The sequence below is a fragment of the Pseudomonas sp. CP-1 genome, from assembly GCF_021213715.1.
GTDB lineage: Bacteria > Pseudomonadota > Gammaproteobacteria > Pseudomonadales > Pseudomonadaceae > Pseudomonas > Pseudomonas aeruginosa.
On the sequence record NZ_JAJQKY010000020.1, the window covers coordinates 1 to 112,737 of the forward strand.

Annotated in this window: 105 protein-coding genes, 1 pseudogene and 1 riboswitch (1 of these 107 only partly in view); of the genes and pseudogenes, 42 read left to right on the forward strand and 64 right to left on the reverse strand. The window is 67.6% G+C overall.

The features are described 5' to 3' along the window. From LT948_RS27070 to ccoG, 3 genes are all read right to left on the reverse strand, one after another. Positions 1–793: cbb3-type cytochrome c oxidase subunit I (locus LT948_RS27070; RefSeq protein ID WP_049303129.1), on the reverse strand; the 793-nt coding region annotated here is incomplete at its 3' end. A 263-nt stretch (positions 794–1,056) separates the two neighbouring features. Further along, positions 1,057–2,472 carry a GntR family transcriptional regulator MpaR gene (gene mapR, locus LT948_RS27075; RefSeq protein WP_003101248.1) on the reverse strand — a complete coding sequence of 472 codons (1,416 nt, stop codon included), beginning with the start codon at positions 2,470–2,472 and terminating at the stop codon, positions 1,057–1,059. Positions 2,473–2,569: 97 nt separating this feature from the next. Further along, on the reverse strand, positions 2,570–4,291 hold the full coding sequence (gene ccoG, locus LT948_RS27080; protein WP_003132287.1) for a cytochrome c oxidase accessory protein CcoG: 1,722 nt from the start codon (positions 4,289–4,291) through the stop codon (positions 2,570–2,572). Between the two features lie 105 nt (positions 4,292–4,396). Here ccoG and LT948_RS27085 point away from each other — a divergent pair. Beyond that, positions 4,397–6,152, forward strand: a pseudogene (locus tag LT948_RS27085) (nitrite/sulfite reductase). Beyond that, a complete protein-coding gene (locus tag LT948_RS27090) occupies positions 6,149–6,637 on the forward strand; it encodes a DUF934 domain-containing protein (RefSeq protein ID WP_003093457.1) in 489 nt (162 codons plus the stop codon). Before LT948_RS27085 ends, LT948_RS27090 begins: the two are co-directional and overlap by 4 nt. 81 nt (positions 6,638–6,718) lie before the next feature. On the opposite strand, the gene hpaI is transcribed toward LT948_RS27090, so the two are convergent. From hpaI to LT948_RS27130, 8 genes are all read right to left on the reverse strand, one after another. After that, entirely contained in the window at positions 6,719–7,525 is an 807-nt protein-coding gene (hpaI, locus tag LT948_RS27095) for a 4-hydroxy-2-oxoheptanedioate aldolase (RefSeq protein WP_033995422.1), read from the reverse strand. A 12-nt stretch (positions 7,526–7,537) separates the two neighbouring features. Then, positions 7,538–8,341 carry a 2-oxo-hept-4-ene-1,7-dioate hydratase gene (gene hpaH, locus LT948_RS27100; protein ID WP_009313325.1) on the reverse strand — a complete coding sequence of 268 codons (804 nt, stop codon included), beginning with the start codon at positions 8,339–8,341 and terminating at the stop codon, positions 7,538–7,540. A 17-nt stretch (positions 8,342–8,358) separates the two neighbouring features. Further along, positions 8,359–9,663: an MFS transporter gene (locus LT948_RS27105; RefSeq protein ID WP_003132293.1), complete on the reverse strand. Its 1,305-nt coding sequence runs from the start codon at positions 9,661–9,663 to the stop codon at positions 8,359–8,361. Positions 9,664–9,755: 92 nt separating this feature from the next. Then, entirely contained in the window at positions 9,756–10,148 is a 393-nt protein-coding gene (locus tag LT948_RS27110) for a 5-carboxymethyl-2-hydroxymuconate Delta-isomerase (protein ID WP_003093450.1), read from the reverse strand. Between the two features lie 10 nt (positions 10,149–10,158). After that, positions 10,159–11,082, reverse strand: coding sequence for a 3,4-dihydroxyphenylacetate 2,3-dioxygenase (gene hpaD, locus LT948_RS27115; protein ID WP_003093449.1), 924 nt, complete (start codon positions 11,080–11,082; stop codon positions 10,159–10,161). A gap of 131 nt (positions 11,083–11,213) precedes the next feature. Then, positions 11,214–12,674 (reverse strand): 5-carboxymethyl-2-hydroxymuconate semialdehyde dehydrogenase, encoded by a 1,461-nt coding sequence (gene hpaE, locus LT948_RS27120; RefSeq protein ID WP_003110130.1) that lies wholly within the window; start codon positions 12,672–12,674, stop codon positions 11,214–11,216. Continuing rightward, positions 12,671–13,450, reverse strand: coding sequence for a fumarylacetoacetate hydrolase family protein (locus LT948_RS27125; RefSeq protein ID WP_003110132.1), 780 nt, complete (start codon positions 13,448–13,450; stop codon positions 12,671–12,673). The genes hpaE and LT948_RS27125 overlap by 4 nt, the downstream gene beginning before the upstream one ends. A gap of 10 nt (positions 13,451–13,460) precedes the next feature. Then, on the reverse strand, positions 13,461–14,120 hold the full coding sequence (locus LT948_RS27130) for a fumarylacetoacetate hydrolase family protein (RefSeq protein ID WP_015502340.1): 660 nt from the start codon (positions 14,118–14,120) through the stop codon (positions 13,461–13,463). 219 nt (positions 14,121–14,339) lie between these two features. Here LT948_RS27130 and hpaA point away from each other — a divergent pair, with 219 nt between their 5' ends. Together hpaA and LT948_RS27140 are read left to right on the forward strand one after the other, a co-directional pair. Continuing rightward, complete coding sequence (gene hpaA / locus LT948_RS27135) at positions 14,340–15,251, forward strand: 4-hydroxyphenylacetate catabolism regulatory protein HpaA (protein WP_003093443.1); 912 nt, start codon at positions 14,340–14,342, stop codon at positions 15,249–15,251. A 51-nt stretch (positions 15,252–15,302) separates the two neighbouring features. Continuing rightward, positions 15,303–16,109, forward strand: a complete 807-nt coding sequence (locus LT948_RS27140; RefSeq protein WP_010793441.1) for an APH(3')-II family aminoglycoside O-phosphotransferase — start codon at positions 15,303–15,305, stop codon at positions 16,107–16,109. 123 nt (positions 16,110–16,232) lie between these two features. Here the strand turns inward: LT948_RS27140 and LT948_RS27145 are convergent, their stop codons facing one another. The 4 genes from LT948_RS27145 to ppnN form a co-directional block, all read right to left on the reverse strand. Continuing rightward, on the reverse strand, positions 16,233–16,802 hold the full coding sequence (locus LT948_RS27145) for a hypothetical protein (protein ID WP_003093439.1): 570 nt from the start codon (positions 16,800–16,802) through the stop codon (positions 16,233–16,235). Positions 16,803–16,879: 77 nt separating this feature from the next. After that, positions 16,880–19,066: a bacteriophytochrome BphP gene (gene bphP, locus LT948_RS27150; protein WP_003093437.1), complete on the reverse strand. Its 2,187-nt coding sequence runs from the start codon at positions 19,064–19,066 to the stop codon at positions 16,880–16,882. 27 nt (positions 19,067–19,093) lie between these two features. Beyond that, positions 19,094–19,681, reverse strand: coding sequence for a biliverdin-producing heme oxygenase (locus tag LT948_RS27155; protein WP_003132314.1), 588 nt, complete (start codon positions 19,679–19,681; stop codon positions 19,094–19,096). A gap of 117 nt (positions 19,682–19,798) precedes the next feature. Beyond that, complete coding sequence (gene ppnN / locus LT948_RS27160; protein WP_003093432.1) at positions 19,799–21,184, reverse strand: nucleotide 5'-monophosphate nucleosidase PpnN; 1,386 nt, start codon at positions 21,182–21,184, stop codon at positions 19,799–19,801. Between the two features lie 419 nt (positions 21,185–21,603). Between ppnN and LT948_RS27165 the strand changes: the two genes are divergently transcribed. The 3 genes from LT948_RS27165 to LT948_RS27175 all read left to right on the forward strand — a co-directional run bounded on the left by LT948_RS27165 (position 21,604) and on the right by LT948_RS27175 (position 27,838). Beyond that, complete coding sequence (locus LT948_RS27165) at positions 21,604–22,113, forward strand: GNAT family N-acetyltransferase (protein WP_003118200.1); 510 nt, start codon at positions 21,604–21,606, stop codon at positions 22,111–22,113. A 153-nt stretch (positions 22,114–22,266) separates the two neighbouring features. Beyond that, positions 22,267–23,457: a sugar transporter gene (locus LT948_RS27170; protein WP_003101284.1), complete on the forward strand. Its 1,191-nt coding sequence runs from the start codon at positions 22,267–22,269 to the stop codon at positions 23,455–23,457. A gap of 127 nt (positions 23,458–23,584) precedes the next feature. Beyond that, positions 23,585–27,838 (forward strand): PAS domain-containing hybrid sensor histidine kinase/response regulator, encoded by a 4,254-nt coding sequence (locus LT948_RS27175; RefSeq protein WP_073657240.1) that lies wholly within the window; start codon positions 23,585–23,587, stop codon positions 27,836–27,838. 163 nt (positions 27,839–28,001) lie between these two features. Here LT948_RS27175 and LT948_RS27180 read toward each other — a convergent pair whose 3' ends face one another. Together LT948_RS27180 and LT948_RS27185 are read right to left on the reverse strand one after the other, a co-directional pair. Beyond that, the gene (locus tag LT948_RS27180; protein WP_003093424.1) at positions 28,002–28,400 is read right to left on the reverse strand and encodes a hypothetical protein; all 399 of its coding nucleotides are present in this window, start codon (positions 28,398–28,400) and stop codon (positions 28,002–28,004) included. A 64-nt stretch (positions 28,401–28,464) separates the two neighbouring features. Further along, positions 28,465–29,658, reverse strand: coding sequence for a cephalosporin-hydrolyzing class C beta-lactamase PDC-30 (locus tag LT948_RS27185; RefSeq protein ID WP_003110141.1), 1,194 nt, complete (start codon positions 29,656–29,658; stop codon positions 28,465–28,467). A 148-nt stretch (positions 29,659–29,806) separates the two neighbouring features. Here LT948_RS27185 and ampR point away from each other — a divergent pair, with 148 nt between their 5' ends. Next, on the forward strand, positions 29,807–30,697 hold the full coding sequence (gene ampR / locus LT948_RS27190; RefSeq protein ID WP_003110142.1) for a LysR family transcriptional regulator AmpR: 891 nt from the start codon (positions 29,807–29,809) through the stop codon (positions 30,695–30,697). Between the two features lie 16 nt (positions 30,698–30,713). Here ampR and LT948_RS27195 read toward each other — a convergent pair whose 3' ends face one another. The 3 genes from LT948_RS27195 to LT948_RS27205 all read right to left on the reverse strand — a co-directional run bounded on the left by LT948_RS27195 (position 30,714) and on the right by LT948_RS27205 (position 33,656). Next, positions 30,714–30,935 (reverse strand): hypothetical protein, encoded by a 222-nt coding sequence (locus LT948_RS27195; protein WP_003093418.1) that lies wholly within the window; start codon positions 30,933–30,935, stop codon positions 30,714–30,716. A gap of 318 nt (positions 30,936–31,253) precedes the next feature. After that, positions 31,254–32,498 carry a cyclic di-GMP phosphodiesterase gene (locus tag LT948_RS27200; RefSeq protein ID WP_023092414.1) on the reverse strand — a complete coding sequence of 415 codons (1,245 nt, stop codon included), beginning with the start codon at positions 32,496–32,498 and terminating at the stop codon, positions 31,254–31,256. Between the two features lie 282 nt (positions 32,499–32,780). After that, entirely contained in the window at positions 32,781–33,656 is an 876-nt protein-coding gene (locus LT948_RS27205; protein ID WP_003093413.1) for a LysR family transcriptional regulator, read from the reverse strand. A 158-nt stretch (positions 33,657–33,814) separates the two neighbouring features. Between LT948_RS27205 and LT948_RS27210 the strand changes: the two genes are divergently transcribed. Beyond that, positions 33,815–34,567, forward strand: coding sequence for an SDR family NAD(P)-dependent oxidoreductase (locus LT948_RS27210; protein WP_003093411.1), 753 nt, complete (start codon positions 33,815–33,817; stop codon positions 34,565–34,567). 16 nt (positions 34,568–34,583) lie between these two features. On the opposite strand, the gene LT948_RS27215 is transcribed toward LT948_RS27210, so the two are convergent. The 6 genes from LT948_RS27215 to LT948_RS27240 all read right to left on the reverse strand — a co-directional run bounded on the left by LT948_RS27215 (position 34,584) and on the right by LT948_RS27240 (position 41,465). Then, positions 34,584–36,263, reverse strand: coding sequence for a GMC family oxidoreductase (locus LT948_RS27215; protein ID WP_073657239.1), 1,680 nt, complete (start codon positions 36,261–36,263; stop codon positions 34,584–34,586). A 154-nt stretch (positions 36,264–36,417) separates the two neighbouring features. Continuing rightward, on the reverse strand, positions 36,418–37,722 hold the full coding sequence (locus LT948_RS27220; RefSeq protein WP_073657238.1) for a carbohydrate porin: 1,305 nt from the start codon (positions 37,720–37,722) through the stop codon (positions 36,418–36,420). An 84-nt stretch (positions 37,723–37,806) separates the two neighbouring features. Continuing rightward, positions 37,807–38,532: an SDR family NAD(P)-dependent oxidoreductase gene (locus LT948_RS27225; RefSeq protein WP_003093405.1), complete on the reverse strand. Its 726-nt coding sequence runs from the start codon at positions 38,530–38,532 to the stop codon at positions 37,807–37,809. Between the two features lie 14 nt (positions 38,533–38,546). After that, positions 38,547–39,605 carry a 2,3-butanediol dehydrogenase gene (locus LT948_RS27230; protein WP_003137583.1) on the reverse strand — a complete coding sequence of 353 codons (1,059 nt, stop codon included), beginning with the start codon at positions 39,603–39,605 and terminating at the stop codon, positions 38,547–38,549. Further along, positions 39,602–40,861, reverse strand: coding sequence for an MFS transporter (locus tag LT948_RS27235; RefSeq protein ID WP_069376535.1), 1,260 nt, complete (start codon positions 40,859–40,861; stop codon positions 39,602–39,604). The genes LT948_RS27230 and LT948_RS27235 overlap by 4 nt, the downstream gene beginning before the upstream one ends. Positions 40,862–40,931: 70 nt before the next feature. After that, positions 40,932–41,465: a 2,4'-dihydroxyacetophenone dioxygenase family protein gene (locus LT948_RS27240; RefSeq protein ID WP_003093399.1), complete on the reverse strand. Its 534-nt coding sequence runs from the start codon at positions 41,463–41,465 to the stop codon at positions 40,932–40,934. 318 nt (positions 41,466–41,783) lie between these two features. On the opposite strand from LT948_RS27240, the gene LT948_RS27245 reads away from it, so the two are divergent. Both LT948_RS27245 and LT948_RS27250 read left to right on the forward strand, forming a co-directional pair. Continuing rightward, entirely contained in the window at positions 41,784–42,743 is a 960-nt protein-coding gene (locus LT948_RS27245; RefSeq protein WP_073657237.1) for a helix-turn-helix domain-containing protein, read from the forward strand. A gap of 47 nt (positions 42,744–42,790) precedes the next feature. Continuing rightward, positions 42,791–43,207: a PaaI family thioesterase gene (locus LT948_RS27250; protein ID WP_003104529.1), complete on the forward strand. Its 417-nt coding sequence runs from the start codon at positions 42,791–42,793 to the stop codon at positions 43,205–43,207. Positions 43,208–43,270: 63 nt separating this feature from the next. Here LT948_RS27250 and hpaC read toward each other — a convergent pair whose 3' ends face one another. From hpaC to LT948_RS27280, 6 genes are all read right to left on the reverse strand, one after another. Next, positions 43,271–43,783 (reverse strand): 4-hydroxyphenylacetate 3-monooxygenase, reductase component, encoded by a 513-nt coding sequence (gene hpaC / locus LT948_RS27255; protein WP_003104531.1) that lies wholly within the window; start codon positions 43,781–43,783, stop codon positions 43,271–43,273. Between the two features lie 29 nt (positions 43,784–43,812). Beyond that, positions 43,813–45,375, reverse strand: coding sequence for a 4-hydroxyphenylacetate 3-monooxygenase, oxygenase component (gene hpaB / locus LT948_RS27260; RefSeq protein ID WP_003111030.1), 1,563 nt, complete (start codon positions 45,373–45,375; stop codon positions 43,813–43,815). Between the two features lie 165 nt (positions 45,376–45,540). Beyond that, positions 45,541–45,831 carry a DUF2218 domain-containing protein gene (locus tag LT948_RS27265; protein WP_003093387.1) on the reverse strand — a complete coding sequence of 97 codons (291 nt, stop codon included), beginning with the start codon at positions 45,829–45,831 and terminating at the stop codon, positions 45,541–45,543. Positions 45,832–46,043: 212 nt separating this feature from the next. Continuing rightward, on the reverse strand, positions 46,044–46,805 hold the full coding sequence (locus tag LT948_RS27270) for an SDR family oxidoreductase (RefSeq protein ID WP_003104535.1): 762 nt from the start codon (positions 46,803–46,805) through the stop codon (positions 46,044–46,046). Continuing rightward, positions 46,802–48,187 (reverse strand): aspartate aminotransferase family protein, encoded by a 1,386-nt coding sequence (locus tag LT948_RS27275; protein ID WP_003093384.1) that lies wholly within the window; start codon positions 48,185–48,187, stop codon positions 46,802–46,804. The genes LT948_RS27270 and LT948_RS27275 overlap by 4 nt, the downstream gene beginning before the upstream one ends. Before the next feature lie 8 nt (positions 48,188–48,195). After that, positions 48,196–49,020 carry a molybdenum cofactor biosynthesis F family protein gene (locus LT948_RS27280; RefSeq protein WP_073657236.1) on the reverse strand — a complete coding sequence of 275 codons (825 nt, stop codon included), beginning with the start codon at positions 49,018–49,020 and terminating at the stop codon, positions 48,196–48,198. A gap of 470 nt (positions 49,021–49,490) precedes the next feature. Here LT948_RS27280 and LT948_RS27285 point away from each other — a divergent pair, with 470 nt between their 5' ends. From LT948_RS27285 to LT948_RS27315, 7 genes are all read left to right on the forward strand, one after another. Next, on the forward strand, positions 49,491–50,060 hold the full coding sequence (locus LT948_RS27285; protein ID WP_003111034.1) for a fimbrial protein: 570 nt from the start codon (positions 49,491–49,493) through the stop codon (positions 50,058–50,060). Between the two features lie 30 nt (positions 50,061–50,090). Beyond that, positions 50,091–50,837, forward strand: a complete 747-nt coding sequence (cupB2, locus tag LT948_RS27290; protein ID WP_023092418.1) for a molecular chaperone CupB2 — start codon at positions 50,091–50,093, stop codon at positions 50,835–50,837. Positions 50,838–51,224: 387 nt separating this feature from the next. Continuing rightward, a complete protein-coding gene (cupB3, locus tag LT948_RS27295) occupies positions 51,225–53,693 on the forward strand; it encodes a fimbrial biogenesis outer membrane usher protein CupB3 (protein ID WP_033995443.1) in 2,469 nt (822 codons plus the stop codon). Then, a complete protein-coding gene (locus LT948_RS27300) occupies positions 53,690–54,430 on the forward strand; it encodes a fimbrial biogenesis chaperone (protein ID WP_003093371.1) in 741 nt (246 codons plus the stop codon). Before cupB3 ends, LT948_RS27300 begins: the two co-directional genes overlap by 4 nt. 87 nt (positions 54,431–54,517) lie before the next feature. Next, a complete protein-coding gene (locus tag LT948_RS27305; RefSeq protein WP_023092420.1) occupies positions 54,518–57,574 on the forward strand; it encodes a two-partner secretion domain-containing protein in 3,057 nt (1,018 codons plus the stop codon). 99 nt (positions 57,575–57,673) lie between these two features. Next, entirely contained in the window at positions 57,674–58,819 is a 1,146-nt protein-coding gene (locus LT948_RS27310; RefSeq protein ID WP_019682617.1) for a fimbrial protein, read from the forward strand. A gap of 644 nt (positions 58,820–59,463) precedes the next feature. Continuing rightward, the gene (locus LT948_RS27315; RefSeq protein ID WP_003093364.1) at positions 59,464–60,108 is read left to right on the forward strand and encodes a response regulator transcription factor; all 645 of its coding nucleotides are present in this window, start codon (positions 59,464–59,466) and stop codon (positions 60,106–60,108) included. A 14-nt stretch (positions 60,109–60,122) separates the two neighbouring features. Here LT948_RS27315 and LT948_RS27320 read toward each other — a convergent pair whose 3' ends face one another. From LT948_RS27320 to LT948_RS27335, 4 genes are all read right to left on the reverse strand, one after another. Then, entirely contained in the window at positions 60,123–60,812 is a 690-nt protein-coding gene (locus tag LT948_RS27320) for an SDR family oxidoreductase (protein WP_003093362.1), read from the reverse strand. 89 nt (positions 60,813–60,901) lie between these two features. Further along, positions 60,902–63,877, reverse strand: a complete 2,976-nt coding sequence (locus tag LT948_RS27325; RefSeq protein WP_073657235.1) for a non-ribosomal peptide synthetase — start codon at positions 63,875–63,877, stop codon at positions 60,902–60,904. A 210-nt stretch (positions 63,878–64,087) separates the two neighbouring features. Then, a complete protein-coding gene (locus LT948_RS27330; protein WP_023092423.1) occupies positions 64,088–64,294 on the reverse strand; it encodes a helix-turn-helix transcriptional regulator in 207 nt (68 codons plus the stop codon). After that, positions 64,291–64,665, reverse strand: a complete 375-nt coding sequence (locus tag LT948_RS27335) for a hypothetical protein (protein ID WP_003093356.1) — start codon at positions 64,663–64,665, stop codon at positions 64,291–64,293. The genes LT948_RS27330 and LT948_RS27335 overlap by 4 nt, the downstream gene beginning before the upstream one ends. Positions 64,666–64,771: 106 nt before the next feature. Between LT948_RS27335 and LT948_RS27340 the strand changes: the two genes are divergently transcribed. Continuing rightward, positions 64,772–65,608 (forward strand): class I SAM-dependent methyltransferase, encoded by an 837-nt coding sequence (locus LT948_RS27340; protein WP_023874933.1) that lies wholly within the window; start codon positions 64,772–64,774, stop codon positions 65,606–65,608. Here the strand turns inward: LT948_RS27340 and LT948_RS27345 are convergent. Continuing rightward, positions 65,605–66,273, reverse strand: coding sequence for a helix-turn-helix transcriptional regulator (locus tag LT948_RS27345; protein ID WP_003454197.1), 669 nt, complete (start codon positions 66,271–66,273; stop codon positions 65,605–65,607). The two genes, LT948_RS27340 and LT948_RS27345, sit on opposite strands and share 4 nt — an antisense overlap. Positions 66,274–66,501: 228 nt before the next feature. Between LT948_RS27345 and LT948_RS27350 the strand changes: the two genes are divergently transcribed. The 6 genes from LT948_RS27350 to LT948_RS27375 all read left to right on the forward strand — a co-directional run bounded on the left by LT948_RS27350 (position 66,502) and on the right by LT948_RS27375 (position 73,406). Beyond that, entirely contained in the window at positions 66,502–67,989 is a 1,488-nt protein-coding gene (locus tag LT948_RS27350; RefSeq protein ID WP_003113043.1) for an aldehyde dehydrogenase family protein, read from the forward strand. A 190-nt stretch (positions 67,990–68,179) separates the two neighbouring features. Then, complete coding sequence (locus LT948_RS27355) at positions 68,180–69,667, forward strand: APC family permease (RefSeq protein WP_023092427.1); 1,488 nt, start codon at positions 68,180–68,182, stop codon at positions 69,665–69,667. Beyond that, on the forward strand, positions 69,642–70,220 hold the full coding sequence (locus tag LT948_RS27360) for a DUF3156 family protein (protein ID WP_023092428.1): 579 nt from the start codon (positions 69,642–69,644) through the stop codon (positions 70,218–70,220). The genes LT948_RS27355 and LT948_RS27360 overlap by 26 nt, the downstream gene beginning before the upstream one ends. A 160-nt stretch (positions 70,221–70,380) precedes the next feature. Further along, positions 70,381–71,331, forward strand: a complete 951-nt coding sequence (feaR, locus tag LT948_RS27365) for a transcriptional regulator FeaR (RefSeq protein ID WP_023092429.1) — start codon at positions 70,381–70,383, stop codon at positions 71,329–71,331. A gap of 268 nt (positions 71,332–71,599) precedes the next feature. Further along, the gene (locus LT948_RS27370; protein ID WP_003113045.1) at positions 71,600–72,484 is read left to right on the forward strand and encodes a dTDP-4-dehydrorhamnose reductase; all 885 of its coding nucleotides are present in this window, start codon (positions 71,600–71,602) and stop codon (positions 72,482–72,484) included. After that, positions 72,477–73,406: an NAD-dependent epimerase/dehydratase family protein gene (locus LT948_RS27375; protein WP_003093339.1), complete on the forward strand. Its 930-nt coding sequence runs from the start codon at positions 72,477–72,479 to the stop codon at positions 73,404–73,406. Before LT948_RS27370 ends, LT948_RS27375 begins: the two co-directional genes overlap by 8 nt. Here LT948_RS27375 and LT948_RS27380 read toward each other — a convergent pair whose 3' ends face one another. The 6 genes from LT948_RS27380 to LT948_RS27405 all read right to left on the reverse strand — a co-directional run bounded on the left by LT948_RS27380 (position 73,407) and on the right by LT948_RS27405 (position 77,873). After that, positions 73,407–73,763 (reverse strand): SirB2 family protein, encoded by a 357-nt coding sequence (locus LT948_RS27380; protein ID WP_023092430.1) that lies wholly within the window; start codon positions 73,761–73,763, stop codon positions 73,407–73,409. 82 nt (positions 73,764–73,845) lie between these two features. Beyond that, positions 73,846–74,544 carry an outer membrane protein OprG gene (gene oprG, locus LT948_RS27385; protein WP_003093337.1) on the reverse strand — a complete coding sequence of 233 codons (699 nt, stop codon included), beginning with the start codon at positions 74,542–74,544 and terminating at the stop codon, positions 73,846–73,848. Positions 74,545–74,691: 147 nt separating this feature from the next. After that, a complete protein-coding gene (locus LT948_RS27390; RefSeq protein ID WP_003137628.1) occupies positions 74,692–75,210 on the reverse strand; it encodes a DUF3299 domain-containing protein in 519 nt (172 codons plus the stop codon). A gap of 17 nt (positions 75,211–75,227) precedes the next feature. Further along, the gene (locus tag LT948_RS27395) at positions 75,228–76,493 is read right to left on the reverse strand and encodes an ABC transporter permease (protein WP_023092431.1); all 1,266 of its coding nucleotides are present in this window, start codon (positions 76,491–76,493) and stop codon (positions 75,228–75,230) included. 2 nt (positions 76,494–76,495) lie between these two features. Beyond that, on the reverse strand, positions 76,496–77,200 hold the full coding sequence (locus LT948_RS27400) for an ABC transporter ATP-binding protein (RefSeq protein WP_023092432.1): 705 nt from the start codon (positions 77,198–77,200) through the stop codon (positions 76,496–76,498). Positions 77,201–77,288: 88 nt separating this feature from the next. After that, entirely contained in the window at positions 77,289–77,873 is a 585-nt protein-coding gene (locus LT948_RS27405) for a DUF2796 domain-containing protein (protein WP_031638623.1), read from the reverse strand. A gap of 131 nt (positions 77,874–78,004) precedes the next feature. Between LT948_RS27405 and LT948_RS27410 the strand changes: the two genes are divergently transcribed. Further along, entirely contained in the window at positions 78,005–78,355 is a 351-nt protein-coding gene (locus LT948_RS27410) for a hypothetical protein (RefSeq protein WP_023092434.1), read from the forward strand. A gap of 24 nt (positions 78,356–78,379) precedes the next feature. Here LT948_RS27410 and trxA read toward each other — a convergent pair whose 3' ends face one another. The 3 genes from trxA to LT948_RS27425 form a co-directional block, all read right to left on the reverse strand. Beyond that, positions 78,380–79,249 carry a thioredoxin gene (gene trxA, locus LT948_RS27415; RefSeq protein WP_023092435.1) on the reverse strand — a complete coding sequence of 290 codons (870 nt, stop codon included), beginning with the start codon at positions 79,247–79,249 and terminating at the stop codon, positions 78,380–78,382. 71 nt (positions 79,250–79,320) lie between these two features. Further along, complete coding sequence (locus LT948_RS27420) at positions 79,321–79,983, reverse strand: class I SAM-dependent methyltransferase (protein ID WP_023092436.1); 663 nt, start codon at positions 79,981–79,983, stop codon at positions 79,321–79,323. After that, complete coding sequence (locus tag LT948_RS27425) at positions 79,980–80,450, reverse strand: YbaY family lipoprotein (protein WP_003132387.1); 471 nt, start codon at positions 80,448–80,450, stop codon at positions 79,980–79,982. The genes LT948_RS27420 and LT948_RS27425 overlap by 4 nt, the downstream gene beginning before the upstream one ends. Positions 80,451–80,635: 185 nt before the next feature. On the opposite strand from LT948_RS27425, the gene nrdR reads away from it, so the two are divergent. The 13 genes from nrdR to LT948_RS27490 all read left to right on the forward strand — a co-directional run bounded on the left by nrdR (position 80,636) and on the right by LT948_RS27490 (position 90,357). Beyond that, positions 80,636–81,100 carry a transcriptional regulator NrdR gene (nrdR, locus tag LT948_RS27430; protein ID WP_003107181.1) on the forward strand — a complete coding sequence of 155 codons (465 nt, stop codon included), beginning with the start codon at positions 80,636–80,638 and terminating at the stop codon, positions 81,098–81,100. After that, positions 81,097–82,218, forward strand: a complete 1,122-nt coding sequence (gene ribD, locus LT948_RS27435; protein ID WP_009877465.1) for a bifunctional diaminohydroxyphosphoribosylaminopyrimidine deaminase/5-amino-6-(5-phosphoribosylamino)uracil reductase RibD — start codon at positions 81,097–81,099, stop codon at positions 82,216–82,218. Before nrdR ends, ribD begins: the two co-directional genes overlap by 4 nt. Positions 82,219–82,299: 81 nt before the next feature. Then, positions 82,300–82,462: riboswitch (FMN riboswitch) on the forward strand. 183 nt (positions 82,463–82,645) lie between these two features. Then, entirely contained in the window at positions 82,646–83,305 is a 660-nt protein-coding gene (locus LT948_RS27440; RefSeq protein WP_003093316.1) for a riboflavin synthase, read from the forward strand. Between the two features lie 26 nt (positions 83,306–83,331). After that, positions 83,332–84,429: a bifunctional 3,4-dihydroxy-2-butanone-4-phosphate synthase/GTP cyclohydrolase II gene (ribBA, locus tag LT948_RS27445; protein WP_003093313.1), complete on the forward strand. Its 1,098-nt coding sequence runs from the start codon at positions 83,332–83,334 to the stop codon at positions 84,427–84,429. Between the two features lie 117 nt (positions 84,430–84,546). Continuing rightward, positions 84,547–85,023, forward strand: a complete 477-nt coding sequence (gene ribH / locus LT948_RS27450) for a 6,7-dimethyl-8-ribityllumazine synthase (protein ID WP_003093311.1) — start codon at positions 84,547–84,549, stop codon at positions 85,021–85,023. Continuing rightward, a complete protein-coding gene (gene nusB, locus LT948_RS27455; protein ID WP_003093308.1) occupies positions 85,020–85,499 on the forward strand; it encodes a transcription antitermination factor NusB in 480 nt (159 codons plus the stop codon). Before ribH ends, nusB begins: the two co-directional genes overlap by 4 nt. A gap of 18 nt (positions 85,500–85,517) precedes the next feature. Then, positions 85,518–86,486 carry a thiamine-phosphate kinase gene (gene thiL, locus LT948_RS27460; RefSeq protein WP_023092438.1) on the forward strand — a complete coding sequence of 323 codons (969 nt, stop codon included), beginning with the start codon at positions 85,518–85,520 and terminating at the stop codon, positions 86,484–86,486. Continuing rightward, complete coding sequence (locus LT948_RS27465; protein WP_003093304.1) at positions 86,479–86,994, forward strand: phosphatidylglycerophosphatase A family protein; 516 nt, start codon at positions 86,479–86,481, stop codon at positions 86,992–86,994. Before thiL ends, LT948_RS27465 begins: the two co-directional genes overlap by 8 nt. A gap of 8 nt (positions 86,995–87,002) precedes the next feature. Further along, positions 87,003–87,749: a substrate-binding periplasmic protein gene (locus LT948_RS27470; RefSeq protein WP_033995436.1), complete on the forward strand. Its 747-nt coding sequence runs from the start codon at positions 87,003–87,005 to the stop codon at positions 87,747–87,749. Positions 87,750–87,751: 2 nt separating this feature from the next. Next, positions 87,752–88,396: a TIGR02281 family clan AA aspartic protease gene (locus LT948_RS27475; RefSeq protein WP_023092439.1), complete on the forward strand. Its 645-nt coding sequence runs from the start codon at positions 87,752–87,754 to the stop codon at positions 88,394–88,396. A 130-nt stretch (positions 88,397–88,526) separates the two neighbouring features. After that, positions 88,527–89,144: a GTP cyclohydrolase II gene (gene ribA / locus LT948_RS27480; RefSeq protein WP_009313349.1), complete on the forward strand. Its 618-nt coding sequence runs from the start codon at positions 88,527–88,529 to the stop codon at positions 89,142–89,144. Further along, a complete protein-coding gene (locus tag LT948_RS27485; RefSeq protein ID WP_003093296.1) occupies positions 89,141–89,560 on the forward strand; it encodes a hypothetical protein in 420 nt (139 codons plus the stop codon). The genes ribA and LT948_RS27485 overlap by 4 nt, the downstream gene beginning before the upstream one ends. Beyond that, entirely contained in the window at positions 89,560–90,357 is a 798-nt protein-coding gene (locus LT948_RS27490; protein WP_003132405.1) for a cobalamin-binding protein, read from the forward strand. The genes LT948_RS27485 and LT948_RS27490 overlap by 1 nt, the downstream gene beginning before the upstream one ends. A gap of 123 nt (positions 90,358–90,480) precedes the next feature. On the opposite strand, the gene dxs is transcribed toward LT948_RS27490, so the two are convergent. The 3 genes from dxs to LT948_RS27505 form a co-directional block, all read right to left on the reverse strand. Beyond that, the gene (gene dxs / locus LT948_RS27495; protein WP_023092440.1) at positions 90,481–92,367 is read right to left on the reverse strand and encodes a 1-deoxy-D-xylulose-5-phosphate synthase; all 1,887 of its coding nucleotides are present in this window, start codon (positions 92,365–92,367) and stop codon (positions 90,481–90,483) included. A gap of 108 nt (positions 92,368–92,475) precedes the next feature. Beyond that, positions 92,476–93,363: a polyprenyl synthetase family protein gene (locus tag LT948_RS27500; RefSeq protein ID WP_003093289.1), complete on the reverse strand. Its 888-nt coding sequence runs from the start codon at positions 93,361–93,363 to the stop codon at positions 92,476–92,478. Next, positions 93,360–93,602 (reverse strand): exodeoxyribonuclease VII small subunit, encoded by a 243-nt coding sequence (locus tag LT948_RS27505; protein WP_003093283.1) that lies wholly within the window; start codon positions 93,600–93,602, stop codon positions 93,360–93,362. Before LT948_RS27505 ends, LT948_RS27500 begins: the two co-directional genes overlap by 4 nt. A 157-nt stretch (positions 93,603–93,759) precedes the next feature. Here LT948_RS27505 and LT948_RS27510 point away from each other — a divergent pair, with 157 nt between their 5' ends. Further along, complete coding sequence (locus LT948_RS27510; RefSeq protein WP_023092441.1) at positions 93,760–94,929, forward strand: mandelate racemase/muconate lactonizing enzyme family protein; 1,170 nt, start codon at positions 93,760–93,762, stop codon at positions 94,927–94,929. Positions 94,930–95,160: 231 nt separating this feature from the next. On the opposite strand, the gene LT948_RS27515 is transcribed toward LT948_RS27510, so the two are convergent. The 8 genes from LT948_RS27515 to mucE all read right to left on the reverse strand — a co-directional run bounded on the left by LT948_RS27515 (position 95,161) and on the right by mucE (position 104,822). Beyond that, positions 95,161–96,168: a DUF4340 domain-containing protein gene (locus tag LT948_RS27515; RefSeq protein WP_023092442.1), complete on the reverse strand. Its 1,008-nt coding sequence runs from the start codon at positions 96,166–96,168 to the stop codon at positions 95,161–95,163. Position 96,169: 1 nt separating this feature from the next. Beyond that, on the reverse strand, positions 96,170–97,972 hold the full coding sequence (locus LT948_RS27520; protein ID WP_019485999.1) for a GldG family protein: 1,803 nt from the start codon (positions 97,970–97,972) through the stop codon (positions 96,170–96,172). Between the two features lie 9 nt (positions 97,973–97,981). Then, positions 97,982–98,716, reverse strand: coding sequence for an ABC transporter permease (locus LT948_RS27525; RefSeq protein ID WP_003110515.1), 735 nt, complete (start codon positions 98,714–98,716; stop codon positions 97,982–97,984). Beyond that, positions 98,713–99,639 carry an ABC transporter ATP-binding protein gene (locus LT948_RS27530; RefSeq protein ID WP_021265270.1) on the reverse strand — a complete coding sequence of 309 codons (927 nt, stop codon included), beginning with the start codon at positions 99,637–99,639 and terminating at the stop codon, positions 98,713–98,715. The genes LT948_RS27525 and LT948_RS27530 overlap by 4 nt, the downstream gene beginning before the upstream one ends. Positions 99,640–100,030: 391 nt before the next feature. Then, positions 100,031–102,331: a CHASE2 domain-containing protein gene (locus LT948_RS27535; RefSeq protein ID WP_023092444.1), complete on the reverse strand. Its 2,301-nt coding sequence runs from the start codon at positions 102,329–102,331 to the stop codon at positions 100,031–100,033. 18 nt (positions 102,332–102,349) lie between these two features. Further along, the gene (locus LT948_RS27540; RefSeq protein WP_003110517.1) at positions 102,350–103,351 is read right to left on the reverse strand and encodes a FecR family protein; all 1,002 of its coding nucleotides are present in this window, start codon (positions 103,349–103,351) and stop codon (positions 102,350–102,352) included. Between the two features lie 165 nt (positions 103,352–103,516). Beyond that, entirely contained in the window at positions 103,517–104,206 is a 690-nt protein-coding gene (gene aqpZ / locus LT948_RS27545; protein WP_003102790.1) for an aquaporin Z, read from the reverse strand. A 346-nt stretch (positions 104,207–104,552) separates the two neighbouring features. Further along, positions 104,553–104,822, reverse strand: a complete 270-nt coding sequence (mucE, locus tag LT948_RS27550) for a mucoid induction factor MucE (protein WP_003093256.1) — start codon at positions 104,820–104,822, stop codon at positions 104,553–104,555. Between the two features lie 194 nt (positions 104,823–105,016). Between mucE and LT948_RS27555 the strand changes: the two genes are divergently transcribed. After that, positions 105,017–105,733, forward strand: coding sequence for a response regulator transcription factor (locus tag LT948_RS27555; protein ID WP_003093250.1), 717 nt, complete (start codon positions 105,017–105,019; stop codon positions 105,731–105,733). Between the two features lie 91 nt (positions 105,734–105,824). On the opposite strand, the gene ppa is transcribed toward LT948_RS27555, so the two are convergent. The 3 genes from ppa to LT948_RS27570 form a co-directional block, all read right to left on the reverse strand. After that, positions 105,825–106,352: an inorganic diphosphatase gene (gene ppa, locus LT948_RS27560; protein WP_003093248.1), complete on the reverse strand. Its 528-nt coding sequence runs from the start codon at positions 106,350–106,352 to the stop codon at positions 105,825–105,827. A 79-nt stretch (positions 106,353–106,431) separates the two neighbouring features. Then, positions 106,432–107,262, reverse strand: a complete 831-nt coding sequence (locus tag LT948_RS27565) for a zinc-dependent peptidase (RefSeq protein WP_003093244.1) — start codon at positions 107,260–107,262, stop codon at positions 106,432–106,434. A 2-nt stretch (positions 107,263–107,264) separates the two neighbouring features. Then, complete coding sequence (locus LT948_RS27570) at positions 107,265–107,930, reverse strand: DedA family protein (protein ID WP_003093241.1); 666 nt, start codon at positions 107,928–107,930, stop codon at positions 107,265–107,267. Positions 107,931–108,123: 193 nt separating this feature from the next. On the opposite strand from LT948_RS27570, the gene LT948_RS27575 reads away from it, so the two are divergent. Further along, positions 108,124–109,707 carry a protein kinase gene (locus LT948_RS27575; RefSeq protein WP_003093239.1) on the forward strand — a complete coding sequence of 528 codons (1,584 nt, stop codon included), beginning with the start codon at positions 108,124–108,126 and terminating at the stop codon, positions 109,705–109,707. Here LT948_RS27575 and LT948_RS27580 read toward each other — a convergent pair. From LT948_RS27580 to LT948_RS27595, 4 genes are all read right to left on the reverse strand, one after another. Beyond that, positions 109,600–110,493: a substrate-binding periplasmic protein gene (locus LT948_RS27580; RefSeq protein WP_003093237.1), complete on the reverse strand. Its 894-nt coding sequence runs from the start codon at positions 110,491–110,493 to the stop codon at positions 109,600–109,602. The two genes, LT948_RS27575 and LT948_RS27580, sit on opposite strands and share 108 nt — an antisense overlap. A gap of 49 nt (positions 110,494–110,542) precedes the next feature. Continuing rightward, complete coding sequence (locus LT948_RS27585) at positions 110,543–111,004, reverse strand: GNAT family N-acetyltransferase (RefSeq protein WP_003093235.1); 462 nt, start codon at positions 111,002–111,004, stop codon at positions 110,543–110,545. A gap of 162 nt (positions 111,005–111,166) precedes the next feature. Continuing rightward, positions 111,167–111,988 carry an ethanolamine ammonia-lyase subunit EutC gene (eutC, locus tag LT948_RS27590; protein WP_003110520.1) on the reverse strand — a complete coding sequence of 274 codons (822 nt, stop codon included), beginning with the start codon at positions 111,986–111,988 and terminating at the stop codon, positions 111,167–111,169. Between the two features lie 10 nt (positions 111,989–111,998). Continuing rightward, positions 111,999–112,737, reverse strand: the 3' portion of a protein-coding gene (locus LT948_RS27595; RefSeq protein WP_009313358.1) for an ethanolamine ammonia-lyase subunit EutB. It continues 656 nt past the right edge of the window; only the last 739 of its 1,395 coding nucleotides appear in the window; its start codon lies beyond the right edge, outside the window; the stop codon is at positions 111,999–112,001.

The window sequence follows — 112,737 nt, forward strand, 5'->3', positions numbered from 1 at the left end:
GCGCGGTGTAGTGCAGGTGGTGCGGGCCGGCCCAGATGTACAGGGTGATCAGCGCCCAGAAGTGGACGATGGACAGCCGGTAGGAGTAGACCGGGCGCCCGGCCTGCTTGGGCACGAAGTAGTACATCATGCCGAGGAAGCCGGTGGTCAGGAAGAAGCCTACGGCGTTGTGCCCGTACCACCACTGGACCATGGCATCGGTGGCGCCGGAGTACATCGAGTAGGACTTGAACCAGCTCACCGGCAGCGACATGTGGTTGACGATGTGCAGCATCGCGGTGGTCAGGATGAACGAGCCGAAGAACCAGTTGCCGACATAGATGTGCTTGACCTTGCGCTTGATCAGGGTGCCGAAGAACACCACCGCGTAGGCGACCCAGACGATCGCCAGCCAGATCGCGCCGGTGAACTCGATCTCGGCGTATTCCTTGGTGGTGGTGTTGCCCAGCGGCAGGCTGACCAGCAGGATCACCGCCACCGCCTGCCAGCCCCAGAAGGTGAAGGCGGCCAGGGTGTCGGAGAACAGGCGTACCTGGCAGGTGCGCTGCACCGTGTAGTAGCTGGTGGCGAACAGCGCGCAGCCGCCGAAGGCGAAGATCACCAGGTTGGTATGCAGCGGCCGCAGGCGGCCGAAGCTGGTCCAGGGCAGGTCGAAGTTCATCTGGGGCCAGACCAGTTGCGAGGCGATCAGTACGCCCAACCCCATGCCGATCACGCCCCATACCACGGTCATGATGGCGAACTGGCGAACCACCTTGTAGTTGTAGGCAGGTTCCGTCGTTGCTTTGTTCATCTGTACAGTCCCGAAAGAAATGAACAGCCGGCGACCGCCGTCGAGGGGGGTGACGGGGCGCCAGCCGGAGCCTGCAATCTAAGGGCTGAGGCGGGGGTAAAACAGCTTCAGGTCGATATGGAATTTGGGTATCAGATGGGGCAGGGGAAGGCGTTCGCGCAGGGCAGCGGCGCATACCGGGATGGGGGACGCGAGCCGATCATGGCGGATGACCGCGCGCGGTTATCCGCCTTACTCCGGAGTGGCTTTCCGTCTGCGGGGCGTCATCCCGCCAGCGACTGGGCGATCCGCCCGAGGGTCTCCATCGCCTTCTCCTGCCGCGCGCTCCACGGGTGCCCGTAGTTGAGCCGGGCGCAATGGGCGAAGCGGCGGGTGGCGGAGAAGATCGGCCCCGGGGCGAGGCTGATGCCCTGGGCCAGGGCCAGTTGGAACAGGCGCAGCGAGTCGACCGCCTCGGGCAACTCCAGCCAGAGGAAGTAGCCGCCGCTGGGACGGCTGACCCGGGTCTGCTCGGGGAAGTAACGCGCCACCGCCGCGAGCATGGCGTTCTGCTGGGTCTCCAGGGCGTAGCGCAGCTTGCGCAGGTGGCGGTCGTAGCCGCCGTGCTGGAGATAGTCGGCGATGGCCGCCTGGGCCGGGATCGACGCCGACAGGCTGGTCATCAGCTTCAGTCGCTCGATCTGCTCGGCGTAGCGTCCGCCGGCCACCCAGCCGACCCGGTAGCCCGGCGCCAGGCTCTTGGAGAAGGAACTGCAGTGCATCACCAGGCCTTCCTGGTCGTAGGCCTTGACCGGTTTCGGCGCCTGCTGGCCGAAGTACAGTTCGGCGTACACGTCGTCCTCGATCATCGGCACCTGGTGGCGCGCCAGCAGCTCGGCGAGGGCGCGTTTCTTCTCGTCGTCCATGCTCGCGCCCATCGGGTTCTGGAAGTTGCTCATGAACCAGCAGGCCTTGATCGGCAGGCGCTCCAGGCTGTCGGCGAGCACTTCCAGGTCGATGCCTTCGCGCGGATGCACGGGGATTTCCACCGCCTTCAGCTTCAACCGTTCCAGCACCTGCAGGGTGGCGTAGAACGCCGGCGCCTCGATGGCCACCAGGTCGCCGGGACGGGTGACCACCTGCAGGCAGAGGTTGAGTGCCTCCAGCGCGCCGTTGCTGATGACCAGTTCTTCCACCGGCAGCAGCAGGCCGCCGACCATGTAGCGCAGGGCGATCTGCCGGCGCAGGCCATGGTTGCCCGGCGTCATGTCGGCGACCACCGACTGCGGGTCCATGTCGCGCACCGCGTGGGCCATCGAGCGCGCCAGGCGCGGCAGGGGAAACAGTTGCGGACTGGGGAACGCCGAGCCGAAGGGCACGGTGTCCGGGTCCTTGATCGAACTGAGTACGGAGAACACCAGCTCGCTGACGTCGACCTCGGTGGCGTCGGCCTGGCGCGGGCTGATCTCCGGTTCCGGCAGCGGCCGCTGCACGTGCTGGCAGACGAAGTAGCCGGAGCGTGCGCGGGCCATGATCAGCCCACGGCTTTCCAGCAGGTAGTAGGCCTGGAACACGGTGGAAGCGCTGACCCCGTAGGTACGGCTGGCGTGCCGTACCGAGGGCACCTTCTGCCCGGGGGCGAGGACGCCGGTGCGGATCAGCTCGGCAATCTCGTCGGCGAATTTCTCGTAGCGCTTCATCTTGTCCTGGCCGCTGTCCTGGCTGGCCGTGGGCACGGCCGCTGGCGCCCACTCTATGCGCGCCGGGACCGTGTTGTCATGCCTCATCGCGGCCTCCTCAGCGCGCCGGCGAAACGAAGGTGCTGGTGCTGCCGACCGCCAGGCTCGGGTCGTCGATGCCGCGCAGGCTGAACGCCAGCGGTTGCGAGCCGGCCCTGGCGCGTTCGGCGGTAGAGGCCACCGACACCGGGAAGTCGAGGATCTCGCCGGGCTTCAGGCTCAGGGTGTGCTCGCCCTGCAGGCGGAACTCCGGTGCGTCGTCGAGTTGCAGGCGATAGCGCTGCGGCTGCTGGGTCTTGTTGATGACCTTGAGGGTGTAGATGTTCTCGATCTGCCCGGCGGCGTTCTCGCGGAACAGCCCACGGTCGCGGGTCACGTCCAGCGAGGCCAGCGGGCGGGCATCCAGGGCGACGACGAAGGCGCCGATCATCGCCAGCATCACCGCCGCGTAGCCGACCAGGCGTGGACGCAGGAAACGGGTCTGGCCACCTTCCAGGGCGCGTTCCGAGGTGTAGCGCACCAGGCCGCGTTCATAGCCCATCTTGTCCATGATCGAGTCGCAGGCGTCGACGCAGGCGGCGCAGCCGATGCAGGCGATCTGCAGGCCGTCGCGGATGTCGATGCCGGTGGGGCAGACCTGCACGCACTGCTGGCAATCGATGCAGTCGCCAAGCCCCTGGGCGCGCGGATCGCTGCCTTTCTTGCGGGCGCCGCGGGACTCGCCGCGGGCGGCGTCGTAGGACACGATCAGGGTGTCCTTGTCGAACATCACGCTCTGGAAGCGCGAGTAGGGACACATGTGGATGCACACCTGCTCGCGCAGCCAGCCGGCGTTGACATAGGTGGCGGCGGTGAAGAACAGCACCCAGAACAGGCTTTCCAGGTCCAGCTGGAAGCTGAACAGGTCGGCCACCAGCGGTCGCACCGGAGTGAAGTAGCCGATGAAGGTGACCGCCGTGACCAGGCTCACACCCAGCCATAGCGCGTGCTTGGCCGTCTTGCGCAAGAGCTTGGCGGCGCTCGCCGGACCCTGGTCGAGCTTGATCCGCGCGTTGCGGTCGCCCTCGGTGACCTTCTCGCACCACATGAACACCCAGGTCCATACGCTCTGCGGGCAGGTATAGCCGCACCAGACGCGGCCGGCGAACACGGTGATGAAGAACAGGCCGAAGGCGGCGATGATCAGCAGCGCCGAGAGCAGGATGAAGTCCTGCGGCCAGAAGGTCGCGCCGAAAATGTAGAACTTGCGCTCGGGCAGGTCCCAGAGCACCGCCTGGCGGCCGTTCCAGTTCAGCCACAGGGTGCCGAAGAACAGCAGGAACAGCAGGCCGCCGCCGAGGCGGCGGAAGTTGCGGAACAGACCGGTGAAGCTGCGGGTGTAGATCGGGCCGTTCACCGCCGACGGCAGCTTGCCGGGCGCGGGCGGCTGTTTCGACGGAGCGGCCGGTACGGCGGGCTCGACCTGGATAGCGGGAATTCTTTCGCTCATTTTTCGTAGGCCCATCAGGCTGGAGAGGCGGTTGCGACTATAGGAACCGGCTGATGGGCGAAACAGCGGCAGATCGAGCGGGAAAAACCATATCAGATGCCTCCGGAAAGCAGCGGCCCAGCATTGCCGCGGGTTACCGGGCGTCCTCCGGCAGTACAGATATGCACCCCGTGGCAACCGGTCGCAGGCGGCGCGAATTCGCCGTCGTCGGCCATCTGATGTGTTTTTTTCGGCGGAATCTGCCGCTGTTTCGCTGTCTGTACGCGGGCGATAGTGGGTGCCAGTGAACACCGGCCCATCCTGTCGCCAGAAACAGGGGCGCAGCCGGTCCCCGGTTTCTTCGCCACCCACCCTGCCCGTCATCGGTGGAGAAACCCTGTCGATGAGGGCTTTGCGATGTACCAGTACGACGAATACGACCAGGCGCTGGTGAGCGAGCGGGTGGCGCAGTTCCGCGACCAGATCGCCCGCCGCCTCGACGGCGAACTGAGCGAGGAGGAGTTCCTCCCGCTGCGCCTGCAGAACGGCCTGTACCTGCAGAAGCACGCCTACATGCTGCGCGTGGCGATTCCCTACGGCACCCTCTCGTCGCCGCAACTGCGCGCGCTGGCGCATGTCGCCCGGCACTACGACCGCGGCTACGGGCACTTCACCACGCGGCAGAACATCCAGTTCAACTGGATCGAACTGGAGCAGGTCGGCGATATCCTCGAACACCTCGCCGGCGCGCAGATGCATGCGATCCAGACCTCCGGCAACTGCGTGCGCAACATCACCACCGAAGCCTTCGCCGGGGTCGCCGCGGACGAATGGACCGACCCCCGGCCGCTGGCCGAGATCCTGCGCCAGTGGTCGACGGTGAACCCGGAGTTCCTGTTCCTCCCGCGCAAGTTCAAGATCGCCCTCAGTTCGGCGGTGGAAGACCGCGCCGCGGTGCAGATGCACGACATCGGCCTGTACCTTTACCGCCACCCCGACGCCGGCGAGTTGCGCCTGCGGGTCCTGGTCGGCGGCGGCCTGGGACGCACGCCGATGCTCGGCCAGGTGATCCGCGACGACCTGCCCTGGCAGCACCTGTTGTCCTACGTCGAGGCGATCCTGCGGGTCTACAACCGCTACGGCCGGCGCGACAACAAGTACAAGGCGCGGATCAAGATCCTGGTCAAGGCGCTGGGCATCGAGGCTTTCGCCCGCGAGGTGGAGGAAGAGTGGCAGCACCTGCGCGACGGCCCGGCACAACTGACTGCCGAGGAGNGGCATCGAGGCTTTCGCCCGCGAGGTGGAGGAAGAGTGGCAGCACCTGCGCGACGGCCCGGCACAACTGACTGCCGAGGAGTGCCAGCGGGTCGCCGAGCGCTTCGTATTGCCGCGCTACCTGCCGCCGGCCGGCGGCGAGCTGGCCTACGGCAGCGCCCGTGCGGTCGATCCGGCCTTCGCCCGCTGGGCCTCGCGCAACGTCCAGGCGCACAAGGTGCCGGGTTACGCCTCGGTGGTGCTGTCGACCAAGCCCGGCGCCAGCGCGCCGCCGGGCGACGTCACCGCGGAGCAGATGGAACGCGTCGCCGACTGGGCCGAGCGCTACGGTTTCGGCGAGATCCGCGTGGCCCACGAACAGAACCTGGTGCTCCCCGACGTGCGCCTGGAGAACCTCCACGCGCTGTGGCGCGAGGCCTGCGCAGCCGGCCTCGGCACGCCTAACCAGGGCCTGCTCAGCGACATCATCGCTTGTCCCGGCGGCGACTACTGCGCGCTGGCCAACGCCAAGTCGATCCCCATCGCCCAGGGCATCCAGCAGCGCTTCGAGGACCTCGACCACCTGCACGACATCGGCGAGCTGAGCCTGAACATCTCCGGCTGCATGAACGCCTGCGGCCACCACCACATCGGCAACATCGGCATCCTCGGCGTCGACAAGAACGGCAGCGAGTGGTACCAGGTCACCCTCGGCGGCGCCCAGGGCAAGGACAGCGCGCTGGGCAAGGTGATCGGGCCATCGTTCAGCGCTGCCGAGGTGCCGGCGGTGATCGAGCGGATCGTCGAAACCTTCACCGACCTGCGGGTCGGCCCGGAACGTTTCATTGACACCTTCAACCGGGTCGGCCTGGAGCCGTTCAAGGCCCGGGTCTACGCCAGGATGGAGGAACCGGCATGAACAACCTGATCCGTTTGCGCGATGGCGTCGCCGAGGTCTGCCGCGACGATCCCTGGCAACTCCTGCGCGAGTTGCCCGACGCGCTGCCGCCGGGGCCGTTGCTGCTGCCTCTGGCGGCCTGGCTGGAGCGCCGCGGCGAGGCCGGAGCCGCCGCGCCCTGGCTGGCGCCGGACGATGAGGTGGAAGCCTTGCTGCCGCACTTCGCCGAGCTGCCGCTGATTGCCGTCGACTTCCCCAGCTTCCGCGACGGTCGTGGCTACAGCCTGGCCTACCTGCTGCGCGTGCGCCTGGGCTGGAGCGGCGAGTTGCGCGCAGTGGGCGACGTGTTGCGCGACCAGCTCAGCCATATGCGCCAGTGCGGCTTCGATGCCTTCGCGGTGCGCGAGGACAAGAACGTCGAGGACGCGCTCAAGGGGCTGGCGGGTTTGAGCGTGCTCTACGGACGCTCGGCGATCGAGCCGCGACCGTTGTTCCGCCGACGCTAGGCATACGCCCCCGGACCGACGCCGATACCTGCCGCAACGCCGACCTGGCCCCTCTCCCGCAGCGGGAGCGAGGCGCGCCCCTCAGCCGTAGATCGAGGAACTGGCGGACGGCGCCGGCGCGCCGCCCTTGAAGCGCCCCGCCAGCTCGCGCAGCGAACGCATCAGCAGGCTGGTGTCCACGCCCACCGCGATGAACGCGCAGCCCAGCTCCAGGTAGCGCCGCGCCAGCGCCTCGTCGGCGGAGAGGATGCCGGCGGCCTTGCCGGCCGCGCGGATGCGGCGGATGGCGTCCTCGATGGCCGCCTGCACCTCGGGATGGCCGGGATTGCCGCGATGGCCCATGGCTGCGCTGAGATCGGCCGGACCGATGAACACGCCGTCGACACCCTCGACAGCGGCGATCGCGTCGAGGTTGGCCAGGCCCTCCAGGTTTTCCACCTGGACCAGCAGGCACATCTGCTCGTCGGCGTGGTTCAGGTACTCCGCCACGCTGTTCCAGCGCGAGGCCCGGGCCAGCGCACTGCCGACCCCGCGTACGCCCGCCGGCGGATAGCGCACGGCGCGCACCAGCCCTTCGGCCTGGGCGGCGCTGTCGACCATCGGTACCAGCAGGGTCTGCGCGCCGATGTCGAGCAATTGCTTGATCAGCGCAGTGTCGCCCTGCACCGGGCGGATCACCGGCTGGCCGGGGTAGGGCGCCAGCGCCTGCAACTGGCCGAGCAGGCTGCGCAGGTCGTTGGGCGCGTGCTCGCCGTCCAGCAGCAGCCAGTCGAAGCCGGCGTTGGCGGCCAGCTCCGCGCAGTAGGGATCGGCCAGGCCGAGCCACAGGCCGATCTGCGCCTCGCCGCTGCGCAGGCGTTGCTTGAAGCGATTGACGGGCAGGTCCATGGAAATGCCTCCTCAGACGAAACGGCAGGAGATGCTGCCGAGCAGGTCGTAGTCGACGTGGAAGGTGTCCCCCGGCGCGGCCGCCACCGGGCGGGTGAAGGAGCCGCCGAGGATCACCTGGCCGGCCTCCAGGCAGACGCCGTAGGGCGCCAGCTTGTTGGCCAGCCAGGCGACGCCCTTGGCCGGGTGGTTGAGCACCGCGGCGGAGACGCCAGACTCCTCGATCACGCCATTGCGGTAGAGGATCGCCGGTACCCGCCGCAGGTCGATATCGCCTGGCCGCACGGCCCGGCCGCCCATCACCACGCCGGCGTTGGCGGCGTTGTCGGAGATGGTGTCGAAGACCTTGCGCGTGACTTTCGTTTGCGGGTCGACCTGCTGGATGCGCGCATCGATGATCTCCAGTGCCGGGATCACCCACTCGGTGGCCTCGAGCACGTCGAACAGGGTGCAGCCCGGTCCCTTCAGCGGCTTGCCGAGGATGAACGCCAGCTCCACCTCGACCCGCGGCACGATGAAGCGCTGGAAGGGGATGTCGCTGCCCTCCTCGAAGAACATGTCGTCGAGCAGCGAGCCGTAGTCCGGTTCGCTGATGTTCGACGAGACCTGCATGGCGCGCGAGGTCAGGCCGATCTTGTGGCCCTTGAGCACGCGCCCGTCGGCGATCTTGCGCTCGACCCAGGCGCGCTGGATGGCGTAGGCGTCCTCGATGGCGATGTCCGGGTAGTCGAGGGAGAACTGCCTTACCTGCTGGCGCGAGCGTTCGGCGGCGTCGAGGCGGTTGGCGGCTTCCTGGATCAGACGGGGATCGAGCATGGTCGGGGTCTCTCGGTTCAGCGTGGGTTGACCACGGCGGCGGGGGTCCGCAGGACCAGGCCGGCGCCGAGGGCGATGAGGATGGCCAGCAGGTACAGGGCCAGGCTGGCGCTCTGGGTGGTGTCGCGCATCCAGCCGATCAGGTAGGGCGCGAGGAAGGCGGCGATGCTGCCGAAGGAACTGATCAGGGCGATTCCGGCGGCCAGGGTGGTGCTGGAAAGGAAGGCCGGCGGCAGTTGCCAGAACATCGGCAGGGCGGCGCTGGCGCCCATCCCGGCGATCACCAGGCCGCCCATCACCAGCCAGGCGCTGGTCGGCGCCAGGGCCGCCAGGCTGAGCCCGGCGGCGGCCATCAGCAACGGAATGCCGAGGTGCCAGCGGCGCTCGCGCAGGCGGTCGGAGGAACGGCCGATGAAGATCATGAAGGCGCAGCCGGCGAGATAGGGCACCGCGCTGAGCATGCCGATGCGGCTGTCCTGGGCGATGCCGGCGCCGTGGATCAGGCTCGGCATCCAGAACGCGATGGTGTTCACCGCCAGCATCACCGCGAAATAGATCGCCACCAGCAGCCACACCTGCGGATTGCTGAAGATGCCGGAGAAGGAGGTGATGGTCTTGCGCTGCTCCTCGCCGGCCAGTTCCTCGCGCAGCAGGTGCTTCTGTTCGTCGCTGAGCCACGTCACCCGTTCGAAGCTTTCCGGCAGCGAGCACCAGACCACCACGCCGAGCAACACAACCGGCAGGCCTTCGATCAGGAACATCCACTGCCAGCCGCGCAGTCCGAGGGCGTCATGGAAGCCTTCTAGGATCCAGCCCGAAAGCGGTCCGCCGATCACCCCGGCCATGGGCACGGCGATGGCGAACAGGGCGGTGATCTGCCCGCGTCGGCGCGCCGGGAACCAACGGTTCAGGTAGACCAGGATACCGGGGAAGAAGCCGGCCTCGGCGACCCCCAGGAGAAAGCGCAGCAGGTAGAAGCCGCGCGCGGTCTCCACCAGCAGCATGGCGGTGGAGAGACAGCCCCAGACCAGCATCAGGCAGGCGATCCAGCGGCGCGGGCCGATCCGTTCCAGCATCAGGTTGCTGGGCAGGCCGAACAGCGCATAGGCGATGAAGAATAGCCCGGCGCCGAGACCGTAGACGGTGTCGCTGAAGTGCAGGTCGGCGCTCATCTGCAATTTGGCGAAACCGATGTTGATGCGGTCCAGATGGGCGAAGACGTAGCACACCAGCAGCAGCGGCATCAGCCGCCAGGTGACGCGGTCGTGGGTGCTGTCGCTGAGAGGCAGGGTGGTGCTGTTCAGGGTGCTGGCTGTGCTCATGATCTTGTACTTTTTGTGAGCGCCCGGACGTCCCGGCGACCTGTCGGTGGCCGGGAGGCGAGCTGGGTGAGTGCAGCGTTATGGCGGGCCGGTCAGTCCGCCGGGTTGTTCAGGAATTCATGCACGTTGTTGCGCTTGTAGTTCAGCTCCGCGTCCAGTTCGGTGAGTTCGAAGGACAGCGCCAGCAGGCGTCGCGCCTGGAGCTCGGCGAAGTGCGCGGTGATCACCTCGAAAAGTGCCTCGGCGACTTGCCGGCGAGTCTCCAGGTCGCGACCGGCGCCGACTTTCAGGGTCATGTGGACGAAGGCGTAGTCGTGCTTGCCGTCGGCCATGCGCCAGGTGTCCAGGCGCACGCCGCGGCTGCGGATGCCGCCGAGCGGGAAAACGCCGCTGGCGCCAAGGCAGGCGTGGACCTTCTCGAACAGGCCGGGCAGGTCGGCTTCGGCTTCGATGTTGTCGGTGTATTCGGCGATGAAGTGCGGCATGGTGGCGTCCTCAGAGGCGGCTGGCGCAACTGGCGCCGGCCGGGTTGCCGGCTTGGGCGGCGGGGATCGCCGAGCCGTCCTGGGCGGTGACCGGGAATACCGCGTTGATCTGCCCGGTGCCGGAAGAGCCGAAGTAGGGCGTCACCACCTCCGCCTTGCCGTCGTAGGCCGACCAGCCGAGGGCGCCGAGGAGCATCGCGGTGTCGTGCATGAAGCCTTCGCCATGGCCCTTGGAGGCGTACTCCGGGAGCATCCCGCAGAATTCCGCCCAGCGGCCTTCCTGCCACATCTGCACGACTTCATGGTCGAGGACCTCGAGGAACGGGCTCCAGATGCGGTCGGAGAAGTCCGGCGCCTGGCCGTTCTGGGCGAAGCGGTGGGACAGCGAGCCGCTGGCGAGGAACGCCACCGTGCCGTCGTAGTGCTCTTCCACCGCCTTGCGCATGGCCCAGCCCAGGCGCGCGCTGTCGTTCAGGTAATGCACGGTGCACAGGGCGGAGACCGAGACCACCTTGAAGTGGCGGTCCTGGTTCATGTAGCGCATCGGTACCAGGGTGCCGTACTCCGGGCCGAGGGTAGTGGCGTCGTGGGCCAGGGTCTCCACGCCGAGCGCGTTGCAGCCTTCGGCGAGGATGCGGCCCAGCTCCGGGTTGCCGGGGAAGCCGTACTCCATGTTGGCGATGAAGTGCGGCAGCTCGTTGCTGGTGTAGAGCCCCTCGAAGTGCGGCGCGCAGTTGATGTGGTAGCCGGCGTTGACCAGCCAGTGGGTGTCGAACACCACGATGGTGTCGACCCCCAGTTCGCGGCAGCGCCGGCCGATCTCGCGGTGCCCGTCGATCGCCGGCTGGCGGCAGCCGTGGCGCGGGCCGGGCAGCTCGGACAGGTACAGCGAGGGTACGTGGGTGATCTTGGCAGCCAGAGCGACTTTGCCCATGACGATTCTCCTGGTGGCCCGTTGGGCCTGGCAGCGGGCGCGGCCGCTGGCGGCTCGCCCGGATTCTTCTGATTGTGTCTGCACGCCGGCGCTGCTGGCGGCCTCGGGCGGCCGCTCTGCACGAGCGCGCCCTACACGCCCCAGCGGGGGATGTGATGGCTGCCCATGGATATACACACGTTCTTGATCTCGGCGAATACCTCGAAGCTGTATTCCCCGCCTTCGCGTCCGGTGCCCGAGGCCTTCACCCCGCCGAACGGCTGGCGCAGGTCGCGCACGTTCTGGCTGTTGATGAAGACCATCCCGGCCTCGATGCCGCGTGCCAGGCGATGGGCCTTGCCGATGTCCTGGGTCCAGATGTAGGAGGCCAGGCCGTATTCCACGTCGTTGGCCAGGCGCAGCGCCTCGGCTTCGTCCTTGAACGGGATCAGGCAGACCACCGGGCCGAAGATCTCCTCCTGGGCGATGCGCATGCGGTTGTCCACGTCGGCGAACACCGTGGGCTGGATGAACTGCCCCTTGCTCAGGTGCGCCGGCAGGCCGGCCGGACGCTCCAGGCCGCCGGCCACCAGGGTGGCGCCTTCCTCGAGGCCGATGCGGATGTAGCCGGTGACCTTGTCGTAGTGGGCCTGGGTGATCATCGAGCCGACCTGGGTCTTCGGGTCCTGCGGATCGCCGACGATCAGGCGCCTGGCGCGCGCGGCGAACTCGGCGACGAACTGCGGGTAGACGCTTTCCTGGACGAAGATGCGACTGCCGGCGGTGCAGCGCTCGCCGTTCAGCGAGAAGATGGTGAACAGCGCGGCGTCCAGCGCCCGCTCGAGGTCGGCGTCTTCGAAGACCAGCACCGGCGACTTGCCGCCCAGTTCCATCGAGTACTTCTTGATCCCGGCCGCCTCCATGATTCGTCGCCCCGTGGCGGTGCCGCCGGTGAAGGACACCGCGCGCACGTCGCGGTGGCGGACCAGCGCGTCACCGGCGCTGGCGCCGTAGCCCTGGACCACGTTGAACACCCCCGGCGGAATGCCCGCCTCGTGCACCAGGCGGCCCAGCTCGTTGGCGGTCAGCGGCGACAGCTCGGACATCTTCAGCACCGCCGTGTTGCCCAGCGCCAGGCACGGCGCGGTCTTCCAGGTGGCGGTCATGAACGGTACGTTCCACGGCGAGACCAGGCCACAGACGCCCACCGGCTGGTACAGGGTGTAGTTGAGCATCTGGTCGTCGACCGGATAGCTGTGCCCGTTCATCCGCGTGCAGACTTCGGCGAAGAACTCGAAGTTGTGCGAGGCGCGCGGGATCAGCACGTTCTTCGTCTGGTGGATCGGCAGGCCGGTGTCGAGGGTCTCAAGTTCCGCCAGGTGCGGCACGTTCCGGTCGATCAGCTCGCCGAGCCGGCGCATCAGGCGCGCGCGCTCCTTGGCCGGGGTATTGGCCCATTTCGGGAAGGCTTCCCGGGCCGCCGCCACCGCCGCGTCGATTTCCGCCGCGCCGCCGCTGGCGACCTCGCCGATCAGCTCGCCGGTGGCCGGGTTGTAGTTCTCGAAGACGTCCTTGCTTTCGACCTCGCGGCCATTGATCCAGTGTTTGATCATTCTGCGTGCTCCTGTGCGCGGGCGCGGAAGAATTCGGCCTCGCTGACGATTCGGTTGACCAGGCGACCGACGCCTTCCACCTCCACCACCACTTCGTCGCCGGGGACCACGTCGGACAGGCCTTCCGGGGTGCCGGTGGCGATCATGTCGCCCGGCTGCAGGGTCATGAAGCTGGAGAAGTATTCGATCAGGTAGGGGATGTCGAAGATCATGTCCGCGGTGCTGCCTTCCTGGCGCAGCTCGCCGTTGACCCAGGTGCGCAGGGTCAGCCGGTTCGGCTCGGGAACCTCGGCCGCGTCGACGATCCACGGCCCCACCGGGGTGGTGGCGTCGCGGTTCTTCACCCGCAGGTTGGGCCGGTAGTAGTTCTCCAGGTAGTCGCGGATCGCGTAGTCGTTGCACACCGTGTAGCCGGCCAGGTAGCCGAGGGCGTCCTCGCGGCGGACGTTGCGCGCCGGCTTGCCGATCACCGCTACCAGTTCGCACTCGTAGTGCATGTAGTCGACGTTGTCCGGACGCCAACTGACCTGGCGGTGGCCGGTGTAGGTGCCCGGCGACTTGATGAACGCTAGCGGTTCGCTGGGCGCCTTGAACGACAGTTCGGCGGCATGGTCGGCGTAGTTCAGGCCGAGGGCGAACATGCTCCCGGTGGCCGGCGGCAGCCACTCCACCCGGTCCTCGGCGAGCAGGGTGCCGTCGGCCAGGCGGACGGCGTTGGCGTCTTCCACGGTGACCTGGTGAACCCGGCCCTGGTAGCGGATGCGTGCGTGTTTCATGGTCGGTTCCTCATTCCGCGACGATGCTGTTGGCGAGGCGGCCGAGGCCGTCGATCTCGACCTCGACGCGGTCGCCGGGATGCACGTCGACGCGCCCTTCCGGGGTGCCGGTGATCAGCACGTCGCCGGCGTGCAGGGTCATGAACTCGCTGATCTCGGCGATCAGCCGCGGGATGTCGCGCACCAGGTTGGCGGTGTCGTTGCGTTGGCGCAGTTCGCCGTTGATGTACAGCTTCAGCTCCAGCGCATGGGGATCGGCGATCTCTTGCGCCGGCACCAGTTGCGGACCGAACGGGCAGAAGCCGTCGCGGCACTTGGCTTTCACCGCCGGACGGTAGTAGCTGTCTTCCGGCAGGCTGAACTCGTTGACGATCACGTAGCCGGCGACATGCGCCATGGCCTCTTCCTCCTTCACCCGGCTGGCGTCGCGAGCGATCACCACGCCCAGCGCCGGGCCCGGTTGCAGGCGCTCGACGCCGCGCGGGAAGAGCACCGGGGCGTCGTGCTCGTTGCGGGTATTCGGTGTCTTGATGAACAACACCGGCTTCACCGGCGGCTTCTGGTAGGGCGGCTGCTGGAACTCCGGCAGGCGGCTGTCGAGCAGGCCCTTGTAGTTCAGCGCGACGCCGAACAGGGTGCCGGCGGCGACGTCATTCAGTGCGCGGCTCATTGTGGTGGTGTCTCCTGGCGCGATAAGCGAACGGCGAGGGGGCCGTCCTGGCGAAAACTCGTTAATGTGTTAACGTTATATTTAACATGTTAATGATCGTCAACCCCGGCTGCTGCGCCATTCGTCCCGGGGAGGTGGCAAGAGGCGCCGTCTGCGGTATACGGATGCCCGCGACGGCTTGCGTGCGCAGCCGGGAAGAACAACAAAGAGAAGATCGCCATGCCAGAGCGCCAGCCGATCCCCAACATCAACATTGGGCAGGTCTACGACCAGCGCTATGCCGACGCCGAGGTGCACTACGATGCGCTGGGCAACCTGGCCGGATTCTTCGGCCGTAACATGCCGGCGCACCGGCACGACCGTTTCTTCCAGGTGCACTACGTGAAGAACGGCGCGGTGCGGGTCTATCTCGACGAGCGCCAGTACCTGGAGTCGGGGCCGATGTTCTTCCTCACCCCGCCGACCGTGCCGCACGCCTTCGTCACCGAGGCGGACGCCGATGGCCATGTGCTGACCGTGCGCCAGCAACTGGTGTGGAGCCTCACCGAGGCCGAGCCGGGCCTGGCGCCCGGCCCGCAGGTGGCGCCGGCCTGTGTGGCGCTGGGCAACCTGGAGGGCGGCGCGGCCGAGGAGGCGGCGCGCCTGGCGCTGCTCTTCGAGCAGTTGCGCAGCGAGTCGATGGCCAGCCGTCCCGGCCGCCAGCAGACGCTGCTGGCGCTGACCCGGCTGGTCATGATCAGCCTGCTGCGTCTCTCGGCCAATTCGGTGGCTGCGCGGCCGATGCGCCACGAAGACCTGCAGATCTTCCAGCGCTTCAACGCGCTGATCGAGGAGCGCTATGCCGAGCACTGGCCGCTGTCGCTCTACGCCAGCCGGATCGGCGTCACCGAGGCGCGCCTCAACGACGTCTGCCGGCGCATCGCCGACCTGCCGTCGAAGCGCCTGGTGTACGAACGGCTTATGCAGGAGTCCAAGCGCCTGCTGCTGTTCACCGGCGGCTCGGTGAACGAGATCTGCTACCAGCTCGGCTTCAAGGACCCGGCCTACTTCAGTCGTTTCTTCGTGCGTTACGCGGGGCTTACCCCCAGCGCTTACCGCCAGCGACAGGCCGACGGGGAGTCCCGTCGCTGAGCGGGTGGGCGGGTATACTCGCGCTCCCACTCGAACAGGAAGCGTTTCTCCATGCATGATGCAGCCACCTCCATGCCGCCGCAGGCTCCCTCAACCTGGGCCGACTACCTTGCCGGCTACCGCTGGCGAGGGCAGGGCGAAGGATGTTCCGCGGCCACGGTCCACCGCCTGGAGGCTGCGCGGCGGCCGACCCTGTTCGTCAAGCAGGAAGTGCTGTCCGTACATGCCGAGCTGCCCGCCGAAATCGCCCGCCTGCGCTGGCTGCACGGTGCCGGCATCGACTGCCCGCAGGTGCTGAACGAAACCCAGAGCGACGGCCGGCAATGGCTGCTGATGAGCGCCGTGCCGGGGGACACGCTGTCCGCGCTGGCGCAGCGCGGCGAGCTGGAGCCCGAGCGCTTGGTGCGCCTGGTGGCCGCCGCCCTGCGCCGGCTGCACGATCTCGATCCGGCCGCCTGTCCCTTCGACCATCGCCTGGAACGGCGCCTGGACACCGTGCGCCAGCGGGTCGAGGCCGGGCTGGTGGACGAGGCGGACTTCGATGACGACCATCGCGGTCGCAGCGCCACGGAGCTGTACCGCCTGCTCCTCGACCGGCGTCCGGCGGTCGAAGACCTGGTGGTCGCCCATGGCGACGCCTGCCTGCCAAATCTGCTGGCGGAGGGGCGGCGCTTCAGCGGCTTCATCGATTGCGGGCGGCTCGGCGTCGCCGACCGGCACCAGGACCTGGCCCTGGCCGCGCGGGACATCGAGGCCGAACTCGGCGCGGCCTGGGCCGAGGCCTTCCTCGTCGAATACGGCGGCGATATCGACGGCGAACGGCTGGCGTACTTCAGGCTATTGGACGAGTTCTTCTAGAGTAGGGCCGGTTCGGGTCCGGACTGAATTCGGCCTGCCGTTGCACGAAAACGAGGTACAACGGCATCGGCCACTATCGCCAACGCCACCGCGCGCCCTCGCTCGTTCCGCGGAGTCGCCGGTTCAGTTCAGCCGGTACTGCGCCAGTTCCTTCGCCGAAAGCACGCGCATCCGTTTGGGATCGGTGCTTTGCATGGCCTGTACCAAGGTGCTGGGGATATCCATTTCGCGGAAGTAGGCGGCGGAGTCGTAGCGCATGCCGTTGGCCGAGCGCGAGTGCAGCGAGTCGCCGTGGGCGTAGTAGGGACGGTGCAGGCCGACGTAGCCGCGTACGGTCTTGCGCTTGCCGGCCGCCAGCAGGTAGACGCAGGTGCCCTGGCAGACGCTGCTCGACGGCACCAGCGCGTCGAAGCCGGATTCGCGCAGCAGGCGGCCCATGCGGATCGCCTCCGGCACGCTGCCGCCGATGCTGTTCAGCAGGAGCAGCTTGCGCGAGTAGGTTCCCGGATTGTTGCGCAAACCCTTGAGCAGCGTTTCGTAGTCGCCCGGCGCGATCTCCTCCGAGACGCGGACCGTCAGCACCCGCCCCATGCTCTTGTGTTGCAGCGAATGCACTTCGACCCTGGCCAGTGCGGGAGTCGCGCAGAACACGGCGAGGCAGGCGAGGACGGTCCGGAGGCGGAGGCGGGGCATGGAACGGGGCGATCCTGTCAGACGGCGATGGCTGCCGAAGATACCTGCAAGCGTTGCATTGTGCACGGTCCTCGTCGTCAGGACGAGGAGCCGGTCTCCGCCTGGCGCACCGGCAGGCGCAGGCAGAAGGTGATGACGTCGTCGCGGCAGTCCACGTCGATACGTCCCTGGTGGGCCTGGGCGATGGCCTGGGAGATGTACAGGCCGATACCGAGGCCGTTGCGGTTGCGCTGGTTGTCCGCCGACTCGCGCTTGAACGGTTCGAACAGGTTGGCCAGCTGCGCTTCGGAGAGGCCGCTGGTTTCGTTGAGCACGCTCAGGCACACCTCGTCGCCCTGGCGGGTCAGGGTGACCAGCACCGGCCGGCCGGGCAGGCCGTGATGACGGGCGTTGCTCAGCAGGTTGGCGGCGACCTGGGCGTAGCGGTCCGGGTCGACCACGGCACGAACCTGCGGGTCGATGGCGATCTCGATCACCAGGCCGGGATAGGCGACGTCGGTTTCGCAGACGATCTGCTGCACCAGTTGCGAGACGTCGGTGTCGACCGGGTTCACGGTGAGGCCGATGCCCGATTGCAGGCGGCTCATATCGAGGATCTGGCTGACCAGCCGTTCCATGCGGCTGCTGGACGCGGAAATGTGTTGGCGCAGTTCGGTGGTGCGGGTGTCGCTGGAGGACAGCAGGGCCGCCGCCATGGAGATCGACTGCAACGGGTTGCGCAGGTCGTGGCCGAGCACCGCGATCAGGCGCTGGCGCATGCGGTCGACCTCGGCCGCATGGTTGAGGCACAGTTCCATCAGGTCCAGGCGCAGCTTTTCGGCGATCGCCAGGTCGGTTTCGCTCCAGGGCGTGGAGTGGCCGCGGACCACTTCCTCCCAGGCCTCGAACGAGCCGCGCGGGGTCAGCCGCGGGCCGGAGGGGCCGATGGTCAACAGCTTTTCCGGCTTGCCGCCCCAGCGGATGCGGTGCACTTCCTCGTGGCGGAACCAGAAGATCCAGCCCGATTCCTGGCGGTGGAAACGGATCGCCAGCACACCGCAGCAGTCGCCGCCGTCCGGAGAGTCCTCGCTGGGCTGCGGCCAGTTGTCGGTGTGGTAGATGTCCCGTTCCGGGTCGCGCTGCAGGCGTTGCAGGACATTCCCGGCCTGGCGCTCGAAGTCGCCGCGGATGCTCAGGGTGCGGCCGCCGAGCATGACCAGGGCGCCGTCGCAGGGAATCAGTGCGGCGATGCCATCGTCCGGGTGGGCCAGTGCGCCGAACAGGTCGTCGGCGTCCCGCGCGCGGCGAGCCAGGGCCAGCCTGCGCTCGGTGGACACGCGCAGCAGTTCGGCGATACGCCCCTGCTCCAGGCGCTCGACGATGGCGCTGCAGACCTGGGAGAAGATCTGGAACGACATGCGCACCGGGTAGGGAATCAGTTTGGGCGACATGTGATGGCAGGAGAACAGTCCCCAGAGCTTGCCGCCGACCACGATGGATATGCTCATCGAGGCGCGCACGCCCATGTTGGTCAGGTATTCGCAGTGGATCGGCGAAACGCTGCGCAGCACGCTGTAGCTGAGATCGAACGATTCGTTGGTCTCCGGGTTCAGCGCGGGAAACACGCGCATCGGCGTATAGGCCACGTCGGCGATCAGCCTGATCGGGTTCTGGATGTACAGGCGACGCGCCTGGGCCGGGATGTCCGAGGCCGGGTAGCGTTGCCCCAGGTAGCTTTCGAGGTCTTCGCGACGGCTCTCGGCGACCACCTCGCCGGAGTCGTCATGACGGAAACGGTAGGCCATCACCCGGTCGTAGCCGGTCATCCGGCGCAGTTCGTCGGTGACGTTGCTGAGCAGGCTGGCGGTGTCGTTGTGCAACTGGACCTGGGCGATGATGCGCTGGGCGTTGAGGGTGAAGGAGGTGATCGACAGCGTGTCCGCGGTGCGGATCTCGAACTCCAGGTAGAACACTTCCTTGTAGCTGTGGCCGATCACGTCGAACAGGTGTTCGCCGATCCGCGTCTCGACGCTGTTCGACCATGGGCCGTTGCCGGTCAGTCCCTCTTCGAGCATGCGCAGGACCTCCGGCCCCACCTGCTCCTGCGTCAGGTAGGAACCCGGCGAGGCGACGAAACCCAGTAGCGCCTGGATGTTCTCGCTTGCCGCGAGGACCATGCCGTCCGCGCGCAGGGCGATCAGCGCCCCGTGCGGCTGGATCGCGCCAGGCACGTGGATGGGTTCGTCCTCGCAGTTCGCCAGGGTAACCGGGGTGATGCTCGTCATCTATCGTCCAGCCTGGTCTCCAGGCAGTCAGGCTTCGTCGAGAACCCATCGACGAAACGAAAGGAATGTAGCCTGTGCCGCATCCTGCGCAAGGCCGATGGCTTCGGGGCTGTCGATCTGCCGGGCGAGCTGTTCGAGAAACTCCTGCCAGCGCACCCCGGTTGCCTGGCCGTAGCCCCGCAACCACTGTAGCGGCAGACCGGGCAGGCGTGGAGCTAGTCGTTTGTAGAGATACGCGCCGCCCAGCGTCGCGCCTTCCATCACGTAGGCCACCCCGAAGACCTCCGCGGCCCGTGTCGCATTCGGCAGGTCGGCGCAGCGCGGTAGCGCCTCCACCTGCGCGCGGCTCATGCCGCCGGCCAGCAGGTCGCTTTCCAGCCAGGCGCTCTTGACCAGCCGCGCGTCGGCCCGCAGCGCCGCCGGCCAGCCGCTGCGGTTGTCGCGCAGCGCGCGCTCCAGAGGCTCCAGCCAGCCAAGGATGCGTCCGGCATGGTCGAGGTAGGCGCGGTCGTCGAGATCGTCGTCGCCCAACGGCGAACGGCGGTCCAGTTCTGCGTGCAGGTCACGGGTGGCGTCGCGGAGTGCGGCGAGGGCTGGCGATGGAGATGGGGACATGAGGTCAGGGCCAGCGATTCGAGGCATGAACGGAAAAGAGTAGCAGGAAGCCGTACGCCCGGCTCGGAATAAATGGGCATCCCCGCGCGTGGCGCAGGGATGCCGGAGCGGGCGCGCTCAGGCCGCCTCGGTCTGCACCACCCGGTAGCAGGGGACGTAGGCCGCGCCGCCGGGCAGCTTCATCCGGTGCTGCTTGACGAAGGCCTGCAGCAGGCGGTCCAGCGGCAGCATCACCGCCGGGTCGCCGTGGATCTCGTAGGGCCCGTATTGCTCGATCATGCGGATGCCGTTGTCCTTGACGTTGCCGGCGACGATCCCGGAAAACGCGCGGCGCAGGTTGGCCGCCAGTTCGTGGGGCGGCAGGCTGCGGCTGAGCTGGAGGCTGGCCATGTTCTCGTGGGTCGGCTCGAACGGGCGCTGGAAGCTTTCATCGATCTTCAGCATCCAGTTGAAGTGGAAGGCGTCGTTGCGCTCGCGGCGGAACTGCTTCACTTCCTTCAGGCCCTGGGCCATCTGCTTGGCCACCTCGGCCGGGTCGTCGATGACGATCCGGTAGTGGCGCTGCGCCGCATGGCCGAGGGTCGCCCCGACGAATTCATGGAGCTGCTGCAGGTAGGCTTCGGCGCTGCGGGGACCGGTGAGGATGACCGGGAAGGGCAGGTCCTGGTTGTCCGGGTGCATGAGGATGCCCAGCAGGTAGAGGAACTCCTCCGCGGTCCCGGCGCCGCCGGGGAAGATGATGACCCCGTGGCCGACGCGGACGAAGGCTTCCAGGCGCTTCTCGATGTCCGGCAGGATCACCAGTTCGTTGACGATCGGGTTCGGCGCCTCGGCGGCGATGATCCCCGGCTCGGTCAGGCCCAGGTAGCGGCCGCCGACGATGCGCTGCTTGGCGTGGCTGATGGTGGCGCCCTTCATCGGCCCCTTCATCACCCCCGGTCCGCAGCCGGTGCAGACATCCAGGCTGCGCAGGCCGAGTTCGTGGCCGACCCTCTTGGTGTACTTGTATTCCTCGCTGCTGATCGAGTGGCCGCCCCAGCACACGACGATCTTCGGCTCGACGCCGGGGCGCAGCGTACGGGCGTTGCGCAGCAGCTGGAAGACGTAGTCGGTGAGGCCCTGGGAGCTGTCCAGGTCGACGTGCTGGCTGTCCAGCCCGCTCTGGGTGTAGACGATGTCGCGCAGGGCGCTGAACAGCATCTCGCGGGTGCTGGCGATCATCTCGCCATCGACGAAGGCGTCGGCCGGCGCGTTGATCAGCTCCAGGCGCACGCCTCGGTCCTGCTGGTGGATACGCACCTCGAAGTCCTTGTAGGCGTCGAGGATGGTCTTGGCGTTGTCGCTGTGGGCGCCGGTATTGAGGATCGCCAGGGCGCACTGGCGGAACAGTTGGTAGGTCTTGCCGTTGGCGGTTTCGCTCAGTTGTTGCACTTCGCGTTGGGAGAGGGTTTCCAGCGTGCCTTTCGGACTGACCGAGGCGTTGATCACAGGGCGATGAGACATGTGCGATTCCATGCAGGGGACGCGGCGGCGTAGAAGAACCGCCGCATCCGGATAAGGGAGAGCCGGGCAGGTTGCGTGCCGGGGGAGAGGGCGATCAGCCGTCGGAGTGGGGCGACGAGGCAACCGTGCGCTGGGGCTTGGCTCCAGGGTCTTGGTTAAATGTAATAGCGAGAACCTGACTGATCTGACAAGGAAAATCTCGAATTTATCTGTCGCCGGCCTGGCACCAGGGAAATCCTGCCACTAGCCATGGGCGAAAAAATCCGGCATCGGCTGGGATAATCGACTCTTCTCCTGATATCGTTGCGTTTCCGCCGGATGCTCGGCCAGTCGAAGGGAGGAACGAAGCATGTCGTATGAACAGTCCAGCAGCGTACCTAGCGACTTTCTTTCCTCCTTTTTCCAAGAGCCTGTCATCCATGATCGAACTCAGAACCATCACCCGCGACGACTGGGAAACCTGCATTGACCTGAAGGTCGCCCGCCACCAGGCGCACTTCGTCGCTTCCAACCTCTATTCGCTGGCCCAGAGCCGCTTCCTGCCGGGGTTCCGCGCGGTCGGCATCCACCACGGCGGGCGCATGGTCGGCTTCGCCCTCTACGGCCCCGACGCCGACGACGGCCACTACTGGCTCTACCGCCTGATGATCGACCGCCGCTACCAGGGCAAGGGGCATGGCCGCGCCGCCCTGCAACGGATCATCGCCAGCGTGCGCCGGACGAGGCGGCGCAGCGATCGCCTGATGGTCGCCTACGCCGTTGACAACGACGTGGCCCGCCAGCTTTATCGGGACGCCGGCTTCGTCGAACAGGGCCTCGCGCCCTGGGGCGAGACGATGGCCTGCCTGATGCTGCCGGAGCCGTCCCATCGCTCCGGGACGGTCGCCGGAGCGCCGGGCGGGCGTGCAGCGCACGGCGTCCCGGCGTAGAATCGCGGGATTCGGCAGTTCCCTCCAATACCTATAACGACCATCCAACGCACATCGCCGCCCCGGACCCTTGCGTCCGGGGCGTTTTCCGTCGTGCGTGGCGAGGGTCGCGGGACCTGCCCGTCCGCCCCCTGCTCCGGAACCGAACGCCCCATGGACAGCACCTCCGAAACCCGCAGCGGCAGCTGGCTGAGCGTGATCGCCCTGGCCCTGGCCGCCTTCATCTTCAACACCACGGAGTTCGTCCCGGTCGGCCTGCTCAGCGACATCGGCCACAGCTTCGAGATGCCCACCTCGCAGGTCGGCCTGATGTTGACCATCTATGCCTGGGTGGTGTCGCTGGCCTCGTTGCCGATGATGCTGCTGACCCGCAATATCGAGCGGCGCAAGCTGCTGGTCGGGGTATTCCTGCTGTTCATCGCCAGCCACGTGCTGTCCGGGCTGGCCTGGAGCTTCCAGGTGCTGATGCTCAGCCGGATCGGCATTGCCTTCGCCCACGCGGTGTTCTGGGCCATCACCGCTTCGCTGGCGGTGCGCGTGGCGCCGCCGGGACAGCAGGCCAAGGCGCTAGGGCTGCTGGCCACCGGCACCACCCTGGCGATGGTCCTGGGCATCCCGCTGGGGCGGGTGGTCGGCGAGGCCCTGGGCTGGCGTACCACCTTCATGGCCATCGCCGGACTCTCGGTGCTGACCTTGCTCTACCTGGCGCGCTCCCTGCCGCTGCTGCCAAGCCAGAACTCCGGTTCCCTGCGCAGCCTGCCGATGCTGTTCCGACGCCCGGCGCTGGTTTGCCTGTACGTGCTGACCGTGGTGGTGATCAGCGCCCAGTTCACCGCCTACAGCTACATCGAGCCCTTCGCCAAGCAGGTGGCGCAGATGAGCGGCGAGGCGACCACCCTGCTGTTGCTGTTGTTCGGCGGCGCCGGGATCTTCGGTTCGATCCTCTTCAGCCGCTACAGCGAGGCTTTCCCGCGAGGCTTCCTGCTGGCCGCGATCCTCGCCTTGGGCAGCAGCCTGGCGCTGCTGTTGCCGCTGTCCGCGCAGCCGACCTGGCTGATGGCGCTCAGCCTGCTCTGGGGCATGTCGATCATGTGCTTCGGCCTGGCCCAGCAGTCCCGCGTCCTGCGCCTCGCCTCGGACGCCACCGACGTGGCCATGGCGCTGTTCTCCGGCCTGTACAACGTCGGCATCGGCGCCGGCGCGCTGCTCGGCAGCGTGGTCAGCGAACGCATGGGCCTGGCCTCGATCGGCAACGTCGGCGCCGCGCTGGCGCTGGCCGGCCTGCTGCTCGCCCTGTTCGCCGCACTGCGCTACGCGGAGGCGCTGAAAACCACGTCGTTGTGAGTGCTCATTCACTGGCCCGGATGATTCGGCGGAGGAATCCGCCCGCTTGATCTAGTCTTCTGTGACGAAAAGGCGCAGGGAGTGCGGGATTGCCCCGCGCCGGGCCGGCGCAGGGACGGAATATCGGGTGAACGTACAACAGAGCAAGTTCAGGCTGAGCCGCTGGGCGGGCGCGACACTGGCGCTCGGACTGCTGCTGTCCGGGCTGGGCGCCTGGGGGCTGGCGCTGGTCAACGAGCAACAGGCGCGGATGGCGCTGGAACGCGAGGCGGAACTGCTGGCCGAGGCGGTGACCCGCCGCGTGGAACTCTACCAGTATGGCTTGCGTGGGGTGCGCGGTGCCTTGCTGACGGCGGGCGAGGCGCACATCGACCGCGAACTGTTCCGCCGCTACAGCCTGACCCGCGACATCGACCGCGAGTTTCCCGGCGCCCGCGGCTTCGGCTTCATCCGCCGGGTGGCGGCCGCCGACGAGGCCGGGTTCCTGCGCCAGGCGCGGGCCGACGGCCAGCCGGAGTTCCGCATCCAGCAACTGACTCCGCACGATGGCGAGCGCTACGTCATCCAGTACATCGAGCCGGTGGCGCGCAACGGCCAGGCGCTGGGCCTGGACATCGCCTCGGAAGCCAATCGCCGGGAGGCCGCCCGCGCCGCCCTGGAGACCGGGCAGGTGCGCCTGACGGGGCCGATCACCCTGGTCCAGGCCAGCGGCTTGCGCCAGCAATCGTTCCTCATCCTGATGCCGATCTACCGCAGCGGCATCACTCCACCGCCGGGGCCCCAGCGCGAACTCGAAGGCTTCGGCTGGAGCTATGCGCCGCTGCTGACCGGCGAGGTGCTGGCCGGGTTGCCCATCGACAACGCGGCGATCCACCTCGAACTCAGCGACGTCACCGGCGACGGCGCTGCCGTGCCCTTCTTCGTCAACGGCGCCGCGGCGCCGGCTCAACGCCTGTTCGGCCACATGCTGCGGCGGGAGATCTACGGTCGGCACTGGCAGATGGCGTTCAGCGCACTGCCGCTGTTCGTCCAGCGCCTGCACCAGCCTTCGCCGCGCATCCTGTTCCTGGCCGGCAGCCTGGTCAGCCTGTTGCTGGCGGCGCTGGTCAACGCCAGCGCCCTCGGCCGCCAGCGCCGGCATCGGGAGGCGGCGACCCAGGCGCGGCTGGCGGCGATCGTCGGCAATTCGGCGGACGGCATCATCGGCGTCGGCCTCGACGGCGTCATCAGCGACTGGAATCGCGGGGCCGAGGCGTTGTTCGGCTACCGCGAGGAGCAGGCGGTCGGGCGGCGGGTGGTGGACCTGCTGGTGCCGCCATCCAAGGAGAACGAGGAACTCGACATCCTCGCCCGCATCGCCCGTAAAGAACAGGTGGTCAGCTTCGATACCGTGCGCCGGCACCAGGATGGCCACCTGCTCGATGTGGCGGTGACCGTCTCGCCGATCCTCGGTCCGGACGGCGGCGTGGTCGGCGCCTCGAAGACCGTACGCGACATCTCCGCGAAGAAGGCCGCCGAGGCCCGCATCCGCGAGCTCAATACCGGCCTGGAGCACCAGATCGCCGAGCGTACCGCCGAACTGCGTCGGTTGAACGTACTGCTCGGCAGCGTGCTGCAGGCGGCGTCCGAGGTGTCGATCATCACCCTCGACCGCGACGGCATCATCAGCGGCTTCAATCTCGGTGCCGAGCGGATGCTCGGCTACCGCGCCGACGAGGTGGTCGGCAAGGCCTCGCCGACCCTGCTGCACAGCGAGCGGGAGTTGCTCGCCCGCGGCCAGGAGCTGGGCGAGGAGGGTTTCCGCGTGCTGGTGGCGCGGGCCGAACAGGAGGGCGCCGAGACCCGCGAATGGACCTATCTGCGCAAGGACGGCTCGCCGCTCAGCGTGACGCTTTCGGTTACCGTCCTGCGCGACGAGGCTGGGGCGATCAACGGCTACCTGGGCATCGCCGTCGATGTCACCGAATGGCGCAACGCCGAGCGCGAGATGGCCGCGGCGCGCGACCAGTTGCAAATGGCCGCCGACGTGGCGCGCCTGGGCATCTGGCGCTGGAACCTGGCCGACGACAGCCTGCAGTGGAACGAGCGCATGTACGAGCTGTACGGCCAGCCGCTGGCGCTGCGTGACGGCGGCCTGGTCTACGAGCATTGGCGCAGCCGCCTGCATCCGGAAGACCTCGAACGTACCGAGGCCAGCCTGCGCGCGGCGGTGGAGGGGCGCGGCAACTACGACGTGATCTTCCGCGTGGTGCTGCCCGACGGCGGCATCCGCTTCATCCAGGCCGGCGCGCAGGTCGAGCGCGACGCCGATGGCAACCCGCTGCAGGTCACCGGGATCAATATCGATATCACCAGCGACCAGCAACTGCAGGCGCGCCTGCGCGAGGCCAAGGAGCAGGCGGACGCCGCCAGCGCGGCGAAGTCGTCGTTCCTGGCGAACATGAGCCACGAGATCCGCACGCCGATGAATGCCGTGCTGGGCATGCTGCAACTGGCCCGGCAGACCGATCTCAACGAACGCCAGCGCGACTACCTGGACAAGGCCAGCTCGGCGGCCACCTCGTTGCTCGGCCTGCTCAACGACATCCTCGACTACTCGAAGATCGAGGCCGGCAAGCTGGTCCTGGAAATGCTCCCCTTCGAGCTGGAGCCGCTGATGCAGGACCTGGCCGTGGTGCTCTCCGGCAACCAGGGCGACAAGGACGTCGAGGTGATCTTCGACATCGATCCCGAGCTGCCCAGCGCGGTGGTCGGCGACCGCCTGCGCCTGCAGCAGATCCTCATCAACCTGGCCGGCAACGCACTGAAGTTCACCGCCCGCGGGCACGTCCTGGTGAGCTTGCGGCGTCTGGCGCACGACGCCCACCTGGTGCGCCTGCGGGTGCTGGTGGCGGACACCGGCATCGGCATCAGCGCGGAACAGCAGCAGCGCATCTTCGAAGGTTTCACCCAGGCCGAGGCGTCCACCTCGCGACGCTTCGGCGGCACCGGCCTCGGCCTGTTCATCTGCAAACGCCTGGTCGACCTGATGGGCGGCGAGTTGCGGGTCGAGAGCGCGCCGGGCAGCGGTAGTCGGTTCTGGTTCGACCTGGACCTCGACGTCGCCCACGACCAACCGCTGCGCGCGGCCTGCCCCGGGGCCGGCGAACCGCTGCGGCTGCTGGTGGCGGACGACAACCTGGTGGCCGGCGAGCTGCTCGAACGCACGGTCGGCGCCCTCGGCTGGCGCGCCGACTGCGTCGGCAGCGGCAGCGAGGCGGTGGCACGGGTCCAGGCGGCGATGGCCGAAGGCCGTCGCTACGACGTGGTGCTGATGGATTGGCGCATGCCCGATCTCGACGGCCTCAGCGCGGCGCAACTGATCCGCCAGTTGCAGGGCGACCTGCCGCCGCCCATGGTGATCATGATCACCGCCTACGGCCGCGAGGTGCTGGCCGATGCGCGCGACCACAGCGCGCCGCCCTTCGTCGATTTTCTCACCAAGCCGGTCACGCCCAAGCAACTGGCCGACTCGGTGCTGCATGCCCTGCACGGTGAACAGGGCGCCCCGGCCAACCCGCCGCCGCGCCCGGTGGAGCGCACCCAGCGCTTGCGGGGCGTGCGTCTGCTGGTGGTGGAGGACAACGCGCTGAACCGCCAGGTCGCCGCCGAGCTGTTGAGCAGCGAGGGCGCTCGGGTGGCCCTCGCCGACGGTGGGCTGGCGGGCGTTCAGCAGGTGCTGGAGGCGAGCGTGCCGTTCGACGCGGTGCTGATGGACATGCAGATGCCGGATATCGATGGTCTCGAGGCGACCCGGCGAATCCGCGCCGACGGGCGCTTCGCCGGGCTGCCGATCCTGGCCATGACCGCCAACGCCTCGCTGGCCGACCGCGAAGCCTGCCTGGCGGCGGGCATGAACGACCATGTGGCGAAGCCGATCGACAAGGAGCGCCTGGTGCTTTGTCTGCTCGGTCATCTCGGCAGGAGCGGCGACAGGGGCGCGCCGGCAACGACAGCGGACGCGGGCGAACTGGTCGAGGCGCGGGGCGATATCGTCGGGCGTTTCGGCGGCAGCCTGGAGCTGATCGTCCAGGTGTTGCGGCGCTTCGTTCCGGATATGCAGGACCTCTTCGCCCAGCTCGAACGCCAGCTCGGCGAGGGCGATGTCCAGGGCAGCGCCGCGACCCTGCATACCATCAAGGGCAGCGCGTCCACCGTTGGCGCCAGCGCCCTGGCCGGCCGTGCCAGCGAGCTGGAGCAGGCCCTGCGCCGCGCCGATCCGCGGCGCGGCATGGAAATCCTCGCCGGCATCCGCCTCGACGAACTGCGCACCCTGTGCGATGCCTGCCTGCTCCGCCTGCAGGCGATGTTCGGCGACGTGCAGGCGGAGTCGGCGAGCTGAACCCCGGCGCGGTGGCCTGTCCCGCCAAGAATTCAGGCGGACCCGGGGCTCGCCTGCATCCGCTGCGGCCTGTAGGGCGAATAACGCCATGGGCGTTATCCGCCGATACTCCTGAAGCCCGCCCAGGTCTTGAGCGACATCCTCTTCCTGTCGTTCAGTGCCTTCAGGCGTCGCGCAGCAGGTCGTGGGCGTTGAGCAGGGCGTAGGCGACTTCCGGGCGCTTCTCCAGGCCGCGGCGGATGGCGGCAGGAATCGCCTGGCGGGTCTTGCGGCAGAGCCCCGGCTGCTCCTCGAAGCGCATGCGGATGCCGCGCATGCTGCGCACCTCGCCGAAGGCCGGGGCGATCCGCAGGCGGATGCCCAGTTGTTCCTCCATGCGCCGCAGCAGGTGTTCCAGGTCTTCCAGGCTGCGCAGGGCTTCCAGGCGAGCGGCCAGGCGCTGCTCTTCCTGGCGGGTCAGGAGGAGGATGCGACGGTCCGCGCCGGGCGCCTCCAGGCGCTCGCGTTCGCAGACGCAGGCGCCGGGCGGGCAGGGCTGGCGGAGGGGCGGGGAAGCGCTCATGGCACCATCATAGCCAGGACCGGCGTCCCGCGCCGCTACGCTCCGTCGCCCTCGCGAGCGCGCCTCAGCGCTTCAGCGGCACCTTGGGCTGCTGCTCCAGGCCGCTGAGGATGGCGTAGGCGATCTTCACCCGCTCGGCATTGGGATAGTTGCGGTTGGCCAGGATCACCAGGCCCAGGTCGCGGCCCGGGACGAACGCCACGTAGGCGCCGAAGCCGTTGGTGGAGCCGGTCTTGTTCAGCAGGCGCTGGCCCTCCAGCGCCTGTGGCGCGGGCAGCCTGGCGATCCTGTGTGGTTGCAGCGCCATCGGCGTCGAGTTGCCGGCCTGCAGGCGCTTCAGGGAGATCGGCCAGTCGTAGGCTTCCCAGCCCAGGCCCTGGGTCATGTCGCCGACCTTGTAGTAACCGCGATGGGTGGCATCGAGCGCCTGCGCCCAGGGCCTGTCCAGGCGCTCCGGATGCAGGTTGGCATCGACGAAGCGCAGCAGGTCGGCCGCGCTGGTCTTCACCCCGTAGCCTTCGGCATCCAGCGGGCCGGGACCGACCCGTAGCGGGCGGTCGTCCTTGCCGTAGCCCTGGGCGTACTGCGCCAGCGCCGCCTCGGGCACGTCGAGGTGGGTCTGTTCGAGGCCCAGTGCCGGGAACAATTGCTGCTCCATGAGCCGTTCGAACGGCTGGCCCAGGCTGCGCGCGGCGAGATAGCCGAACAGGCCGATGCTCGGGTTGGAATAGAGGCGCTGACTGCCCGGCGCGTAGGTCGGCTGCCACTGGCGGTAGTAGTCGCGGATCTGTGCCTGGTCCTTCTGCACCGAGTCGGGGAACTGCAGCGGCAAGCCGCCGGCGGTATAGGTCGCGAGGTCGAGCAGGCTGATGCCGTCGAAGCGGCTGCCCTGCAGCGCCGGCCAGTGCTGGCTGGCGCGGTCGTCGAGGCGCATCTTGTCCTGGGCCAGGGCATAGCCGGCGAGGGTGGCGGTGAAGGTCTTGCTCACCGAGCCGATCTCGAACAGGGTCTCCGGCGTCACCCGGCGGCCGTCCTCTTTCGAGGCCAGCCCATAGCTGAAGTAATGCGGTTCTCCTTTCAGGCTGATGGCTACGGCCAGGCCCGGAATGTCATTGGCCTTCATCACCGGTTGTACGGCGGCGTCGACCAGTGCCTTCAGGCGATCCGCCGGGGCCTCGCCGGCAATGGCCGGGGTGGCGGCGAACAGCAGTGTGGAAGCGGCGATGCCGCACAGGCAGGGGAATCTGGTATCGCGCATGAGGATTGGCGTCCTTTGTCGTTGGCTGCATGAGAAACCGCCCCGGGAGCGCTCCTTGATCGGCGGGCGGGGAAAATCTAGGCTTGTGCAGGATTTGCGGCAAACGACGAATACTCGCGGCAGCCATTAGAAAAATTTGGAGCAGAGATTGGTTCGACCCCATTTGCCGCTGAACGCCCTGCGCGCCTTCGAAGCATCGGCCCGGCACCTGAGCTTCACCCGCGCGGCCATCGAGCTGTGCGTGACCCAGGCGGCGGTCAGCCACCAGGTGAAGAGCCTCGAGGAGCGTCTCGGCGTGGCCCTGTTCAAGCGTCTGCCGCGCGGCCTGATGCTGACCCACGAGGGCGAGAGCCTGCTGCCGGTGCTGTGTGACTCCTTCGACCGCATCGCCGGCCTGCTGGAACGTTTCGAGGGCGGCCACTACCGGGACGTGCTCACCGTCGGCGCGGTCGGAACCTTCACGGTCGGCTGGCTGCTGCCACGGCTGGCGGACTTCCAGGCGCGCCATCCCTTCATCGACCTGCGCCTGTCCACCCACAACAACCGCGTCGACATCGCCGCCGAGGGGCTCGACTACGCGATCCGCTTCGGCGGCGGCGCCTGGCACGGCACCGAGGCGCTGGCGTTGTTCGAGGCGCCGCTGACGGTGCTCTGCTGCCCGGAGGTCGCCGCCCAGTTGCACAGTCCCGCCGACCTGCTGCAGCACACCCTGCTGCGCTCCTACCGCGCCGACGAGTGGCCGCTGTGGTTCCAGGCGGCCGGACTGCCGGCGCACGCGCCACTGACCCGGAGCATCGTCTTCGACACCTCGCTGGCCATGCTCGAGGCGGCCCGCCAGGGTGTCGGCGTGGCCCTGGCGCCGGCGGCGATGTTTGCCCGGCAACTGGCCAGCGAGAGCGTCCGGCGTCCGTTCGCCACCGAAGTGAGTACCGGCAGCTACTGGCTGACGCGCTTGCAGTCGCGGGGGGAGACCAGCGCGATGCTGGCGTTCAGGGAGTGGTTGCTGGAGAGGGCTGCCGTTGAGGCGCGGGGGAGATAACGGTTATGCAGGCGATTCAAGTGTCGATGAAGAAGTAATCACCTTCCTCGCGCCTTTCTTTATACGCTCGGGCTCTCCCAAGGTTGATACGGTTTGAGGCGTTGGGGTTGTGATTGGAATTGCTGACGGCGTGGTGGATATGGACCGGCTCGTCGGCGTTGCTGATCGCTCCGCTAAGCGTCACTCCCAGGCTGGCGGCATAGGCCCGGCGTGCCGCAACGATCTCGCTCTCGAGCATGCCTGCTTTCCCTGCTGCGGCAACGACGGCAAGTTCGCATAGGCGGCCAGCCTTCCTCGGGGAAACCCTCAGGTCGGCGCCTGCGGACCACAGGGCAAGCAGCGCTTTGGATGGAGCACAGCCATTTCTGCTGCGCTCTTCGATTGTCTCCAGGAGCGGACTCATATGGCCTCTTGAAAACTGTCGGTGGATTGCCAGCAGAATCGACGATGGTGCGCTTAAAGCAATGCGGAGCAGGCGGAGATGGTGGCGAAACGGCGGATAACGCTTCGCGTTATGCGCCCTACGGGAGCGGTGCCCGGCGTTGCCGGCGGAAGGCTACGGCTTTTCGGTTCCCGCGTCGAAATACGATCCGCCGTTGCTCGGCAGTCCCGTCCACATCTCGTCGAGATTGCGGAAGTTCCAGGCCTCCGCCGGCTCGAAGCCGACGATTCGGTCGGTCTGTCCGGCCCTACCCAGGTCTATCACCTGCTGCGGGATCGGCACCTTCGAGCGGGCCGAGAAGAATACCTTGACCCGTGGCGTCAGCAGCGAGCGGCCGTGTTGCTCGAGGACCACGCCGAGGCGCCCGCTTTCCAGCCTGACCAGCGCGCCGACCGGGTAGATGCCCACCGCCTTGACGAAGGCGCGGAACACCTGCGGGTCGAAGTGCCCGTTCCATTCGGCCATGCGCCGGATCGCCTCGGCGGCGTTCCAGCCCTTCTTGTAGGGACGGTCGGAGGTGATCGCGTCGTAGACGTCGCACACCGTGCCCATCCGCGCCAGCAGGCTGATCTGCTCCTGCGCCAGGCCGAAGGGGTAGCCGGTGCCGTCGATGCGCTCGTGGTGGTGCAGACAGACATCCACCACCAGGGCGCTGACCTGGCGGCAATCGAGCAGCATCCGCGCACCGTTCTGCGGATGCCGGCGGACCAGGCCGAATTCCTGCTCGGTGAGTTTGCCGGGCTTGTTCAGGATCGGATCGGGTACCGCCATCTTGCCGATGTCGTGCAGCAGCCCGGCCAGCCCCGCCTCGTGTACCAGCGGGTCGGACAGTTCGAGCTGGCGGGCGAGGGCGATCATCAGCGCGCAGACCGCCACCGAATGCATGTAGGTGTATTCATCCGAGGTCTTCAGCCGTACCAGGCTGACCAGCGCGTTGGGATGGCGCAGCACCGAGGCGGAGATTTCGTCCACCAGGTCCGATGCATGCGCGGTGTCGATGGCCTGGCCCATGCGCGCGTCGTGGAACATGCTGACCACGGCGGCCTTGGCGCGGCCGCAGAGCAGGGCGGCGTGGCGGATTTCCTCCTCCAGGGCGACCCGCGCCGGCGAAGGGTCGGCCGGCATGGTGACCGGCAGGACCGCAGCGGCCGAGACCGCCGCTTCCTCCGGGAGGTCGAGGCCCTTGCCGGCGTCGATCCAGACCTCCTTCACGGCGCTTTCGCGCAGGCGCTGCAGGTCGGACTGGTTGTCGAGCAGGAAGCCGCCTCTTTTCCAGAACGGGTGGTCCAGCCACGAGCCGCAAAGGCTCTGGACGAACATACCGAGGCGAAGCTGGGTTACCGGAATGCGTTTCAGCACGATGGGCTCGACCTCGAGACTGGGCCAGGTGGCTGTCTCCTAACGGTAGCCGAGATGGGCCGGCGGGAGTGAGAGATGCCCGTCAGTTCGTCGGCGTGACCTTCGCTTGGCTGCGTATCGTTCTGTATCCGCGTACTCCCGGCATACAAATCCCTCCGCCGACGGTACAGCCCCGATACATCGCCCTGGCGAAGTGGCCCTATCCAAACCGGCGCCAGCCAGGTCCTCGCGCTGGCGGAGACGGCGGTGGAAACCTACGGCGGCGATAGCACGGGCCAAATCTCAGTCGCGGCGCTCGACGAGCGCGTCCTGGTGTACAGCCATCAAGCGTTGCGCGTTGGGCGTGAGATGGCCGCTGTGCCAGATGAAATGGATCTCGGTGGTGCCATAGTCGCGCAACGGATGCGCGCGGACCTGGTGGTTGCCAGGTAGCGTCGCAAGCACGGAGCGCAGCACCCAGGCGGCACCCATGCCTGCGCTGACGCAGGCGAGCATGGTGTGGTAGGACTCGATTTCCAGCACTGGCAGTTGTTGCAGGCAGTCGGCTTCCTCCAGCCAGCGATCCATGCGGAAGCGGAACGAGCAGTCGTGACGGAACCCATACAGTTCGGCGCAACGCAGGTCGCGCGGACTGGTGATCGGTGGATGATCCAGCTCGGTAACCAGCACCATTTCGTCGACGAAGGCCAGGCTACTTTCCAGGGTCTGAGAGCGCACGGGACCATCGCTCAGGGCCAGGTCTAGCACTCCATCCGAGACCTGCTGCACCAAGGCTTCCGAGGCTTCGCTGCGGATGTCCAGTTCGATCGCGCGGTGGCGTTGGCGGAACCGCCCGATCAGGCATGGCATGAAGGCGACCAGAACCACGTCGAGGGCACCTACCACCAGGCGGCCGCCGCTCTCTTCGTTGCGCATCATGGCCCGGGTACTGTCGCTGAGATCGAGGATTCGCCGGGCATGCTCCAGCAGACGCCGACCGTCCGGCGACAGGCGCAGACGCTGGTGCTCGCGCAGGAACAGCTGGCAGCCGAGGTCTTCCTCAAGCTGGCGGATGCGTACGGAGAGACTCGACGGGACACGGTTCAGCGCCTTCGCCGCGGCGTTGATCGAGCCGGTGTGGGCCACGGCGCAGAAGGCGCGGAGCTGAGACAATTGCACCTGGGTATTCTCGCTTTGCGAATCGTTGGCTGAATATTTTTCGATTTCCAGAATACCTTGTCGTTCGCTACCGTTCGCCCGTCCTTACGTCCGGTGATCGGATCCCGGCGTTCCTTCCCGGCTTGCGGGCCCATCGCGTCCGCTCATGGAGAGATTACATGGATCTGCAACTCGCACAGCGCAGGGTGCTGGTTAGTGGCGGTTCGCGCGGTATCGGCCGCGCCATCGTCGAACATTTTCTCGCCGAAGGGGCCGAGGTGGCCTTCTGCGCCCGTGGTGAGGCGGGCGTGGCCGAAGCAGCGGATTGCTTCGGCGAGCGTGCCTTTGGCATGTCTGTGGACATCACCGACCCGCAGCAGGTGCGCGGTTGGGTAACGCGCTCGGCGCTGCACTTGGGCGGCATTGACATCGTTGTGCCCAACGTCAGCGCGCTGGCCGGTGGCGGAGACCTGGACACCTGGCGGCGCGCTTTCGAGACCGACCTGCTGGGCAGCGTGGGCATGGTCGCTGCCGCCCTGCCGTGGTTGAAACGCTCCGAGGCTGCCTCGGTGGTGCTGATCTCCAGTGTTTCCGGCCGCGAGGTGGACATGTTCGCTGAGCCCTATGGCGTGCTCAAGGCGGCCCTGGTCCACTACGGGAAGACGCTTGCCAGCCGCCATGCGGAGGACGGCATTCGGGTCAATACGGTGTCGCCGGGCAACGTCTATTTCGAAGATGGCGTATGGGGCGCGATCGAACGGGATAGCCCGGAAACCTTCGCCCGTTGTCTCGCCGCCAATCCCATGGGGCGCATGGCGCGACCCGACGAGGTGGCGCGGGCGGTGCTGTTCCTGGCCAGCCCGGCGGCCAGCTTCACCACCGGAACCAACCTGCTGGTGGACGGCGGGTTGACCCGGGGCGTGCAGTTCTGAGCAGAGTGCCGGAGGCTCAGGCCTCTACCAGCTCCGGCGCATCCCGCCGCTGTTCCGTCGGCGCATGGGGCGCCGGCTTGCCGAGGATCAGGTCGGCGGCCTTCTCGCCGATCATGATCGCCGGGGCGTTGGTATTGCCGGTGATCAGCGTCGGCATGATCGACGCATCGGCCACCCGCAGGCCTTGCAGGCCGTGCACGCGCAACTGGTCGTCGACCACCGCGAGCTGGTCGTGGCCCATCTTGCAGGTGCCCACCGGATGGAACACGGTGCCCAGGTTGGCGCGGATCCAGGCCTCGATCTGGCCGCGGCTGGAAACCTGCGGGCCCGGTACCAGCTCGCCCTTGAGGTGACGGGCGAAGCTGCGGCTGGCGGCCAGTTTGCGGACCAGTTGGAAACCCTGGACCAGGGTATCGAGGTCGGCAGGGTGGCTGAGGAAGTTGGCTTCGATCAGCGGCCGGTCGTGCGGGGCCGGCGAGTTCAGGCGGACCCGCCCGCGGCTCTGCGGGTGCATCACCGCGACGTGCAGGCTGACCCCGTGGCCGAAGGGGACCAGGCGCTGCGGCTGGTTCTTCAGCGCGGGGGCGACGATCAGACCCAGCTCCGGGGTCTCTGCCTGCGGGTCGAGGCGGAGGAAGCCACCGGACTCGACGGTGTTCGAGGTCAGCGCCCCGCGCCGGCCGAACAGGTACTGCCAGGGCGAGCGCAGCAGCGGCAGCCAGCCCTTCGGCGAGAAGCCCAGGCCGTAGCCGAGCTTGGCCTCGGTGCGGTACATCAGCACGATGTCCTGGTGGTCCTGCAGGTTCTCGCCGACCCCAGGCAACTCATGGCGCTGGACGATGCCGTGGCGCACCAGTTCCGCCGCCGGGCCGATGCCGGAGAGCAACAGGAGCTGCGGCGAGTTGATCGAGCCGGCGCTGAGGATCACTTCGCGGCGTGCCTGCAATTGCACGACCTCGCCAGCCTGGCTGATCTCCACGCCGGTGGCGCGGGTACCTTCCAGCAGCACGCGTAGGGTCAGCGCCGAGCTGAGGACGGTGAGGTTGGGCCGCGCCAGGGCCGGGTGCAGGAAGGCGCGCGCCGCGCTACAGCGTTCGCCGTTGACCTGGGTGACGTGGAACGGGCCGATGCCTTCCTGGCGCTCGCCGTTGAAGTCGGCGTTGTACGGCCAGCCCATTTCCTCGGCGGCCTGGAAGAACACCTGGTTGATCGGGCCCGGGCTGCGCTGCGCGGCGACGTTCAATTCGCCGCCGCGCCCGTGCCAGGGCGATTCGCCCGGCTCGAAATGTTCCGAGCGGCGAAAGTAGGGCAGCAGCTCGTCGTAGCTCCAGCCGCGATTGCCGAGGGATGCCCAGCGGTCGTAGTCGTGGCGGTCGCCGCGGATGTAGATCATCCCGTTGATCGCGCTGGAGCCGCCCCAGACCTTGCCGCGCGGGCAGGCGATCGGCTGGTTGGCGGTGCCGGGCTGGGCGGCGAAGCGATGCATCCAGTTCCACTTCGGGTTGGCGATCAGGCGGATGATCCCGGCCGGTGTGCGGATGTAGGCGGCGGGGAGCGGCGTGCGGTCGCTGGGGCCGGCCTCGACCAGGCAGACCGAGACGGCGGGATCGGCGGAAAGACGGTTGGCCAGGACGCAACCGGCGGAGCCGGCGCCGACCACGATGTAGTCGAACGAGCGGCGGGCAGTGGAAGTCATGTCGGCACCTTTCTGGGTGTGCTGCCGGGCCTCGCCCGGCGTTCTTTTTCGCCCCGCGCCCATGGGCGCGACGCTACTCCATTGGACGGGGAAGCGCGCCCGGCCGCTTGTCCCAGCCTGCCGGCGGGGTTGACCGAGGCTGCCAGGCGGCGCGCTACAGCCCCAGCAGCGAGCCCATGTCGACCATCAGTTGCAGGCCGACGACGAAACCGTCTCCGCTCAGTTCGCGAGCGCCGGGGTTGTAGTAGTTGTCCGGGTTGAAGATGTACTGCACCGACGGCTCCAGCGCGATGTGCGGGGTCAGTGCGATGTGCGCATTGGTTTCCAGGGCGTACACGTCGCGCTGGCCGAGTTTCGCGTCGCCGCCAACGGCGATCCGCGCCTGGCGCTGGAACTCCAACTGGTGATCGTTCAGGCGCAGGTAGCTGGCCTTGAGGTTGAGCTTGTCCCGCGTGCGGTCGAAGGGCGCATGGTAGGTCAGGCCCAGCTCGGCGAAATGACGGAACGGCTGCTTGTCGTCGGCCGAGACCGACAGCGAGCCGAACAGCCCCAGCGCCCTCGGCGAATCGAGGCGGCCGCCGTCGGCGCGCCAGAACAGCTGCTGGAACTTGAAGAAGCCGCCGGCGCTGCCGTGGTCGCTGGCGCCGGTGAGCGGGTCGACCTGGTTGGCGGTGTTCAGGTAGGCGTTGAGTTCATAGTGCGAGCGGTAGGGATCGAGGCTTTCCTCGCGCTTGTCGCCGATCCCCAGCAGCAGGCTGGTGCCGCTGGCGTCGTCGGTGCCGAAATCGAGGCCATGGCGCTTCTTCAGGTAATCCACCGGGTTGGACTCGAAGGCCCCGGCGTGCAGGTACAGGGTCGGGGTCGCCCGGTACTTCAGGTAGCCGCCCCAGGCGCCGTAGGGCGGCGGCAGGATGCCGGTGGAGGCGTCGATGATCGGGTCGTTGCAGGTGACCACGGTCTCGCAGTTGTAGATCAGGAAATAGCGCCGCGCATTGGTCCGTCCGAGATGGCTGTCGAGGCGTCCGCCCAGCCACTGCTGCTGCCAGGTGAGCAGGCTCAGCTGGTTGGCGCCGATGTCGTTGTGCAGCGGCGCGCCGCCGAAGTAGCTGCCCACCGCGCCCTGCCAGCTCGGCCCGGTGGGCTGACCGGTGCCGCGGTCGAGGATGAACAGGGTTTCCTCGATGTGCAGCGAGGCGCCGTCCAGGCCGGCGAGGGTGGCGAGGTCGAGGTCGGCGCCGAGGAACAGGTCGCCGCTGTTGCCGAAGCTGTGCTGGCGCGGGCCGGTGTCGAGGTTCTTCAGCGACAGGCTCCAGAACTGCGCGTGGGTCTTCACGCCGTGGCGCTGGAGTCGTTCGCCGAACCCGGCCAGCGGGCCGCTGCGGCTGTCTTCGGCGGCCTGCGCGGAGAGACCGAGGAAACCGGCGCAGAGCAGCGCCGGCAAGGTGCGGAGGGTTTTCATGGCAAGGCACTCGTCTTGTTGTTGTTCTGTCGTGCGAATCGCTGTCCGCCCCAAGCGGACAGGTGCATCCGGAGCGAAGGCGGCTCAGGCGCAGAGATAGCCGCCGTCCACCGCCAGCACGGCGCCGGTGACGAAGCTGGCGCCGGGACCGCAGAGGAAGGCCGCGGCGCTGGCCACCTCGGGCGCCTCGCCCCAGCGCGCCAGCGGCGTGCGCTGCATGATCCGGCGGGTGGCCTCGACGTCGGCCTTGAGCCCGGCGCCCAGCGGCGTGTCGATCCAGCCGGGGGCGATGGCGTTGACCCGGATGCGCTCGGCGGCGTACTCGCAGGCCAGGGAACGGGTGAGCTGGACGATGGCGCCCTTGCTGGCGCTGTAGGCCGGGCGGTCGGCGGAACCGAAGGTGCTGTACATCGAGGCGATGTTGAGGATGCTGCCGCCGCGCTGTGCCAGCAGCGGACGGGCCAGTTGGCTGGCGAGCATGGCGGCGCTCAGGTTGAGGCGCAGCACCCGTTCGAAGGTCGCCAGGTCGTATTCCTCGCGGTCGCGGCTGATGCCGGCGTTGTTCACCAGCACATCCAGGCGCGGCAGCGCTTCGAACAGCCGTTGCAGGCGCTGGCTGTCGGTGATGTCCAGTTCTTCCCGGCGAATCCGCGGATGACGCGGTGCGTGCACGCCGTCGGCGTCCAGGCCGAGGGCGACGACTTCGGCGCCGAGTTCGGCGAACTGCATGGCGATGGCCGCGCCGATGCCGGAGCTGCCGCCAGTGACCAGCACCTGCTGGCCGGCGTAGATATCGTGTTGGAAAACCATCGGTGATCGTTCCTTCAGGCGTCGGCCAGGGCCGGGTTGGGATTGACCAGCACCTTGACCTGCGACTTGTCGCGCAGCAGGGCCTCGAAACCGTGCTCGACGGCCTGCTCCAGGGGCACGCTGCGGGTCACTGCGCGGGCCAGGTCGAGGCGGCCATCGGCGAGCAGGGCGATCAGCTCCGGGTAGGCGTCGCGGTAGCCGACGCTGCCGAGCAGGCGCAGTTCGCGGTTGACCAGGTCGAAGGCGTCCAGCCTGACCTCGCCCATCAGGCTCACCAGCACCAGCTCGCCACCCTTGCGCAGGCTGGCCAGGGCGGCGTCGAGGCTGGCCTGGCTGCCGGCGGCCTCGAAGGCGCAATCGAGCGCGCCGCCTTCGCGCAGGCGCGCCGCCGTGTCGCCGTCACGGGCGTCGAGCGCCCGGCTGGCGCCGAATTCGCCGGCCAGGGCGAGGCGCTCGGGACTGACGTCGACCGCGGCGATGTCCTCGATTCCGCGCAGGCGGGCGAGCATCACCAGCAGCAGACCGATCGGGCCAAGCCCGAACACCGCGCAGCGCTGGCCCGGCGCCAGGCTGCTGCGGCGCAGCGCGTGCAGGGCCACGGCGGCCGGTTCGAGCACGGCGGCCTGGCGGAAGCCCACCGCGTCCGGCAGGCGGTGCAGCATGTAGGCCGGCACCCGCGCGCGCTCGGCGAAGCCGCCGTCGCCCATCAGGCCGATGAAGCCCATCGACTCGCAGAGGTTGTAGCGGCCTTCCCGGCAGTAGCGGCATTCGCCGCAGCGGTATTCCGGCTCCACCGCGACGCGGTCGCCGATGCGCAGTCCCTCCACGCCAGGGCCGAGCGCGGCGACCACGCCGCAGAACTCATGGCCGAGGGTCAGCGGCGCGCGGCAACCGGACAGCGGGTGCGCCTCGGCCTGGGGAATCGAGTGCGGGCCGCTCTGGTATTCGTGCAGGTCGCTGCCGCAGATGCCGCAGTAGGCGACTTCCAGTTCGACTTCGCCGGGCCGCGGCGCCTGGCGTTCCAGTTCGCTCAGGCGGAGGTCGCGGGCGGCGTGCCAGCGCAGTGCTTTCATGGTTGGTTTCCTTGCAGGACGGAAGTAGGCGCGCTGCGCTGGCGCGCCAGCACGGCGGGTGCGGTTTCGCGCAGGAACAGCGAGAGGAACGCGGCGAGCAGGGCGCCGCCGCAGGACATCCACATGACGATGGACAGGCCGAAGCGGTCGGCGGCGAAGCCGGCCACGGTCGGCGCGAGGAAACCGCCGACCAGTTCGCCGAGGCCCATGATCAGGCCGAGGGCGGTGGCGATGACGCCGCGCGAGACGGTCTCCGCCGGGATGGTCGCCATGAACAGGGTGAAGCAGCCGAGCCCGGTGTAGGTCAGCAGCAACAGCAGGCCGAGGCTGGTCGCGTTCGGCGCATAGAGCAGCGCCAGCGGGCAACACGCGGCGAGCAGGGAGAACGCCACCAGGGTCGGCCGACGGCCGATGCGATCGGATATCGCCGGTACGGCGAAGCCCCAGACCACCCAGGCGACGCCCAGGCAGCTCATCAGCCTGCCCATGGTCGCCGGGCTGAAGCCGCGGGCGTTGACCAGGAAGGTCGGGGTAAAGGAAATCAGCACGATGAACCAGGTGACGAATACGCAACTGATCAGGGTGCAGAGCAGGATGTTGCGGCTCTTCAGCAGTGCCAGGCGCTTGCCTTTCGCGTCCTCCGCGCGCGGCGCCGGGCGCTGCGCACGGGGCGGGTCGGGACGCACATGGCGCCAGATCAACCAGGCGATCAGCAGGCCCGGCAGCAACGAGACGATGAAGGCGTGACGCCAGCCGAGGGCTTCGGCCAGGGCCACCAGCAGCGGCGGGCCGACCACCGCGCCGAGCAGGCCGGCCGCCGAGCCCTGTAGCAGGCCCATGTTGAGGCCGCGGCGATGCGGCGAGGAGGCCTCGACCATCAGTGATTGCGAGAGCGGCAGGATCGGCCCCTCGGCCAGGCCCATGATGCCGCGGAACAGCAGCAGGCTGAGGAAGCCGCCGACCAGCCCGGACAGCGCCGAGCACAGCGAGAACAGGATCACCGCCACGATCAGCAGCGGCTTGCGCTGCCCGCGGCGGTCGGACCAGGCGCCGACCAGCGCGCCGGATACCGCCCAGGCCAGGGCCAGCACCGAGGAGAGCATGCCCAGGTGGCTGTTGCTCAGTTGCAGCTCCTGTTCCATGAAGGGAAACAGGAAGGACAGCGCCAGGCGGTCGAAGAAGACGAAGCCGAAGGTCAGGAACAGCACGCAGAGCAGGACGTTTTCGTAACTGGCGGAATTGTTGTTATGCGCCATGTCGGTCTCCAGGCCGGGCGGGCCGGCCGGCGGGGAGGCGCGCATCCGCCGGGGCGGCGCGCGCCCGGGGTCAGCGGAACAGGGAGTCGATGTAGGCGGCGCCGACGCCGATCTTGTCGTAGTGCGCGCGGCACATCGCGATGTAGTCGTGGACGTCGAAGATGCCGTCCGCGTTGCCCTTCTCGTCGAGCCAGACCAGCGGCCCCTTGACGATGAAGAACGCACGCATCGGCTGCTCGTGCTCGTAGGCCACCAGGGTGTGGCCCTCGCCGGGCGTTTCGTAGACGAAGTCGCCGGCGGTGGCGGTCCAATCGTGCTCCAGGTAGCCCCACTTGCCGCTGATGGTGTAGGCGAACACCTCGTGCGGGTGGTAGTGGCGGTTGACCAGGCCGGCGCTCGTCGCCATCAGGATGTCGCACCAGCGGTTTTCGCTTGGCGAGATCCACAGCGGACGCGACTTCACGGTCTCGGTGAAGGGCACGTAGAGGCGCTCGTCCTCGGTCGGCGCGTTGCGCAGGTAGACCTCGGGCTTGGCGTCCGGCTTGAAGCAGTCGGGAATCGGTTGCAGGTCTTTCCAGAATTCACGGGTGGCGAGTTCGGGCATGGGGCGGCCTCTGTCGTTGTTATCGTCGGGCCGACTCTAGCCATGGGCGGGCCTCCGGGTTTGACCCTGGCGGCCAGGAAACTTGCGCTTTTCGGACATGGCCTGGCGCGACCCGCGACGCGCCGCCAAGCTGGCCTGCCCAGCGTCGGAGCCGGCTGGAGGGCGATTGACGGAGGAAAGGATTCAGATGTTAATGACGGGGTGCCAGGCGCCTCGCCGACCGACCGCGACAGGTCGGCGGAGCGGCCCGGCGCCTGGCCCCGGAGGCCTTGCCTGAGGTCCGGGAGGTCCACGCAGCGTTCGACGAGAAGAATAAAAATGCCCGCACATGCCTTGCTCAAAACCCGGCGGGCCAGCACCCAGGACATTCCCCTGGAGCAGCGGCTGGCGTTCTGGGAGGACTACAACGCTTCCATCCTGGTTGGCCTGAAATGTTCGTCGTATTCCCAGGCCGGCTTCGCCGCGACCCAGGACAACCTCTGCCTCGAACGCCTGCGGCTGGCCCGCATCGGCGGCAACGAGCACGTGGTGGAGCGCGACCGCTCGATGATCCGCGCAGTGCCCAAGGAGTCGATCTTCGTCTCCCTGGTGCAGGGCAGCCAGTCGTTCTTCTACCAGGACAACGGCTGCAACCTCCTGCAACCGGGCGAGCTGGTTATCTACCGGACCGACAAGCCCTACCTGTTCGGTTTTTCCGGACCGATGCGGCAGTTCATCTTCGACATTCCCCAGGACGATTTCGCCGAGCGCTGCCTGCGCGACTTCAAGGGACCGCTGAAGATCGGCGCGGAAAGCCCGGTGCAGCGCCTGCTGGTGCGGACCCTCGGCGAGCGTACCCGGGATTTCCTCGACAGCCCCCATGGCGAGGATGCCGAGCGCTACCAGGAGGAAGCCTACGACCTGCTGGCGAGCATCATCAGCGACCATGCCGGCGAGCACCGTGCCAGCGCCCTGGGCGCGTCCTACCTGCTGGCGGCCAAGCAGTACATCCAGCAGCACCTCGACGAACCCGCCCTGAGCTGCGAGCGGGTGGCCGCCGCCACTGGCGTCTCCAGCCGGCACCTGGCGCGGCTGTTCGCCCAGGAAGGCAGCTCGCCCGGGCGCTACCTGCAGGAGCGGCGCCTGGAGCGGGCCCGCCAGTTGCTCGCTTCGCCCCAGGGCCGGCGCCTGGATGTCGCCGAGGTCGCCTATCGCCACGGCTTCTCCAGCCAGGCGCATTTCGCCCGGGCCTTCAAGGCGCGCTACGGGATGACGCCGAGCGAGGCGCGTGGCCGTTAGACCCGACTACCGTACCTTTCCTCCTCCTACTGCCAAGGACCCGTTCCGTGACCGACAAGAAAGAGCAGATCGCCCGTTTCATCCAGCGCGAATTTCCCCAGACCCGGGTCGTGGTCGAAGCCGTCGGCGAGCGTAGCGCCACGGTCTGGCAGGCGGTCGACGCCAGCGACCTGCGCCCCGGCGGCACGGTCTCCGGGCCGACCCTGATGGCCATCGCCGATGTCGCGCTGTACGTGGCGGTACTGGGCGAGATCGGCATCGTCCCGCTGGCGGTGACCACCAGCCTGACCATCAACTTCCTGCGGCGTCCGGCGGCGGACCGCCGGGTGGTCGCCGAGTGCCGCCTGATGAAGGTCGGCAAGACCCTGGCGATGGGCGAGGTCTCGCTGTTCTCCGAAGGCGACGCGGAACCGGTCGCCCATGTGGTCGGCACCTACTCGATCCCACCGGCGCACCGCCGCTGAGGGCCTGGCCGGGTTCTCGGCGGTGGCTGCGAAACGCTGGCGGAGGATTCCTGGAGGCGCCGTTCAGGCCGCCCGCCGGGGGCATTGCAGGCGATGGAAGCTGCGGCTGAAGTAGACCAGGCCGTCGCCCTGTTCGAGGACCTGGATGTCCTCCAGCTCCAGCAACAGCACCGAATGGGTGCCGATCTCCTGGACCTCGGCGATGCGTCCCTGCAGGTTGGCCAGGGCGCCGTGCAGCACCGGCAACCCGGCGAGGCCCTCGCGCCAGTCATGGAGGGCGAAGCGGCGTTCCATCGGGACCTCGGTCATGCCGGCGAAGTGGCGGGCCACCTCTTCGTGTTCGCCGCTGAGGACGTTCACGCAGAGTCGACCGTTGGCCTTGAACACCGTGTTCATCTCGCTGTTGCGGTTGATGCAGAGCATCAGCGTCGGCGGGCTGTCGGTGACCGAGCAGACCGCGGTGGCGGTGATCCCGCAGCGTCCGGCCGGGCCGTTGCTGGTGATCACGTTGACCGCCGCCGAAAGATGCGCCATGGCGTTGCGGAAGGCTTGTTGCCTGGGTTCGAGCTGGGACATGGGAATAACCTCCGGACGCGACGCGGGCGTCATTGGCGGATGCGGTCGAGCACGTTGATGTCGTCCGGGTTGTGCAGGTGCGGCACGGTCCAGCCGTTCTCGTCGTAGTCGCCCATGCACTGCTCGACCATGCCGAGCATGCCCTTCATCGCCCCGCTGCCGACCGCCTGGCGCAGGGCCTGCATGCGGATCTCGTCCTGGCTGCCGGCGTAGTTGATCTCGTACAGCTCGTGGCGGCCGCCGAACTCGCTGCCGATGGCGTCCCAGAGCAGCTTGAGGATCTTGATCCGCTCCCGGTGGCCCATGCCGCCGGAGCCGCGGCAATAGGTGGAGAGGTACTTGTCGAGTTGCGGATTGTGCAGGTCGCGAACGCCGGAGGGCAGGTAGATCAGGCCGCTGGCGACCACCTGCTCGATGGTCTTCTTGATCTCCGGGTAGGCCTGCGGCGCCAGCACGCGGTAGGCCTGCAGGGCCTCGGCGCTGGGTAGGAAGGCGCCGCTGTGCCATTCGCTGGCGTTGCCGTACATGGCGTCGGTCAGCGACCAGAACAGGTTGCGCCAGGCCACCACTTCGCCGACCTGCGCCTGCACGCCGCGGAACTCCAGGGAGCCGGTGCATTGCAGGGCCTTGTAGAGGGCGCCGGTGATGAAGTCGAGCTTGACCGCCAGGCGGGTGCAGCCCTGCATCGGGAACAGCCGGCCGAAGCCGCCCTGGGGGAACCACTGCTTGCAGCGTTCGAAGTCGCGGTAGATCAGTACGTTCTCCCAGGGGATGAACACCTTGTCCATCACCAGGATCGCGTCGTTCTCGTCGAAACGGCTGGATAGCGGGTAGTCGAACGGCGATCCGGCGATGCCTGCCACCAGTTCGTAGGAGGGGCGGCAGATCAGCTTCATGCCGGGGGTGTTCATCGGCGCGATGAACATCAGGGCGAAGTCGGTGTTGTCGCCGAGCAGTTGCGCCGAACCCTGGCCGACGAAGTTGTAGTGGGTCAGCGCGGAATTCGTGGCGACCACCTTGGCGCCGCTGACGACGATGCCGCCGTCGACTTCCTCGTCCACCGAGATGAACACGTCCTTGACCTGGTCCACCGGCTTGTCGCGGTCGATCGGCGGGTTGACGATGGCATGGTTGAGGTACAGGCAGGCTTCCTGGATGCGCTTGTACCAGGTTTTCGCGTTGTCCTCGAAACGTCCGTAGAAGCCCGGGTTGGCGCCGAGGGCGCTGCCGAAGGCGGCCTTGTAGTCCGGGGTGCGGCCCATCCAGCCGTAGGTCAGCCGCGACCACTCGGCGATGGCGTCGCGCTGCTGGCGCAGTTCGTCGGCGCTGCGCGCGTAGCGGAAGAACTTGTGGGTATAGCCGCCGTTGCCGGTATCGGTCTCCCAGCAGAGCTTTTCCTTGCTCTGCGGATCGTGCAGGGCGTCGTAGAGCCGGGCCATGGAGGCGGCCGCGTTGCGGAAGGCGGGGTGGCTGGTGACGTCCTTGACGCGGTCGCCGTAGATGTAGATCTCACGGTCGTCGCGCAGGCTGGCGAGGTACTCCTCGCCGGTGAACGGACGGGTGGCAGAGGCACGGAAATCTTCGGGTTTCATCATCGTCTCCAGTCATTGTTGTTATCTGCGCGAGAGCGCCTGGAGGGGATGATGGGACGGGGGCGGAGCGAGCTGAATGGCTTTTCCGGGGAATGAATTGCACTTTCCATGGCCCCGCGTGACGCCCGGCGCCCGGCCGCGAAGGGCGGCCGGGTGGCGGCGCGTTCAGCTTTCGGCGGGCTGCCAGGCAATCTCCAGGCTTTCGCTGTTGGCCATACGTTGCAGGTGATCGGCGACCACGTTCTGCATGTGGGCGAGGCTGTCCTCGTCGGGGCTGTTGAGAATCATCAGGACATGGTCGGGGTGGGCGAGCAGCTCGCAGTTGGAGTCGCCGAAGTCGATGAAGCCGCGCTCGGGAGTGAGTTCGACTTCGAACTTGTGGCCCCAGTGCTTGCACAGGCGATTGACGTAGCGTGCGGCCGATTCGGTACGGACATGGGAGGTGGAGCGGAACATGAAGCGAATCCTCTCGGTTGGGGATTTCCGATACTAACCTGCTGAGAGTCATTCTTATTCATCCATTTTGCAGGGGCTTTCGATAATCGCCCGGCAAATGGTCGGCCCTTGTCCGTGGGACAGGGCGAGCGCCCTACCGGAGCCGGCGGAAGGGTTTGCCGGATACGTCGGAAGGCGCTCTCTCTGGAGGGAGAGGGCGAACGCCAGCGGCTTCAGGCCAGCCCGCCGTTTTCCGGCAGCAACGCGCCGCCATCCACAACCAGGGTCTGCCCGGTGATGTAGCTCGCCTCGTCGGAGGCGAGGAAGAGCATGGCGTGGGCGATGTCCAGCGGCTGGCCGACGCGCCCGAGGGGGATGTGCGCGGCCAGCGCGGCGGCGTCGCCGAGGCTGCCCAGCGCCGGAGTCGCGACCAGGCCGGGCTCGACGCCGTTGACGGTGATGCCGTCGCCGGCCAGCTCCAGCGCGGCGGCGCGGATGAAACCGTTGACCCCGGCCTTGCTCGCCGCATAGTGCGAGAGTCCAGGGATCGCCGTGCGCGGGCCGGTCACCGAGGAGGTCACCAGGACGCGCCCGGCCACGCTGCGGCGCAGGGCGGGAAGGGCGGCCTGGGTCAGCCGGAAGCAGCTTTTCAGGTTCACCGCCAGGGTCCGTTCCAGGGTGCCTTCGTCCAGTTCCGCGAGGGCGCACTGGGGAAAGGCAGCGGCGTTGTGCAGGAGGATGTCCAACTGACCGAAGCGCTCCAGGGTCGCGCTCACCGCTCGTCTCGCGGCGTCGTGCTCGCTCAGGTCGACGGCCAGCAGTTCGGCCGTGCCTCCGCCCAGGCGGATCGCCTCCAGGACGGCCTGGCCGCGGCTGGCGGTACGCGTCGCCAGCAGAACCCTGGCGCCTTCGGCGGCGAAGCATTCGGCGATGGCCCGGCCGATGCCCTGGCCGGCGCCGGTGACCAGTGCGACGCGGTTCTCCAAGCGCCTCACGATGGGCGCTCCAGCAGTTCGCCCAGGCAATCGCGGAGCAGGCGGTCGTGCAGTTCGACGTCCTCCGCGCGGGTCGCCGGGCAGGTCAGCGCCATGTTGTGGAATGGCGTCAAGAGCACGCCGCGGTTGAGCAGGTAGAGGTGCAGGCAGGCCTCGACCAGGCCGTTGCGTGCGTGGTGGGCCTCGCCGCCGTTGCGCGGGGCGTGGGTCATGAACAGGTACTCGACGCGCGCGCCGATGCGCGTCACGTGCCAGGGCAGGCGCAGTTCCTCTAGCGTCGCGCGGACGCCCGCCTCGAGCTGCGCGGCGAGCTGGAACATGTGCCGATAGGCGTCCTCCGTCATCACTTCGGCGAAGGTCGCGCGCATCGCCGCCAGTTGCAGCGCGTTGCCGGCCAGGGTGCCGCCAAAGCCGAAATGGTTGATCGCCTGCCCCGGTCGGAAGTGCGGCAGTACCGCCCAGATCCGCTCCGCCTGCGCCTGGCTGCATCCCCAGACGGCGCTGGGAATGCCGCCGGCGATGCATTTGCCGAGGACGAAGAAGTCCGGCTCGAGGCCATGCGCGCCGCTATAGCCGGCGGGACCGCAGGAGATGGTGTGGGTCTCGTCGATGATCAGCGCCACGTCGTGGCGGCGGGTTAGTTCGCGCAGGCCGGCGTGGAAGCCTTCGGCCGGCGGGACCATGCCGACGTTGGTCATGAAGGGTTCGGTGAGCACCGCGGCGACGTCGCCATGGGCGAGGGCGGCCTCCAGCGCGTCGAGGTCGTTGAACTCCACCAGGCGGGTGGTGGCGTCGTGGCGTACGCCATTGGGGTGAACGCCCGCGCGCGGAACCATGCGCCCGGCGGCGTCGAATTCCACCTGCGATTCGTCGACGCTGCCGTGGTAGTTGCAGTTGAACACCACCACCTTGTCACGTCCGCTGAGCATCCGGCACAGGCGCAGGACGAAACGGTTGGCGTCGGTGGCCGAGGTGGTCACCTGCCAATAGGGCAGGCCGAAGCGCCGCGCCAGTTCGGCGCCGACCCACAGGCTGTCCTCGGTCGGCAGCATCAGGGTCGAGCCGCGCCGCGCCTGGCGGGCGATGGCGTCGGCCACCGCCGGTTGGGCGTGGCCGAACATGGCGCCGCTATCGCCGAGGGCGAAGTCGACGTACTGCTGGCCGTCGATGTCGGTGACGCGCGCGCCCTGGGCCTCCTTCACCAGCAGCGGGCAGTTGCCCGGCCACTGTTGCATCCAGTGCAACGGTGCGCCGTACAGCCAGTGGCGGCGGTTTTCCCGGTAGGCCTGGGCGGAGCGCGGATGCAGTTCGTCGAAGCGTCGCAGCTCGCGCTTGAACAGCGCTTCGACGCGGGCCAGGTCGAGGCCGAAGGTGGTGTCCATGGGCGTCCTCACAGGTCGTGGCTGGTCTGGTTGAGCACCTGGGCCAGGGCGCCGACCGGGAAGTTAACCGGGGTGGCGAAGTCGTCGTCCTGGTAGCCGAAGATCTTGCCGTCGGTGCGCCCGGCTTCCAGGTCGATCAGCAGCACGCCGAGGGTCGGCACGATCTTCTCGCGCCAGACGAACAGGTACAGGCGTTCGGCCAGTCGGTAGCAGTGGCAGCGGTCGGTATCGGCCAGCCCTCGCTCGGCGCCGCGCAGGCATTGCCAGGTGTAGAAGTCGGGATTGAGGTAGACGTGTTCGTAGGCCTCGCTGGCGCTGTAGACGTAGCGGTTGCGCAGGCCGACCAACTCGTCGCTGGGGACGTGCGGGCAGGCGCCGGGCTGCCACGGGCGGTCGAGGCTGCCATGCAGGAACTCGGCCTCGACGCCGGTCAGTTCCCGGCCGGCCAGGGCCCGGGAGAACAGACCCTGTTCGCAGGCCGTGCGGTCGGGCAGATGGCCGAGCACCGCGGTGAACGCCTGGTTGTCGAAGTCCAGCACCAGGCTGACCGAGACCGGCCGGCCGTTTTCCTGCTTGAGGAAATCCACCAGGTAAAGGTTCTCCCGCAGTGAACTGGCGCGGTAGTCCGACTCGCCGCTGGCACTGCCGTCGGCCAGGCGCCAGCGCAGGCGCTGCGAGTCGAAGGCATGTTCGATGACCCAGCCGTTGGCGAAGTGCAGGACCCGTTCGAGCCCGGCGAGATCGCCGCAGGCGGGAAGGACGTGGTTGTCCGGAGCGAAGCCGTCGGCCAGGGCGCCGACGGTGATCCATCCGGAATGCGAGTGGGCGGACATAGGGTTCTCCTCGTCGTGGGAAACCCATGCTGGCCTGTCTTCGAGTATCCCGATATCGACCGGATGGTTGATAGGTCGATATGCCACGGAAATAGCACGGAGCGGCGAAGGGAAAGTTATCGAAGATGAAGTATTAGATGGGTTTTCGTTTCTTCTTTTTTGGTTTTTTAGTTAATGGGTTCCTGTTCTTCTATAAGTATTTTCTGAATGTATTCTTATGTACCTATTGGCTGTTATCGGAAATGGACTACATATGTTTTCGTATGATTATTATTTTTAAATCCTGTCTTTCTTTCTAGTATTTGGGTCTGCGTTTATCAGGGCGCAATCTTCGGCTGTCGCGTAATGGTCGGAGGCGCTCTAGGCGGCCGTCCCGGTTGCGCGCAAAGGCTTGGCTACCTTGGCCGGTTCGTACTGCATCGGCTCTCCAGGGAGCAGCCAGGATGTTCCACAACTCCAAAGGAAATCAGATGAACAAGTTCAAACGTGCAATTCTTGCGCCCCTCGTTGCGTCGGGCACCCTTCTCGCGCTGATGTCCCCCGTGGCCCATGCGGTCGATGGGATCGTCAACTTCTCGGGCAACATCACCGACGTCGCGTGCGATATCAACGGCCAGGCGCCGGGTGCGGGCAACGTCACCAACGTCGACCTGGGTATCGTGGCGCCGACCCATTTCACCGCCGTCGGAACCAACTCCACTTTCCAGGAGTTCGACCTGGTCCTCTCCGGTGCCGGCTGCACCAATGACAAGAAGGTTTCCATCGCCTTCGATACGGTCACCAACGTCGACCGCATCAGCGGCAACCTGATGCTGATGGGGCCGTCGAAAGCCAAGGGCGTGCAGATCCAGATCTTCAACAATTCGGCGGCCAACACCACGAAGATCCCGCTGGGCTTGGTCGAGGCCGCTCCGCAGAAGGCAACCATCGACAAGAACACGGCCACCCTGAAGTACAAGGCCTCCTATGTGTCCACCGAGAAGACCGTGATCGCGGGTACCGGCCTGTCCCATATCCGCTACCTCCTGGCGTACGAGTAAGCGGCGGTCGACGGACGAAGAGGTGAGGCCATGGCGCCGCTAATGCATCGTTTTCATTCTTTCGTGGCGGCAAGCGCCGTGGCCATCGCCCTGTGCGCCGGAACGGCTCATGCCGGGCTGATCGCACAGGGCACTCGTGTCGTCTTTCCGGCCAGCGAGCGCGAGGTCACCTTGCGGGTCAGCAATACGTCCGGCACTCCCGTGCTGGCGCAAGCCTGGATCGACGATGGCCGGCAGGACGTTCCCCCCGAGGAACTGCAGGTCCCCTTCAGCGTCACGCCGGCCGTGACGCGAGTGGACCCCAATGGCGGCGCCGTATTGCGCATCGCCTACCTGAAGGCCCCGTTGCCGACGGATCGCGAATCGCTGTTCTGGCTGAATATCCTGGAAGTTCCGCCCAGGGACGAAGACGAAAACAATGCATTGCAGTTTTCCTTTCGTTCGCGCTTCAAACTCTTCTTTCGACCCAGCCAGTTGAAGAGTGTCGATTCGGCTGCCGGGAAACTTCAATGGAAGCTTCTGGAGTCAGGGGGAGCAGGAAAAAAGTCCGTAGTACAGGTAAATAATCCGACGCCTTACTACGTTTCGTTCGCCAGCGTCGAATTGATTGTCGATGGCCGTGTCATGTCCGTGGGAAAGGGAATGGTCGCGCCATTCTCGACGAAGGAGTTCGACTGGCAGGGAAATCCGAAGAACATGGAAGCCGCTTCCGTCAGATACGAAGTCATCAACGATTACGGTGGCCGCAATACCCTCGATAGGGCACTCGGCAAATAACCCCTCCGTTTCCCCGCTTTTTACTTACGGCCCGACATATGAGTGGCGATTTTAAAATCGCTGCAGGGATTACATATGCCCAAAGTTTCTCTTCATAGGTGCTTGTCCGCTCCCGCTTACGGTGGGCAGGTCGCCCTGTTGCGAATGGCGATACAGGGAGGGATCGCCGTTCGTTCCCTGCGATTCGCCTGTCTGCTGGCACTGTTTCCTTCGCTGTCCTCCTGCCAGTCCTGGTCCTCCGTCGGCGCCGCCGGCGTAGCCGGGGCGAAAGCGAAGGAGGCCAGGGCGGGAGCACCGGCGAAACAGCTGCAGGCGCCCGCGGCGGCCGTTGCGTCACCGGCCGGCGGGTTGGACGCACCGTCGCGGCGGATCGTCTTCGACGCGCAGATGCTGGCCCTGGGGCCGGGCGGACGCTCGATCGATACGTCGCGTTTCGAGCGCGGCGACGTCATCGAGCCAGGCCGCTATCGCCTCGACCTGCTGCTCAACAGCCGATGGCGTGGCGTCGAGGACGTCGAGCTGCGCCGCCAGCCGGGGCGGGAAAGCGCGGTCTTCTGCTACGACCGGGGCCTGCTGGAGCGGGCGGGCATCGACCTGGAGAAGAGCGCGCGTGGCCAGGACCGTTCCTCGGCTCGCGATCCTCTGCCCGAAGGTTTGCACTGCGACCCTCTCGAGCGCTATGTGCCGGGGGCCCGGGTCAAGCTCGATATCGCCGAGCAGTCGATCTATGTCTCGGTGCCCAGCTATTACCTGAGCCTGGATTCTTCGAAGACCTATGTCGATCCGGCGAGCTGGGACAGCGGCATTTCCGCCGCCTTGCTCAACTACAACAGCAATCTCCACGTCAGGGAAAACCACGGCAGGAGCGCCACCAGCGGCTATGCCGGGATGAACGCCGGCTTCAATTTCGGGCGGGCGCGCCTGCGCCACAACGGCACGGCCACCTGGTCGCGCCGCATGGGCAGCCATTACCAGCGTAGCGCAACCTATGTGCAGACCGACCTGCCGGTCTGGCGTGCGCAGTTATTGCTGGGAGAAAACTCCACCAGCAGCGAGTTCTTCGATGCGGTGTCCTTCCGTGGAGTGCAGCTCTCCAGCGATGACCGGATGCTGCCGGATTCGCTGCGCTACTACGCTCCGGTGGTCCGTGGGACCGCCAGTACCAATGCGCGGGTATCGGTCTACCAGCGCGGCTACCTCATCTACGAAACCACGGTGGCACCCGGGGCGTTCGCTCTCGACGAACTGCAGACCGCCAGCTATGGCGGGGACCTGGAAGTGCGGGTGACCGAAGCCAGCGGGGAAGTCCGCAGTTTCATCGTGCCGTTCGCCACCACCGTACAACTGCTGCGCCCCGGGACCACGCGCTACAGCCTGACGGCCGGGCGGCTCAACGATCCCAGCCTGGAGCGTCGGCCGAACATGCTGCAGGGCGTCTACCAGCGCGGCCTGGGCAACGACGTCACCGCATACGCGGGCGGGGCCTTCACCGGCAGCTACATGTCCGGGTTGATGGGCGCGGCGCTGAACACGCCGGTGGGCGGATTCTCCGGTGACGTGACGCTGGCGCGTACCGAGGTTCCCGGCGACGATCGCCTTAGCGGCTCCAGCTACCGTCTCGCCTACAGCAAGAACCTGCCGAACACCGGCACCAACTTTTCGCTGCTCGCCTATCGTTACTCCACCGGTGGCTATCTCGGCCTGCGCGACGCGGCCTTCATGCAGGACCGGGTAGAGCGAGGCGAGCCGCTGGAGTCGTTCTCGCGCTTGCGCAACCGTCTCGACGCCAACATCAGCCAGCAACTGGGCAACGGCGGCAACCTGTACCTGAACGGCTCCTCGCAGCGCTACTGGAGCGGCGGCGGGCGGGCGGTCAACTTCTCCGTCGGCTACAGCAACCAGTGGCGCGACGTCAGTTACTCCATTTCCGCGCAACGCCTGCGCAGCCACTACGAAGGCTTTTCCAGCGATGACAAGCGCGGCGAGACCAGCACGCTGTTCAGCCTGAACCTGTCCATTCCGCTGGGCGGCGCGGGACGCGGGTCGCCGACCCTGAGCAGCTACCTGACCCGCGACAGCAACAGCGGAACCCAGCTCACCAGCGGGGTTTCCGGCATGCTGGGCAAGCGTGGCGAGGCCTCCTACTCGCTGTCGGCCTCCCATGACCGCGACAGCCGGCAGACCTCGAAGAGCGCCAGCCTCGACTATCGACTGCCGCAGGTCGAACTCGGCTCCAGCCTCTCGCAGGGACCGGGCTATCGGCAGTTGTCGGTCAAGGCCGCGGGGGGCCTGGTCGCGCACAGCGGCGGGATCACCGCGGCACAAACCCTGGGCGAGACGATCGGCCTGGTCCACGCGCCAAACGCCAGGGGCGCGGCTGCCGGCTACTCGGGAAGCCGGGTCGACCGCCACGGCTATGCGGTGATTCCCAACCTGCTGCCCTACCAGTTGAACAGTGTCGACCTCGACCCCAACGGCATGGCCGACGAGATCGAGCTGAGGTCCAGTTCGCGCAACGTGGCGCCCACCGCCGGAGCGGTGGTGCGCCTCGACTATCCGACGCGGGTAGCGAGGCCCTTGCTGGTGGATAGCCGGATGCCCAGCGGCGAGCCCCTGCCGTTCGCCGCGGAAGTGCTCGATGCCCACAGCGGGCAGTCGGTGGGCGCCGTCGGCCAGGGCAGCCGCCTGGTGCTGCGGGTCGAGCAGGATCGCGGCTCGGTTCGGGTGCGCTGGGGCAACGAGCCGCAGCAGCAGTGCCTGGTCGACTATGCGCTGGGCCCGCGCGAGACGACGCCTCCCGTCCTGCAACTGGCATGTCGCCCGGCGTCGGCCGCCGACCGGGAGCGCACGCTGTGACCGGCGTCGGCCTGGGCCGATGCGGCACGGCCTGGGTCCTGCTGGTGGCGCTGGTGGCCGATGCCTCCGCCTCGCTGTCCGTGATCGGGACCCGTTTCATCTATCCGGCGGGCGTTTCCGCGCTGACGATTCGCGTCGGTAACGTCGGGACGCGCCCGGCCCTGGTCCAGGCCTGGCTCGATCGCGGCGACGAGACGGCGGACCCGAGCGCTGTCACGGTGCCGTTCATCCTGTCGCCGCCGCTGTTGCGTATGGACCCGCAGGAGACCCAGGCGCTCCAGCTTCGCCATACCGGCGAGCCGCTGCCGGACGACCGGGAATCGCTGTTCTGGGTCAACCTGCTGGAGGTGCCGGGGCGGGAGGACGGCAGCGGCAACCTGCTGCTGGTGAGCTACCGCCTGCGGATGAAGCTCCTGTTCCGTCCGCAGGGTCTGGCCGGCGATCCGCGAGCCGCCGCGCGCCAGGTCGTCTGGCGCCTGCGTCCGGCGGTACGGCCGGGGCAGCGGGCGCTGCTGGAGGCGGACAACCGCAGTCCCTATCACGTTTCCCTGGTGCGCCTGGAGCTGGGCGAGGGCGACCTCGCCATGTCCCTCGGCAGCGTCACCTTGCCGCCTTTCGCCGTTACCCCGTTGAGTCTGCCGGCCGTGCCCGGCGAGGCGGTGCGGGTCCATTTCGATGCGGTGGGGGATGACGGCCAGATCGAGCGCGGCGACGCGCCGGCAGAGAGATACCCGTAGGAGTTCGGCAGGGCCCGGGGAGTTGGGCTCCTGCCGTAGCACGGCCCTGCGAATAGGTCGCGGGGTTTCACTGGAGGAAGGAAGCACATGAACAAATGCTATGCACTGGTCTGGAACGTATCCCAGGGCTGCTGGAACGTCGTCAGCGAAGGCAGTCGCAGGCGCGGCAAGCCCGCCGGCGCCAAGGCGGCGATCGCCTCCGCCCTGGCCCTGCTGGGCGCCACGGCCCTGGCTCCGGCCTATGCGCTGCCAAGCGGGGGAACGGTGGTCGGCGGGAGCGCGAACGGGGAGATACACCTGTCGGGCGGCAACAGCCTGTCGGTCAACCAGAAGGTCGACAAGCTGATCGCCAACTGGGACTCCTTCAGCGTTGCCGCCGGCGAGCGGGTGATCTTCAACCAGCCGAGCAGTAGCTCGATTGCCCTGAATCGGGTGATCGGCACCAAGGCCAGCGATATCCAGGGCCGGATCGATGCCAACGGCCAGGTCTTCCTGGTCAACCCCAACGGCGTGCTCTTCGGTCGCGGCGCCCAGGTCAATGTCGGCGGCCTGGTGGCTTCCACGCTGGACATCACGGATGCCGAGTTCAACGGCAACTCCTCCAGATACCGTTTCACGGGTCCCTCTACCAACGGTGTCCTCAACCAGGGAGGCGCCATCACCGCGGCGGAAGGCGGCAGCATCGCCCTGCTGGGCGCGCAGGTCGACAACCGCGGGACGGTCCTGGCGCAGATGGGCGGTGTCGGGCTCGGCGCGGGCAGCGACCTGACGCTGAATTTCGACGGCAACAAGCTGCTCGACATCCGCGTCGACGCCGGGGTCGCCAATGCGCTGGCAAGCAACGGCGGTCTGCTCAAGGCCGACGGGGGGCGAGTCCTGATGGCGGCCAGGACCGCCAATGCGCTGCTCAACACGGTGGTGAACACCCAGGGTGCCATCGAGGCCCGCTCGCTGCGCGGCAAGAACGGGCGGATCGTGCTCGATGGCGGCCCGGACGGCAAGGTCATGGTGGGAGGCGCCTTGTCCGCCAATGCGTTGAACGGACCGGGGCACGGCGGGACGGTCGAGGTCCGGGGGCAGGCGGTGGAGGTGGCCCTGGGCACCCAGGTGAACACGCTCGCCAGCAATGGCCTCAACGGCACCTGGAAGATTGCTGCCGACAAGATCGACGTGCGCCCATCGGCGGTGTCGGATGGCGTCACCGTTCATGCCGACACCCTGTCGCGGAACCTGGCGAGCACCAATATCGAACTGGTTTCGACCAAGGGCGACCTGGACCTCGACGGCTCGGTGAGCTGGGCATCGGGCAACCGGCTGGGGCTGGGCTCCGCGGCCGACCTGACGCTGAATGGCAGGCTGAATGCCAGTGGCGCCAAGGCTGGGCTGGAGCTGAAGGCCGAAGGCGCTATCGATATCAATGACAAGATCGTTCTCGGCGGGGCTGGCAGCGCGCTGGCCATGGATGCCGGCGAAGGCCACCGGGTGAACGGCACGGCGTCGGTCTCCCTGGCCGGGGCCAACGCGACCTACGTCTCCGGCGGCTATTACTACACGGTGGTGCAGAACCTGGCGCAGTTGCAGGCGATCAACAAGAACCTGGACGGCCTGTACGTGCTCGGCGGCAATATCCTGGGCGGCAGCTATTACTGCACGGCACTGCAATCCATCGGCGGGCCCGCCGGCGTCTTCAGCGGCACCCTGGACGGTCTCGGCAACAGCATCGGCAATCTCTCGATCAGCAACACCGGGCCGAATGTCGGGCTGTTCGCCCGCTCCTCGGGCACCCTGAGCAACCTGAAACTGAACAACCTGCGGGTATCCGATAACACCTACGGCTCCGGTCCGTCTTCGCTCGGCGCCCTGGTCGGGATCAACAGCGGGCGTATCGCCAACGTCAGCGCCAGCGGGGTCTCGGTCGTCGGCAGCCGACTGCGCTCCAACGCACTGGGCGGCCTGGTCGGGCGCAATATCAACGGGCAGATCACGAACGCATCCGTCAGCGGCGGCGTCACCGCTTATGCGGCGAGCACGGCGGTCGGCGGTCTGGTGGGGGAGAACTTCACCACCGCCTGGGGGCCGGAGGCGGTCATCGAGAACGCCCACAGCAACGTCCATGTGGCTGCCCAGTCCACCGAGCGCAACAGCCTGGGCGGCGTCGGCGGCCTGGTCGGACTGAATGCGAAGGCCACGATCAGGGCGTCCGGCAGCCAGGGGAAGGTCGAGACCTACCGGCCCGGCCTGAACGTCGGCGGCCTGGTCGGCTACAACATGTTCGGCCACGTCTCCGATAGTAGCGCCAGCGGCCAGGTGGAGGCCGGCGGCGCGGGGTATACCGGCGGGCTGGTCGGCCTGAGTTCCGGCGGCGAGATATTCCGCTCGCAGGCGAGCGGGTCGGTGTACAGCAAGGGCGGCCTGGCGACCGGAGGGTTGATCGGCAAGGCAGAAGGCAACGGCATGCTCGGAAACCTGAAAGCCAGCGGCAGCGTCATGGACCAGGGGGGCGCGGATCTGGGCGGGCTGGTCGGCAACAACAGCCAGGGTGCCATCGAGACCGCCGAGGCGACGGGCAAGGTCAGCGGCGGCAGCAACAGTCGCGTCGGCGGGCTGATTGGACACAACCTCGGCGGTTCCGTCGCCCATGCGATCTCGCGCGGCGACGTGAGCGGCGGCTTCAACAGCCTGGTGGGCGGGCTCGTCGGCCACAACGGCGGCGAACTGGTCAACGTGGATACCAGCGGCAGGGTCAGCGCCGCTGCGAGTGCGTCGGTTGGCGGCCTGGTCGGCAGCAACGCCGGTTCGATCCTGTCGGCGCGCAGCAGCAGTACCGTCAACAGCGGCGGGCGCAGCCGCATCGGCGGCCTGGTCGGCGAGAACCAGATCCAGGGACGCATCGTTTCGTCCATGTCGGAAGGCACCGTCAGTGGCGACTACTACGTCTCCATGGGCGGGCTGGCCGGCGTCAACCTGGGATCGATCGAGTACTCCGGCGTCAGCGGCAAGATCGACTTCAAGCCTCAGTCCCATTACGGCCAGATCTACGGTGCGCAGGTCGGCGAGAACCATGGGGTCCTGGGCGGCAACTACGTGATCGGCGAGGCGGCGCTCCTGCCGCCTGCCGGTATCGACTACGGCAACATCTGGTAAGGCCGGCAGGGGAGGTCCCTGGCGGACCTCCCTTTCCGGCCGGGGCCGCTCTCGCCTGGAGTGTGGCCCTCTTCCGCAGGCGCAATCTTGGAGAGTTCCATGAGCATGAGGTTATTTCCCGGCCGCGTTTCCCTGCGCCGCCGGCCTGGCGCGCAGGCTCGGCAGGCGCTCGTTCTCGGCCTCTGCTGCCTGACCGGCGGCCAGGCCTGGGCCCTGAACGAGGTCGCCCTGAACTGCTCGTTCGGCAATGGCAAAGGCTTGCCCTGGCGTGTGGTGAACGAGCTGACCAGCGGCACGGCGAAAGGCACGGTGCTGTTCGCCAGGCCGGTGAGCCTGTTCCTGAACTACAAGCCCCAGGCTTCCCAGGAGGCGCATGAGCTGGTCATCGGGGGGAACTGGTCCGGGGTGGGCTATCCGGGGCCCTACGGCACGGTGGCGTCCGACGTCAAAGGCATCGGCTATCGGATCTCGGTGGATGCCCAGGACGGCGTCAAGCGGGTGATTCCGGTCGACAACCAGCCCCATGCGCTGGACAAGCGAGTCACGAGCTTTTCCGGAAGCACGACCAGCGACTACCTACAGGAACTGGTCCTGACGGTCGACCCCGGCGAGTTGCCTGCCGGCGACCTGAAGGTAACCAGCGTATCCGGCAGCGCCACCCTGAATCTCTGGGCGGTGGACAGGCTGAAGGGCGAAGCGTCCATCGGCAGCGTCCTGGCGGTGCCTGCGGACAACTACCCCACCGGGGTTTGCCGAAAGCCCTATTCGCTGATCGGCCCGGCCTCCATCGGGATCGGCGGCGGTCCCCCGCCGCCGCCGATCCCGAAGAAATGCAAGGTCGAGGTGGGACGGGAAATCAACGTCAAACTGGGTAGCGTCGCGTTGAAGAACTTCCCGCGGGTCAACGACACCTCCACGGAGCGTTCCTTCGATATTTCTCTCAGCGAGTGTGCGGCGCTGGCCAAGCCGGAAATCGCTTTCCGCGACAAGTATGTCTCGGCGCAGCAAGCGGACCCGACGATCCTCAGCTTGAAGAGCGGCGGCGCGGCGGGGTTCGGCATCGTCGTGAAGAACGGCCTGGACCAGCAGCGGATACGTTTCGACGGCACGCCCTACCCGATGCGGCGTGTCGGCGACAGCGCCGACCTCCCGCTGAGTGCCGCCTACATCCGTATCGGCGCGGAGGGCGAATTGAAGGCCGGGGTCGCCGACGGCGCCGCCGAGTTCACGTTTACCTTCCCCTGAGCGGCGCCGCCGTTCTTTCCCCGGCGTTTCCCGCCCCGCCTCGGGAAGCGCCGTCGGCCGCTTTCGCGCCAGCCCTCGCGAAGGCTCGGCCCCTCACCTCCAGTGGTTGCAGATCGCCGAAGGCGCTCTGCATATCGCTCCGCTGCTCGTCCTGGGTCTCGTGCGCACATGCCATTCCCGCACGCGGAATACCGATATTGCGTATGGGCGAAGGCTTTCTGAGGGATATGCAAGTTTCCTCGGTAGGATTTCGCGCAAATAAAAGAACGCTATTTTCCAGGCGATAGTTTCAGCTTGTCACGGAACTCTTTTTTCAAATTTTTTGCTGCTCTGGCTTGTCCGTTTCGTATTTCATCGTTTTTCATAAGTGTCTACGTATACGTTTTTCGGGGGCTGTTTCAAGTGTCTTTGTTGTTAGTTTGCGAGGCGAAAAAATAGTAGTTTTACTATATTAAATATCGTCGGTTTCACTAGAAAATACACATGTTCACTTTGAACCGGGGCAGTGGCGTCGGCGGATTCCGGACCGCGCTTTCCTCCTTGCCGGCCGAGCGGCGGCCGCCTGCCTGCGGCAGGCATGACCGAGACCACAGGTTTCCTGGTAACGCTTTCGCCTGCCGTGTACCGCTTAAGGAGACGCAAGGATGTCCCTACATCGCATTCGCGTAATGGTTGCGGATGATCATCCCGCCATTTCGCTGGGTATTTCCTACGAACTGAGTCAGTGCGGTTCTTTGGAGATGCTCGGTCAAGTTTCCAATTCTACCGAGTTGATCGGCCGGCTCGACGAAGGCGACTGCGATGTCGTTATCGTCGACTATACGATGCCGGGCGGGAAATATGGCGATGGACTGGCATTGTTGTCATTGCTGCGACGACGTTATCCGCATCTGCAATTGGTCGTCTTTACCATGCTGAACAATCCGGGTCTTATCCGGGCCATTCTCAAGCAGGGTATCAATTGCATCCTCAGCAAGTCCGACTCGACCAGTCACCTGCTGGCGGCGGTGAGCGCGGCCTATTCGCGAAACCAGTATTTCTCGCCGTCGATCAGGGACATCTTCGTCAACCAGGTGCTTTCCTCGCACAACGAACGGCTGACGCCCCGGGAGGCGGAAATCGTCCGTCTGTTCGGCTCCGGACTGACCATCACCGAAATCGCCGAGCGCTCGCATCGCAGCGTGCAGACCATCAGTACGCAGAAGGTCAGTGCCATGAAGAAGCTCGGCATCAAGCGCGATGCCGACCTCATCAGGTATGCGGCCGAGGGCTATTGCCGGATGCCCTGACGGATCGGCCCGCTTCACCAGGGCAGCGGCTGGTTCCGATAATCGACGAAGCGACAGGCATTCACGCCCGCGGCATCCTCCACCGCCGCGACCAGTCCGGCGGCGCTTTCCTCGACGCTCAGCGGCGCGCTGTCGCCGCCCATTTCGGTACGCACCCAGCCGGGATGCAGGAGCAACAGGCTGAACGGCAACTCCTCGAACTCGCCCTCCCAGCTGCGTACCAGGCTGTTCAGCGCCGCCTTGCTGGCGCCGTAGAGCGGCATTGTGGCCGACAGGCCCAGCGCCAGGCTGGCCATCTGCGAACTCATGAACGCCACCACGCCACCCCGGCTAACCCGCCCGGACAGTGCCCTGGCCAGGCGCAGCGGCGCGATGGCGTTGGTCAGGAACAGCTGGGCGGTCTGCTCGGCGTCGATTTCCGCCACATCCTGTTGCTGCGGGCCGTAGATGCCGGCGTTGACGATCAGGCGATCGATCCGCCGCTCGCCCAGCGCCTCGCCGATGCGTTCGGCGCAGTCGCGTTGGTTGAGGTCGCCGGTCACCGCTTGCAAGCGCTCCCCGGCTCGCTCCGCCAGTGCCTGCAGCCCGGGAGAGCCTTGCGGTCGCCGGGCGACGGCGAATACCTGTGCGCCGCGTTGCAGGAAGGCATCCGCCAGTCCCAGGCCGATGCCGCGCGAGGCGCCGACGATCAGAACGTTGTGCATGAGGTTCTCCGGGCGATAAAGCGGACAGGATACCCAAGCGCGTCCCGCTGCGGTAACCGCCGCGGCGACCGGCCGCGGCGGCCTCGACCTTACCGCATGGCGCTGCCGCCCAGGCCGGCGAGGTACAGGTCGAGCAGGCGGTCGTCGAACTCCGGCTCGCGCACGGCGCTCCCGCGCAGGTGTTCCTCGACGTTGGTGCAGTCCCAGAGATAGGTATCCTGGTACAACTCGACGGTGCTGCGGCCGGCGTACATGTTGTCGCGGAACATACTCAGCAGGGGATAGAGCGGGGCGTCGCGATTGTCTTCCCAGAGACTTACCCAGTCGTCGAACGGCATCTGCCGGAGGGGACGCCCGGCGCGTCGCCCGAGACGGTCGAAGAACTCGTCCAGGGTCAGGCAGCGCGGAATGCTCGGCACCAGGTTGAATTTCTTGCCCAGCGCCGAAGGCTGGCGGGCGATGACGCTGATCGCCTCTACCATGTAGTCCACCGTGGTCAGGCCCTCGCGCAGCTCGCGCAGGAGCGGCACGGCCCGGTACTCCAGGCAGGTCCGCGCCAGCCGGCTCCACCACTGGTAGTCGGCATGGGCGCCGGTACGGCTGTGGCAGGTGGCGTAGCCGAGGCGGAAGGTCATCAGCGGCAGGCCGCGTTCGGCGGCGAGGTCGGCGATCTTTTCCATCACCCATTTGCTGCGCACGTAGCCCATGTCGGTGACCACCGCCGGCAGGTTCTGGTCGATGTCGTCGTCCTCGCGCATCAGGCGCTTGCCGGTATGCAGGTGGCCCCAGCTGTACACCGAGATGCTCGACAGCAGCATCAGCGGCTTGCAGCGGCCGCTGGCGCAGAAGCGCAGGACCTGGCCGAGCCCCTCGACGTTGTCGCGCTTCATGTAGCTGTATGGCTGGATGAAGTTCACCGCGCTGGCGGAATGGAAGACCTGGTCGACGCTGCCGGCCAGCTCGCGGTAGGTTTCCGCCGGTAGTCCGAAACCTGGTTCTGCGAGGTCGGCGGCGTAGGCCCTGACCCGTCGCCAGTCCGACTCGGCGAGTTCGATGCGGTGCTGCCGGGCGGCCTGGCGCAGGCGTTCGAGGGCGTGGGCGTCGTTTTGCGCACGGACCGGACAATGCAGGTCGGCCTCGCGGCTGGCCAGCAGCTCGGCGAGCAGGTGGGCGCCCATCAGCCCGCTGGCGCCGGTGAGCAGGATGTGCCGTGGCGCGAGCAACTGGGCGGCGTCCATGGGCCGACTGAAATCCACGTCGGCGGGCAGGCGCACGTCCCGTTGCAGCTCCTGGGCCGGTTCGCTGTCCAGCGCCGGCGGCGCTTCGCCGGCGCGCCGCGCCAGGCTGGCCGCCAGTTGGCGTACGCTCGGGGTGCGGTAGATGTCGTGGATGTAGGCACGGTTGCCGAAGCGTCGGCTCAGTTCGCGCACCAGGGCGGCGGCCAGCAGGGAATGGCCGCCGACCTCGAAGAAGCTGTCGTCCAGGCCGAAGTCGGTATGCCCCAGCACTTCCTGCCAGGCCAGGGCCACTTGCAGTTCGCCGGGGGTGCCGAAGCGTTGCTCGTCGAGTCGTTCCTGGCATTGTTCCTCCAGGCGTCGACGCAGGGCCTGGCGGTCGATCTTGCCGTTGACCGTGGTCGGCAGGCTGTCCAGCGACAGATAGCGGCTGGGCAGCATGTAGTCGGGCAGTTCCTGGCGCAGGGCGATCTTGATGGCGGCGAGCACGGCCCTGGCATCGCCGCCCCGCTGGCGGGGGACCACGAAGGCGCTCAATTGCTGGCTACCGCAGCGTGGGTCGGCATGCGCCAGCACCACCGCGCCATGGATCGCCGGCTGGCGCAGCAGCGCGGCTTCGACGTCGCCGAGTTCGACGCGGTGGCCGCGGATCTTCACCTGATCGTCCAGCCGACCGAGGAACTGCAGGCTGCCGTCGGCCAGCCAGCGGGCCTTGTCGCCGGTGCGATAGAGCCGGCGCCGCAGTGCCTGCGAGTAGTGGAAGCGCCTGGCGGTCATGTCCGGGTCGCGCAGGTATTCGCGCGCCAGGCAGACGCCCGCCAGGTTCAGCTCGCCGGGCCGGTCGCCATGGCAAGGCCGGTCGTCGGCGTCGAGAATGAATGCCTCGCAACCGTCGATGGGCGTGCCGATCGAGGCGGGCCGCCGATGAGCTTCGGCGTCGACGATGCGGCAGGTGGCGAAGACCGTGGCTTCGGTCGGGCCGTAGTAATCCACCACGGTATAGGGCAGCCCGCCGGTTGCGACCGGCGGCAGTTTTTCCCCGGCGCAGAACAGGTAGCGCAGCGCCAGCGACGGCGGAGCGGGTTGCTCCACCAGCGCAGGGACCATCACGGTAGGCGCGAAGGCATGGCTGATCCGCTGCTCGGCGAAGAATGCCAGCAGCGCCGCCGGGTCCGGGCGCACCTCGTCGGGCACCAGGTGGAGGCAGGCGCCTGCGCACAGGGTGGACCAGATTTCCCATTGGCAAACGTCGAAGCCGACGCCGGCCATCAGGGTGGTGCGGCTCCGTTGGTCCATCTCGAAGCGCCGGTTGTGCCAGTCCACGAGGTTGCTCAGGGAGCGGCTCTCGATCACCACGCCCTTGGGTTCGCCGGTGGTGCCCGAGGTGAAGATCACATACAGCGCTTCGCTGCCGTCGAGCGCCGGTCTCGGCGCGGCACCCGCCGCACTCGTCGCGAGCGCCTGTGCGATGACCTCCACCGGTTGCCCCGGCAGGTCCTCGGCCTGGGTGGCGAGGGCCACGGGGGCCTGGCACTGGCGGAGGATTTCCTGCTTGCGCCTGTCGGGTTGCCGACGGTCCACCGGTACGTAGGCCGCTGCGCACTTGGCGGCCGCCAGGATGGCGATGACCAGTTCGGCCGAGCGTTCGGCCAGCAGGGGCAGCCGCTCGCCGCGGGCGACGCCGCGCCTGGCCAGGTGGGCGGCCAGCCGGTCGCTGAGTCGGTCGAGTTCGCGGTAGCTGAACGAGCGCTCGCGATCGACGAGGGCGGGGCGTTCGGGATGGGTATCTGCGTGTTGCCTGAATAAGCCAAGAACAGAATCTTTCGACATGGCTGAGACTCCTGTCTTGCCGGTTGAAAAGACGTTATCCGTGGTTTTTCAGCGTATCGAGCGGGGACCAGGGGGAAGGCTGGCGATAGGCCTGGTCCAAGGCTAGCCCCGAGGGGAAATGCGGCAACTGCCATTTGGTACAGGGTAAGGGGGGCTCGCCGCCGGGGTCGCCAGAGGGCGCCCCGGACATTTTCGGCAGCGGGATCGGACTCAGTCCAACGGGGCTTCCCGGTCGTCGAAGATCGCTTCTATCGCCAGTCCGAATACCCGGGCGAGCTTGAAGGCCAAGGGCAGGCTTGGATCGTAGCGGCCGGTTTCGATGGCGTTCACCGTCTGCCGCGATACCTCCAGCTTTCCGGCCAGCTCCGCCTGTGACCAGCCGCGCTCCGCGCGCAACTCGCGAACCCGGTTCCTCATGCGTAGCGCCTCAGTCCCAGGACGCAGCCGATGGCCCAGAACGCGCCCATCAGGGGCCAGACGAAGAACATCGAGAGTTTCGGAAAGCCGGTGGTTTCGAGGAAACCGTAGGCGAAGGTGAGCAGGGCGGTGCCGACGAAGGCCAGGGCGAGGGCTTCGAGATGGATGCGCCGGGCCATTTCGTCGAGGCGCCGCAGGTAACGGATCACCACCAGCGCCAGGGCGACCATCGGTGGCACCGGCAGCAGGGCGAGGAAGACCCGGCCGGCGCCCGGTTCCGTGCCTGCCAGCAACTGGCCGCTGATCAGAACGGCAGCGGCATAGCCGACCAGCGCGAGAAGCAGTTCGAGGAAGAAACGTTTGTGGGTCATGGTTGAACCGTCCATGTAAAGGGGGCTTTACATTGGCCGGAATGCTCTTCTTTGTCAAGCAAGCTTTACATTCTCTATGGGCTTGCCTTGGCGAGGAGACTCGGGGATGGTAGCGGGCGGTCTCTGGGAGAACGGCGAAATGGCGACGGGCGACGAATTCGACGCGCTGCTGGCGGAAGCCGGCCGCACACCGATGCGCGGCTGGGAATACGACTATGGCGGACGCATCCGCCTGGAACCGCCGCCATGGGATTTCCCGGGGCGCATGCTGGAGCGCTGCCGGGCCGCCGCCAGCCTGCTGGACATGGGTACCGGCGGCGGCGAATGGTTGAGCCGGCTGCCGTATCGTCCGCCGCTCACCGTGGCTACCGAGGGCTGGGCGCCCAACCTGGAGATTGCCCGGGGTCGCCTGGAGCCCTTGGGCATCCGCGTGGTCGAGGTGGAGGGCGCGCCGGACAACCATCGCCAGGGCCGGGAGGGCGATGGCGGCGGGGCGTTGCCGTTCGCCGATGGCACCTTCGACCTGGTCGGCAACCGCCACGAGTCCTATCTGCCATCGGAGGTCCGGCGGGTGCTGGCGCCCGGCGGCTGTTTCCTCACCCAGCAGGTGGCCGGCGACTTCAACCGCGAGTTCTATGCGTTGCTCGGCGAACCGGCGCCGACGCCGGAGGCGCCGCACTGGAACCTGGGTTTCGCCCGGGCCCAGCTGGAGGCCGCGGAGTTGCCGCCGGTGGCAGGCGGCGAAGGTTGGGAGGTGTTGCACTTCGCCGATGTCGGCGCCCTGGCCTGGTACCTGTTGAACCTGCCCTGGGTATTTCCCGGTTTTTCCTTCAGGCGCCACCGCGAGCGCCTGCGCGGCCTGCACGAGAGCGGCAAGCCGCTGGTGGTGCGGCAGTTCCTCTTCTGGCTGGAGGCGCGCAACCCCCAGGCCGCGCGCGGCTAGAGGAAGAGTCGCTTCACCAGCTCGGTGCGGCTGCGCGCACCGGTCTTGCGGAACAGGTTGAGCAGGTGGGTCTTCACCGTCGGCAGGCCGAGTCCGAGGCACTGCGCCAGGCATTTGTTGCTGACGCCGTCGCGCAGCAGCAGGGCGATCTCCCGTTCCCTCGGCGTCAGGCCTTGCAGGCGCTCGGCGCTGGCCGCTGGCGTGGCGCATGCCTGCGCCGCCAGCTCCATCAGGCCATGCAGGGCGCGCAACTGTCGCAGCTCCTGGTCGGAGAAGGCCCCTAGGCGGGCGTCGCGCAGCAACGACAGGGCCGCCACCGGACGCTGCTGCGCATGCGCCAGTACCTCGACCACGTCGCAGATCCCGTGGCGTCTCAGGAAGCCCTGGTACAGCGCGCTGTCCTTCGCGGGCTGGCGGGCGATGCCCTGGCGCAGCGGCACTACCGGCGAAGCGCTGGCCAGGCAGTGGCGCGGCTGCAGCGGATCGTAGTCGCGGTAGTGGCGCAGGTAGTCGCGGTGCATGCCGGCCGGCATCCGCAGGAGCTGGAAATCGTGTGCGCGGCAATCCTCGTCGATGCGATAGAACACGCACAGGCTGGCCGGCACCACCTGGGTGAAGGCCTGCATGCAGCGCGGGCCGAGGTCGGGCGACAGGGTCGAAGGCATGGCGCGGGACTCCCGTGGGACGAGGCGGCGGGACGTCCACTGTCCCGCCTGCCGGGCAGAATGTCCATGCCCCGGCGCGCCGTCTTGTCTCTCTCTGCCTGGCTTGGCAGGCAGCGGCAAGAAACCCGGCAGGCTGGAGCAAGCGAGCGGGGGAGCGGCGGGTCCAGAGTATTCCCGGGTAGTAGGCGCATGCATGACGCAGCGCCGTCGCCAAGCCGAGGAGCACACATGAGTATTGCCATCGACCCGTCCGTCAGCGCCTTCTTGCGCAGTCCCCATGGCCTGCTGATCGACGGCGAGTCCGGGCCGGCGCGTTCCGGCGCCGACATGCCGCTGTACGACCCGGCGACCGGTGCCGAGCTGGCGCGCGTGGCCCGCGCCGGCGCCGAAGACGTCGATCGGGCGGTCGCCGCCGCGCGGCGTGCGTTCGAAGGCAACTGGGCAGGCCAGCGCCCGGCCGATCGCGAGCGCCTGCTGCTGCGACTGGCGGAACGGATCGAGGCGCATGGCGAGCAACTGGCGCAGCTGGAGACCCTGAACAACGGCAAGTCGATCAACCTGTCGCGGGCCCTGGAGGTCGGCGCCTCGGTCGAGTTCATCCGCTACATGGCCGGCTGGGCGACCAAGATCGAGGGCCGCAGCCTCGACCTGTCGATCGCCGCGGTCCCAGGCGCGCGCTACCGGGCCTACACGGTGCCGGAGCCGGTGGGCGTGGTCGGAGCCATCGTGCCGTGGAATTTCCCCTTGCTGATGGCGATCTGGAAGATCGTCCCGGCCCTGGCCTGCGGCTGCACCGTAGTCCTCAAACCGGCCGACGAAACCCCGCTGACCGCCCTGCGCCTCGGCCAGTTGTGCCTGGAGGCGGGGATTCCGCCAGGGGTGGTGAACATCGTCACCGGCACGGGCGCCGAGGCCGGCGCGGCACTGGCGGCGCACCCGGGCATCGACAAGCTGGCGTTCACCGGCTCGACCCCGGTGGGCAAGCTGATCGGGCATGCGGCGGTGGAGAACATGACGCGTTTTTCCCTCGAACTCGGCGGCAAATCCCCGGTGATCATCCTCGATGACACCAGCCTGGACATGGCTGCCGCCGGTTCCGCCGGCGCGATCTTCTTCAACCAGGGGCAGGTCTGCACCGCTGGTTCGCGCCTCTATGTGCAGCGCAAGCGTTTCGACCAGGTGCTGGAGCGCCTGGCGGCCATCGCCGGCGACCTGAGCATCGGCCCCGGCCTGGATCCGACCACGCAGATCAACCCGCTGGTCTCGGCCAGGCAGCAGGAGCGGGTGCTGGGGATGATCGAAAGCGGGGTGGCCGAGGGCGCCAGCGTGGTCTGCGGCGGGGCGCGCCAGGGCGAGACGGGGTTCTACGTGCAGCCGACGATCCTTGCCGACGTCACCCCGGGGATGCAGGTGGTGCGCGAGGAAATCTTCGGGCCGGTGCTGGTGGCGACGCCCTTCGACGATCTCGACGAAGCGGTGCGTCTGGCCAACGACAGCATCTACGGGCTCGGTGCGAGCATCTGGTCCAACGACCTGCGCCAGGTCATGGACCTGGTGCCCAGGATCAAGGCCGGCACGGTATGGGTGAACGCCCACAACCTGCTCGACCCGTCGATGCCGTTCGGCGGCTTCAAGCAGTCCGGCATCGGTCGCGAGATGGGCCATGCGGCGATCGAGGCGTACACCGAGAACAAGTCGGTGTGCATCGCCTACTGATATCGATGAAATCGGGGTGAGCTGATTCGTTCGGCTCTTTCGCTGCCCTCCGCGGCAGCCTTTTGTTCGACACGCTTCGCCTGCCGGCGGAGCGTACGGGACGCCGGCGCGTCCCGCAGGGCGCCTGGCGCGCCCTGGCAGGGCCTGACGCAAGAACAACAACAGCAACGCTGCCGTCGAGGATACGTCGATGTCCAACTCCAGACTCACCCAGCACCTGCTCCGCGGGCGGGTTGGTTTCCCCACCGCCCTGGCCAGTTCGGTCGGGTTGATCATGGCCAGCCCGGTGATCCTCACCGCCACCACCGGCTTCGGCCTGGGCGGCGGAACCTTCGCCGTGGCGATGCTGGTGGCGCTGCTGCTGATGCTGGCGCAGTCCACCACCTTCGCCGAGGCCGCCTGCCTGCTGCCGACCCGTGGCTCGGTCTACGACTACCTGTCGTGCGGCCTCGGGCGCTTCTTCGCGATCACCGGCACGCTGTCGGCCTACCTGATCGTCCATGTGTTCGCCGGCACCGCCGAGACCATGCTCAGCGGCACCATGGCGCTGGTCAACTTCGAGTCGCTGAATACCCTCACCGAGCCGGGCGGCGGCGCCTGGCTGGTGGGCGTCGGCATGGTGCTCTGCTTCGGCCTGCTGAATGCGCTGGGGATCACCGCCTTCGGTCGCGCCGAAGTGATCCTCACCTTCGGCATGTGGAGCACCCTGATGATCTTCGCCGTGGCCGGTCTGCTGCGCCTGCCCGCGGTGGAGTTGCAGGGCTGGTTCGGGGCCTCGATGGTCGGCGACGACCTGCCGACCCTGCTGTCGCTGGTGGGCATGGCGATGTTCATGTTCGTCGGTTGCGAATTCGTCACGCCGCTGGCGCCGGAGGTGCGCCACGCTTCGCGGACCCTGCCGCGGGCGATGGCCCTGGGGTTGGTCGGGGTGGCCTGCTGCATGTTCCTCTATGGCGCGGCGATGCGCCGGCAGGTGGAAAACCTCGACCTCGGCGGCGGCCTGCACCTGCTGGAGACGCCGATGGCGATCCCGCGATTCGCCGAGCAGGTGATGGGACCGTTCGGACGCATCTGGCTGGGCGTGGGCCTGCTGTTCGCCGGGGCCGCCACCATCAACACCCTGATGGCCGGCCTGCCGCGGATTCTCTACGGGATGGCGCTGGATGGCGCCTTGCCGAAGGCCTTCACCTACCTGCACCCGCGCTTCAAGACACCGTTGCTGTGCATCGCCGTGGCAGCGGCGATTCCCTGCCTGCACGCCTGGTGGCTGGGCGGCGACAGCGAAGGGATCATCCACCTGGTCCTGGCGGCGGTCTGCGCCTGGGGCACCGCCTACCTGCTGGTGACCCTCTCCGTGGTGCTGCTGCGCATCCGTCGCCCGGACCTGCCGCGCGCCTACCGCTCGCCGCTGTTCCCGTTGCCGCAGCTGTTCTCCAGCGCCGGAATCCTGCTGGGGATGTTCTACATCACGCCGCCGGATATGAACCCCGCCGACATCTACCTGCCGTTCGCCCTGATGCTCGGCCTGGCGGCCGCCTACGCCCTGTTCTGGACCCTGTGCGTACAGCGGGTGAATCCGTTCCGTCCGCTGGCGGTGGAAGAGGTGCTGGAGAAGGAATTCGCCGAAGAGGACCAGCAGCGGGAGAGGGCGCATGTCCGCCTGGGCGCGCTGGTATGAGCGCCACTGGCGCGACTGGCGGCCAGCCGCCTATCGCCCCGGAGCCACCCTGGCCCTGGTGCGGCGCAACCTGGCTGCGTGCGACGGCGAGGCGCAGGACGGCAGGCTGTTGCTGCGTACGAAAGAGCTGAGCTTCGAGGTTCGCGAGCGGGTCCAGGCGCACCTGTTCATGCATATCGTCAGCACCGAGTTCAGCCTGTTCGTGGCGGCGCCTGGGGGGCCGCCGGCCAGCCTGGAGCTGCGTCACGCCGGTTGCTTGCGGCGTCGCGGCATCCTTTGCAAGGTGCGCAGCGGGAGCGGGCTCGAGCCGTTGCGGGAGGCCTTGCAGGGGGGCGACCGGGCCTTGCTGGAGCAACTCATGCCGCTGGACTTCCGGAGTTTGCGCCTCTGCCGCGACGACAGGGGCTGGACCGTGAGCCTGGAACACCTGGGGGCGTGCGAGGTGGTCAACCGCTTCCCCGCCTATCGCCGCTACATCCCCCTGGTCGCCGAGCAGCGCCTGGCCCTGCTGGGTGCCTTCGCCCAATTGCAGCGCCTGCTTTCTCCCGCCTGAACGGCCCTTGCCGGCTCTCCCGGATGCGTATCCGCCGGTCTATTTGCGCCAGCTTGTGGGTATATCGATAACATGTTAATCATGTCGGCAGCGCTGCGTGGCTTGGTAATTGCCGCGCCATACAACAATAACGATGGCCGTTGCCGTCAGGAGGTGCCCGGTGCATACCCTGTCTTCCGCACACAACAGCTTCGAAGCCTGGAACCAGGCGTTGCGCCAGGTCTGCGGGCGCTTCGAGTCGCAGCCCGCGCTGAACCGGACGCTGTTCATCGGCGATATCTCGCGGCAGGACCTCGGCGGCCTGGAGCTGGCGCAGATCCGCACCAACGCCGGGCGCATCGCCCGCCAGGCCACCCATGCCGATCATGACGACGACCGTCACTGCTTCCTGGTCGTCCAGCGCAGCGGCCATGCTCAACTGCGCCAGGGTGGGGACAGCATAGAGCTGGCGCCAGGGGAAATGGCGCTGATGGACTCCGCGGGCGGCTGCGAGATCATTCCCCACGGACTCATCGAACACACCTCGTTCCATCTCTCCCGCGACCAGGTATGCCGGCACCTGCCACCCAGCCAGCGGGCCTTCGGCAAACTCTCGCCGAACTGCGCCAGTGGTCGCCTGCTCGGCCTGCTGGTGCAGCAGGTGTGCGCCGGAGAACTGCAACCGTGGGCGGTGGCGGACGAAGGCGGGGCGTTGCAGGAGGCGCTGATCGCCCTGCTCGGGCCGGCGCTACAGCACGCCGGCGAGGAATTGGAGGGACCGCTGGCCGGGCTCTATGGCTACAGTCTGCGCCGGCACGCGGAGCGTCTGATCGAGCAATCCCTGCGGGAGCCGCGCCTGAGTCCGGACATGCTCGCCGGCCGCCTGCGCATCTCGGTGCGCCAGTTGTACCGGTTGTTCGAGGAGCAGGGCGACAGCGTCTGCCGCTACATTCTCCGCCAGCGCCTCAGCCGCAGCGCCGCCGACCTCGGCAACCCACGGCTGCGCGGCGAATCGATCACCTCCATCGCCTTCAAGTGGGGTTTCAGCGACTCGGCACATTTCAGCCGGGCGTTCAAGAAGCAGTTCGAGGTTTCGCCCAAGGACTATCGGGCCGGCGCGCTACCGGCCTGACGCCGCCGCGCACTGCCATTCGTCCCGCCGATCCGCGCCGCTGGCGGAGCTGGCCCGGTGAATGCTTGACGCTTCACCGGAGGCACAGCAAGAATGCGGCGTGTCAGGTTGCATGAAAATAACGGCGGCGCTGTCCGGGGTACCTGCCGCGACAAGCAGCTCCCGATGCCCGCACCTTTCATGTCGCCAGCGAGGCGTAGGATGTCATTGCCTTGGGGCGTGCGCCGCGTCGCTATTCACTATCAGATTTCGAGTGCCCCCCTACACCATGCGAATGCGCCTGATGCTTTTGGGCGGCGGTAATGCCCTTGGACAGGCGCTGATCCGCCTAGGGGCGGAGGAAGACATCGGTTTCCTCGCGCCCAGACCACCCGAGCAGGGCTGGGATGCCGCCAGCCTCACCACCCTGCTGGACGAAACGCGCCCCGACGCGGTGATCAACCTCGCCTTCTACCACGACTGGTTCCAGGCCGAGCAGGTCGAGGCGGAGCGCCTGGGCGCCCAGGAGCGCGCCGTCGAGCGCCTCGCGGAACTCTGCCAGCACTACGAGATCCTGCTGGTCCAGCCGTCCAGCTACCGGGTCTTCGACGGCGCCCGCGCCACCGCCTACAGCGAGAAGGACGAGACCCTTCCGCTGGGCCTGCGTGGCCAGGCGCTCTGGCGCATGGAGCAGAGCGTGCGCGCGGCCTGCCCGCGACATGTGCTGATCCGCTTCGGCTGGCTGCTGGACGAAAGCCCGAACGGCTTGCTGGGACGTTTCCTCAGCCGCGCCGAACAACCGCAGCCGCTGTTCCTCGCCGACGACCGGCGCGGCAACCCGACGCCGGTGGACGACGCCGCGCGGGTGGTGCTCTCGGTGCTCAAGCAGCTCGACTGCCAGGCGCCGCTGTGGGGCACCTACCACTACGGCGGACTGGAAGCGACCACCACCCTGGCGCTGGGGCAGGTGATCCTCAACGAGGCGCGTACCTATCGCTCCAACCTGATCCAGGAGCCTTCGGCGGAGGCCCATGCCGCGCGCCCGGACGCGCTCGACGAACCGCAGCACGCGGTGATGGTCTGCAAGAAGATCCTCCACACCTTCGGCATCAAGCCGCGCGCCTGGCGCGCAGGTTTGCCGGCTCTATTGGACAGGTACTACAGGCATGTTTGAACGCCCCATCCTGATCACCGGCGGCGCCGGTTTCATCGGCTCCCACCTGACCGACGCGCTGCTGGCGCGCGGCTACCGCGTGCGTGTGCTGGACAACCTGTCCACCGGCAAGCGCGACAACCTGCCCCTGGACGACGAACGGGTCGAGCTGCTCGAAGGCGACGCCGCCGACGCGGCGACCCTGGCGGCCGCCCTGAAGGGCTGCGCGGCGGTCGCCCACCTGGCCGCGGTCGCCTCGGTACAGGCCTCGGTGGACGACCCGGTCGCCACCCACCAGAGCAATTTCATCGCCACCCTGAACCTCTGCGAAGCGATGCGCGAGCAGGGCGTGAAGCGCGTGGTGTTCGCTTCCAGCGCAGCGGTCTACGGGCAGAACGGCGAAGGCACGGCGATCGACGAAGACACCCCGAAGTCGCCGCTGACGCCCTACGCGTCGGACAAGCTGGCCAGCGAGTACTACCTCGATTTCTATCGCCGCCAGCATGGGCTGGAACCGGCGATCTTCCGCTTCTTCAACGTCTACGGGCCGCGCCAGGACCCGTCCTCGCCCTATTCCGGGGTGATCAGCATATTCACCGAGCGCGCCCTGAAGGGGACGCCGATCACCGTGTTCGGCGACGGCGAGCAGACCCGCGACTTCATCTACGTCGCCGACCTGGTCGATTTCCTGGTCCAGGCGCTGGAGGCGACGGCAGTGGAGCCCGGGGCGGTGAACGTCGGCCTGAATCGCAGCATCAGCCTGAAGCAGTTGCTGGCAGAGATCGGCCAGGTGCTCGGTGGCCTGCCGCCGGTGACCCACGCCGACGCGCGAGCCGGTGACATCAGGCATTCGCGGGCGAACAACGAGCGCCTGCTGCGGCGTTTCCGCTTCGACCAGCCGACGCCGATGGGCGTGGGGCTGGCGCGCCTGCTCGGCCGCTGATCACCACCAGGGCTTGTTCAGCGCCAGGTAGAAGATCCCGCCCAGCAGGGCGAGGCTGAGGACGCTGAGCAGGCCCTTGCCGGGGCCCCGCGCCATCCGCAGGGCGAACGCCGCGCAGACGATGTAGCCCAGCAACAGCCCCAGCTTCGCCAGCAGCCAGAGCGGTAGCGGCCAGGGCATCGCCAGGTGCACCAGGCCGAGCGCGGTGAGCAGCAGCAGGGTGTCCACCAGGTGCGGTCCCCAGCGGCGGATGCCGCTGGCCTTGCGCCCCGACCAGTTCCAGGCCAGGCGCCAGACGAACAGGGCGGCGCTGCTGAGGGCGAAGGTGATGTGCAGGGTCTTCAGCCAGAGGTACATGGGCCCGTTTCCGCAGGATGAGAAAAGGCGCCCGAAGGCGCCTTTTTCCGTTGGGGGCGCAAGCCCCGCGACAGTCTACGACTCAGAACTTGTAGCCGAAACCGATCATGTAGACCCACGGATCGACGTCCACGTCGACCTTGGTCTTGTTCACGCCCAGGGCGCTCGGGCCGTTGATGCTGGCCTTGGTGTCGATGTCCATGTACCAGACGGCCATGTTGAACAGCGCGTGCTCGTTGAGCATGTAGTCGAAGCCCAGTTCGCCGGCCAGGCCCCAGGAGTCCTGCAGCTTCATGCTGCTGAAACCCTGCGCCTTGCGGTTGCTGGCGAGGTCTTCGTCGAAGAAGGTAGTGTAGTTCACGCCCAGGCCGCCGTAAGGCTGGAAGGCGCTGTTGGTACCGCCCATGGGGTAGTACTGGAGCAGCAGGGTCGGCGGCAGTTGCTTGATGTCGGCCAGCTTGCCGTCCAGGCCCGGGCCGAGGCCCTTGACGTCGACCTGGTGGTTGAACGGAGTGGCGGCGACCAGTTCCACGCCCCACTTGTCGGCGAACATGTAGGTGAAGGTCAGGCCGAGCTGGGTGTCGCTGTCGACGGTCGCCTTGGTACCGCGCTGCTTGGCGCCGTCCAGCTTGATGTCGGAACTGCTGTCGTCGGGATCGACGGTGGCGAAGCCGCCACGGATGATGAAGTCACCGGCCTTGTGTCCTTGAATATCCGCAGCGGCGAACGGGGAGGCGACGGTGAGGGCCAGCAGGGAAGCGGTAAGCCAGGACTTACGCATGATGAGCTCCATTCCTTGTATTAGAAAGTGTTGGTGCTGCTAATGGTCAGCCAGCTAACAGTTGCCTTCCTTGACACAGCTCAATCAATCCTAGGAGCAAATGTGACCGCCGCAACGTAAACGGCGCGGCGGATTGTCGCATGTCGTTCAGCTACCTTCGTATTCGTAGGGCGTCACCTTGCTCGCCTGCATGCGGTAGCCGGCCGCCGCCAGCTCGCTGCTGGCGTTCTCCACCTTGAAGGTGCCCTCGACCCAGAACGGCTGGTACAACTCGTCCATCTGCACGCCCTTGGCGGTCTTCACGTAGACGATCTGGTTCGACGGCGGCGGCGGTACGTGGATGCAGGCGCCGTAGTAGGGTACCAGGAGGAACTCGGTGACCAGCCCGGCCTCGCTGATTTCCAGCGGCACGATGTAGCCCGGCAGCTTGGCCTCGATGCCGTCCAGTGCCTTCACCACCGGGGCGTTGGGGCTCTGCTGGCTGGCCGCCGGGCCGGCTTCGCTGAGGGCGTTGGCGAGGTCGTGGATCGGCAGCGGCGCCGGGGCGGGCGGGGCGCCGGCCGGGATCAGTTGCGACCAGGTCAGTTCGCGCGGCGCGGCGCGCGCCACGGCACTGCCCAGGAGCAGGGCGAAAGCCAGCAGGAGGACGGTCAGGGAGCGCAGCATCGGGGAATATCTCCGGGTCATAGGCGGATCGACAGGCCATCGGCCAGGGACTGGCGGTAGGCGCGCCAGGCCGGCACGCAGCCGATCAGCACGGCGGCCGCCAGGATAGCCCCGAGCAGGCTCCACTCATAGTCGCTCGGCCAGGCCAGCGGCAGGTAGATGCCGTAGTTGGCCTGGACGTAGCCCTGGCTGGCGGCGATGCCGAGGTAGAGCAGGCCGAGGCCGAGGGCGACGCCGGCCAGCGCCAGGCTGAAGGCCTCGGCCAGCAGCAGGCCGAAGATGTGCCAGGGGCGCGCGCCCACCGAGCGCAGGATGGCCATCTCCCGGCGGCGCTCGTTGAGGCTGGTGAGGATCGCCGTGAGCATGCCGATCAGGCCGGTGAGAACGACGAACAGCGAGACCACGAACAGTGCCTTCTCGGCGGTGCCCATCAGGCCCCACAGTTCCTGCAGGGCGACACCGGGGAGGATCGCCATCAGCGGTTCGCCGGGATAGTCGTTGACCTCGCGTTGCAGGGCGAAGGTCGCCACCTTGCTCTTCAGGCCGACCAGGAACGCGGTGATCGCCTGTGGTTGCAGGTCCATGTGCCGCGCCTGTTCGGCGCTGACGCGCCCGGCGCCCATCGCCGGCACCCCGTTGCGCCAGTCGACGTGCAGCGCCTCCATGCCGGCGAGGGATATGTGCAGGGTGCGATCCACCGGGGTACCGGTGCGCTGGAGGATGCCGATCACGGTGAACGGCTTGTCGTCATGCTTGACCAGGCTCACCGTGCTCACCCCATGGGCCAGCACGATCTTCTCGCCGAGCCTGTAGTGCAGGGCTTCGGCCACCTCGGCGCCGAGCACCACGTCGAACAGGTCCTGGCCGAAGGCGCGGCCCTCGGCCAGTTGCAGTTCCTGGCCGCGGCCGTAGCGGTAGTGCTCGAAATAGCCGGCATCGGTGCCCATTACCCGGTAGCCGCGGTGCGAGTCGCCGAGGGAGATCGGGATCGCCCACTTCACCCGCGGGTTTTCGGCGAAGTGCCGGTAGCTGTCCCAGCGGATGTTGTTGGTCGCGTTGCCGATGCGGAATACCGAGTAGAGCAGCAGGTTCACCGAGCCGGAGCGCGCGCCGACGATCAGGTCGGTTCCGGAGATGGTACTGGCGAAGCTGGCCTTGGCCTCGGTGCGGACCCGCTCCACCGCCAGCAGCAGGCAGGCGGAGAGGGCGATGGCGAAGATCGTCAGCAGGGCGGTGAAGCGGCGGTTGGCCAGGCTGGCCAGTGCCAGTCGGAAGAGATACATGCTCAGAGTCCTGCCGGCCGGGCGGCGCGGTTGAGATCGGAAAGGGACAGGCTGCGGTCGAACAGCCCGGCCAGGCTCTGGTCGTGGCTGACGAACAGCAGGCTGGCGCCGGCCTCGCGGCATTCGGCGAAGAGCAACTGGAGAAACGCCTCGCGGCTGTCGGCGTCGAGCGCCGAGGTCGGCTCGTCGGCGATCACCAGCTCCGGCTGGCCGATCAGCGCGCGGGCGGCGGCGACCCGCTGCTGCTGGCCGATGGACAGGCTGTCGGCGCGGCGTTCGTGCAGTTCGCCGCCGAGGCCGAGCTGGCCGAGCAGATGGCTGGCGGCCTGCGCCGGGCTACCGTGGCGTTCGCGGGCGCGCTGACGGCGCAACGCGGAAAAGTGACAGGGCAGCTCGACGTTCTCGCGTACCGAGAGGAACGGCAGCAGGTTGAACTGCTGGAAGATGTAGCCGGTGTGGTCGACGCGGAAATGGTCGCGGCGCGCGGCGGACAGCTTTTCCAGGTCCTCGCCGAGCAGGCGGACGCTGCCGCGGCCGGGCTTCTGCACGCCGCCGAGGAGGCCGAGCAGGGTGGTCTTGCCGCTGCCGGAAGGCCCCTTGAGGAACAGGCTCTCGCCGCGTTCGAGATGGAAGCTGGGAATGTCCAGCAACTCCGCCTGGCCGGGCCAGGCGAAGCCGAGGTTGGTCAGGGTGATCAGTGCGCTCATGGGGGTAGGGGCGGAACGCTCCGCCGGAGCCTCGAGAATGGATGGAGGGGCGCCGCGCCGAATCCCTCGCGGCGCTTCCGGAACGATCCTACAGCTTCAGCTCGGCGCTGGCCGGGGCCAGGTCGGCGCCTTTCTGGCCGTCGGGACCGATCAGTTGTACCTGAATTTTCTGGGTGGCGGGGAAGCGCTTGAAGAACTCGGCGAGGGTCAGCAGCTTGAGCAGCTCGGGCTTCTCGCAACTGAGCTGGTAATGGGCGTGGATATCGGCATGACCGTGTTCGTGTTCGTGTTCGTGTTCGTGGCCTGCCTTCTCCTTGTGCGCGTGGGCCGGCGCCTTGTCGCCGAACAGCGGACTCCGCAGTTCCTGGCTGGCCACCGAGCAGCCGGCGGTGACCGGCAGGGCGAACAGCTCCAGCGGTTTTTCCAGCTGCGCGCGGGCCTTGGCCACGGCGGCCTTGTCCGCGTCGGTGCTGGCGGCGTGTTCGAAACCGACCAGGTTCATCGCCGGGCTGTCCAGCTCCAGTTCGAGGGTCTTGCCGTCCAGCGCCACGTTCAACTGAGCGACGCCGTGCTCGTGCTTGCCCAGGCTGCCGTGGGCGTGGTCATGGTCGTGATCGTCATGGGCATGGGCGGCGAACGGCAGCAAGACGAGGGCTAACAGCAGTGGGCGCATGAACGGACTCCGGCAAGGAAGGAAAAGAGTTTGTTACGTTATAACGAATTTTTCCGCCTGCCTAGCCTGGCCGATTTGGCCCCTACGCGCCGACGTGGGAGCATGGCGCGATTCGCTTGTGGAGAAACGAGATGGTGCGGATTCGCGGAAGCATCGGCGACTGGCCGGTGGACCTGACCCTGGAACTGGACGCCGAGGATTGGCGCCAGCTGGCGCAACACGTGCCCCCGCCGCCGCTGGGCGAGCCGCAGATCGCGGCGGCCAGGGCGCCGGCAGCGCCAGTGGATCGCCTGTGGCAGACCGCCCAGGACCTGCTGCGCGGCAGCGGGCGGATCGAGGGGCCGCAGTTGCTGGCGGAGCTGGAGGCGTTCAGCGGCAACGCCGGCGCCGCCAAGCAACTGCTGGTGCGCCTGCGGCACGACGCCCGGGTCAAGGTCGAGGTGGTCGACGGCACCCAGGTGTTCGTCTGGCTGGAGGACTGAGCCCCGCGGACGGGGCTCGGCGACTCAGTAGAGTGCCTGGTACAGCTTGCGGCGGTAGGCGGTGACCAGCGGGTGGTCGTTGCCGAGCAGGTCGAAGACCTGCACCAGGGTCTTGCGCGGCAGGTCGTCCTGGTAGTCGCGGTTGCGCAGGAACAGCTTGAGCAGGCCGTCCAGGGCCGCCTCGTACTGCTGCCGGGCGAGCTGCTGGACGGCCAACTGGTAGGCCGCCTCGTCGTCGCCGGCATCGGCCGCCAGACGGCTCTTCAGCTCTGCGCTGTCGGGCAGGTCGGCAGCCTGGCGCAGGAAGGTCAGTTGCGCGCGGGCGCCGGCCAGGGCCTGCTTGTGCTCGTCGCTCTTCACCGCGTCGAGGATGGCCTGCGCCTCTTCCAGTTCGCCGCGCTCGGCCAGGCAGCGGGCGTAGAGGATCAGCGCCGCGGGGTTGTCGTTGTTCTCCGCCAGCAGGGCTTTCAGGGTCGCTTCGGCGTCGCCGATGCGGCCTTCGGCGAACAGCGCCTGGGCCACTTCCAGCGGGTCTTCGTCGGGCAGCGCCGGTGCTTTCACATGGGGTTCCAGCAGGGCGCGGATCTGCGATTCGGGCTGGGCACCGGCGAAACCGTCGACCGGCTGGCCATCCTTGAACAGGACCACGGTCGGCAGGCTGCGGATGCCGAAGCGCATCACGATGTCCTGCTCGACGTCGCAGTTGACCTTGGCCAGCAGCAATTCGCCCTGGTAGGACTCGGCGATCTGCGCCAGCAGCGGCATCAGCGCCTTGCACGGGGCGCACCAGTCGGCCCAGAAGTCCACCAGGACCGGCTTGTGGAACGAGTTCTCGATGACCAACTGCTCGAAGTTGGCGCCGGTGACGTCGAAGATGTAGGGCGTATCGCTCATGTCGATTCTCGGAAACGCAAGGTGGTGACCACTATAAGTGGGGGCGCGCCGCGCGCAAACAAGCCCGTGCCTCAGGCTTGCCCGCGTTCGGCGTGATACAGGCTGACCAGGCGGAATTCGGCGGGTTCGGCGAGGTCCGGCCAGGTACAGGCGTCGAGCACGTCCAGGCGCCGGTACAGCGGATGACGGAAGTCACGGACCCGCGAGTCGGCGACCAGCGCCTGGCGGCCGCGGCTGAGGAACTGGTCGAGCAGCGGCAGGTTGGCGCGGTCGTAGAGCACGTCGGCCACCAGGATCAGGTCGAAGCGATCGTCCTCGGCGAAGAAGTCCGCCGAATAGCTCAGCTCCACTCCGTTCAGTTCGGCGTTCGCCCGGCTCGCTGCCAGCGCCAGGGGATCCAGGTCGCAAGCCACCACCTCGGCGGCGCCGGCGCGGGCCGCGGCGATCGCCGCCACCCCGGAGCCGCTGCCGAAGTCCAGCACGCGCTTGTCGCGGACCCACTGCGGGCGCGCCGCCAGCCAGCGCGCCAGGACCAGCCCGCTGGCCCAGCAGAAGCACCAGTACGGCGGCTTCTCGAGGATGCGGCGGGTCTCCTCCGGGCTGAACTGGCGGTCCATGTTCTGCGCGTCGATCAGCCACAGGCGCAGGTCGGTGCCGGGCAGCGCGGTGGCGCTGAGCCGGGCGTCGCCGAGCAGCTCGCCCAGCGCCTGGGTCAGGGCTTGCGGTGCCGTCACGGCGCGCGTACCAGGCGCAGTTCGCCGAGGGACTGGGTGGTCGGCTGGGCGATCCGCAACGGATGCAGGCGCCAGGCCAACTGGCCGGACTGGATCACCCGCGCGTGCAGTTCGACGCGCAGCGCGCCGCCAGCCGGCGGGAAGGACTCGGGGTTGAACGGCAGGCGGAAGGGCATGAGTTCGCCGGTGGCCAGCACCGTCTCGCTGGCCAGCAGCCGCTGTGGGCGGTCGCGCTCGTCGATCACCAGCAGTGCCATCTGCACCTCGCTGCCGCGTGGCAGGCTGCCCTGGATGCTGCTCAGCGTTCCGCTCAGCTCGCGCAGGTGGGCCGGCAGCACCGGCTCGACCATGGTCACGCTGCGCGAAGCTTGCGGCGTTGGCGCAGGCTTCGGCTTGTCGCTGGAACAAGCGGCGAGGAGAAGGACGGCCAGCAGGGCGATCGAGCGCAGGGTCATGGGCTGCTCCATAGCGGTGGAATCCGGGCGGCGCTTGTATAGCGCAAAGTGTGATTCTTGTCGCGCTTCGCGTAGGCCGCAACGTCCGATTCTTCTCGCCTCTCCCATCGTGCCGGCGCCGGTCGATTCTGCGGGTGCTCGGTCGGGCGCGGATGCGCTACCATGCGGCTTCCTTCAGCTACGCCTGTATCAGCACCATGCATTGTCCCTTCTGCGGTGCCCATGACACCAAAGTGATTGACTCGCGACTGGTCGCCGAGGGCGATCAGGTGCGCCGGCGCCGCGAGTGCCTGGCCTGCGGCGAACGCTTCACCACCTTCGAGACCGCCGAGCTGGTCATGCCGCGCCTGATCAAGCAGGACGGCAGCCGCCAGCCGTTCGACGAGGACAAGCTGCGCGCCGGCATGCAGCGTGCCCTGGAGAAGCGTCCGGTCAGCGTCGAGCGCCTGGAAGCGGCCATCGGCCACATCAAGCACCAGTTGCGCGCCACCGGCGAGCGCGAGATCAAGTCGCGGGTGCTGGGCGAACTGGTGATGGCCGAGCTGCAGAAGCTCGACGAAGTCGCCTACATCCGTTTCGCCTCGGTTTACCGGCGCTTCCAGGACCTCAACGAATTCCGCGAGGAGATCGAACGCCTCGCCCGCGAGCCGGCCAAGGAATGAACGCCGCCGACCCGCTGTACATGGCCCGCGCCCTGGAACTGGCGCGCCAGGGGCTGTACTCCACCCATCCGAATCCGCGCGTCGGCTGCGTGCTGGTCAAGGACGGCCAGGTGGTCGGCGAGGGCTGGCACGTCCGCGCCGGCGAGCCGCACGCCGAGGTCCATGCCCTGCGCCAGGCCGGCGAAAATGCACGCGGCGCCACCGCCTACGTGACCCTCGAGCCCTGCAGCCACTTCGGCCGCACCCCGCCGTGCGCCGACGCGCTGGTGGGTGCCGGGGTGGCGCGGGTGGTCGCGGCGATGCAGGATCCCAACCCCGAGGTCGCCGGTCGCGGCCTGCTGCGTCTGATGCAGGCCGGTATCGCGGTGCAGAGCGGGGTCCTCGAGGCCGAGGCGCGGGAACTCAACATCGGTTTCATCAAGCGCATGGAACATGGCCTGCCGTTCGTCCGGGTCAAGCTGGCGATGAGCCTGGACGGGCGCACCGCCATGGCCAGCGGGGAAAGCCAGTGGATCACCGGCCCCGCCGCGCGTTCGGCGGTGCAGCGCTTGCGCGCTCGCTCCAGCGTGGTGCTGTCCGGCGCCGATACGCTGCTGGCGGACGATGCGCGGCTCAACGTTCGCCCCGACGAACTGGGCCTGAACGCCGAGCTTACCGCGCTCGCCGCGGCTCGCCAGCCGTTGCGGGTGCTGGTCGACGGGCGCCTGCGGGTGCCGCTGGAATCGGCGTTCTACCAGGCCGGTCCGGCACTGGTGGCGACCTGCGCCGCCGCCTCGGCGCGCGAACGCTTCCAGGACGCCGGTCACGAACTGCTGGCGCTGCCCTCCGCCGAGGGGCATGTCGACCTGCACAAGCTGCTCGTGGAACTGGCGGCGCGCGGCGCCAACGAAGTGCTGGTGGAGGCCGGCCCCCGCCTGGCCGGCGCCTTCGCCCGGCTGGGGCTGGTGGATGAGTACCGGCTGTTCGTCGCGCCGAAGTTCCTCGGCTCCAGCGCCCGTCCTTTGCTCGATTGGCCGCTGGCGCGGATGGCCGATGCGGCGCAGTTGCGGATCGACGACATCCGCGCGGTGGGCGACGACTGGCTGGTCACCGCGCGGCCCCATCCGCGGGACGCCTGAACTTCGCTGCGCGGCGACGCGGCGGACGATGCACAAGCGGCGCAACTGTGGTAAAACGCCACACGGCCATCTTGGTGGCCGTAACGTTCTCAGGGCGGGGTGAAAGTCCCCACCGGCGGTAATGGCGCGCAAGGCGCCTAGCCCGCGAGCGCTTGCCGGACCGGCCACCGCCGGACGACAAGGTCAGCAGACCCGGTGCGATTCCGGGGCCGACGGTCATAGTCCGGATAAAGAGAGAACGGGATTGCCTGCCTGGGCGTACCCTGTGCGCCCGCAAGATCCCCTTCGATCCAAAAAGCCCTGTTTTTCACGAAACAGGAGTTCGTCATATGTCTTCATCTTGGAATACCCGCGCTATGGCACGCAGGCCGCTCGGCGTCGCGCCGGCCATGCTGCGCGCCTGTGCGGCGGAAAAACGGGAGGTCGCATGTTCACCGGCATAATCGAATCGATCGGCAGCGTCCGCGCGATGACGCCCAAGGGCGGCGACCTGCGGGTCTACATCGCCACCGGCAAGCTCGACCTGGGCGACGTCAAGCTCGGCGACAGCATCGCGGTCAACGGCGTCTGCCTGACCGCGGTGGAACTGCCCGGCGATGGCTTCTGGGCCGACGTCAGCCGCGAGAGCCTGGCGCGCACCGCCTTCCAGCACCTGAAGGTGGGCAGCCGGGTGAACCTGGAAAAGGCCCTGACGCCGACCACCCGCCTCGGCGGACACCTGGTGAGCGGCCACGTCGACGGCGTCGGCGAGGTGCTCAAGCGCGAGGAGAACGCCCGCGCCATCCAGTTCACCGTGCGTGCCCCGCGCGAACTGGCCAGGTACATCGCGCACAAGGGCTCGATCACCGTCGACGGCACCAGCCTCACGGTGAACGCGGTGAACGGCGCGGAGTTCGAGCTGACCATCGTCCCGCATACGCTCAGCGAAACCATCATGGCCGAGTACCAGCCCGGACGCCGGGTCAACCTCGAGGTCGACCTGCTGGCCCGTTACCTGGAGCGCCTGCTGCTTGGCGACAAGGCCGCCGAGCCCAGCGCCTCCGGCATCAGCGAAGCGTTTCTCGCCGAGAACGGTTTTCTCAAGTAACCCACGAATTGCATAAGGGGGTGCCCATGGCACTCAACACGATCGACGAACTGATCGAAGACATCCGCCAAGGCAAGATGGTCATCCTGATGGATGACGAGGACCGCGAGAACGAAGGCGACCTGATCATGGCCGCCGAATGCGTCCGCACCGAAGACATCAACTTCATGGTCAAGCATGCCCGCGGCCTGGTCTGCATGCCGATGACCCGCGAGCGTTGCGAGCGCCTCGGCCTGCCGCTGATGGTGCAGCGCAACGGCTCCGGCTTCGGCACCAAGTTCACTGTCTCCATCGAGGCCGCCGAGGGCGTCACCACCGGCATCTCCGCCGCGGACCGCGCCCGCACCGTGCAGGCTGCGGCGGCGAAGAACGCCGTGGCCGCCGACATCGTCAGCCCCGGCCACATCTTCCCGCTGATGGCCCAGCCAGGCGGTACCCTGGCTCGCGCCGGGCACACCGAGGCGGCCTGCGACCTGGCGCGGATGGCCGGGTTCGAACCGTCCGGGGTGATCTGCGAGGTGATGAACGACGACGGCAGCATGGCTCGCCGGCCCGAACTGGAGGCGTTCGCCGCCGAGCACGGGATCAAGATCGGCACCATTGCCGACCTGATCCACTACCGGCTGATCCACGAGCGCACCGTCGAGCGCATCGCCGAGCAGCCGCTGGACAGCGAACTGGGCCACTTCAACCTGATCACCTACCGCGACTCGGTGGAGGGCGACGTGCACCTGGCGCTGACCCTCGGCAAGGTCTGCGCGGAAGAGCCCACCCTGGTCCGCGTGCACAACATGGACCCGCTGCGCGACCTGCTGCAGGTCAACCAGCCGGGCCGCTGGAGCCTGCGCGCGGCGATGACCAAGGTCGCCGAGGCGGGCAGCGGCGTGGTGCTGCTGCTCGGCCACCAGATCGGCGGCGACGACCTGCTCGCCCATGTCCGCGAGATCGCTTCGGCGCCGGCCCCGGCGCCCAAGGCCACCACCACCTACAGCACCGTCGGTGCCGGCTCGCAGATCCTGCGCGACCTCGGCGTGCGCAAGATGCGCCTGCTGAGTGCGCCGATGCGCTTCAATGCGATATCCGGTTTCGACCTGGAAGTTGTAGAATACCTGCCCGCCGAATAAGGCCTGTCCCGCCCGCCGCGTGCAAGATCGCGGCGGGCGCTATGCTGGACCGACCTTTCGACCCTTTTCGCTCGGGGCGCAACGGCGCCCCGGCTCTTTAACAGATGAGACCTGCTCATGACCCTGAAGACCATCGAAGGTACCTTCATTGCTCCCAAAGGCCGCTACGCCCTGGTGGTCGGCCGCTTCAACAGCTTCGTCGTGGAAAGCCTGGTCAGCGGCGCCGTCGACGCCCTGGTCCGCCACGGCGTGGCTGAAAGCGAGATCACCATCATCCGCGCCCCGGGTGCCTTCGAGATCCCGCTGGTGACCCAGAAGGTCGCCCAGCAAGGCGGCTTCGACGCCATCATCGCCCTCGGCGCGGTGATCCGTGGCGGCACCCCGCACTTCGAATACGTGGCCGGCGAGTGCACCAAGGGCCTGGCCCAGGTGTCCCTGCAGTTCGGCATCCCGGTCGCCTTCGGCGTCCTCACCGTCGACTCCATCGAGCAGGCCATCGAGCGCTCCGGCACCAAGGCCGGCAACAAGGGCGCCGAAGCCGCGCTGTCGGCCCTGGAAATGGTCAGCCTGCTGGCGCAGTTGGAGGCCAAGTGAGCAATCAAGACAGCGGCAACCCGGCAGCCAAGCCGCCGAAAGGCAAGACCGCCGCTCGCCGCAAGGCCCGCAGCCTGGCCGTCCAGGCCCTGTACTCCTGGCAGATCGCCGGCCAGCCCCTGCACGAGATCGAGGCGCAGTTCCGCACCGACAACGACTTCTCCGAGGTCGACGGCGCCTACTTCCACGAGATCCTGCACGGCGTGCCGCGACAGAAGAGCGAGCTGGACTCCACCTTCGAGCCCTGCCTGGACCGCCCGCTGGCCGAGATCGACCCGGTCGAGCTGGCCATCCTGCGGCTGTCCACCTACGAGCTGCGCAACCGCATCGACGTGCCCTACAAGGTAGTGATCAACGAGGGCATCGAGCTGGCCAAGACCTTCGGCGCCACCGACGGCCACAAGTTCGTCAACGGCGTGCTCGACAAGCTGGCGCCGCGCCTGCGCGCCGCCGAGCTGCGCGGCGGCAAGCGCTGATCCCGCGCCGGCGGCGTCATGGGTGAGTTCGAGCTGATCCGCCGCTTCTTCGCCGCGGCCGCCTGCGCGGCGCCGGCGACGGAGGTGGCCCTCGGCATCGGCGACGACTGTGCCCTGCTGGCGCCGCCTGCCGGCGAACAGCTGGCGGTCTCCACCGACACCCTGGTGGAAGGTGTGCATTTTCCCGCCGGTTGCGACCCTTTCCTTCTTGCCCAGCGCGCCCTGGCGGTCTCCGCCAGCGACCTGGCGGCGATGGGCGCCGCGCCCCTGGCCTTCACCCTGGCCCTGACCTTGCCGCAGGCCGACGCCGAGTGGTTGCAGGGCTTCGCCCGCGGCCTCGACGCCATGGCCCGGCAGTGCGGCCTGGCCCTGGTCGGCGGCGACACCACGCGCGGCCCGCTGAGCATGACCCTGACCGTATTCGGCAGGGTGCCGGCCGGCCAGGCGCTGACCCGCGCCGGTGCGCGCCCGGGCGACCTGCTCTGCGTCGGGGGCCCGCTCGGCGAGGCTGGAGCGGCGCTGGAACTGGTGCTGGAGCGAAGATCGGCGCCCGCCGAGGTGGCCGAACCGCTGCTGGCGCGCTACTGGACGCCGGCCCCGCAATTCGGTCTGGGCCTCGCCCTGCGCGGCAAGGCCAGCGCCGCCCTGGACATCTCCGACGGGCTGCTCGCCGACTGCGGGCATATCGCCCGCGCTTCCGGCGTCGCCCTGCTGGTCGAATGCCAGCGCTTGCAGGCAAGCGCCGCGTTGAGCGGCCTGCTCGCCGGCGAGGAAGCCTTGCGCCAGCAACTGGCCGCCGGCGACGACTACGTGCTGGCCTTCACCCTGCCGTCTGCGTACCTTGGCGAGATTCGCGCCGCGTGGCCGGCCATGGCCGTCATCGGCCGGGTCGAGGCGGGGCAGGGGGTGCACCTGCTCGACGCCGACGGAAAGGAACTCATACCGGCCGTGGCCGGCTACCAACATTTCGGAACCCAACGTGACTGAGCATCCTGATCAGGCGCCGGCGCAGCCGGTGCCGCCGTCGGTCTGGCGCAATCCCTGGCATTTCCTCGCCTTCGGCTTCGGCTCCGGCACCCTGCCCAAGGCGCCGGGCACCTGGGGGTCGCTGGTGGCCATCCCGTTCATCCCGCTGTGGCAGATGCTGCCGGACTGGGGCTACTGGCTGATGCTGGGAGTGACCATGCTGTTCGGCTTCTGGCTGTGCGGCAAGGTCGCCGACGACCTGCGCGTGCACGACCACGAAGGCATCGTCTGGGACGAGATGGTCGGCATGTGGATAACCCTCTGGCTGGTGCCGGAGGGCTGGTGGTGGCTGCTGATCGGCTTCGTCGTGTTCCGCATCGTGGATATTCTCAAGCCCTGGCCGATCAGTTGGGTGGACCGCAACGTGCACGGCGGCGTCGGGATCATGCTCGACGACGTCCTGGCCGGGGTATTCGCCTGGCTGGTCATGCAGGGTCTAGTCTGGGGATGGGTACACTGGCTGGTCTGAGGCCTCCCATGCGTCTGCTCGTCCTGTTCTGCTGCCTGTGGCTGCTGCCCGGCGTCGCTTCCGCCGCCCCCTCCGTGGGCGAGATCCGCGTGGTCAGCGAAACCTGGACGCGCTACACCCAGGAGGACGGTCGCGGGGTGGCCTGGGACCTGCTGCGGGCCGTCTACGAGCCGGCCGGGGTACGCCTGCGGATCGCCAACGAGCCCTATACCCGGGCGATCGGCCTGGTCCTGCGCGGCGAGGCCGACGCCTGGGTCGGCGCCTACCGCGGGGAAATCGACGAAGCGCTTTACCCTCGCTGGCCCTATGACGTCGATCCGATCGCCGTGCTTTCCCTGAAAGACAATCCGCCGCCGCCACTGGAGGGCCTGAGCCGGTTCCGCCTGTCATGGATGCGTGGCTACGCCTTCGCCCGCTATTTCCCTACCCTGACCCCGCACAGCGAGTTGCAGCGCCGCACCTCGGCGCTGCCGATGCTGCTCAACCACCGGGTCGACTATTTCATCGATTCGCGTCCGGAACTGGAGGAAATGCTCGCAGGGGCCGGAGCGCTGGCGGCTGAGTACCGCATCACCGACGTCACTCGGTTGCCGCTGTATCTTGGCTTCTCCGATTCCCCCAGGGGCCGTGAGCTGCTGGCGCTGTTCGACCGGCGCATGCGGCAGTTGCATGCCAGCGGCGAGCTGGAGCGGATCTTCGCCCGCTGGAACTGGCCCTATGCGCCGTTGAAGGCAATCCTGCCACCCAAGGAGTGATCATGCTGCGGCTGTGCGTCGCCCTGTTTTCCAGCGTTCTCGCGTTGTACTCGCTGGCCGCGCCCCAGGTGTTCGTGGTCGGCCTGTTCCCCGGCGCGGCGGTACTCAACGTCGATGGCCAGCGCAAGCTGGTCAGGGTCGGCCAGACCGGCCCGCAGGGCGTCCAGGTGGTCAGCGCCGACAGCCGCAAGGCGGTGCTGCGGATCGACGGCGTCGAGCGCACCTACGAACTGAGCCGCGAATACAACGAGGCGGGCTATTCGGCGCCGCAGCGGCAAAGCTTCAGCATCGCTCGCGGCACCGGCGGGCACTATTGGGTGGCCGGTTCGGTGAACGGGCAGAACATGCAGTTCCTGGTGGATACCGGCGCCACCAGCATCGCCATGAACGAGAACGAGGCGCGCCGCCTGGGTATCGATTACCGGGTGGACGGCAAGCCGATGGTCGCCTCCACCGCCAGCGGCACCTCGCGCGGCTGGCGGGTGACCCTGGACCGGGTGAAGATCGGCGGTATCGAGTTGCTGGGCGTCGAGGCGGCGGTGATCGAGGGTGGCTATCCGACCGAAGCCCTGCTCGGCATGAGTTTCCTCAACCGGGTGCGCTGGCGCGAGGAACAGGGGATGCTGCTTATCGAGGCCAAGCATTGAATGTCGCTCGCTCATAACCCCGGGTTCTATTCATCGTCCATCTCGATAGGTATTTGCGGCATTTCGAGCTGACCGGGCGCCGGACGCTGCTGGTACAATGGCGGACTTCCGTTTCCCTAGGAGTTCCCCGGTGTCCGTCGTGTTCGTCGCCGCCTCCAAACTGCCGACTCCCTTCGGCGAATTCACCATGCATGGCTTCCTCGACGAGGAGAGCGGCAAGGAACATGTAGCCCTGAGCATGGGCGACATCGCCGATGGCGCGCCGGTGCTTGGCCGCCTGCATTCCGAATGCCTGACCGGCGACGCGCTGTTCAGCCTGCGCTGCGATTGCGGTTTCCAGCTGGAAGGCGCGCTTGCCGCCATCGCCGAGGAGGGCCGCGGCGTGCTCCTCTACCTGCGCCAGGAAGGTCGCGGCATCGGCCTGCTGAACAAGATCCGCGCCTACGAGCTGCAAGATGCCGGCGCCGATACCGTCGAGGCGAACCTGCAACTGGGTTTCGGCGCTGACCAGCGCGACTACGCCATGTGCCAGCCGATGCTCGCGCACCTGGGCGTTTCCTCCCTGCGCCTGATGACCAACAATCCGCGCAAGGTCAAGGCGCTGGAAAGCTACGCCATCACCGTGGCGGAGCGCGTGCCGCTGCAAAGGGGCCTGAACAAGCACAACAGGCGCTACCTGGCGACCAAGGCCGGCAAGCTCGGGCACATGCTCGGCAGCCTGCACCAGGGCGAGGCGGAAACCACGTGAGTCGCCAGCAAGCCCGCGGCGCGCTGGGACGCGCCTGGTGGTTGCAACTGGCGTTGGCGCTGTTGCCGCTGATCCTGGTCGAGTTCTTCCTCGGCGAACTGCAACCCCTTCCCCATGGCCTGGCGATGCCGCTGTTCATCGCCGCGCTGCTGTCGATGTTCGTCAATCTGCCGCTGTTCGGTGCCTACAAGCGTGGTCTCATCGCCACCCAGAAAGCGCTGGATACGGCGGAGGAAGCCGCCGCCTGGACCCGCCTGGCGCAGGTGCGCCGCAAGGCCCTGTTCGGCGCCAGCCTGCCGGCCTGGATCGGCGTGCCGGGTGTGTTCGCCGGGCTCAACGGCGTTGCGCTGATCCTGCTCGGGATCACCAGCCTGGTGCTGTTCTGGCTCTACCGTATTCCGCGTCAACTCGGTTGATGCGCTCGTTCTGGCTGCTCGCCTGCCTGCTCCTCAGCCTTTCCGCCGGGGCGGCGCAGCGGGTGGTCAGCCTGGCGCCTTCGCTGACCGACAGCGTCCTCGAACTCGGCGCCGCGCGCCGCCTGGTCGGCGTGCTGGATGGTGGCGAGCGTCCGGCGGCGATTGGCGACCTGCCTTCCGTCGGCCGCTACGGCCAGGTCAATCTCGAACGCCTGCTGGAACTGCAGCCCGATCTGATCCTGGTCTGGCCCGGCAGCGTGCCCGAGGCGCAGTTGCAGCGTCTGCGGGACTTCGGCATCGCCCTCTTCATCGCCGAACCGCACAGCCTCGACGAACTGGCCCTGCAACTGGCTGCGCTGGGCGAGGCATTGGGCGAGGCCGAGGCCGGCCAGCGGCTGTCGACCAGGTTCCGCGAAGGCATGCGGCGCCTGGCCGAGCGCTACCGGCGGGACAAGCCGCTGAAGGTGTTCTACCAGGTCTGGGACCGGCCGCTGTACACCATTGGCGGACGCCAGGTGATCAGCGATGCGCTGCGCGTCTGCGGTGCCGAGAACCTGTTCGGCGACCTGCCGCAGCCGGCGCCGCAGGTCAGCGTCGAGGCGGTTCTGGCGCGGGACCCGGCGGTCATCGTCGCCGGCAGTCACGCCCAGCTCGAACTCTGGCGGCAATGGCCGGCGCTGGCGGCGACGCGGCGCGGACAGCTGTACCGGATCGAAGACAAGAACCTCGAGCGGCCGAGCTTCGCCATGCTGGCGGCGACCGAGAAACTCTGCCGCTCGCTCGCCGGGGCGCGCTGAACGCTTGCCGGTATCGCGCTGTACCGGCGGATAACGCCGGTGGCGTTATTCGTCCTACGGGCAATTGGGGGGTAGGGCGAATAACCGCAACGCGGTTATCCGCCGTTGTCGCTGGGTTTGGCGCTACTGCCGGTCGAGACGCTGGCGTACCGCCTTTTCGATGCCCGCGGCATCCAGGCCGCATTCGGCGAGCATCTCGCTGGGCTTGGCGTGTTCGACGTAGTAGTCGGGCAGGCCCAGTTGCAGCAGCGGGACTTCGAGGCCCTCGCTGGCGAGGAACTCGCCGACCGCCGAGCCGGCGCCGCCCATCACGGCGTTTTCCTCGATGGTCACCAGCAGTTGTTCGTGGCTGCCCGCCAATTCGCGTACCAGGGCTTCGTCGAGGGGTTTGACGAAACGCATGTCGACGACTGTGGCGTCGAGGCTTTCGGCAACCTTCATCGCCTCCGCCAACTGCACGCCGAAGACCAGCAGTGCGACCCTGCCGCCGCGCCGACGGACCACGCCCTTGCCGATCTCCACCGGTTGCAGGTCCGGATCGATCGGATGGTTGGGGCCGCTGCCGCGCGGATAGCGCACCGCGGCCGGGCCATCGAACAGGTAGCCGGTGGTGAGCAGCTTGCGCAGCTCGTCCTCGTCGCTGGGGGTCATCACCAGCATGCCGGGGATGCAGCGCAGGTAGGAGATGTCGAAGCTGCCGGCGTGGGTCGGGCCGTCCTCGCCGACCAGGCCGGCGCGGTCGATGGCGAACAGCACGTCGAGGTGCTGCACGGCGACGTCATGGATCAACTGGTCGTAGGCGCGCTGGAGGAAGGTCGAGTAGATCGCCACCACCGGTTTCATGCCCTCGCAGGCCATGCCGGCGGCCAGGGTCACGGCATGCTGTTCGGCGATGGCGACGTCGAAGTAGCGTTCCGGGTAGCGTTCGCTGAAGGCCACCAGGTCGGAACCTTCCTTCATCGCCGGGGTGATGCCGAGCAGGCGCGCGTCCTGGGCGGCCATGTCGCACAGCCACTGGCCGAAGACGCTGGAATACTTGGGTCCGCCGGTCTTCTTCGGCGCACTGCCGGGAGCTTCCAGTTTGGTGATCGCGTGGTAGCCGATCGGATCCAGTTCGGCCGGGGCGAAGCCCTTGCCTTTCTTGGTCACCACATGGAGGAACTGCGGGCCCTTCATGTCGCGCATGTTGCGCAGGGTAGCCACCAGGGTCGGCAGGTCGTGGCCGTCGATCGGGCCGATGTAGTTCCAGCCGAGCTCCTCGAACAGGGTGCCGGGGACCAGCATGCCCTTGGCGTATTCCTCGGTGCGCCGGGCGATCTCCCAGGCCCCGGGCAGGCGCGAGAGCACCTTCTTGCTGCCCTCGCGCATGCTGCTATAGGTGCGGCTGGAGAGGATCTTCGCCAGGTAGTTGGAGAGCCCGCCGACGTTGTGCGAGATCGACATGTCGTTGTCGTTGAGGATCACCAGCATGTCGGCGTCGACTTCCGAGGCGTGGTTGAGTGCCTCGAAGGCCATGCCGGCGGTCAGCGCACCGTCGCCGATCACGGCCACCGACTTGCGCTCCTTGCCTTGCAGGCGGGCGGCGATGGCCATGCCCAGGGCGGCGCTGATGGAGGTGCTGGAGTGGCCGACGCCGAAGGTGTCGTACTCGCTCTCTGCGCGGCGCGGGAAGGCCGCCAGGCCGTTCTTCTGGCGCAGGGTGCCCATCAGCTCGCGGCGTTCGGTGAGGATCTTGTGCGGATAGGCCTGGTGGCCGACGTCCCAGACCAGGCGGTCGTCCGGAGTGTCGAAGACGTAATGCAGGGCGATGGTCAGCTCGACCACGCCGAGGCCGGCGCCGAAATGACCGCCGGTCTGCCCGACGGTATACAGCAGGTACTGGCGCAGCTCGTCGGCCAGGGTTTCCAGGTCCGCCTCGCCCAGCCGGCGCAGTTCGGCCGGCGAAGAGGCGCGGTCGAGCAGGGGCGTGGCGGGGCGCTCGCGGGGAATCTCATGGAGCGTCTTGGGCATCAGGCTGTCGTTATGCAATCCGGAGAGGCCAGCAGTTTACCTGATGCACCGGCCGCGCCCAAGCAAGGGAGCCCCTACCTTTGCCGGGGACTTCCGACGACCCGTCGGTCAGTTGCGTCGCTCGACGATGTAGCGGGCCAGTTGGCGCAGCGGGTCGGCGCTCGGCGGAAAACCGTCGAGGGCGGCCAGGGCCAGGTCGCGCAGCTCCAGGGCATAGCCTTTGGCGGCCTCCAGGCCGAGCAGGGCGGGATAGGTCGGCTTGTTGTGCGCCTGGTCCTTGCCCTGGGTCTTGCCGAGGGTGGCGGTGTCGCTTTCCACGTCGAGGATGTCGTCCTGCACCTGGAAGGCCAGGCCGATCGCCTCGGCGTAGCGCTCCAGGGCGGCCAGCGCGGCGGGCTCGGCGCGACCGCTGGCGAGGGCGCCGAGGCGCACGCTGGCTTCGATCAGCGCGCCGGTCTTGTGCCGGTGCATGACTTCCAGGGCCGCCTGGTCGAGGGCCACGCCGACCGAGCCGAGGTCGATCGCCTGGCCGCCGACCATGCCGGCGGAGCCTGCGGCGCGCGCCAGGCGGGTGAGCATTTCCAGACAGACGGCATGTTCCTGCGGATTGCGCCGGGTGTCGGCGAGCACTTCGAAGGCCAGCGCCTGCAAGCCGTCGGCGGCGAGGATCGCGGTGGCCTCGTCGAAGGCCCGGTGGGTGGTCGGCTGGCCACGGCGCAGGTCGTCGTCGTCCATTGCCGGCAGGTCGTCGTGGACCAGCGAGTAGGCATGGATCAGCTCCACCGCGCAGGCCGCGGCGTCGGCGCGCTGCGGCGCACCGCCGAGGGCCTCGCAGGCGGCGTAGGCGAGCAGCGGGCGAACCCGCTTGCCACCGTTCATCACGCTGTAGCGCATGGCCTCGTAGAGGCGTTGCAGTTCTTCGCGGGGAGCGACGAACAGGGCGTCCAGGGCGGCATCGACGCGCGCCTGGCAGCGCGCCTGGTAGGCCGCGATCATGCCTCGTCGCCTTCCGCATCGAACGGCGCTTCGCTGAGCTCGCCGTCGCGTTCGAGGAGGATCTGTACCTTCTGTTCGGCCTGGCTCAGCGACGTCTGGCATTCGCGGGTCAGGCGGATGCCCTGCTCGAAGGCGCCCAGCGACTCTTCCAGCGACAGCTCGCCGCTTTCCAGGCGTTCCACCAGGGTTTGCAGCTCGGTGAGGGACTGTTCGAAATCGAGGGTTTTCTTGCGGGCCATCGGGGGAGTCTCGGCGAGGTGTACAAAACCCCGCGACACTAGCAGAGGGGCGGGGGCCGGGCAAATCGGCGGAAGGTCGCTACGACCGATCGGGACGACCATGGCGGCGGCCTTGGCTAAGGTGGAGAGAGGTCCAGCGAGGAGGAGCCGACAGGCGATGCGCATCCAGGAGGTCCGGGAACGCAGTATTCCCCTTTCCCGTTACGCCGGCGTGGCGGCTGCCACCGGTGGTTTGAGCACCAGCCTGGTGGCGGTGCTCACCGATGCCGTGCGTGACGGTCGGCGTGTGGTCGGCTACGGCCACGCCTCGGTAGGGCGCTACGCCCAGGGCGGGCTGATCCGCGAGCGTTTCACCCCGCGCCTGCTGGGGGCTCCGGCGGACAGCCTGGCGAGCGACGACGGCAGTGGCATCGATCCGTTGCGTGCCTGGGACCTGATGATGCGCGACGAGAAGCCCGGCGGCCACGGCGAACGCTGCGTCGCGGTGGGCGCCCTGGACATGGCCCTGTGGGATGCCGCGGCCAAGGCCGCCGGCCTGCCGCTGCATCGCTTCCTGGCGCGACGCCTGGGGCTGGCGGAAGACTATCCGCAGCGCGTACCGGTCTACGCCGGCGGCGGCTACCCCTATCCGCACGACGACCTGGGACGCCTGGAAGAGGAACTGCGGCGCTTCGTCGATCTCGGCTACACCCACGCCAAGATCAAGATCGGCGCGGCCGGGCTGGACCAGGACCGGCGCCGTATCGACAGGGCGCTGCGGGTTCTCGGCGACGCTTCGCGGCTGGCGGTCGACGCGATGAACCGCTACGACGCGGGGGGCGCGGTCGACGCAGCGAAAGCCCTGGCGCCGCTGGGGTTGTGGTGGTTCGAGGACATCTGCGACCCCCACGATTTCCCTACCCAGGCCGAAGTGGCGGATATCTATCCGGGGCCCATCGGTGCCGGCGAGGCCTTGTTCTCCCTGGCCGAAGCTCGCTTGCTGGACCTCTATGGCGGCTTGCGGCGGGAGCGTGACGTGCTGGTCTTCGACCCCGTGCATTGCTATGGCCTGCCGGGCTACCTGGCGATACTCGACCACCTGTGCGCCCGGGGTTGGCCGCGCGCGGCCTTCCGCCCGCACGCCGGCTACCTGTTCAGCCTGCACCTGGTGGCGGCCCTGCGCCTGGGCTGGGCCGAGGCTACGCCGTCGGCTTTCCGGCCATTCGACGATTTCGCCGGTGCCCTGCCGTTTTCCTCGGGACTGGCGGGGTTGCCACAATCGCCTGGTATCGGCTTCGAGCGCCAGGCGACACTTGCCGGGCTGTTCCACAAGCTTCTGGAGGCCTAGAGAACGGTGATTGGCTGGGGTTGTGCGGAGGCATTAAAAAAGCCGGCTTGTGGCCGGCTTTTCTGGGGTGGGGTTGGCTTACTTCTGATAAGCCGCGCCTGCCTTAGGAATTCTGCATCGACGAGCCGAGGGCTCGTGAAGGAGGCGCTACTCTAGCAAACTCGGCCGGTCCTGCCCAGCATCCCGCGGGGCTCTATTTCGCCGGCTGCGAGCGGCGCCTGGCGAGAGCGCTCAGCACTTGGGCGACGAGGGCTTGGCCGGCTTGCTTTTCTTCACCGGCGATGCCTTGGGTAGCTGGGGCGCGGGAGCGGTATCCGGACTCAGACCCTCCACGCGGTAGCGCCAACCCTTGATGGCTGAGACCTGCCCGTCGGCGAAGCCCTTGCTGTCGGTCAGTTGCAACCAGTACTGGCGCTCCAGTTCCAGAAGCTGGCCCTGCAGCGTGCCGCCGGCGAAACTCTTGAGCGTGAAGGTCAGCAGCGGTTTTTGCCGCGAGGCCTTGGCCGGCGCGACCTCCAGCAGCCTGAGCGCAGCGAACAGGCGTGCGGCCTGCTCGGCTTCCGCCTCGCCCATCAACTGTGGCCTGGATGGGAACTGTCGCAGGCGGATGCCATCGTCCTTTTCGCTGGCTCGGGAAATGTTCAGCCGTACACCGTTGCCATAGGACAGGGTCAGCTCGCGCAACTGTTCGAATGGCAGGTCGGTCAACCGAGGGTCGAGCAGGGCCAGGTCGTTGACCGGCAGGCCGACCGTTCGGTCGATCAGCCAGGCCCGCTCATCGTCGGCCTGCCTGACCAACTGCCCGCCCTGCGAGGTGCGCTTGCCCAGCAACAGAACCAGCGGCGGCGCGTCGCCGCGCTCCAGGGTGATCCGGCTGGCCTGGCCCTTGCCCTGGTCGGAGAGTCCCATGCGCTCGCGGTTTTCCGGCGAGGCGCTCTTTTCCTCCAGCAGGCGCGCGTCGGCCAGGCTGCGCAACAGCTGCCGGATGGTTTCCCCTGAGGCGGGATAGCCGTCCTTGCTGGCGAGCGTCCAGTCCTTGCCATCGCGCCTGGCGCGGATCGTCGGTTGGCCGGGGGTGGCGATGCACAGCGCGATCACCTGGTGCGGTTTCAGCCCTGGCAGCCAGGCGCGGCTCGCAGGCGGTTGCGCGGGCGGTTGCTGCCGTTCGTGGAGCCAGCCCAAGGTTCCGGCGAACAGCGCCAGGGCGAGAGCGAGTCCCGCTATGCTACCCAGGCGCATGTCAGCCCCTCCTCCGGCGCATGCTGCGCCAGCTCCAATGCAGCAGGAGGAGCAGGGTGAGGAGCGCCGGCAGCAGGACCGTATTGGCCAGTTTCACCTGTTCCGCCAGGCGCTCGACATCGGCATTCAGTTGGAACTGCAATTGACGCAGTTGCTGGCGGATGCGCAATTTGTCATCGATGAAGCGGCGCAGCGTCGCTTCCATTTCCGGAGTCACCTCCTGGCCGCCGTCGTCCATCGATTGCTGCAGGGCCCGCAGGTTCTTGTCGGTATCGTTGAGGCTCTGCTGCAGCGCGTTGAGCTGTTCCTGGGCGCGCATCCCGGCCTCGCGGCGGAGCGCTTCCACGCGGGTGAACGGGCGCTTCGTATGGCCTCGCGAGCGTAGGTCGATCAGCGCGTCCGAACCGGAGAGGTAGTCGAGGGCATTGCCGACGAACAGGTCGTTGTCCGCCCATACCTGCGGCTCGTTGTGGCCGGGCTGTTCCTGGAGCCAGAGCGGATTGCTCAGCAGGTCCGTATCGGCGACCAACAGCACATGGATGTTCGCGCTGTCGCTCAGGCCTTCGCCTTGCTTCCCGCGGTCCGCAGGGAAGGCACTCGTCGCCGGCCCCTCGACCTTGGCGGCCAGCACGTAGCGTTCCCCGGTCGGGACCAGGGTGGCGTTGAGCTGCTCCGTCGAGGATTGGCGGAAGCGTTCCAGCGACAGCGGCATGCTGTGCGCCGAGCTGTGCAGCAACGGAATGAAGCGCGTCGAGGCTCCGCCGAGAGGTTCGAGCAGGCCGACGCTGGCGAGGTTGAGGCTTTCCAGGCCGGTGGTCAGCACGTTGTCGTGGGGGAACGTGTCGCCGGGGAGGTGTAGCCAGGTCGGATTGCGCTCCGGGCGACGTTCGGCGTTGGGCTTGATCATGGCGAACGAGGCATCCGCCAGCAGGGTATCCGGCCGCAACTGGACGCCCCAGGAGCGCAGCAACGGGGCCAGGTCGGAGCTTTTCCCGCCGTCTGCATCGGCGAGACTCAGAGGGTCGACGAAGGCCAGCAGCTTGCCGCCGCGCAGGACGAACTGGTCGATGGCGTATTGGGTCTGTTCGGACAATTGCTTGGGGTGCACCAGCATCAACACCGAGACTTCGGCGGGGATTTCCGTCGAAGCGAGCCCCAGGGTGCGGATGTCGAACTGTTGGTAGAGCTTGTCCATCATCGCCCAGGGCCTGCTGCCCGGCTGCCCGTCGGTGGGCGCCTGCCCGGTCATCGGCAGCGAGCTCATCAGGCCGACTACCGTGCGTTCCCGCTGTGCGAGTGCCTGGACCAGGCGGCTGAGATCGTATTCCAGAAGCGGCTCTTCTTCCGGCGAGAAGAACGGGATCACCTGGAGGCCGTCGGTCGGGTTGGTGGCCGCCAGGCCAAAGTAGATGGCTTCGCCATTCGGGCCGATGGGCGGCGCCTGCAGGCCGAAGCGCGCGGCACGGTCCTCGTCGTCGGAGAATGGCAGGGGATCGATCACGAACAATCGGACATTGCCATGGCTCCGCCGTGCATAGAGGTCCAGCACTTCCTCGACGCGGCGGGCGTAGTTGCGCAGGGCGGGTAGGTCACTGGCGCGGCTTTTCGAAAAGAACAGGTAGAGGTTGAGCGGTTCGTCGAGGCTGTCGAGGACTTCCTGGGTGCCGGCGCTGAAGGTGTAGAGCTTCTGCTGGGTGAGGTCGAACTGCTGGTCGCGCAGCAGCAGGCTGGACAGCAGGTTGAAAGCGAGGAACAGCAGGCCGACCAGCAGCAGGCCGACGCCCGAGTACAGGGTTCGTTTCATGGGTGTTTCCTACGCCGCCTTTTTCAGGTCGATGATGATGGTGGTGGCGACCAGCCAGGCGACGATCAGGCTGAAGAAGTAGGCCAGGTCGCGGACGTCGAGCACGCCCCGGCCGAGCGCCTCGAAACGGACCAGCACGCTCAGCGAGGCAATGCCGTCCAGCAACCATTGCGGAAGCCAGCCGGAGAGCGCCTGTTGCACGTGGGGAGTGCCGGCGCCGACGAACAGCAGGCAGACGAGAACGGTCAGGGCAAAGGCGATGATCTGATTCTTCGCCAGCGCCGACATGCAGGATCCGATGGCCAGGTAGCCGCCGGACAGCAGCCAGCCGGCCAGGTAGCCGGCGATGATCGCGCCGTTGTCGGGCGAGCCGAGGTAGTTCACCGTCAGCGGCATCGGGAAGGTCAGCAGCAACGCCAGCCCGGCGCAGAACCAGGCCGCCAGGAACTTGCCGGTGACCAGGGTGGCGCGGGAGACGGGCAGGGTCATCAGCATCTCGATGGAGCCGGACTTGCGCTCCTCGGCCCACAGGCGCATGGCCAGCGCGGGGATCAGCAGGAGGTAGAGCCAGGGCAGGCTGGAAAAGAACGGCGCCAGGTCGGCCTGGCCGCGCTCGAAGAAGTCGCCCAGGTAGAAGGTGGCCACGCCGGAGAGGACGAGGAAGATCAGGGTGAACACATAGGCGAGCGGCGTGGCGAAATAGCTGCCCAGCTCGCGTCTGAAAATGGTGCCGATGGCGGTCATGCGGGGGTTTCTCGGGTCAGTTGGCGGAACACTTCTTCCAGTTGGCCGTGTTCGGTACGCAACCCGGATACCCGCCAGCCGTTGCCGTGGATCAGGCGGTTGAGCGCGGGAAGGATCTGCGCGCCGGGGCGGGCCAGGATGGTCAGGGTGCCGGCCCGGTCGGGGCGTCCTTCGATACCGGCGACGCCGGGGAGCATGGCGATGGCCAGCGGGTCTACCGGTGCTTCGATGCTGAGGCTGACGGCATGGTGGTAGCGGCTGCGGGTCCTGAGTTCGCCCGGGGTGTTGTCGGCCAGCAGGCGGCCGCCGTTGATCACCAGGGCGCGGCTGCACATGAACGAGACTTCCTCGAGGATGTGCGTGGAAATCACCACGATCTTGCTTTCCGAGAGGTTCTTCACCAGTTGCCGGACCTGGTGCTTCTGGTTCGGGTCGAGGCCGTCGGTGGGCTCGTCGAGCAGGAGCAGCTCGGGATCGTGGAGGATCGCCTGGGCCAGCGCGACGCGACGCTTGAAGCCCTTGGACAGGGTTTCGATGATGCTCCTGCGCTCATCCCGCAGCTCCATGCAGTCCATGGCGCTGTCGATGCGCCGACGTTTTTCCCGTCCGCTGTAGTCGCGGATGGACGCGACGAAGGCGAGAAAGCCCTCGACCGTCATTTCTCCGTAGCTGGGAGCGTTCTCCGGCAGGTAGCCGATCAGCTTCTGCGCCTGGCGCGCCTTGTCCTGCATGTCGAAGCCGAAGATGCGTACGCTGCCGGCGCTCGGCGCGAGGAAGCCGGAAAGCATCTTCAGGGTGGTCGACTTGCCCGCTCCGTTTGGGCCGAGGAGACCGACGATCTCTCCCCGGTCGATGCGGAAGCTCAAGTCGTTTACCACCGTCCGGCCGGAAAAGCGTTTGCTCAGTCTGTCTATGTCGATCATGGTTTCACTGGAAGTTGAGCCGTTTGCTGTTATGCGTAGGGGGATCGCATGAGCGCGGTAGATTACCGGGAGTTATTGGCTGGTTTTTCCAGTGGGATCTTTTTGAGATTAGTTACTTATATTGTTGGGAAACTTCCTACGAACTCTCGTTAAAAGATGGAAGTTATCGAGACTTCCAGGGCAGCCCTGTAGCTGGCGCAGCGCCTTGGTTCCGCTGCGGGAACGCGGCTGGCACCTAGGTTGGGGACGCGTCGATTCCCCCTGCGGAGTTTCACGAGGGAAGGCAGTTGCCGTTTCGATAGACGGGAAGCGGAATAGCCCGGCCGCCTGGATCTTCCGGACTTCGAGACCAATGCAAGTTGGAGGAAGACCCGACTTCCGCCAGTAGTGGTTATTCCTCGCCTTTCAGCAGCGGAAGGCGAATCTCGAAAGTGGTGCCCTGGCCAACCTGGCTCTGGCAGCCGATCCTGCCGCCGTGCCGGTCGATCACCGTCTTGACCATGGCCAGCCCCAGGCCCAGGCCGGCGCTGCCCTCGGCGGAAGCGAAGCGCTGGTACTGGCTGAACAGGCGCGGTAGTTCGGCGACCGCGATACCTTTGCCCTGGTCGACGATCCGGCAGCTCAGCCAGTCGCCTTCGAGGCGGATGCTCAGGCTGACGACGGTCCCCGCCGGGCTGTACTTGACCGCATTCTCCAGCAGGTTGAACAGCGCGCGCGTGAGCAGGCCGGGGTCGGCCCAGACCATCGGTTCCTGCTCGTCGTCCCAGTCGCGCCGCAGGTCGATGTCCTTCTGCTGCGCGAGGGGCCAGAGCTGGTCGGCGGCGTCCATCGCCAACATGGTGAACATGCACGCTTCGAAGCGGTAGGCGTCGGATTCGGCCTTGGCCAGTTGCACGAAGGCGTCGGTCAGGCCCAGGGCGCGACGGACCTGCTGCTCTATCTGTCGGTAGACCTGCTGGCCGGCTTCGTCCTCGGCGGGGCGAACGTCGAGCAGGGCGAGGATCGCCGAGTGCGGCGCGCGCAGGTCGTGGGAGAGGAAGCGCAGGAGGGTGGCGCGCTGGCGCTCGGCATCGCGTTCGGCGCTCAGGTCGATCAGGCTCACCAGCCAGCCGATGGCGGTTTCGCTTTCGACCGGCAGCAGGCGCGCCAGGTCGAGGCGCAGGTCGCGTTCCCGATGGTCGCGGAACTCGATGGCTTCCAGGGTTTCCAGCGTTGGGCGGGCGCCGCCGGCGAGGCTCGGATGGCCGAGTTCGGCCAGGCACTGGCGCAGTTCGTCGCCGCGCAGCTCGCCGCCGAACAGGTCGCGTGCCTTGCGGTTGGCCAGCAGGATCTGCCCCTGCGGGTCGCAGATCAGGGTCGCCACCGGCAGGCCTTCCAGGCCGTCGGCCATGAACCGCCGGCTGTCGCGGGTGCGGCTGACCGCCTGCTCCAGGGCGGCGATGCGGTTCTGCAATGGATCGTTGCCGGCGCGCGGGGGGCTGGCCCGCTCGGGCAGCACCTTGGGCTCGCGGTCGAGACGCGCCAGTTCCCAGCCAAAGTAGGCGAGCACCGCGTTCAGCCGGCGCCAGCTCCAGATCAGGTAGGCCAGCAGCAGGCCGACCAGGCTGGCCAGCGGCGACCACCACCAGCCGTTGAGCAGCAGCGCCCAGGAAAGACCCAGGGCCAGGACCGCGCAGGCCAGGGTGAGGAGCAAGGCGTGGCGCGAGCGGAACAGCATCAGGCCGAGCAGCAGCGCTACGCTGGCGGCGGAGAGCAGGGCGGCGAGCCAGGGTTGCAGGTCGACGGCGGTGCGCTGCTGCAACAGCCCGTTGAGGATGTTGGCCTGGATCTCCACCCCCGGCGTGGTGCCGAGGCTGGCCGACCGCGGGGTGACATAGCGGTCGCCGAGGCCCGGCGCGGTGGCGCCGACCAGGACCAGGCGGTCGCGCAGCAGGCTGTCTGGCACCTCGCCGCGCAACACGCTGACGTAGGGCACGCTGGGGAAGCCCGCGTCGGCACCGATGAAGGGAATGCGGATGGCGTGGTCACGCTGCCAGCCGGGCAGGTTGCGCATGTCGTCGAGGCCGGGCATGGGCATGGCGCCGGCATCGGCGAATGCTTGCCAGGCGAGCAGCGGGCGCGGCTGGCCGAGCGGTCCTTCGCGCAGGTAGACGCTGCGCACCGTGCCGTCGCTGTCCGCTTCGACGTTGATATGCCCGATGCCGGCGGCGCAGCCGGCCAGCGGCGCGGTCGGCGGTATCTCCCGTGGCGGTTCGCCGTAGCGCGGCACGCTTTCGCGCAGCAGTGGCAGGAGGACGTTGCCGGCCCGGCACAGCGATCTTGCCAACTGGCGGTCGCTGTCCGGATTGGAGGAGGGTTCGCTGAAGATCACGTCGAGCAGTACGCTGCGTGCGCCGGCGGCGGCCAGGCGATCCAGCAGCTCGGCGTGGATGCTGCGCGGCCAGGGCCAGCGACCGAGGCTTTCCAGGCTACGGTCGTCGATGGCGACGACGAGGATGCGCGGATCGACGGCCAGCGGGGTGAGGTTGCGCAGGCGGTCGTAGAGCAGGTTGTTCAGCGGCAGGCCGCTGCTCAGCGAAAGCAGGGCGGTGAGCGGAAGGAGCAGCAGGCTGACCAGCAGCCATTCGCGCACCAGGCCGCGGAACAGCCGCTGCGCCTGGCTGGGCTCGTCCTGGCGGTCGAGCGCCTTCATCGGCGAGGCCCCGGCGCCCTATCGGGCACTGCCGCCTCGCGGGTAGTAGAGAATGTCGTAGACGCTGGTCTCGCCCTCCAGGCCGTCGTTGTCGAAGGCCGAGAGACGGACGTGGTAGAAGGCCGCCTTGAGTCCGCTGAAACTGACTTCCGGGGTGCTCGAGAAACGCTCCTGCTGGATGCGCAGGAAGTCCGGATCGCTGGCTACCTGCGCACGGTAGCGCTTGGCGCCGTGCAGCGGGGCAAGATAGAGCTTCCAAACCGGCGACTCGCCGTGCTCGCCGCCCTGGCCGCGCAATTGCGGGGCGGGTAGCAGGTCCACCGGCGTCAGCTTGCCCTGCGGCTTGACCTTCAGGCCGCGGCGGGCGTCGACCAGCACGTCCTCGTCCGGCTCGGCCTGCGCCGCCTTGCGGGCCGGGCGCCTGCCGTTGAGCGGCAGGTCGTCGCTGGTCAGCTCGCGGTTCACCGCGACGCGCCCGTCGAGCACTTCGGTCAGCGCCTGGCCGTCTTCGGTGCGGGCGCGGAAGTGGGTACCGCGCACGCCCAGTACGCCCACCGGGGTCAGCACCTGGAAGCGGTCGTGATCGCTCTTTCTCTTCAGGACATAGGACTCGACCTGCCCCGCGCGCAGGGCGATCTGCGGAATGCCGGTGTCCTCGTCGAGGTGCAGGGTGACTTCCGAGCTGGAGGGCAGGACGATGCGGCTGCCGTCGCCGAGCAGCAGGCTGACGAAGGCGGTCGGAGAGGTCTTGACGCCTTCCAGTTCGTCGATGTCCATGCCTTCTTCCAGGGGCGTCTGGTTGCCCTTGGCGTCGAGCTTCCAGGCGTCGCCGGCGAGATAGAGCACGCTGGCGGGGAGCGGCTGGGGCAGGCACGTTTCGCCCTGCTCGATGAACGGCGGCCGTTTCGTCTTGGCCGGCGCGGCCGCGACGGAGCCGGCGAGCAGCGTCAACAGTCCGCCCAGCGCCAGGGCGGCGCAAGCCGGGAAGAGGGATCGGGAAGTAAGGGCGAGGGCTGTCATAGGCTTCACTGGGCGGCGGGTCAGGTATCGCTGGCGGTCCGGTCAGGCTGCAATCTGCCTGATCGGGCGCCGGTTTCGCAATCCTTGCAACGACATCGGGAGCCCGCAGGCTCCCTTGTCGTTTCCTCGGCCGCAGCGCCTGGCGGTTGGGCCAGGCGCTTCGGTTCAGTCGTTCTTGTCGCCGATCAGGCGATAGGCCAGGGCGCCGAGTACCGCACCGAGAATCGGCGCGACCCAGAACAGCCACAGCTGGGAAACCGCCCAGTCGCCGACGTACAGGGCGACCGCGGTGCTGCGCGCCGGGTTCACCGAGGTGTTGGTGACCGGGATGCTGATCAGGTGGATCAGGGTCAGGGTCAGGCCGATGGCGATCGGCGCGAAGCCCTGCGGCGCGCGCTTGGAGGTGGCGCCGAGGATGATCAGCAGGAACATGCCGGTAAGTACCACTTCGCTGACCAGCGCGGCTTGCAACGAGTAGCCGCCCGGCGAGTGTTCGCCGTAGCCATTGGAGGCGAAGCCGGCGGCTAGGTCGAAGCCGGCCTTGCCGCTGGCGATCAGGTACAGCACGCCGCCGGCGGCGAGGCCACCGAGGACCTGGGCGACGACATAGGGCAGCAGTTGGCTGGCCGGGAAGCGCCCGCCGACCCACAGGCCTACCGATACCGCGGGGTTCAGGTGGGCGCCGGAGATCGGGCCGATGGCATAGGCCATGGTCAGCACGCTGAGGCCGAACGCCAGGGCCACGCCGAGGTAGCCGATTCCCAGTTCCGGTACGCCGGCAGCGAGTACTGCGCTGCCGCAGCCGCCCAATACCAGCCAGAAGGTGCCGAAGAACTCTGCTCCGTATTGCTTCATGATGAGGTCCTTTTCAGATCCAGGGTGGGACGCGGATCGAGGCGTCCGGATAGCGGGAGGGGATGATTCGAACAAGGAAGGGGAGATGACACATCCGTGTGTCGAAGCCAGCCCTGGGGGGATTGGCTCGGTTGCCTGGGGCGATCGTCCGTCACCGACCCCTGACTGTGGTTCGAGTGGTCTCGTCCCACGGCCCGCCGGAGCGGGTTTACACATCCCTGTGTCGGAGCAATCCATTTGCTCCTTGGCCTACTCAGCGGTTGGAAATCTACCAAGCGCGATTTGTCTGCTGTGAGATTTGCCATATTTCTTCAGATTCTTCCGCGCTATTTCAGATTCGTCGCGTTCAAAACACCCAGCGCAACTCGTCACGCACGCTGACGGCGCCGGACAGGCCGACGTTCCACATCTCGGCCCTGGCGCGGGCCGGGCCGTCGAGGCCGAGCGGAGTGGCGAAGGACGGGCTGGCGGTGCCCTGGCTGAACGATGGGGCCTGGACCGGACCGGCCGGATGGCTCACCGATTCCAGGCCGAGGACCAGGGCAAGGCAGGAAAACTTGCCGAGGGCCTGCAGGTTGATGTCACGCAAACGTTGGCTAACTGGCCGGAAACCCATGGCTACGACTCCTTGATAGGTCAGGCTGGCGCTGGCTCGCGGGCTCTTCGTCCCGCTTAATGGCTATTTGGAATCAGGCTATCAAGGGCTGGTCGCGACCAGAGAGATTCGTCACAATTCTTCAGATTTGTACGTAATTCGCCGTTCCTGGAGCGAAAAAGGGGCGTTAGCCCGATTGAACAGGACCAGCTTTTATGCGTGTCGCGATACTGGACGACGAGTCGGCCGAACTGGACCGGGTCGAGCAGACCTTGCAGCAGATACCCGCGCAGGGCGAACAGGCCTGGACGGTGCACCGTTTCGCCCGTGGCGAGGACCTGCTCAAGCAGCTCAAGCGGGAAACCTTCGACCTGCTGATCCTCGACTGGCAGTTGCCGGACCTCAGCGGCCTGCAATTGCTGCGCTGGAGCCGTGAGCACCTGGATGCGCCGCCGCCGGCGATCATGCTGACCAGCCGTGACGCCGAACAGGACATCGTGCAGGCGTTGAACAGCGGCGCCGACGACTATGTCAGCAAGCCGTTCCGACCCAACGAACTGAAGGCGCGGGTAGCCGCCGTGCTGCGTCGCCACGGGGGAACGCGTCCCGCGCAGCATGAGGTGCAGACTTTCAACGACCTCAGTTTCGACGATGCCGAGCTGACCGTGACCCGGGCCGGCGCGCCGATCAGCCTGACCGAACGCGAATACCGCCTGGCCCGCTGCCTGTTCGCCAACCTGGGACGGCCGTTGTCGCGGGAATATCTCTACGAGCGCTTCTGGCCCCACGAGGAAGTGTTGTCCTCGCGGCCGCTGGATACCCACATCTATCGCCTGCGCAACAAGCTTGGCCTGACCGCCGAGCGTGGTTGGCAGTTGCTGACCATCTACGGCTACGGATATCGGTTGGAGAGCGTGGCGACGGTCGACTGAGCGGCGCGGGGTGGCGAGACCGACCTTGGCGGTCGGCGAGGGAGAATGAAAAAGCCCCGCGGCTGCGGGGCTTCTTTTCGGCGAGGCGCGCTTACTTCTGGAACGCGGCCACGGCCTTGGTGATCTCGGCGCGGGCGGCGTCGGCGTTGCCCCAGCCTTCGACCTTGACCCACTTGCCTTTCTCGAGATCCTTGTAGTTCTCGAAGAAGTGCTTGATCTGCTCCAGCAGCAGGGCCGGCAGGTCGGTGTATTCCTTCACGTCCTTGTACAGGACGCTCAGCTTGTCGTGCGGCACGGCGATCAGCTTGGCGTCGCCGCCTGCCTCGTCGGTCATGTGCAGGACGCCAACCGGGCGCGCGCGGATCACCGAACCGGGAGCGACCGGATAGGGGGTCACCACCAGCACGTCCAGCGGGTCGCCGTCGTCGGCCAGGGTGTTCGGGATGAAGCCGTAGTTGGCCGGGTAGAACATCGGGGTGGCCATGAAACGGTCGACGAACAGGCAGTCGGTGTCCTTGTCGATCTCGTACTTGATCGGCGCATGGTTGGCCGGAATCTCGATAGCGACGTAGATGTCGTTCGGCAGGTCCTTGCCGGCCGGGATCTTGCTGTAGCTCATGGGTGACTCCAGAGGTTTCTGGCCAAAAAAGAGGCCGCGATTATAGGCATATTCGGTTGTCGATGCCATGTACCGGCATTCAGCCGTTAGTCGTGTCGCCCGCCGCCTCGCGGTAGTCCGGATGCTCGGCCTGCAGGCGGCGCAGGCGTTGCAGTGGGTCCTGGCGGTAGAACAACTGGAGCTGCCGGTATACCGCCGGATAGGCCTCGTGGAGGAGATCCGGAGCGGTGAAGAAATACTCGCTGGTAACGGCGAAGAACTCCGCCGGATCTTCCGCCGCATAGGGATCGATGGCGGTCTGCGCGTCGGGATCGCGGTCGAGCAGGGCGTTCATCTCGTCGTAGGCGGCCTGCATGGCGCTCGCCCAGTCGCCGATGCGCATGCCGGCGTGCAGCGGCGGCAGGCCGTTGGCGTCGCCGTTGAGCATGTCCAGCTTGTGCGCCAGTTCGTGGATCACCAGGTTGTAGGCATCCCAGCCACCCCCGCCGACGACGCCGGGCCAGGCCAGGACCACCGGCCCTTGCAGGGAGGTCTCGCCGCTGCGTTCGTCGTCGAACTCATGGACTACGCCGCTGGCGTCGCGGTGTTTCTGCGGGCTGACGAAATCGTCGGGATACAGCACCAGCTCGTGGAAGCCCTGGTACCAGTTCAGCTCCGGCAGGTGCAACAGCGGCAGTTGCGCCTGCGCCGCCAGCAGCAGGCGGCCGAAGTCGTCGAGATCGACGCCGGCGAGTGCGGTCAGGTGCTTGTCGGCGAGAAACAGCACGGCCCGCTCGCGCAGGCGGCGGTCCTCGTCGGCGTCCAGGCCGTCGAGGATCGGCAGGTGCCGGCGTACCCGCTGCCAGAGCTCTTCGGCCACCGGGTGGCGCGCCAGCAGGCGCCGGCGCCGCCAGGCGCGGAACGACCACATGCTCAGTCGCTCTGGGCCTTGGCCTGTTTGGCGGCGCTCGCCTGCAGGCGATGGCGAATGAAGCCGAGGATCATCGGCAGCAGCGACAGCAGGATGATGCCGATCACCAGCAGCGACAGGTTCTTCTTGATGAACGGCACGTTGCCGAAGAAGTAGCCCAGGGTCACCAGGCCGCCGACCCAGGCCACGGTGCCGACCACGCTGAACATGACGAAGCGCGGATAGTGCATCTTCGCCATGCCGGCGACGAAGGGCGCGAAGGTCCGCACGATGGGCAGGAAGCGCGCCAGGGTCACGGTCTTGCCGCCGTGGCGTTCGTAGAACTCATGGGTGCGGTCGAGGTAGTCGCGGCGGAATACCTTCGAGTCCGGGTTGCTGAACAGCCGCTTGCCGAGGGTCCGGCCGATCACGTAGTTGGTGCTGTCGCCGGTGATCGCCGCGACCATCAGCAGCCCGCCGAGCAGCCATGGGTCCATGCCGCCGGTGGCGCAGATGGCGCCGGCGATGAACAGCAGCGAGTCGCCGGGGAGGAACGGAGTCACCACCAGGCCGGTTTCACAGAAGATCACCAGGAACAGGATGGCGTAGATCCAGACGCCATAGTTGCTGACCAGCATGGCCAGGTAGGTATCCAGGTGGAGAATCAGATCGATTGGGTTGAAGTCCATTGAGCAACCTGCGGAGACAACGCGTTGAGCGGCAGAGGGCCGCCATTATAGGGGGGCGTCCGGATGGGTGGGGGGCTGTTTGTCGCGATCCCGGCAAAACCACTGATTGCAGGATGTTTCGGTAATTTTTCCGAAATTGGTCGGCATAAAGTCTGCAAGAACAGGAGAAATTTCTAGCAGGGAAGGGCGTGCGATGACACTCCAGCCTTTTGCCCAGCCACCGCTCAGTCTCGCCCTGGGCGCCGGGCGCGACTTGCCGGGGCAGGCCGCGCGGGTTCGCGCCGAATGGCTCGCGCCTCGCCCCGGACGGGCTCCGGCGTTTCTCCTGGCGCTGCTCTGGGGACGCGGTTGCGCCAACGTGGTGCAGGCCATCGAAGGCCATCTCGACGCACTGTTCGCCGACTACGCCTGTACCCCCGAGGGTTGGCCGGAAGCGCAGGCGGCGCGGCAGGTCCTGGCTTCGCTGAACATGCAGCTGTATCGCCGGCGCCGCGAAGGCGAGCCGGGTGTGCTCGAGCTGGCGGCGGGGTTGCTGCTGGTCCATGCCGGGGGCGTGCACTTTCTCCAGTGCGGCGCCGTCGGCCTGCTGCGTTATCGCCAGGGCAGCCTGCAGCGCCTGGGAGGGAGCGGACAGCCGCTGGGTAGCAGCGCGGAGCTGGCGCTGGTCCAGCACAACCTGACCCAGGTGGCCGGCGAGCCCTTGGTGCTGGCGCCCCAGCCGTTGCTCGAAGTGGCCGACCTGCGCGCCCTCGGAGAACGTTGTGCCGGGCTGACCACGGGGCGCCTGGAGGGCGTGCTGCAGCCGTTGCTGCATGCGCCGGGGGCGGTGGCGCTGGTCTTGCCGGGGGCGCTCGAGCGCGCCCCAGCGGCGCCACGGCATACCGGCTGGCCAGCGCTGGGCGCGGCGTGCCCCGGCGACTGCGTGGATGGCTGGACCTTGCAGGCGGCTTGCGCGTTCGGCCCGCCCGGGCGGCTGTTCCGCGCCTGCGACGAGCAAGGACGCGAGGCGTTGCTGCTGCTCGCGGCGGCCGATGCCGACGAAGCGTTCTGGCAGCGCGAATGGGCACTGCGGCGCTGCCGTGCGGAGAGCCTGCCGCGAGTATTGTCGTCGCCCCGGTTGCGTCGTCATGCCTTCCAGTTGTTCGCTCCGCCGCGCTGGCCGATGCGCAGCCTGCTGGATTGGGCGCCAGCGCACCTGCCGCTGGAACCGCAATGCGCGCTGGTCCTCCTGGAACAACTTATCGATGCGGTTCGCGCCTTGCAGCGGCGCGGTGTACAGGGCTTGTGGCTGGCGCCGCGGCAGATCCTGCTGGACGAGGGCGGGCGTCTGCTGTTCCTCCCCGAGGCAGCGGCGATCCTGCCGGGCGTGGCGCGCCAGGCGCTGCCTGCGGACAGCGTGCCGCTGGCGCCGGAGTTGCGTCGCGGCGAGGCGCTCGATGGCCGGGCCGACCAGTTCGCCCTGGCGGCGCTGTTCTATTGGCTGCTCTGCGGTCGCTGGCCGTCGATCGCTTGCCCGGAGAGCGACGGCGGATGCCGCTACGAGCCGCTGGGCGAGCGTCAGGCGGACCTGCCGGTCGGCTGGGACGGGGTATTGGCGCGGGCCCTGGCGCCGCGTCCGGAGGCGCGCTTCGAAGCGTTGTCGGAATTCTGGCTGGCCTTGCAGAAGCCGCTAGCGCATCCCCAGCGGGTCTTTGCGCCACGCCGGTTGCAACGGGGCGTGCTGGCCCTGGTCCTGCTCCTGGCCGGGGCTGCGCTGCTGGTCGGCCTGGCCGGTTAACGGATCGACGGCCAGCGTGCGGGTCTGTCCGCTGCGTTCGAGGTGCGCTTCGGCGATCAGTTGTTCCAGCCGGCCGCTGCGACGCATCAGGCGCAGGTTGCGGTCGAGGCTGGCGGCAAGGGCGGCGCCGCGGGCGTGTCTTTTCGGCACCAGTACATAGAGCGGCTTGACCTCCAGCGGCGGTTCGATGAACACCAGGCGATCCTTCAGCGCCGGCACGTTGCGCGCCAGCAGGTGGTAGCCGGTGTAGCGATCGACCACGGCCAGGTCGATACGCCCGCGCAGGAGCTTCTCGAGGTTTTGCCAGTCGTTGGTCACCGCGTCCTTGGTCAGGCTGCGGTCGGCGTCGAAATCCTCCCGGTTGACGTAGCCGCGGACCACGCCGATGCGGTACGGACGCAGGCTTTCCAGATGCGCGGGATTGACCGGCAGCAGGCGCTCGCGCTGGCGGAAGAAGCCCAGTTGCGAGTCGAGCAGGGGGATGGTGGCGTGGAACAGTTCGCGCCGCTCGGGCGACAGGTAGGCCGGCATGAGGGCGTCGAAGCGCCCCTCGGCGGCTTCCTTCAGGGCACGTTGCCAGGGCAGGAACACCAGTTCGGCGCGGTGCCCGTCGAGGGCCAGGGCTTCGTCGAGGATGCGGCTGGCGAGGCCCTTGCCCGGCAGGTCGGGGCCGACGTAGGGCGCCCAGTCGAGGGTCGCCACGCGCAGGGTGTCGGCCTGCGCGCCGGCCGTGGCGAGGAGCAGGCCGAGCAGGACGCCGGGCCAGTGCCAGGTGCGCGAACCCATGGATGCCTCTGCTCTGAGCGATCGGTTGGGAAGTGCCGTGCCTTTGTCTTCAGCTTAGTTCGTCGCTGATCGGCAGGGTGTAGTTCTTGAACTCCTGGTCTTCGCGGAAGCCGATCGACTCGTAGACTTTCTGCGCTACCTCGTTGTCGACGCTGGTGGAGACACGCATGCGCACCGCATGGGTTTCCCGGGCCATCTGCTTGGCGTGTTGCAGCAGGTGGTCGGCGACCAGTTGCCGGCGCGCCTCCTCGGCGACGTAGATGTCGTTGAGGATCCAGACGCGCTTGAGCGACAGCGAGGAGAAGCTCGGATAGAGCTGGCAGAAACCGAGCAGCCGGTCTTCTTCGTCGGCCAGCGCCAGGTAGATCACCGACTCCTTGCGGCGCAGGCGTTTCTCGAGGAATTTCCGCGAGGACTCGGGGTAGGAGAGCATGCCGTAGAATTCGCGGTACTTGACGAACAGCGGCGCCAGCAGGTCGAGGTGTTCGAGGGTGGCTTGCACGATTCGCATGACGGGCCTCGCATTGCGGGAAGGGGCTGCCGGGACGATGCAGGCTGCATGCCAGCAACGCTTCGATGCTGCCCAATCTCCCTGGAAAGCGCAATCCAAGCGAACGTTTGAATCGGTCGAAGGAGGGGCGTCGCGCGCCGGCCCATCCTTCGGCCGGGAGGCTCAGTCCCTCGCCAGGAGGAAGTTGCCGGTGCGCGGAGCCTCGCCTTCCAGAGCCTGGACCTCCGCCTCGTCCTTCAGGTTGACCCCGGAAAGCTGCCGCCGGCAGGCCTCGCGCATCAGGTAGAGCAGGCGGTGCGCGGCCATGCCGTAGCTGAGGCCTTCCAGGCGGACGTTGGAGATGCAGTTGCGATAGGCGTCGGTGAGACCGACCCGCGGGGCCCAGGTGAAGTACAGGCCGAGGCTGTCCGGCGAGCTGAGGCCGGGACGCTCGCCGATCAGGATCACGCTCATCTTCGCCCGCAGCAATTCGCCGATCTCGTCGGCCACCGCCACCCGTCCCTGTTCCACCAGGACCACCGGCGACAGCGACCAGCCTTCGGCCAGCGCCTGTTCCTCCAGGCGTTCGAGGAAGGGCAGGGTGTGACGCTGCACGGCCAGCGCGGAGAGGCCGTCGGCGACCACGATGGCCAGGTCGATCTGCCCGTCGTAGCCGGCGGCGTGTTCGCGCAGGCGTTGCACCGAGGCCTCGTCGAGGCGCCGGCCGAGGTCCGGGCGTTGCAGGTAGACGTGGCGGTCGGCGGCGGCGCTGTGCAGCAGCAGGCTGTCGCGGCCGCGCTGGCGCAGGCCGTCGCTGATGGCCGCATGGTCGAAGGGCAGGTGCACGGCGTCGCGCGCCTGGGCGTGGGCGTACTGGAAGTCCAGTTGCGGGCGGGTCGGCAGGCTGGTGCCGGTGCGGCCCAGGGCGATCCGCGCGGGGGTCAGCTGGCGCAGCGGCAGCCAGGGGTTCTCGGCGCTGGCGTCGGGCAGGTGCTTGTCGTTCATCGGCATCTCCTCAGGCCAGTTGCGCCAGGGCCTGGCGGAACGCCGGCGGTAGCTCGTCGCCGAAGTGGATGCGCCCGTCGGCCTGGGTGAAGATTCCCATCCGCTGCAACCAGTCCTCGAATTCCGGCGCCGGCTTCAGGCCCAGCGTCTGGCGTGCATAGAGGGCGTCGTGGAAGGAGGTGGTCTGGTAGTTGAGCATCACGTCGTCGGAGCCGGGAATGCCCATGATGAAGTTGATCCCGGCGACGCCCAGCAGGGTCAGGAGCATGTCCATGTCGTCCTGGTCGGCCTCGGCATGGTTGGTGTAGCAGATGTCGCAACCCATCGGCACGCCGAGCAGCTTGCCGCAGAAGTGGTCTTCCAGGCCGGCGCGGATGATCTGCTTGCCGTTGTACAGGTACTCGGGACCGATGAAGCCGACCACGGTGTTCACCAGGAACGGCTTGAAGTGACGAGCCACCGCATAGGCGCGGGTCTCGCAGGTCTGCTGGTCGACGCCGTGATGGGCGTTGGCCGAGAGCGCGCTGCCCTGGCCGGTCTCGAAGTACATCAGGTTGTTGCCGAGGGTGCCGCGCTTCTGGCTGAGCCCGGCCTCGTAGCCTTCCTGGAGGATCTTCAGGCTGATGCCGAAGCTGGCATTGGCCGCCTCGGTGCCGGCGATCGACTGGAACACCAGGTCCAGCGGCACGCCGCGGTTGATCGCCTCGATGGAGCTGGTGACGTGGGTCAGCACGCAGGCCTGGGTGGGA

Coding starts and splice junctions, on each gene's coding strand:
- mapR (WP_003101248.1), bottom strand. CDS start 2,472: ATGAAGCGCTACGAGAAATTCGCCGACGAGATTGCCGAGCTGATCCGC.
- LT948_RS27090 (WP_003093457.1), top strand. CDS start 6,149: ATGAACAACCTGATCCGTTTGCGCGATGGCGTCGCCGAGGTCTGCCGC.
- hpaI (WP_033995422.1), bottom strand. CDS start 7,525: ATGGACCTGCCCGTCAATCGCTTCAAGCAACGCCTGCGCAGCGGCGAG.
- hpaH (WP_009313325.1), bottom strand. CDS start 8,341: ATGCTCGATCCCCGTCTGATCCAGGAAGCCGCCAACCGCCTCGACGCC.
- LT948_RS27105 (WP_003132293.1), bottom strand. CDS start 9,663: ATGAGCACAGCCAGCACCCTGAACAGCACCACCCTGCCTCTCAGCGAC.
- LT948_RS27110 (WP_003093450.1), bottom strand. CDS start 10,148: ATGCCGCACTTCATCGCCGAATACACCGACAACATCGAAGCCGAAGCC.
- hpaD (WP_003093449.1), bottom strand. CDS start 11,082: ATGGGCAAAGTCGCTCTGGCTGCCAAGATCACCCACGTACCCTCGCTG.
- hpaE (WP_003110130.1), bottom strand. CDS start 12,674: ATGATCAAACACTGGATCAATGGCCGCGAGGTCGAAAGCAAGGACGTC.
- LT948_RS27125 (WP_003110132.1), bottom strand. CDS start 13,450: ATGAAACACGCACGCATCCGCTACCAGGGCCGGGTTCACCAGGTCACC.
- LT948_RS27130 (WP_015502340.1), bottom strand. CDS start 14,120: ATGAGCCGCGCACTGAATGACGTCGCCGCCGGCACCCTGTTCGGCGTC.
- hpaA (WP_003093443.1), top strand. CDS start 14,340: ATGCCAGAGCGCCAGCCGATCCCCAACATCAACATTGGGCAGGTCTAC.
- LT948_RS27140 (WP_010793441.1), top strand. CDS start 15,303: ATGCATGATGCAGCCACCTCCATGCCGCCGCAGGCTCCCTCAACCTGG.
- LT948_RS27145 (WP_003093439.1), bottom strand. CDS start 16,802: ATGCCCCGCCTCCGCCTCCGGACCGTCCTCGCCTGCCTCGCCGTGTTC.
- bphP (WP_003093437.1), bottom strand. CDS start 19,066: ATGACGAGCATCACCCCGGTTACCCTGGCGAACTGCGAGGACGAACCC.
- LT948_RS27155 (WP_003132314.1), bottom strand. CDS start 19,681: ATGTCCCCATCTCCATCGCCAGCCCTCGCCGCACTCCGCGACGCCACC.
- ppnN (WP_003093432.1), bottom strand. CDS start 21,184: ATGTCTCATCGCCCTGTGATCAACGCCTCGGTCAGTCCGAAAGGCACG.
- LT948_RS27165 (WP_003118200.1), top strand. CDS start 21,604: ATGATCGAACTCAGAACCATCACCCGCGACGACTGGGAAACCTGCATT.
- LT948_RS27170 (WP_003101284.1), top strand. CDS start 22,267: ATGGACAGCACCTCCGAAACCCGCAGCGGCAGCTGGCTGAGCGTGATC.
- LT948_RS27180 (WP_003093424.1), bottom strand. CDS start 28,400: ATGAGCGCTTCCCCGCCCCTCCGCCAGCCCTGCCCGCCCGGCGCCTGC.
- LT948_RS27185 (WP_003110141.1), bottom strand. CDS start 29,658: ATGCGCGATACCAGATTCCCCTGCCTGTGCGGCATCGCCGCTTCCACA.
- LT948_RS27195 (WP_003093418.1), bottom strand. CDS start 30,935: ATGCTCGAGAGCGAGATCGTTGCGGCACGCCGGGCCTATGCCGCCAGC.
- LT948_RS27210 (WP_003093411.1), top strand. CDS start 33,815: ATGGATCTGCAACTCGCACAGCGCAGGGTGCTGGTTAGTGGCGGTTCG.
- LT948_RS27215 (WP_073657239.1), bottom strand. CDS start 36,263: ATGACTTCCACTGCCCGCCGCTCGTTCGACTACATCGTGGTCGGCGCC.
- LT948_RS27220 (WP_073657238.1), bottom strand. CDS start 37,722: ATGAAAACCCTCCGCACCTTGCCGGCGCTGCTCTGCGCCGGTTTCCTC.
- LT948_RS27225 (WP_003093405.1), bottom strand. CDS start 38,532: ATGGTTTTCCAACACGATATCTACGCCGGCCAGCAGGTGCTGGTCACT.
- LT948_RS27230 (WP_003137583.1), bottom strand. CDS start 39,605: ATGAAAGCACTGCGCTGGCACGCCGCCCGCGACCTCCGCCTGAGCGAA.
- LT948_RS27235 (WP_069376535.1), bottom strand. CDS start 40,861: ATGGCGCATAACAACAATTCCGCCAGTTACGAAAACGTCCTGCTCTGC.
- LT948_RS27240 (WP_003093399.1), bottom strand. CDS start 41,465: ATGCCCGAACTCGCCACCCGTGAATTCTGGAAAGACCTGCAACCGATT.
- LT948_RS27245 (WP_073657237.1), top strand. CDS start 41,784: ATGCCCGCACATGCCTTGCTCAAAACCCGGCGGGCCAGCACCCAGGAC.
- hpaC (WP_003104531.1), bottom strand. CDS start 43,783: ATGTCCCAGCTCGAACCCAGGCAACAAGCCTTCCGCAACGCCATGGCG.
- hpaB (WP_003111030.1), bottom strand. CDS start 45,375: ATGAAACCCGAAGATTTCCGTGCCTCTGCCACCCGTCCGTTCACCGGC.
- LT948_RS27265 (WP_003093387.1), bottom strand. CDS start 45,831: ATGTTCCGCTCCACCTCCCATGTCCGTACCGAATCGGCCGCACGCTAC.
- LT948_RS27275 (WP_003093384.1), bottom strand. CDS start 48,187: ATGGACACCACCTTCGGCCTCGACCTGGCCCGCGTCGAAGCGCTGTTC.
- LT948_RS27280 (WP_073657236.1), bottom strand. CDS start 49,020: ATGTCCGCCCACTCGCATTCCGGATGGATCACCGTCGGCGCCCTGGCC.
- LT948_RS27285 (WP_003111034.1), top strand. CDS start 49,491: ATGAACAAGTTCAAACGTGCAATTCTTGCGCCCCTCGTTGCGTCGGGC.
- cupB2 (WP_023092418.1), top strand. CDS start 50,091: ATGGCGCCGCTAATGCATCGTTTTCATTCTTTCGTGGCGGCAAGCGCC.
- cupB3 (WP_033995443.1), top strand. CDS start 51,225: ATGCTGGCCCTGGGGCCGGGCGGACGCTCGATCGATACGTCGCGTTTC.
- LT948_RS27305 (WP_023092420.1), top strand. CDS start 54,518: ATGAACAAATGCTATGCACTGGTCTGGAACGTATCCCAGGGCTGCTGG.
- LT948_RS27310 (WP_019682617.1), top strand. CDS start 57,674: ATGAGCATGAGGTTATTTCCCGGCCGCGTTTCCCTGCGCCGCCGGCCT.
- LT948_RS27315 (WP_003093364.1), top strand. CDS start 59,464: ATGTCCCTACATCGCATTCGCGTAATGGTTGCGGATGATCATCCCGCC.
- LT948_RS27320 (WP_003093362.1), bottom strand. CDS start 60,812: ATGCACAACGTTCTGATCGTCGGCGCCTCGCGCGGCATCGGCCTGGGA.
- LT948_RS27325 (WP_073657235.1), bottom strand. CDS start 63,877: ATGTCGAAAGATTCTGTTCTTGGCTTATTCAGGCAACACGCAGATACC.
- LT948_RS27330 (WP_023092423.1), bottom strand. CDS start 64,294: ATGAGGAACCGGGTTCGCGAGTTGCGCGCGGAGCGCGGCTGGTCACAG.
- LT948_RS27335 (WP_003093356.1), bottom strand. CDS start 64,665: ATGACCCACAAACGTTTCTTCCTCGAACTGCTTCTCGCGCTGGTCGGC.
- LT948_RS27340 (WP_023874933.1), top strand. CDS start 64,772: ATGGTAGCGGGCGGTCTCTGGGAGAACGGCGAAATGGCGACGGGCGAC.
- LT948_RS27345 (WP_003454197.1), bottom strand. CDS start 66,273: ATGCCTTCGACCCTGTCGCCCGACCTCGGCCCGCGCTGCATGCAGGCC.
- LT948_RS27350 (WP_003113043.1), top strand. CDS start 66,502: ATGAGTATTGCCATCGACCCGTCCGTCAGCGCCTTCTTGCGCAGTCCC.
- LT948_RS27355 (WP_023092427.1), top strand. CDS start 68,180: ATGTCCAACTCCAGACTCACCCAGCACCTGCTCCGCGGGCGGGTTGGT.
- LT948_RS27360 (WP_023092428.1), top strand. CDS start 69,642: ATGTCCGCCTGGGCGCGCTGGTATGAGCGCCACTGGCGCGACTGGCGG.
- LT948_RS27370 (WP_003113045.1), top strand. CDS start 71,600: ATGCGAATGCGCCTGATGCTTTTGGGCGGCGGTAATGCCCTTGGACAG.
- LT948_RS27375 (WP_003093339.1), top strand. CDS start 72,477: ATGTTTGAACGCCCCATCCTGATCACCGGCGGCGCCGGTTTCATCGGC.
- LT948_RS27380 (WP_023092430.1), bottom strand. CDS start 73,763: ATGTACCTCTGGCTGAAGACCCTGCACATCACCTTCGCCCTCAGCAGC.
- oprG (WP_003093337.1), bottom strand. CDS start 74,544: ATGCGTAAGTCCTGGCTTACCGCTTCCCTGCTGGCCCTCACCGTCGCC.
- LT948_RS27390 (WP_003137628.1), bottom strand. CDS start 75,210: ATGCTGCGCTCCCTGACCGTCCTCCTGCTGGCTTTCGCCCTGCTCCTG.
- LT948_RS27395 (WP_023092431.1), bottom strand. CDS start 76,493: ATGTATCTCTTCCGACTGGCACTGGCCAGCCTGGCCAACCGCCGCTTC.
- LT948_RS27400 (WP_023092432.1), bottom strand. CDS start 77,200: ATGAGCGCACTGATCACCCTGACCAACCTCGGCTTCGCCTGGCCCGGC.
- LT948_RS27405 (WP_031638623.1), bottom strand. CDS start 77,873: ATGCGCCCACTGCTGTTAGCCCTCGTCTTGCTGCCGTTCGCCGCCCAT.
- LT948_RS27410 (WP_023092434.1), top strand. CDS start 78,005: ATGGTGCGGATTCGCGGAAGCATCGGCGACTGGCCGGTGGACCTGACC.
- trxA (WP_023092435.1), bottom strand. CDS start 79,249: ATGAGCGATACGCCCTACATCTTCGACGTCACCGGCGCCAACTTCGAG.
- LT948_RS27425 (WP_003132387.1), bottom strand. CDS start 80,450: ATGGAGCAGCCCATGACCCTGCGCTCGATCGCCCTGCTGGCCGTCCTT.
- nrdR (WP_003107181.1), top strand. CDS start 80,636: ATGCATTGTCCCTTCTGCGGTGCCCATGACACCAAAGTGATTGACTCG.
- ribD (WP_009877465.1), top strand. CDS start 81,097: ATGAACGCCGCCGACCCGCTGTACATGGCCCGCGCCCTGGAACTGGCG.
- LT948_RS27440 (WP_003093316.1), top strand. CDS start 82,646: ATGTTCACCGGCATAATCGAATCGATCGGCAGCGTCCGCGCGATGACG.
- ribBA (WP_003093313.1), top strand. CDS start 83,332: ATGGCACTCAACACGATCGACGAACTGATCGAAGACATCCGCCAAGGC.
- ribH (WP_003093311.1), top strand. CDS start 84,547: ATGACCCTGAAGACCATCGAAGGTACCTTCATTGCTCCCAAAGGCCGC.
- thiL (WP_023092438.1), top strand. CDS start 85,518: ATGGGTGAGTTCGAGCTGATCCGCCGCTTCTTCGCCGCGGCCGCCTGC.
- LT948_RS27470 (WP_033995436.1), top strand. CDS start 87,003: ATGCGTCTGCTCGTCCTGTTCTGCTGCCTGTGGCTGCTGCCCGGCGTC.
- LT948_RS27475 (WP_023092439.1), top strand. CDS start 87,752: ATGCTGCGGCTGTGCGTCGCCCTGTTTTCCAGCGTTCTCGCGTTGTAC.
- LT948_RS27490 (WP_003132405.1), top strand. CDS start 89,560: ATGCGCTCGTTCTGGCTGCTCGCCTGCCTGCTCCTCAGCCTTTCCGCC.
- dxs (WP_023092440.1), bottom strand. CDS start 92,367: ATGCCCAAGACGCTCCATGAGATTCCCCGCGAGCGCCCCGCCACGCCC.
- LT948_RS27500 (WP_003093289.1), bottom strand. CDS start 93,363: ATGATCGCGGCCTACCAGGCGCGCTGCCAGGCGCGCGTCGATGCCGCC.
- LT948_RS27505 (WP_003093283.1), bottom strand. CDS start 93,602: ATGGCCCGCAAGAAAACCCTCGATTTCGAACAGTCCCTCACCGAGCTG.
- LT948_RS27510 (WP_023092441.1), top strand. CDS start 93,760: ATGCGCATCCAGGAGGTCCGGGAACGCAGTATTCCCCTTTCCCGTTAC.
- LT948_RS27515 (WP_023092442.1), bottom strand. CDS start 96,168: ATGCGCCTGGGTAGCATAGCGGGACTCGCTCTCGCCCTGGCGCTGTTC.
- LT948_RS27520 (WP_019485999.1), bottom strand. CDS start 97,972: ATGAAACGAACCCTGTACTCGGGCGTCGGCCTGCTGCTGGTCGGCCTG.
- LT948_RS27525 (WP_003110515.1), bottom strand. CDS start 98,716: ATGACCGCCATCGGCACCATTTTCAGACGCGAGCTGGGCAGCTATTTC.
- LT948_RS27530 (WP_021265270.1), bottom strand. CDS start 99,639: ATGATCGACATAGACAGACTGAGCAAACGCTTTTCCGGCCGGACGGTG.
- LT948_RS27535 (WP_023092444.1), bottom strand. CDS start 102,331: ATGAAGGCGCTCGACCGCCAGGACGAGCCCAGCCAGGCGCAGCGGCTG.
- LT948_RS27540 (WP_003110517.1), bottom strand. CDS start 103,351: ATGACAGCCCTCGCCCTTACTTCCCGATCCCTCTTCCCGGCTTGCGCC.
- aqpZ (WP_003102790.1), bottom strand. CDS start 104,206: ATGAAGCAATACGGAGCAGAGTTCTTCGGCACCTTCTGGCTGGTATTG.
- mucE (WP_003093256.1), bottom strand. CDS start 104,822: ATGGGTTTCCGGCCAGTTAGCCAACGTTTGCGTGACATCAACCTGCAG.
- LT948_RS27555 (WP_003093250.1), top strand. CDS start 105,017: ATGCGTGTCGCGATACTGGACGACGAGTCGGCCGAACTGGACCGGGTC.
- ppa (WP_003093248.1), bottom strand. CDS start 106,352: ATGAGCTACAGCAAGATCCCGGCCGGCAAGGACCTGCCGAACGACATC.
- LT948_RS27565 (WP_003093244.1), bottom strand. CDS start 107,262: ATGTGGTCGTTCCGCGCCTGGCGGCGCCGGCGCCTGCTGGCGCGCCAC.
- LT948_RS27570 (WP_003093241.1), bottom strand. CDS start 107,930: ATGGACTTCAACCCAATCGATCTGATTCTCCACCTGGATACCTACCTG.
- LT948_RS27575 (WP_003093239.1), top strand. CDS start 108,124: ATGACACTCCAGCCTTTTGCCCAGCCACCGCTCAGTCTCGCCCTGGGC.
- LT948_RS27580 (WP_003093237.1), bottom strand. CDS start 110,493: ATGGGTTCGCGCACCTGGCACTGGCCCGGCGTCCTGCTCGGCCTGCTC.
- LT948_RS27585 (WP_003093235.1), bottom strand. CDS start 111,004: ATGCGAATCGTGCAAGCCACCCTCGAACACCTCGACCTGCTGGCGCCG.
- eutC (WP_003110520.1), bottom strand. CDS start 111,988: ATGAACGACAAGCACCTGCCCGACGCCAGCGCCGAGAACCCCTGGCTG.